Below are 111553 nucleotides of genomic sequence, written 5' to 3'. Positions count from 1 at the left end.
CACCGAAATAAAATCTTTGCGACAAGATTCGCGTGTGATGGCTTTCACATCACGCTATGCGATTTCAGGCATTTGGACGAGACCCGCATCGGGCGGGCCAAGGGGAAAAATCAATGGCGGATCCGGTTTGCGTTGTGCCTGCGGGCGATCGTTGCGGAGAAGGCGTCGTCTGGAACGCCGCCGAGCAGGCCGTGTACTGGACCGACATCAATCGTTTCCTCGTCCATCGTTACGATCCGGCGGCCCGGACCACGCAGAACTGGCTGTTCGATGAGCCCGTGACGACGATCGGCCTGACCGATCGGCCCGACACCCTGATTCTCGCCCTAGGGTCCAAGGTGATCCTCTGGCAGCCGGCCAAAGACGCCCGCGCCGATTTCGCCTACCCCGAGAAGAACACACCGAAGGCACGGCTGAATGATGGCCGGCCCGACCCGTTCGGCAATCTGGTCGTCGGCTCGATGTTCAACAATGTCGCCCCGGACGGCTCCGGCGTCGACATCACCGACGATGCGCTGGGCGGCCTCTACCGCGTGACCCAGGACGGCGCCAGCGAGACGATCCGGTCGGCGATCGGCATCTCCAACACCATGTGCTGGGATCTGTCGCGAAACCGCTTCTATACCGGCGACACGATGAAGAACGAGATCTGGGCGTATGACTACGACCCGGCGACGGGCACAGTCAGCGACCCGGCCGTCTGGTTCCAGGATTTCGACCGCGGCTCGCCCGACGGCTCGCAGATCGACAGCGAAGGCCATGTCTGGAATTGCCGCTATCATGGCGGCTGCATCGTCCGCATCACGCCGGACGGCAAGGTCGACCGGGTCCTGGACATGCCGGTCTCCAACATCACCAACTGCACCTTCGGCGGTGCCGAGCTGAAGACGCTCTACATCACCACAGCACAGGGCGGCGACGGCCCGCTGGAGCGCCTGGCCGGCGGCCTGTTCGCCGTGGAGCTCGATGTCGCGGGCGTGGCCGAAAACGTGTTCAAGATCGACGGCTGACATGCGCCTATCCGGGGCGCGCCGCGCGTCCCGGATTGTTCCGTCCTCGGAGGAGGTCGCATGCCGATCCTCGACATCGACCATATCCAGCTCGCCATGCCGGCAGGCGGCGAAAACGAAGCACGCGGCTTCTACAGCGATCTCCTCGGCCTGCCGGAGGTGGCCAAGCCGGCCAATCTGGCAAGCCGCGGCGGCGCCTGGTTCCAGGCCGGCAGCCGCCAGCTGCATCTCGGTGTCGAAAGCGACTTTCGTCCAGCCAAAAAGGCGCATCCAGCCTTTCTCGTTCGCGATCTCGACGGCCTCCGGCAACGCATCGTCGCCAACGGGCAGGCGCCACAGGACGACGAGCCCCTCGCCGGCTATCGACGCTTCTATCTGAGCGACCCATTCGGCAACCGCCTGGAGTTTCTCGAGCCCGAGAATGGCGCGGAACAGTAGAGAATCGCTTTCGCCAACAGGTCAGCCGAGCGTCGGAAGGTCTCGGCCTGCGCAAATTGCCGTAACGGAAGGTCCATGGTAAGAAATCCTCCTTTTCGGGAGGGACTTCATGAGCCGGCCTATTCTCCAAGCGCTGCCGATCGTTGCCGCCGCGATCTTCGCCCTCGCCTGCGGTAGCCAGCTCGCCGTGGCGCAGGCGCCGAGCAAGGCGCAGCAATCGGCGATCCGGTCCGCCTGCCCGAGCGATTACAAGACCTATTGCGCCAGCGTGCCGCCCGGCGGCAAGCCGGCGCTCGACTGCCTGCAGCAGAACGCTGCCAAGCTTTCGGACGCCTGCCGCACGGCCGTGCAAGCCGTCAGCGGCAGCGCGGCGACGACGCCCGCGGGTGCCGCTCCCGCCAGCGGCGAAGCCAAACCCGACACGACGACTTCGCCTCCCGCCACAACCACCGACGCCGCGCCAGCGGCCAAGACGCCCGTCGCCAAGACTCCGGCGACCAAGGCACCCGTCGCTGCGGCAGCGCCTCCTGCTGCCGATCTGGCGCCGCGCCAGGAAGCCGCCCTGATCCGGCAGTCGTGCCGGCGGGATTTCCGCACCTATTGCGGCGGTGTTCCGATCGGCGGCGGCAATGTGATCGCCTGCCTGAAGGCCAACGCCGCGTCGCTCTCACCCCGCTGCCAAAGCGCTCTCGCCCCCTTCGCGCAGTAACGCCGGTCCGTCGCCTGGCGATGCGCAGGACCGCTCGCTCGATCGGGTACTAGCCGGGGAACATGTCGAAATACGGCTTGGCCTCTTCGAGCACGCGGGCATAGGAGGGCCGGTCCAGCAGCCGGCCGAAATAGCCGGCCAGCGCCGGATGCGTCTCGCCAAAAGGCTGTACCTTGTCGGCGTAGAACAGCGCCGGCGCGGCGGCGCAATCGGCGAGCGAGAAGGTCTCTCCCATCGCCCAGAAGCGCTGTCCCATTTGCTTCTCGAGCATGTCGTAGGAGGTCCTGAGCGTCGCCCTCGCCGCCTCGACGCCGAAGGGATCCTTGCTCCCGTCCGGGCGCAGCCGGTCGGCGACGATCCGCTGCATCGGCTCATGCACGTAGAGATCATAGAAGCGGTCGGAGAGCCGGGTCTGCCAGGCGCGCTCGGGATCTTCGGGGACGAAGCGCGTCGGCCCCGGATAATAGATGCCGAGATATTCGATGATGACGGTCGCTTCGGGCACGGTCTGTTCGCGCCGATGATCCAGCAGGACCGGCATCTTGCCGACCGGCCAGAGCGCGTTGAATTCAGCCCGCACGGTCGGGTCGCCGAGATCGAGGAAATGCGGCTTGAACGGCGTATCGTTCTCGTAGAGCGCGATCAGCGCCTTATGGCAGTAGGACGCCAGCGGATGCATGTAGAGCGTGAGCGTCATGGCAGCCTCGCTTCTTTGTGACCCACATCGCCCGTCCCGTGGGGCGGCGACACCGATCCGACACCCGCACTCGCGCGGCGAGCCCTTTGCATGACAGTTAGCGCAAGCCCGTACCTGTCATGCAAGTCCCATGATCGGCCGGAAGTGTCGGCTCAGGTCCGGCGGTAGGCGTCGCCCTTTTCGTCAAAGACCTGCAGATGCCGGAGCGGCGAGGTCAGCGCGATCGTCTCGCCCTTGGTGAAGGGAATGTCGTTTTCGAGCTTGGCGACGATCGGCTCTTCGGTGCCGATATCGACATAGATCAGCGTCACCTCGCCGAGCTGCTCGACGATATCGATGGTGCCGCGGAAAATCGCGTCGTCGCCGGTGGTGACCTCGAGATCCTCGGGACGGACGCCGAACGTGCCCTTCGAACCAGCAGCGCTTTCCGGGATTGAAGCCTGCACGCGGATCGCGTCGCAGCCATTCGGGCGAACCACCGGATTGGCGCCGCCGGATTCGATCACGCAGGGAATGGTATTCATCGACGGCGAACCGAGGAACTTCGCGACGAACAGATTGTCGGGGTGGTGGTAGAGCTCCATCGGCGCGCCGACCTGCTCCACCCGCCCGGCGTTCAGCACGACGATGCGGTCGGCCAGCGTCATCGCCTCGACCTGGTCATGCGTGACGTAGATCATCGTCACGCCGGCCATGCGCTCATGCAGCTTGTTGATCTCGATGCGGGTCTGCACGCGCAGCGCCGCGTCGAGGTTGGAAAGCGGCTCGTCGAACAGGAACACCTTGGGGTCGCGCACAATGGCGCGGCCGATGGCGACGCGCTGGCGCTGGCCGCCGGAAAGCTGCTTCGGCAGGCGGTCGAGATAGGGCGTGATTTGCAGCACATTCGCCGCCTCGCGCACGCGGCGGTCGATCTCTTCCTTGCCACCACCGCCGAGCTTCATGCCGAAGGCCATGTTGTCGTAGACGGTCATGTGCGGATAGAGCGCGTAGCTCTGGAACACCATGGCGATGCCGCGCTTCGACGGCGCCAACTGGTTCACGACCTTGCCGTCGATCTGCAGCGTGCCGGAGGTGATATCCTCCAGTCCCGCGATCAGACGCAGAAGCGTGGACTTGCCGCAGCCGGACGGACCGACGAAGACGACGAACTCACCCGACTTGATGTCGAGATCGATGCCGTGCAGCACCTTGACGTTGCCATAGGCCTTCCGGATATCGCGTAGCAGCAAGCCGGCCATGTTGTTCTCTCCCGTGCCCGTTCTCTTGTTTCAGGCGATCTTGCCGAAGAATGCGTCGCGTCCGCCGAGTTCGACGGTGCGGCCCGAAGCGTCGAGCAATCCCGCGAAGCCGCTGTTCAGAAGCGCCGTGACATCGATCCCGGCCGGGACCGCGAAGCTGGCGCTGGCGCTGCCGAGGTTGAACACGCAGAGCACCTTCTCGCCCGCGCCCTCCCGAATGAAGGCCAGGACATTGTCGGGCGAATCGACGAAGGCGATCGAGCCGTCCCGCAGCGCCGGATGGGCGCGGCGGAAGGCGATCATCTTGCGGTAATGCGTCAGCACCGACGCCTGGTCGGCGGTCTCGCGGTTGACGGCGCGGGCGACATGTTCCTGGGATACCGGCAGCCAGGGCTTGGCGGAGGAGAAGCCGGCATAGGTACCGTTTGATTCCCACACCATCGGCGTACGGCAGCCATCGCGGCCCTTATATTCCGGCCAGAAGCGGATGCCGTAGGGATCCTGCAGATCCTCATAGGCAATATCGGCTTCGGTCAGGCCGAGTTCCTCGCCCTGGTAGAGGCAGACGGAGCCGCGCAGCGACAGCAGAATGCCGGCGGCGAGCTTCGCAACCGCATCGAACTCGCCATCGTGGGTCCAGCGCGAAACGTGGCGGACGATGTCGTGGTTCGAGAACGCCCAACAGGGCCAGCCATCGCCGACGATCGCTTCGAACGCCTGGATCCGGTTGACGAAGTGTTCCTTCGTGAAGATCGGGCTCAGGAAATCGAAGGTGTAGCACATGTGCAGCTTGTCGCCGCCGGCGGTATAGGCCGCCATCGTGCGGAGCGAGCGCGGGCCGTCGCCGATCTCGCCGACCGTCATCTGGCCGGGATAGCGGTTCAGGAGCGCGCGGAGACGCTTCAGGAATTCGAGATTTTCCGGCTGGCTCTTGTCGTGGATGTGATCCTGCCAGTTATACGGATTGACGGCGGGCGCCTCGGGCGAGTTGCGATCCTCGGGCTTCGAAGGCGGGTTGTCCTCCAGTCCCTGCGAATGGACGTAGAAGTTCACCGTATCGAGGCGGAAGCCGTCGACGCCGCGCTTCAGCCAGAACTCCACCGAGTCGAGCAGCGCGTCCTGAGCCGCCATGCAGTGGAAATTGATGTCCGGCTGCGAGGTCAGGAAGTTGTGCAGGTAATACTGGCAGCGCGTCGTGTCCCATTCCCAGGCTGAGCCGCCGAAGATCGACAGCCAGTTGTTGGGCGGCGTGCCGTCCGGCTTGGCGTCGGCCCAGACGAACCAGTCGGCCTTGGCATTGGTCTTGGACGAGCGGCTTTCCTTGAACCAGGCGTGCTGGTCCGAGGTGTGCGACAGCACCTGGTCGATCGTCACTTTGATGCCGCGCGCATGCGCCTCGGTGATCAGGTGGTCGAAATCCTCCAGCGTGCCGAACAGCGGATCGACGGCGCAATAATCGGAGACGTCGTAGCCAAAATCCTTCATCGGCGACTTGAAGAAGGGCGAGATCCAGATCGCATCGACGCCGAGCGAGGCGATGTGATCCAGCCGGGCAGCAATGCCCTTCAGGTCGCCGACGCCATCGCCGTCCGTATCCTGGAACGAGCGCGGGTAGATCTGGTAGATGACCGCGCCGCGCCACCAGTCCGCATCGGCGGCGTGCGAGGCGATCACGCCACCGGAAACGACTTCATTCATTCGATCAGCCCTTCACGCCGCCGGCGGTGAGGCCGGAAATGATCTTGCGTTGGAAAATGAGCACCAGGGCGATCAGCGGCACGGTGACGATGACCGACGCAGCCATGATGTTGCCCCATGGAATTTCGTACTGGCTGGCGCCGGACAGTAGCGCGATCGCGACCGGCACCGTGCGGGTGGCGTTGGACGAGGTGAAGGTCAGGGCGAACAGGAACTCGTTCCAAGCGGCGATGAAGGCGAGCAGACCCGTCGTCACCAGCGCCGGCCACATCAGCGGCATGAACACCTTGGTGATGATCACCCATGGCGACGCCCCGTCGACGATGGCCGCTTCCTCGATCTCGATCGGCAGGTCGCGCATGAAGGTGGTCAGCACCCAGACCGTGAACGGCAGGGTGAAGATCATGTAGGCGAAGATCAGCGCCAGCGGCGTGTTGAAGATGCCGAAGAAGCGGATGATCTCGAACAGGCCGGCCAGCACCGCGATCTGCGGGAACATCGACACCGACAGGATGGTGAAGAGCAGCAGCGAGCGGCCGCGGAAGCGGACGCGGGCGAGCGCAAAGGATGCGGTCACCGCGAGCAGCAGCGAGATCGCCACCACCACGGTCGAAACCAGCAGCGAATTGCCGAGATTGCGCAGGAAGCTGCCGGTGGTCAGCACCGAGACGTAATTGTCCAGCGCGAAGGAGGTCGGCCAGTAGTCGATCCGGAACAGGTCCGTGCCGGATTTGAACGAGGTCAGGATCGCGTAATAGAACGGGAACACCGAGATGAAGACGATGATCAGGACCAGCGCGTAGAAAGCCGTCCGCTTGGTAAGGGCCCAGAGCATTATCGGCCTCCATCGAAATTGACGCGTCCGACAACGATGTAGACCACCGTGATGACCGCCAGGATCAGGAACAGGAAGGTCGCGGCGGCCGAGCCATAGGCGAACTTGTCGAAATCGAACAGGTTCTCGCGGGCATAGACCGACATCGTCTTGGTCTGGGAGTTGTTCGGCGTCAGCACGTAGATCAGGTCGAAGATGCGCAGCGCATCGAGCATGCGGAAGATCACGGCGACCATCAGGGCGGGCCGGATCAACGGCAGCGTCACCCTGAAGAACACCTTGACCGGATGCACGCCGTCGATCCGAGCCGCCTCGTATATATCGCCGGGCACCATCTGCAGGCCGGCGAGGATCAGCAGCGCCATGAAGGGCGTGGTCTTCCAGATATCCACCAGCAGCACCGCGAACATCGCCGTGTCCGGATTGGCTGTCCAGGCGATCTTGCTCGAGATGATGCCGAGATTCATCAGCACGTCGTTGATGATGCCGAACTGGTCGTTGAGCATCCAGCTCCACATCTTGGCGGAGACGACGGTCGGGATCGCCCACGGCACGAGGATGGCAGCGCGGACGATGCCGCGGCCCTTGAACTCGGCGTTGAGCACGAGCGCCACGATGGTGCCGAAGATCGTCTCCAGCGTCACCGAGACGATGGTGAACTTGACGGTGTTCCAGACAGCGCGCCACCAGATCGGGTCGGCGAGCAGGCCGTCATAGAGAACCTTGCCGCTCTTCAGCCGGGTGATCGACAGGTAGTTCTCGAAGCCGATCCACTGCGCCGCGTCGATATTGGCGAGCGAGGCGTCGGTGAACGAAAAATAGATGCTTCGGACCAGGGGCCATCCGGCCACCATCGCCAGCACGATGAGCATCGGGGCGAGAAACACCCAGGCTGACCGCACCCTCTGGCGCATCAGGTCGGAGCGCATCCCTGCGACGGGCGCAGCAACTGTCTCGGCTACCGCCATGTTCTCGGCTCTCGCTGTTTGGACCGACGGCTCGGCATGAACGGGAAAGGCATGGCGGACCGCACGAATGTCCGCCACGCCGAAAGATCAGGCTGCGATGACGGCATTCGCTGGGAATGCCGTCATGCGGGCGTCTGGCCTACCAGCCGCCGCCCTTGAGCTTGGTCAGCTTGGCTTCGAGCATTTCGAGATTGTCGGCTGCCGAGCCATTGCCGCTGAGCGTGTCGTGGGTTGCGGTCCAGAAATTGGACGAGACTTCGTTGTACTTCACCTTGGCAGGGGCCGAGGGACGCGGCACGGCGTTCTGGAACACTTCCTTCCAGCGCGGGATGATCGGCTGGCCCTTGGCGATGTCGGCATCGTCATAGAGAGCCTGGATCGTCGGCAGGTTCGAGGCCTTCAGGGCCTTGAGCTTCTGCATCTCCGGCGAGGCGATGAACTTGACCAGCTCGATCGCCTCCTTCGGGCTCTTGCTGTACTTCGAGACGGCCAGGTTCCAGCCGCCCAGCGTGGCAGCGGACTTGGCGCCCTCGCCGGAGCCTGCCGGCAGCGGCACGACATCGAACTTGTCCTTCACCGCCGAGTCAGCGCCGTTGCCGAGGCCATAGGCATAGGGCCAGTTGCGCATGAACACGGCATTGCCGGTCTGCCAGACGCCGCGGGCTTCTTCTTCCTGATAGGCCAGGACGCCCGGGGGCGAGATCGTGTTGACCCAACCCTTGGCGCGATCGAGCGCCGCGACGGCCTGCGGATTGTTGATCGAGATCGAACCGTCGGCCTCGATGATCTGGCCGCCGCCGTTCGACTTCACCCATTCAAGGGCATTGCAGGTCAGGCCTTCATAGGAATTGCCCTGCCAGACGAAGCCCCAGATGTCCTTCGAACCGGCTTCGCGCTCCTTGTCCTGGACTTCCTTCGCGGTCGCCGCGAGTTCGTCCCAGGTCTTCGGCGGCTGCTTGCCGTACTTCTCGAGCAGGTCCTTGCGATAGTAGAGGGCCGGCGCATCGGTGAAGATCGGCAGGGCGACGAGCTTGCCGTTCACGGTCTGCGATTCGATGATCGACGGGAAATGCGCGCCGACGACATCCTTGGTGGCGTCCGTCAGGTCCAGGAGCTGGTCCGACAGCTGCGGCGCCCAGATCACGTCGGTCTGGTAGACGTCGATATCGGAGTTGCCGGCGGCAAGCCAAAGCTTGTACTGACCGAACTGATCGCTCGTCGAAGACGGCATCGGCACGATCGTGACCTTGTTGCCGGTGTTCTTCTCGAAGATGTCGAGCTGCTCGCGCAGCACGGCGAGACCGTTGCCCGTATCACCGGACACGATCGACAGATTGGCAGCATTGGCGGCGCTGCCCATCAGGACAATGCCGGCACCAAAGGCCATAAGCGCGGAGCGCAACTTCATTTGAAAGAACCTCCCTGAGAGACATTCCATGACAGGAGCCTCGAAGCCATCGCGCCCGCCGATGCCTCGCACCGCGAACACGCCGCTTCTCATCCCCCTAAGCACCTTCGGCGGAGACAGAATGCCGCCCGCCCTCCTCAAAGCGCTTTGAAGACATTCAAACCGTCAACCTGCTCCGCTGTCAACCCCGGCGGCGCGAGCGCGACAGTGCAATGCAGCATGCCAAAGCCGAAAATTCATATGATAAAACAGTATACTTATTTGATTCATCGCCCATTTTTGAAACGCCCTTCAATGACGCGCCGCAACATGGCGCAGAGAATTCCCGGGAGCGCCGCAAGTCCGCTTGCGCGGTGGATTGAAAGCGCTTTGAATGTTTTCCAGGGAGGACGGATTTTCTCATGAGGCTGAAGGAACTAGCGCTGCATCTCGGTCTCTCGCAGACGACCGTGAGCCGGGCGCTGAACGGCTACCCCGAGGTCAATGAGGAAACGCGGCAGCGCGTGCTGGATGCGGCGCGCCGCTACGACTATCGCCCCAATGCCAGCGCCCGCCGCCTCGCCACCGGCCGCAACAATGCGATCGGCATTGTTCTGCCGACGGACCGCAACCTGCTGCTGGACCCGAACTATATCGAGTTTCAGGCCGGCCTCGGCGAAAGGCTGATGAAGGACGAAATCGACATCGTGCTGTCGCCCTCGCGCGCCGGCGACGAAATGGCGACCTACCGGCGTATGGCGATCAGTTCGCGGGTCGACGCCGTCATCGTGTCGAGCCCGACCTTCAACGACCCGCGCATCGCGCTCCTGACCGAGCTCGGCCTGCCCTTCGTCGTGCATGGCCGCTCGGAAAGCCCGATTCCGCACGCCTGGCTCGATATCGACAATGAGGGCGCGTTTCGGCACGCGACGCAGCATCTGCTCGATCTCGGCCATCGCCGGATCGGCCTGATCAACGGCGAGACCCGCCATACCTTCGCCGCCCATCGCGAGCACGGCTTCCGCAAGGCGCTGGCCGAACATGGCGTTGCCGCCGAGGAAAGCCTGATCGCCGAAGGCGTCATGACGGACGAGACCGGCTACCGGATCACCGCCCGCTTCCTCGCCCAGACCCCTCGCCCCACCGCGCTGCTGGTGTCGTCGATGATGATGTCTCTCGGCACCCTGCGCGCGATCCGATCGGCCGGGCTGGAACTCGGCCGCGACATATCGCTGATCGCCCATGACGACGTCATCCCCTTCCTCAATCCTGACGCCATGGTGCCGACCATGTCGACGACGCGCTCGTCGATCCGGGCCGCCGGAACGCGGGTGGCCGAGCTGCTGATGGAGATCATCGCGGATGGCCGCGCCCCGGCCAGCATCCACGAACTCTGGCCCGTCGACCTCGTCATTCGCCGGTCGACCGGGCCCGCGCCGCGGGATTGACCGCGCCACCGGTTCGGGACGAAATCCCCCGTCAACTGATTTGCTTCACGGTGGAGTTGAACGCCATGCGCCCCATCCTGGCCGGCCTGCTGTTCCTCGCGGCAGGCATCCTGTCGTCGCCCGCCTCGGCGCAGAAGAGCAAGGCCGATCCGATCGATGCGAAACTCGCCGCCTGCCTGAAGGGGCCCGAAGCCAGCAGCACGGCCGGTGCGATCGCCTGCTTCCAGGCCGCGCGCGAAGGCTGGGAACAGGAAATGATCCGCGCCTATGCAGCCCTCTCCGCGACTTTGGATACCCGATCGCGCGGGATCCTGCGCGGCACCCAGAAGCAATGGGAAGCCTATGTGGCCGCCGAACGCCGCTTCCAGGCTGCGCCCTGGATCCGCGACCGCGGCACGGCGATGTCCCTCACCGCGGCGGCGCAGAACGTCGACCTCTTCAAGAACCGCGCGATCACGCTGCGCCGCTACCAGGCGGAGTGACAGCGGCCTGCTGTCGCCTTGACAGCGCCGGCCGATCATCGAACAACCATTCCAGATTCACATAATTTAGAACTTACGGACCAAACGATGCCCGTCGCCTTTGCCAATGCCGCCCTCATTGCCGTCGACTGGGGCACGACCCGCTGCCGCGCCATGTTGCTCGACCGGGACGGCGGCGTATTGGCCGAGGCGGACAGCGCCGATGGCATCGGCTCGCTCGGCGGCGCTGGCCACGAGGATGCGTTCCAGGCGCTCGTCGCCAAGTGGCCGAAGCTTCCGGCGATCATGGCCGGCATGGTCGGCAGCCGGCAGGGCTGGCACGAGGCGGCCTATGTCCCGGTGCCGACCTCGCCCGACGCGCTCGCCGGCGGGCTGCTGACCTTCCAAACCTCCGATCATCGCCCAATGGCGATCGTCCCCGGGCTCGTGCTGCGTTCGGAAGCGCGCGATGGCGACGTCATCCGCGGCGAGGAAACGCAGCTGGTGGGATTGATGGAGGAGGAGCCCGATTTCGAGGGCATCGCCATCCTGCCGGGCACCCACTCCAAATGGGCCGCCATCGCCAAGGGAGAGATCACCACCTTCCAGACCTTCCTGACAGGCGAGATGTTCGACCTGCTGGCGCGGAAGTCGTTCCTGCGCCATTCGGTGGCGGAAGATGCCGACGATATCGCCGGCTCCCCGCATTTCGCCCTCGCGGTGAAGCGCACCGTCGCCGAGGGCCTGCCCTTCCTCGGCGCCATCTTCTCCGTGCGCGTGCGCCAGCTGCTGGACGGCGTCTCGGGCGACGACAACCTCGCCTATCTCTCCGGCCTCGTCATCGGCGGCGAGATCGCCGCTGCCCGCCAGATCGGCCTGCTCGATGCGAACCGCCCGATCCGGATCATCGGCTCGCGCACGCTCGCCCGCTCCTATCATGCCGCCTTCCAGGTCGCCGGCCATCCGGCCGATACCCGGGACGGCTCCGCCCTCGTCCGCCGCGGCCTTGTCCGCCTCGCCCGCGCCAACGGCCTCCTTTGAGATTGAAAACGATGACCCATCCCCTGTTCGGCACCCATCTCCCCATCGTCGCGATCCTGCGCGGCATCACCCCGGCCGAGGCCGACGCGGCCTTCGACGCGCTGGTCGAGGCCGGCGTCACCCTGATCGAAGTACCGCTCAATTCGCCGGATCCGTTCGTCTCGATCGAGAAGATGGTGAAGCGCGCCGCCGGCCGCGCCAAGGTCGGCGCCGGCACGGTGCTGACCGAAGAGCATGTCGTGGCCGTGAAGGATGTCGGCGGCGAACTCATCGTTTCGCCCAATGCGGATACCGCCATTATCCGCAAGACCAAGGCGCTGCGGATGGATTCCTATCCCGGCGTCTTCACGCCGACCGAGGCTTTCGCGGCGCTCGCCGCCGGCGCCGATGCGCTGAAGTTCTTCCCGGCCGAGCTGATCGGCACGTCGGGCATCAAGGCGATGAAGGCCGTGCTGCCGAAACATGTCCCGGTGCTGGCCGTCGGCGGCGCCAACGAGACCAACTTCGCCGAGTACATCCAAGCCGGCTGTGCCGGTTTCGGCATCGGCTCGAACATCTACAAGCCGGGAATGACGGCGGCCGACATCGGCGAAAGAGCCCGCAAGCTGGTCGCAGCCTTCAAGGCAGCGGCTGGCGTCGCGTAAGCTCAGTCTTTCATTGGTCTAATTAGAAAACATATGTGTTTTCAATGACTTGATTCGATCCTATACCGCCCGGCAGTCATTGCCGGGCGATTGTTTCAAATCCCGGCCCATACTGGAACCGGGACCTGCACCATGCGATCCTCCGCAATCGCCGCGCTGCTCTGCGCAGCGTCTACGCTCGCCATCACGGCCTCCGCCAAGGCCGACGCCGTCGGCCCCACCGTCGAAATCACCCTGGGAGGCGGCCAGGAAAACGGCGCCATTGGCGGCTTCGACATCTTCCTGCCTTTCGGCTTCGGCGACCGTTCGATCGGCTTCGGTGATCTGCGCGGCCATATGAACAACGACCAGATGGACCAGCTTTCCGCCGGTCTCGGCTGGCGGATGCAGTTGGACGGCGTCTGGACGGTAGGCGCGTATGGCTATTACGACTATCTCCGGACCGAACGCGACAACGACTTCCACCAGATCTCCGCCGGCGCCGAGCTGCTCTCGCGCGACATGGTGTTTCGTCTCAACGGCTACCTGCCCTTCGGCGACAAATATGGCTCGGCCGCCGACGCCAACGCAGCGCTGATCGAGGCCGGACGGCTCGTGTTCCGCGCCGGCCAGGAGCAGGCCCTGCGCGGCATCGACGGCGAGGCCGGGTTCCGGCTGCCAATGTTCGACGCCAAGTCATCGGCCCAGATGATGCTCTATGGCGGCGGCTACTGGTATGACGGCGGCGACCGCCTCGACGACATCACCGGCGTCAGCGCCCGGGCGGAACTATCCTTCGCGGACCTGCCGGGCTTCACGCAGGGCTCGACCTTCAGCCTCTCGGCCGGCTTCACCTATGACAATGAGGACAAGGCCGAGGGCCAGTTCCTCGCGCGCCTCCGCATCCCACTCGGCAAGGCGGGCCCTGCGCTCGCCAATCGCGATCCGATGATGCAGCGCGTCGAACGCGCCGATTTCATCCGCACCGCCGTCGGCGCCACGGGCGACGCGGAAGCCGCGATCTATGCCGATACCGGCAATGTCGTCGGCAATGTCCGGACCGTCTCCTCGGCCACCGGCAACGCGACGGCGATCAACGAGGCCATCGCGGCGGCGGGCGACAATGCGCTTATCCTGGCCGATGGCGTGATCCAGCTCGACCAGACCCTGCTGCTCTCTTCCGGCCAATTCCTGGTCGGCGGCCAGGGCGGCCTCGAAATCATCGGCGCCCGCAGTGGCGGCACGGCAACCTTCACGCGCTCGGTCGCCGAGACCCGTCTGGTCGGCACCACCACGGCGGACGTACTGGCCATGGCCGATGACAGTGGCGCGGTTGGCCTCGCGATCCGCGGCGGCCGCGACGGCATCCTCGCGGACGGCGTCGGAAACGTCTTCCTGCGCGATCTGGACATCGCCCAGACCGCCGGCAACGGCATCCTCTTGAGCGAGGTCGACAGCGCGCTGATCGAACGCAGCCGGATCCACGACCTCACGATCTGCGCCAACAACACCGAATGCGAATTCTCGATCTACGACCCCGAGCGCAGCGTCCCCAACACCGCGATCTCGCTGTTCTCCGCCAAGGACGTCACGATCCGCGACGTCGAAATCCGGGACGTTACCTACGGCATCTTCGCCAACGCGGCTTTCGACGAAATCGAGGACTGGGAAAACGACATCTACGGCCTGCGCGCGCCGAACCCGACCACCCGCCTGACGATCGAGAACGTCTCGATCACCAACACCCGCCGCGAGGCGCTGCAGTTCGTCGGCGCCTCCGACATCTCGATCCGGAACCTGTCGATCGACAACACCGCGATGGACCGGACGATGGACCTGATCGTGATCATGGCGAGTTCCGGCATCAGCATGGACGGCCTGACGCTGGCGGGCGGCGTCAATGCGCTGCAGTTCATCGGACCCTCGTCCTTCGCCGACCCGGCCAGCGAGATCACCGTGTCGAACGCGACGATCCGCGACACCAGCCGCGCCGGCATCATGATGAACATGGGCTCGTCCGACGTCGCCTTCTCCAACATCGAGATCACCGATGCCGGAACGCATGGCATCTACCTCTACGGCCCGTCCTTCTTCGGCGGCGCGCTGGGCGATGTCAGCTTCGACAAGGTAAAGGTGGTCAGTTCCAGCGACGAGGCGGTTCATCTTGCCGGCGAATTGACCAACCTGTCGGGCAACATCGAGGTCGGCCAGGCTTCGGCGAACTGCGTCGCCGATACCGGCACATGGACGTCGACCACGCTGACGCAGAACCAGGGCGAGCGCTTCTCGGTCGGCGGAACCGTCATCCTGCCGGGCACCCTGCCGGCCGGCTGCCGCTAAGTTTCGACGGCAAAACAACAAGTCGGGTTCGCAGGCGCGGGGGACCGCCATGTCTCAAGCGATTGTGAACCCGACGTGTGAACTCCGTCATAAATTCCGCACATAGATCTGGTTAGTATCCCCTCATCGAAGCGAGATCAGGAGAACCGTCATGGACGTTTCCACCGCCTGCTTCCCACGGGAGGCTTCACTCAACGAATTGCTGCGTGACCCCATCATCGGGTTGATGATGGCCAGCGACGGCGTTCACTCCGACGACATCCGCAAGCTCTATCGCAAGATGGAGCGCAAGGTCGAGACCCGGCGCAGCCGCGACCTCGAGGCCATGGAGCGTTGCTTCATACGGTAAGATGGGCGCGGACAATCTCCGAGCCCATTTCGGATTGCGGTCCCGAGACAACGATCTCCCCGCGGTCCATCACGGCAAAATCATCGGCAAGCTCATGCGCGAAATCAAAATATTGTTCCACCAGCAGGATGGCCATCGTGCCTTGCTGGCGGAGCCATGTGATGGCGCGGCCGATATCCTTGATGATCGACGGCTGGATGCCTTCCGTCGGCTCATCGAGGACGAGCAGACGCGGTCGCATCACAAGCGCCCGGCCGATGGCCAATTGCTGCTGCTGACCGCCTGACAAATCGCCGCCACGACGGCGAAGCATGTCTTTCAGCACCGGAAACAGATCGAATACATAATCGGGAATGTTGCGATCGCGACGCGCGAGCGGTGCGTAGCCCGTTTCCAGATTTTCCTTCACCGACAGGAGCGGAAAGATTTCCCGCCCCTGCGGCACATAGGCGATGCCGGCCTTGGCCCGCTCATGCGGCGCCATGCGGCCGAGCGGCTTGCCCTCCCAGAGGATCTCGCCGCCGGCAATCGGCTTCTGCCCGACAATAGCGCGCAGCAGGCTGGTCTTGCCGACCCCGTTGCGGCCCATCAGGCACGTCACCTTGCCGGTTTCGGCAGAGAGCGAGACGTGGCGTAGCGCCTGAGCGGCGCCGTAAAACAGATCGACGTTCTTCGCTTCGAGCATGATCAGCTCTTCTCTTCCGGCAAGGTTGTCGGTTCTACACGTCCCGCGAGGGTCAGGCTCCAGGCAGCGGAGCGGCGCAGCCTCGGCTCACGCACCCGCTTTTTCGCCGGCTTCGCAGTTTCCGCGGTTTCGATATTGCTTAAGGGCTCGGCGACCATCTCTATCGTCCCAGATATACTTCGATGACCTTCGGATCGGCCGAGACGACGTCGAGCGAGCCTTCCGAGAGCACCGAGCCCTCGTGCAGCACCGTGACCTTGACGCCGAGGTCGCGGACGAAGGTCATGTCGTGCTCGACCACCACGACGGATTTCGTCTTGGCGATTTCCTTGAGCAGGATCGCGGTCTCCGCAGTTTCGGCGTCGGTCATGCCGGCGGCGGGTTCATCCACCAGCAGCAGCTTCGGCTCCTGCGCCAGCAGCATGCCGATCTCCAGCCACTGCTTCTGGCCATGCGAGAGATTGGCAGCGAGCCAGTCTCGCTTGTCGGTCAGGCGGATGGTCTCGAGGATTTCTTCCACTCGCGCGATCTCGGCCTTCGAGGTGCGATGGAAGAGGGTTGCGAACGGTTTGCGAACACCGGCCAGTGCCAGATCGATATTGTCCCAGACCGTGTGGCTCTCGAAGACGGTCGGCTTCTGGAACTTTCTTCCGATGCCGAGCGAGGCGATCGAGGCCTCGTCCATGCGGGTCAGGTCGGTATCTCCGGCGAAATAGACGTCGCCCGAGTCCGGCTTGGTCTTGCCGGTGATCACATCCATCATCGTGGTCTTGCCGGCGCCGTTCGGGCCGATGATCGCCCGCATCTCGCCCGGCTCGATCACCAGCGACAAGCCGCGCAGGGCCTTGAAGCCGTCGAAGGAAACGCTGACGCCATCGAGATAGAGCAGGGAATCCCTCGCTTTTGCATGGGCGACGCGGGTCGGTTCGTTGGTGACGGTCATGACGTTCACTCCGCTGCCTGGCCGGCAGGAACACCCGGCGCCACGACATCCTCGATCGGCTTTTCGACCGGCTTCCTCGTTCCCTTCGTCATCAGCGAACCGACGACGCCCTTGGGCAGGAACAGCGTCACCAGCACGAACAGGCCGCCGAGCACGAACAGCCAGTATTCGGCCAGCATGCCGCTGGTGAACCAGGTCTTGCCGAAATTGACTAGCAGCGCGCCGACGATCGGGCCGATCAGTGTGCCGCGGCCGCCGACCGCCACCCAGATCACCGCCTCGATCGAGTTGGCCGGGGCGAACTCGCCGGGATTGATGATGCCGATCTGCGGCACGTAGAGCGCGCCGGCGACGCCGGCCATCATGGCCGAGAGCGTCCAGACCACGAGCTTGTAGCCCTCGACCCGGTAGCCGATGAAGCGGGTGCGGCTCTCGGCGTCGCGGACGGCGACCAGAACCTTGCCGAACTTGGAGGCGATCACCGCGCGGCAGATCCAGAAGCCGAGCGCCAGGGCAGCCGCCGAGGCGAAGAACAGGGCGCCGCGCGTCGCATCCGCCTGGATGTCGAAGCCCAGAATGTCCTTGAAGTCTGTTAACCCGTTGTTACCCCCGAAGCCCATGTCGTTGCGGAAAAAGGCGAGCAGCAACGCATAGGTCATCGCCTGGGTGATGATCGACAGATAGACGCCGGTGACGCGACTCCGGAAGGCGAACCAGCCGAACACGAAGGCCAGCAGGCCGGGCGCCTGCAGGACGATGAGGGCGGCGAACCAGAAGTGGTCGAAGCCGTACCAGAACCAGGGCAGTTCCTTCCAGTTCAGGAACACCATGAAGTCCGGCAGGATCGGATTTCCATAGGTGCCGCGATCGCCGATCTGGCGCATCAGATACATGCCCATGCCATAGCCGCCGAGCGCGAAGAAGGCGCCGTGGCCGAGCGAGAGGATGCCGCAGAAGCCCCAGACCAGGTCGACCGACAGCGCCAGCAGCGCATAGGTCAGGTACTTGCCGAGCAAGGTCAGGACATAGGTCGGGACATGGAACGGGCTTGACGGGTCGGTGGCGAGGTTCAGCACCGGCAGCAGGATGCCGATGCCGAGGATGACCAGCAGGACGATCGAGGTGCGGCGGTCGAGGGCGCGCAGGATGAAGGCGGTGATCATGACTGGAGCCCTTTCTTCACCTCTCCCTGAGGGAGAGGTCGGCTCGCAGAGCCGGGTGAGGGTTTAGGGAAACAACCGGTGAGGCCGTAAACCCTCACCCGCCGGCCTTTGGCCGTCGACCTCTCCCTCAGGGAGAGGTGCAAACTATCTGCCGTTGCCACCATCCGGCCGATCATGCCTCCACCGCCCGGCCCTTGAGCGCGAACAGGCCGCGCGGGCGCTTCTGGATGAACAGGATGATGAAGACGAGCACCAGGATCTTGCCGAGCACGGCGCCGGCATAGGGCTCGAGGAACTTGTTGGCGATGCCGAGCGTGAAGGCGCCGACCAGCGTGCCCCAGAGATTGCCGACCCCGCCGAACACCACGACCATGAAGCTGTCGATGATGTAGCCCTGGCCGAGATTGGGGCTGACATTGTCGATCTGGCTCAGCGCCACGCCGGCAATGCCGGCAATGCCCGAGCCGAGGCCGAAGGTCAGCGCATCGACCCAGGGCGTACGGATGCCCATGGAAGAAGCCATCGGCCGGTTCTGCGTCACGGCGCGGGTCTGCAGGCCGAAGGCGGTGCGCTTCAGCACGAGCATCAGCGCGGCGAAGACGACCAGCGAGAAGACGACGATCCACATGCGATTGTAGGTGATGGTCAGATTGCCGAGCTCGAACGCGCCCGACATCCAGGACGGATTGCCGACCTCGCGGTTGTTGGGGCCGAACCAGGTGCGCACCGCCTGCTGCAGGATCAGCGATACGCCCCAGGTGGCGAGCAGGGTTTCCAGCGGCCGGCCGTAGAGATAGCGGATCACCATGCGCTCGATCAGCACGCCGACCAGGCCGGCGACTAGGAAGGCGAGCGGCAGCGCGATCGCCAGCGACCAATCGAACAGCCAGGGCACGTTGTTGCGGATCAACTCCTGCACGACGAAGGTGGTGTAGGCGCCGAGCATGACCATCTCACCATGCGCCATGTTGATGACGCCCATGACGCCGAAGGTGATGGCAAGCCCGATGGCGGCGAGCAACAGCACCGAGCCGAGCGAGACGCCGTAGAGGATGTTCTGCGCGCCGTCCCAGAGCTTCAGCGTGCCGCGGATCGAGGAAAGCGCATTGGCGGCGGCGGTCTTGACCGCGCCATCGGCCGAGGACGCCTCGATCGCCGTCAGCTGTCCCAGCACATCGCGGCCCCCCTTGGTCTGCAGCACGGTGATGGCGGCGATCTTGTCGGCGTCGGGCTGGTCGGATTTGAGGACGGCGGCGGCCCGGGCCAGCTGCAGCGTCGCGGCGATGCCGGGGTCGGTTTCCTTTGTGATCGCCTGGTCGAGCAGCGGGATCTGCGCCGGGTCGCCATTGCGGAACATGTCGGCGGCGGCGGAGCGGCGCTTGGCGATATCGGGGCTCATCAGCGTCAGCGAGCCGAGCGCCGTGGTCACCGTTTCGCGCACGGCATTGTTGACCTTGATCTTGTCGATTTCGCCGGAGGTGGCGGTGCCGGCATCGGCGCCGGTCGCTGGATCGGTCAGCTTGAAGCCGCCCTCGGCCTTGGTGGCGGCGAAGACGGCGCGATCGGACTTGCGCACATAGAGATCGCCGGCGGAGAGCGATTGCAGCACCGGCGCCACGGCCGGGTCACCGGTCGCGGCGAGCGCGCCCACGGCTTCCCGGATGGCGGCATAGCCGGACTTTCCGAGCCCATCCACCAGCGGCTTCAGATCGTCGGCATGGGCCCCGGGAATGGCGGCGAGCAAGACGAGAGCCAGGGTGGCGAGAAGGGTCTTGAAGCGGGAGATCATGTCGACCACGGGATTGTCCTCAGGCTAGAAGCCTCGGGGTGTCAGGATATGGTGCGTGGTTCGAGACGCCCGCCCGGCGGGCAACTCAGATCGTCGAGACCGGGCGACCATGGCCCGTGAACTCGGCAGTACGGGAGGCGGACATGCCGCCTCCCGTCTGGCTCAGGCGGATAGCAAGGTGTCAGGAACCCTTGCCGCCGCACTTGCCGGTGGCGACATTGAAGTTGCCGCAGGACATCGGCGCGCGCCAATCGGAGATCAGATCCTTGGAGTCCGGCAGGTAGTCGGACCATTCGTCACCGACGACCAGGCCCGGGGTCTGCCACACGACGTCCAGCTGGCCATCGTCCTGGATCTCGCCGATATAGACCGGCTTGGTGATGTGGTGGTTCGGCATGATGGTCGAGAAGCCACCGGTCAGGTTCGGCACCGAGACGCCGATCAGGGCGTCGATGACGCTGTCCGGAGACGTCGTGCCAGCCTTTTCGACGGCCTTCACCCAGGCGTTGAAGCCGATGACGGTCGCTTCCATCGGGTCATTGGTGGTGCGCTTGTCGTTGCCGATGAAGGCGCGCCACTTCTTGATGAACTCGGCGTTCTCCGGCGTGTCGATCGACTGGAAGTAGTTCCAGGCGGCGAGATGGCCGACCAGCGGCTTGGTGTCGATGCCGGCGAGTTCTTCTTCACCGACCGAGAAGGCCACGACCGGAATGTCGGTCGCCTTGACGCCCTGGTTGCCCAGTTCCTTGTAGAACGGCACGTTCGCATCGCCGTTGACGGTCGAGACGACGGCGGTCTTCTTGCCGGCCGAGCCGAACTTCTTGATGGCGGAGACTTCGGTCTGCCAGTCGGAGAAGCCGAACGGCGTGTAATTGACCATGATGTCTTCGGCGGCGACGCCCTTCGACAGCAGGTAGGCTTCGAGGATCTTGTTGGTGGTGCGCGGATAGACGTAGTCGGTGCCTTCGAGCACCCAGCGCTTCACCGAGCCGCCATCTTCGCTCATCAGGTAATCGACGGCGGGAATGGCCTGCTGGTTCGGAGCGGCGCCCGTGTAGAACACGTTGCGCTCGGATTCCTCGCCCTCGTACTGGACGGGGTAGAACAGGATCGAGTCGAGTTCCTTGAACACCGGCAGGACCGACTTGCGGGAAACCGAGGTCCAGCAGCCGAACACGACCGAGACGCCGTTCTGGCTGATCAGCTCGCGCGCCTTCTCGGCGAAGAGCGGCCAGTTCGAAGCCGGATCGACGACGACCGCCTCGAGCTTCTTGCCGAGGACGCCACCCTTCTTGTTCTGCTCGTCGATGAGGAACAGGACGGTGTCCTTCAGCGTGGTTTCGGAGATCGCCATCGTTCCCGACAGCGAATGGAGGACGCCGACCTTGATGGTCTCCTCCGCAGCGATGGCGCCCGTTGCACCGGCGCCAATCATGGCGGCCGTTGCGATCGCGCCGAATGTACGGCTCAGATAGCTCATCGGTCTCAATTCCCCCTGTTCGGCCCTTTTCCCGGCTTTTGCGGCCGGGCGGAGCGGTTGGCTTGCGACAATCGCGAGACGAGACCTGGCGTTCTGGAAGGCGATGCCGGCTCGTTCGTGAGGGGAACTGTCCGATAGTTTTCGCGGTGCAGCATATACGTCGATTGACGTATGTGGATCACGACTGCCGGAGCGGGACGCGAGATGGGATTGAAGCAAGCCCCTCACCCCAGCCCTCTCCCGCTCACGGGAGAGGGGGCCGGCCGCGTCGGTTGTTAGGACTGACCAGACTTGTGTAGACCAGCCGGGAAATCACTCCAGTGGGGACAAGCGCGGCAGAACTCCCTCGCCCGCTTGCGGGAGAGGGCTGGGGTGAGGGTCTTTCTTCCGCCGCCCCGCACCAATCCGTCGCGTCCAATGGCCGTCAAAAGCCCTTGCGCCACCGCCCCCGATCCCGCATCATCGCTCAAATCCTAGGCAGGCTCAGAAGATAAGCAGACGCGCGATGACGGGACGACAGCGGATCCTACCCGTCCGCCGGGACTATAATCGCTGGGTCGCCAATCAGACGCTGGAAGACTACGCGCTCCGCTTCACCGCCAAGAGCGCGCGACGCTGGACCACGCCGCGCGTCGCCCAGACCGCCATCGGCGCGATTTCCTTCCTCGCCCTGGAAGCGATCGGCGGCGCCATCACCCTGTCGCATGGCACGATCAACGCCATCGCCGCGACGCTGGTGGTCGGCGTCGTGCTGTTCCTGACCGGCCTGCCGATCGCCCGCTACGCCTCGCGCTACGGCGTCGACATCGACCTGCTGACCCGCGGCGCCGGCTTCGGCTATATCGGCTCGACCGTTACCTCGCTGATCTACGCCACCTTCACCTTCATCCTGTTCGCGATCGAAGCCTCGATCATGACGACGGCGCTGGAGATCGCCTTCGGCATCCCGACCTGGCTCGGCTACATATTGAGCGCCGCGGCCGTCATTCCTCTGGTGACGCATGGCATCACCTGGATCAGCCGCTTCCAGATCTTCACCCAGCCGCTCTGGATCTTCCTCAACCTCCTGCCGGTCGGCTTCATCCTCTGGCAGGATTCCGGCTCGGTCGCGAACTGGTTCGCCTTCGAGGGGCTGGCGCCTGCCAATGGCCATCACGGCCTCGATATCGTGGCGCTGGGGGCGGCCAGCTCCGTCATTCTCGGGCTGATGCCGCAGATCGGGGAGCAGGTCGACATCCTGCGCTTCCTGCCGGCCGCAGGCCTCGAAGGGCGGCGCGGCCGCATCGCGACGCTGCTGGCCGGTGCCGGCTGGATCATCGTCGGCGCGCCAAAGCTACTGTTCGGCTCGTTCCTGGCCGTGCTGGCGCTGCGCCATGGCGTGCCGGTCGAGCACGCGGCCGAACCGGCGCGGATGTATGTCGTCGCCTTCGGCTATGTGCTGCCCTGGACGGACGCGGCGCTGTTCCTGACCGCCGCCTTCGTCGTCGTGTCGCAGCTGAAGATCAATGTGATGAACGCCTATGCCGGCTCGCTGGCCTGGTCGAACTTCTTCTCGCGCCTGACGCACAGCCATCCCGGCCGCGTCGTCTGGCTCGTCTTCAACGTGGCGATTGCGCTGCTGCTGATGGAACTCGGCATTTATCGCGCGCTGGAGCAGACCTTGGGGCTGTTTTCGGTCGTCGCCGTCGCCTGGCTCGGCACCATCGTCGCCGACCTCGCCATCAACAAGCCGCTCGGCCTGTCGCCGCCCGGCATCGAGTTCAAGCGCGCGCATCTCTACGACATCAACCCGGTCGGCGTCGGCGCGATGGCGATCGCGACCCTGCTCGGGCTGATCTCGGCCGTCGGCCTGTTTGGCGAGGTCGCCAAGGCCTTTGCGCCCTTCATCGCGCTCGGCGTCGCCCTGGTCACGGCCCCCGCCATCGCCTGGGCAACGGGTGGGAAATACTACCTCGCCCGCAAGCCGCGCGCCCACTGGCATCTGCTGAAGGAGATCCAGTGCACCGTCTGCGAGCACCATTTCGAACCGGAGGACAGCGCCTATTGTCCGGCCTATTCCGGCCCGATCTGCTCGCTCTGCTGCTCGCTGGACGCACGCTGCCATGATCTGTGCAAGCCGCATGCGCGACTGCAAAGCCAGGTGAGCGAGGCGGTTTCAGCCGTCCTGCCGGCAGGCATCGCCGCGCGGGTCAGCCCGCGCATCGTGCAATATGCGGGGATCCTGACCCTGTTCATGGCGGTGATCAGCCTTGTTCTGCTGCTGATCCATGTCCAGGCGACCGCCTATGGCGGCCTGCATGGCGACATCATTGCCCAGACGCTCTGGGCCGCCTTCTTCATCCTGCTGATCGTCTCCGGCATCGCCGCCTGGTTCCTGGTGCTGGCGAATGAAAGCCGGCATGTGGCGCAGGAGGAATCGGCCCGCCAGACGACGCTGCTGCTGCGCGAGATCGAGGCGCACCGGAAGACCGACGCCGAATTGCAGCGCGCCAAGGAAGTGGCGGAATCGGCCAACCAGGCCAAGAGCCGCTATCTGGTCGGCCTCAGCCACGAATTGCGCACGCCGCTCAACGCCGTGTTCGGCTATGCGCAGATCCTCGAGCGCGACGAGACGATTCCCCCGGCGCGGCAGGGCAATATCAGCGTCATCCGCCGCAGCGCCGAGCATCTCTCGGGCCTGATCGACGGACTGCTGGAGATCTCGCGCATCGAGGCCGGCCGGCTGCGCCTGCAGCGCGACGAGATCCGATTGACCGACTTCCTCGACCAGGTCGTCGACATGTTCCGCTTCCAGGCCGAGGCCAAGGGTCTCGCCTTCCGCTTCGAGCGGCCGGACAATTTGCCGGAAGTGGTGGCGACCGACGAGAAGCGGCTGCGCCAGATCCTGGTCAACCTGCTCTCCAACGCGATCAAGTTCACCGAGACCGGCCATGTCGCGCTCAAGATCGGCTATCGCAGCCAGGTCGCGACGCTTCGGGTCGAGGATACCGGCCCCGGCATTCCCGCCGCCGATATCGAGCGCATCTTCGAACCATTCGAGCGCGGCGCCAGCTCGCAGTCGCTCGCCGTGCCCGGCACCGGGCTGGGGCTGACCATCACCAAGATGCTGGCACAGCTGATGGGCGGCGACATTGCGCTCCGGCAGACGGAGGGCGGCGGCAGCACCTTCGAGGTCCGGCTGATGCTGGCGGCGATCGACCGCCCGGCGCCGCCCGCCCCGCAGGCAAGCCGCGTCTTCGGCTATCAGGGCGCCCGGCGCACCATCCTGGTCGCCGATGACGACCCCGACCATCGCGAGCTGGTGCGCCAGATCCTGGAGCCGATCGGCTTCATCGTGCTGCCGGTGCCGGACGGCCCCGCCTGCCTGGCGCTGACGGCGGATATCCGGCCCGATTTGTTCCTGCTCGACATTTCCATGCCGGGCATGACCGGCTGGGAACTGGCGCGGCGGCTGCGCGAAAACGGCCATGTCGCGCCGATCGTCATGCTGTCGGCGAGCCTCGGCGAGATGCAGCCGGAGCCGGCCGAGGACGCGGCGCACGACGCGGCGCTGCCAAAACCGTTCGACATGCGGCAATTGCTCGATCGCATCCAGGCGTTGCTGTCGCTCGACTGGCTCGACGAGCCGCCCGCGCCACCGAAGATCGAGGCGCCGGCGCCGCTGGTCAGCCCCGGCGCCGACCATGTGCGGGAACTTCTCGATCTGGGCCAGATCGGCTATGTCCGGGGCATCGAGGCGAAGCTGGACGAGCTGGCGGCCGAGACCGACAACCAGCCGCTGGTCGCGGCGCTGCGTACGCATCTGCGCAATTTCGATTTCGACCTGTATCAGACGACGCTCGAGGGGGTGGGCGAGCATGAATGAGACGGCGCATGCCCGCGACATCGTCCTCGTCGTCGACGATTCACCCGAGACGCTGAGCTTCCTCACCGAGGCGCTGGAACGCTCGGGCGCCACCGTGCTGGTCGCCACATCGGGCATGCGCGCGCTGGCGCTGGTCGAGCGGATCACGCCCGACGTGGTGCTGATGGATGCCGTCATGCCGGGCATGGACGGTTTCGAGACCTGCCGCCGCCTCAAGGCCAATGCGGCGCTGGCGCATGTGCCGATCCTGTTCATGACCGGACTTTCAGAAACCGAGCACATCCTCGAAGGGCTGGAGGCTGGCGGCGTCGACTATGTAACCAAGCCGATCGTGCTCGACGTGCTGCTCGCGCGCATCCGTGTCCATCTCGCCAATGCCCGCACGGCGCAGAGTGCCCGCATGGCGCTCGATACCGCCGGGCGCTATTTGCTCGCCGCCAACCGCGAGGGCGAAATCCGCTGGTGCACGCCGCAGGCGGTGAAGCTGCTGGAAGCGACGCTGCCGAACCGCGACGGCACCATACACCTGCCCGAAAGCGTCAAGATCTGGCTGCGCATCTCGGCCGGCCAGCGCGGCGGCCTCGCACCACCCGGCCCGATCACCGTCGAAGGCGGCAGGCAGTTGCAGCTCGCCTTTGTCGGCAAGACCGGCGAGGACGAGTTCCTGTTCCGCCTGTCGAGCGATGACGACCAGGGCCAGGAAGCGCTGCTGCGCAAGCAGTTCACCGTCACCCAGCGCGAGGCGGAAGTACTGCTGTGGATCGCGCGCGGAAAATCCAACCGCGACATCGCCGAGATCCTCGGCTTGTCGCCGCGCACGGTGAACAAGCACCTGGAACAGGTCTACCAGAAGCTCGGAGTCGAAAACCGCGCCTCCGCCGCCATCACCGCGCTGACGGCGCTCGGCGAGGGATGAGCCGTGCTCGCAGCTCCTGTGACCAGCATCACAAACGCGCCAGACGAGAATTATTCCCATTCAATTCTATATACTTAGCTGCACAACCAACTTCATGCCGCAGCTTTACCTGAAGCCTTCCGACGCCTAGACTGCGCGCCTTGGTAAGGACGGCCTCCGGGAGAGAGACATGCGCGCTATGGGCGGAATTCGCGGTGCGAGCCGAATGCTGGGGCTCGCTTTCGGCCTGGCGCTTTCCCTGGGCGGGCTGGCCGCCCCGGCGCAGGCGCAGGATGGCGAGGCGCGCCGCGTCATCATCAGCCGCGACGCCGACTATCCCGGTTTCGACCTGCAGACGATCAAGGATATCGACCAGAAGGCCTGCGCCACGGCCTGCGTCGACGACCAGTCCTGCAAGGCCTTCACCTACAATACCAAGGCGAAGTGGTGCTTCCTGAAGAGCGATTTCGGCAGCCTCGCCGTCGCGCCGGGCGCCACGGCCGGCCGCATCGTCGTCGCCAAGGCGATCGACAAGACCACCCAGGAAAAGCGCATCGAGGAACTGACCTTCCTCGGCCCCTCCCCTTTCGAGGCGGCCAAGGCGCAGCTCAACACGCTGGCGCGCGACTACCCCTCGCATGGCGTTGGCTATGACACGATCCGCCAAGGCGCCGACCGGGCGCGGGCGAACGGCAACACGACGGAGCTGGAACGCGATCTCGGCGCGATGCTGGCGATCGCCCCCGACGACGCCGGCATCTGGCGCGAATTCGCGCTCGGCCTGCTGAAGCGCAATCCGGACGACTATTCGCAGCGCCAGGAAGTCCTGGCGGCCGCCACCTCCGCCGCCATCAACGCCTATCTGCGCGCCGACGGCGCCGGCGACCAGGCGCTGTCTCTCGCTTTGCTCGCCCATTCGCTCGAACGGCGCGAGATGTGGAAGCAGGCGATCAAGGCCTATCGCCTCAGCCTCGAATACAAGCAGGACCCGCAGTTCCGCGCCGCCTATGACAAGCTGATCGCCGAACGGGGCTTCCGCATCGTCTCCAACACGGTCGATGCCGACGCCGCCTCGCCGCGCATGTGCGTCGTCTTCTCCGATCCGCTGCCCGTCGCCGACACCACGCTGTCCGATTATGTGATCGTCGAGGGCGGCAAGGGCCTGGCGGTCGAACCGCAGGACAGCCAGATCTGCGTCGACGGGTTGAAGCACGGCCAGCGCTATACCCTGCGCTTCCGCGCCGGCCTGCCCTCCGCCGATGGCGAGAAGCTGGCGCAGACGGCTTCCGTCTCCAGCTATATCCGCGACCGTGCTCCCTGGGTCGGCTTCGCCGGCAACGCCTATGTGCTGCCCGCCGGCCAGGGTGCGTCTATCCCTATCGACAGCATCAACACCGACCTGATCGACGCCGAGGTCTACCGCATCGGCGATCGCTCGATCGCTATCGCCGTGCGCGACGGCAATTTCCTGCGCCAGCTCGACAGCTATTCGGCCAGCCAGATCGCCAACACGTCGGGCACCTCCGTCTGGAAGGGCCAGATCGAGGTCGGCGCCAAGAAGCTGAACGAGAACATCACCACGGCGATCCCGATCGGCGACGCGGTCAAGACCATCGAACCCGGCGTCTACGTCATCACCGCCAAGGCGGCGACCAAGGGCTCCAGCGACGGCGGCTATGATTCCTCGCTCGCCACGCAATGGTTCATCGTTTCCGATCTCGGCCTGTCGGCGCTTTCCGGCAATGACGGCGTCCATGCCGTGATCCGCTCGCTCAACACGGCGCAGGCGCTGGCCGGCGTGAAGGTCAAGCTCGTCGCCACCAATGACGAAGTACTGGGCGAAGCGACCACCAATGCCGACGGCTATGTGCATTTCGAGCCGGGTCTGGCGCGCGGCACGGGCGGCATGGCGCCGCAATTGCTCGTCGCCCAGACGGCGGCCGGCGACTACGCCTTCCTCGACATGAAGAAGACGGCCTTCGACCTGACCGATCGCGGAGTCGATGGACGCCCGGCGCCGGGCCCGCTCGACACGTTCTTCACCTCCGAACGCGGCATCTATCGCCCCGGCGAGACGGTGCATCTGACCGCGCTGCTGCGCGACGCGCAGGCCAAGGCCGTCAACGGCCTGCCGCTGACGCTGGTGGTCGATCGTCCCGATGGCGTCGAATTCCTGCGCACCAAGCTCACCGAAGAGGGCCAGGGCGGCTACAGCCATGACGTCGCCATTCCCGACGACGCCCAGCGCGGCGCCTGGCGCTTCCAGCTCTATGCCGATCCCGATGGAGCGGCGCTGACCGAAATCTCGGCCCTGGTCGACGATTTCGAGCCCGAGCGGATCGCCTTCGAACTGAAGACAACGGCCGAACGGCTCACCTCCGGCGGCACCTTCCCGATCCAGCTGACCGCCAAATATCTCTATGGCGCCAAGGCGATCGGCCTCGGTGTCGACGGCGACATCATCGCGACGCCGACCAGCACCAGCGCCGACTATCCGGGCTTCTCCTTCGGCCTCGCCGACGATCCCGTCGAAAGCGTCCGCGATTCGCTCGGCGCCAGCGCCGTCACGGACGATGCGGGCGAGGCCAGCTTCGACGCCACCGTGCCGACGCTGCCCGAGACGACCAAGCTGTTCAACGCCGAGATCGTCGTTCGCGTCACCGACACCAATGGCCGCGCCGTCGAGCGCCGGCTGTCGCTGCCGGCCGACGGCACCAAGCCGCATATCGGCATCAAGCCGAATTTCGACGGCAGCGTCTCGGAAGGGGCGGCGGCCGGCTTCGAGCTGATCGCGATCGGCCCGGACGGCAAGCGCATCGACGCCAAGGGCGCGACCTGGCAGATCGAGAAGCTCGACACGAACTACCAGTGGTATCGCCGCGACGGCGCTTGGAAGTATGAGGCGATCACCACGGCGACCCGCGTCGCCAATGGCACCGTCGACCTCGACGCTTCGAAGCCCGCCACCATCGAGGGCAAGGTCGACTGGGGCCGCTTCCGCCTGACGGTGGCGCTCGCCGGCGAGGCACCGACCTCCTCGAGCTATAATTTCGACGCCGGCTGGTATGTCGACGCCTCGGCCGCTTCCGAGACGCCGGACATGCTGACCGTCTCGCTCGACCAGAAGAACTACAAGCCCGGCGACACGGCCAAGCTGCGGCTTGATCCGCGCTTCCCCGGCATCGCCCAGATCATGGTGATCGACGACCGCGTCATCGACATGAAGACGGTGGAAGTGCCGGAAGGCGGCACCACGGTCGACCTGCCGGTTACCGCCAATTGGGGTCCGGGCGCCTATGTGACCGCCACCCTGTTCCGGCCGATGGACGTCCAGGCCAAGCGCATGCCGACACGTGCGCTCGGCCTCGCCTGGGTGCCGGTCGATCCGGCCGATCGCCGGATCGACGTCCAGCTCGACACCGAGGACCAGATCCGCCCGCGCGGTCCCCTCACCATCCCCGTCACGCTCGCCAATCTGAAGAAGGGCGAGGAGGCCTATGTCACGGTCGCGGCCGTCGATATCGGCATTCTCAACCTGACCCAGTTCAAGACGCCAGACCCGGATGGCTGGTATTTCAGCCAGCGCCGGCTCGGCATGGAGATCCGCGATCTCTACGGGCTGCTGATCGACCGCATGCAGGGTGTTCCCGGCCGTCTCCGCTCCGGCGGTGATGGCGGCGCGCCCGGCCTGAAGTCGGTGCCGCCGACCGAAAAGCTGATCGCCTATTATTCCGGCGTGGTGAAGGTCGACGAGAACGGCAAGGCGACGATCACCTTCGACGTGCCAGACTTCAACGGCTCGGTCCGCGTCATGGCGATGGCCTGGTCGAAGGAGGGCATCGGCCATGCCGAGAAGGAAGTCATCATCCGCGATCCGGTCGTGGTGATGGCCAGCCTGCCGCGCTTCATGACGCCGGACGACCAGAGCCGCATCCTGGTCGAGATCAACAATGTCGAAGGTCCGGCCGGTGATTACCAGCTCACCGTCGATGCCCCCGGCGTGGCGATCGATCCCGGCGATGCCGACAAGCAGGTCCGGCTGGAAAAGGCCGGCCGCATGACGGTCGCGCTGCCGATCAAGGCGGTCGACATCGGCGACCACCAGATCACCGTCAGCCTGGCGAGCCCCGAGAACGGCCAGACCTTCGACCGCAGCTACATGCTGGGCATCCGCCCGGCCGGCCAGCCGGTTTCGCGACGCTCGCTGATCTCGCTCGCGCCCGGCAACAAGCTGACCGTCGACGAATACGCCTTTGCGGAATTCGTCCCGGGAACGACCAGCGCGACGCTCGCCATCGGCGGCTCGGCCAAGCTCGACGTGGCGGCGATCCTCGCCTCGCTCGACCGCTACCCCTATGGCTGCACCGAGCAGATCACGTCCAAGGCGATGCCGCTGCTCTACCTCAACCAGGTGGCGGCGACGATCGGCATCGCGCAGGACAGCGAACTGCGCAAGCGCCTGCAGGATTCGATCGGCAAGGTGCTGGACAACCAGTCCTCGGCCGGCTCGTTCGGCCTCTGGGGACCGGGTTATGAGGATCTCTGGCTCGACGCCTATGTCACGGACTTCCTGACCCGCGCCAAGGCGGCCGGCTATCTCGTGCCCGAGGTCGCGTTCAACAACGCGCTCGACAACCTCTCCAACAAGGTCGGCTACGCCCAGGACTTCGACAAGGGCGGCGAGGCGATCGCCTATTCGCTCTATGTGCTGGCGCGCAACGGCAAGGCGGCGATTGGCGACCTGCGCTATTACGCCGAATCCAAGCTGAACAACTTCGCCACGCCGCTGGCGCAGGCGCAGATCGGCGCGGCCCTCGCCCTCTATGGCGACAAGGCCCGTTCGGGCTCGGTGCTCAAGGTGGCGATCGACAACCTGCAGCGCCATTACGGCCCGATGCTGGCCGGGCGCGAGGATTACGGCTCTACCCTGCGCGACCAGGCGGCGGTGCTGACGCTGGTCGCCGAGAGCGGCGACAAGCGCTTCGACGTCAAGACCCTGGTCGACGACGTCGCCACCACCCGCGACAACCGCCGCTACATCTCGACCCAGGAGCAGGGCTGGATGCTGATGGCGGCGGCCGCGATGATGTCGGACCTGAGCAAGGCCTCGATCGATGTTGACGGCAACACCGCCGACGTGCCGCTCTACCGCAAGCTGCTCGGCTCCGACGTGTCGCCGCGGCCGCTGGTCGTGGAGAACACCAGCGACGTGGCGCTCGACGCGGCGCTTACGCTGACCGGCATCCCGGCGACGCCGGAACCGGCCGGCGGCGAGGGCTTCACCATCACGCGCAGCTATTTCAACACCGACGGCAGCGAGGCCGACCCGACGACGGTCGGCCAGAACGACCGGCTGGTGGTGGTGCTGCGGGTGCTGGCCGACAAGCAGCGTTTCGGACGGCTGATGGTGGTCGATCCGCTGCCGGCCGGCTTCGAGATCGAGAACCCCAACATCTCGCGCTCGGGCGATACGTCGGCCTATGAATGGCTGAAGGTCGAGACCAATGTCGCCCATACCGAGGCCCGCACCGACCGCTTCGTCGCGGCGGTGACCCGCTCGGCGGGCGATCCGCTCGAATTCTCGGTCGCCTATGGCGTGCGCGCCGTGTCGCCGGGCCAGTTCGTGCATCCGGCAGCGACGGTGGAAGACATGTACGACCCCGACCGCCAGGCCCATACCGACACCGGCTCGGTCGAGATCGTCGGACCGACGACGACGAAGTGAGCGGGCGATGCGCATGACCAAGCTCGCCGTCATCCCGGGCGAAGACCCGGGATCCATGCAGCCGAAGCCTCCGGCTGAATGGGTCCCCGCCTTCGCGGGGCTGACGGAGAGCGTGGGATTTGCGCCGAGCCTCGACAGGCGGCAGCCATGAACGGCAAGCCGGATCCGGATGTGCCGGAAAGCCCTCGCTTGGCTGCGGGAGAGGGTTGGGTGACGGGCTTGCTTGCCTTCGCTCATCCGACGAAGAGAAATAGAAAGACCCTCACCCCTGCCCTCTCCCGCGCGGCGGGAGAGGGGGAAGAGCAGCCTCGGCCGTCCTCCAGATGGCGCCGCCGCTTGGCCATCGCCGGGCTGTCGCTCGGGCTGGTGGCGTTCTTCTCCTGTGCCTGGCTTGGCGGCGTGCTGGCGGAGATCGACAAAACCCTGCCGCCGGTGCCCGATTCGGCCAAGGTCCCGACCTCGCAGATCGTCGTCGACCGCAGCGATACGCTGCTTCGGCCCTACACCATCGCCGAGGGACGCTGGCGGTTGCCGGTGACGCTTGCCGAGGTCGATCCGATGTTCCTCACCATGCTGAAAGGCTATGAGGATCGCCGCTTCGACGAGCACCACGGCGTCGACTGGCGCGCCTTTGCCCGCGCCGCCGGCCAGATCCTGCGCAACGGCCATGTCGTTTCCGGCGGCTCGACGCTGACCATGCAGGTCGCGCGCCTCGTCCAGGGCGGCTCGACCCGCCAGGCCGAGAGCAAGCTCAAGCAGATCGTCCATGCGCGGGCGCTCGAACAGAAACTCGACAAGAGCCAGATCCTGTCGCTCTACCTGGCGCTGGCGCCCTATGGCGGCAATCTCGAAGGCATCCGCGCCGCGACGCTCGCCTATTTCGGCAAGGAGCCGCGCCGGCTGACGATCGCCGAGGCCGCTTTGCTCGTCGCCCTGCCGCAATCGCCCGAAGCGCGGCGGCCGGACCGGGATCCCAAGGCGGCGAAGGCGGCGCGCGACCGCGTGCTCGACCGGCTGGTGACCGCCGGCATCCTGGACGAAGAGACCGCCGCCTCGGCCAAGACCGAGCGCATTCCGGAGGCGCGAAAGCCGTTCCCGATGCTCGCCGCGCATCTGGGCGACCAGGCGCGCAAGCGCCATCCCGCCGATCCCGTGATCAAACTCACCCTCGATGGCCGCCTCCAAGCCAAGCTGGAAACCTTGGCCAGCACGCGGGCCGCCAAGGTGGGCGCCAAGGCCTCGGTCGCCATTCTGGTGGCCGACCAGGTCACCGGCGACATCCTCGCCTCGGTCGGCTCGGCCGGCTTCATGGATGACGGCCGCAACGGCTATGTCGACATGACGGAAGCGGTGCGTTCGCCCGGCTCGACTCTGAAGCCGCTGATCTACGGCCTCGCCTTCGAGCAGGGCCTTGCCCATCCGCAGAGCCTGATCGAGGACAAGCCCTCGGCTTTCGCCGGCTACGCCCCCGTCAATTTCGACGGATTCTATCGCGGCACGGTGACGATCCACGACGCGCTGACGCAATCGCTCAACGTCCCCGCCGTGCAGGTGCTCGACGCGGTGGGGCCGGCGCGGCTGATCGCCCGGCTGAAGCGTGCGGCGGCCAATCCGCGCCTGCCGGACATGTCGGCGGCGGGCCTCGCCGTCGGGCTCGGCGGCGTCGGCATCTCGCTGCGCGATCTCGTCTCGGTCTATGCGGCGATCGCGCGCGGCGGCCGGCCGGTGGCGTTGCATCCCGAGCCGGTACCGATCGTCGTCTCGGCCGATACCGCGCCGGTGCTCGATCCGCTCGCCGCCTGGTATGTCTCCGACATCCTGGCCGACGTGCCGCCGCCCACCATCGGCGCGCGCGGCCGCATCGCCTACAAGACCGGCACCTCCTATGGCTATCGCGACGCCTGGTCGATCGGCTTCGATGGGCGCACGGTGATCGGCGTCTGGGCCGGCCGGGCCGATGGCGCGCCCGTCTCCGGCCTCTCCGGAATCGGCACGGCGGCGCCGGTGCTCTTCGAGGCGTTCGACAAAATGGGCGGCGAGCGCGCGCCGCTGCCGCCCGCCCCGCGCGGCGCGCTGATCGCCTCCAATGGCGAGTTGCCGGCGCCGCTGAAGCGCTTCCGCGGCACGGATACGCTGGCCAACAAGGCGCCCGACACGCCACAGATCGCCTTCCCACCGGATGGCGTCCAGGTCGATCTAGGCATCCGCGCCGGCGATCCGATGCCGCTGATGATCAAGATCCGCAACGGCCAGCCGCCCTTCACCTGGTTCGCCAATGGCGTGCCGATCGCGCAGACGCCGTTTTCGCGGGCCGAAAGCTGGGAGCCGGACGGGCCGGGATTTGTTACCTTGTCGGTGGTCGATTCGGCCGGAAGGTCGGATCGCGTCACGGTATTCGTGGAATAGCCCGCAAGGCGGAGTACGGCGATTTCATACGTTCAGCACCACTGGAAGCAGCATCGGCACTTCTACGAGTCGGTCGTCGTCGCGATCCTGTCCTATTTCATCATCCGGCTGGTCTTTGACGAATTTGCGCTGATCGCCGCCGGCGACGTGTTCTTCATCGTCTACCTGTTCTTCCTGTTCCGGCTGGCCAGGAAGGCCAATCTCGACAAGTTGCGGATGCGGGCGCGAACCGAGGACGAGGGCATCGCCCTGATCATGTGCCTGACGGTCGGCGCCATCGCCTTCTCGTTCTATTCGATCTTCTCGATCCTGAACGGCCCCAACACGACGGCGGCGCATCTCGCCACCGCGATCATCAGCATCCCGCTCGGCTGGGTCGTGTTCAACACGCTGTTCGCGTTCCACTATGCCCGGCTCTATTACGCGCCGGCGGGAACCGACAATGATGCGGACGGCAAGGAAGACGATGCCGGCGGCCTGATCTTCCCGGATACGCCGGAGCCGGTGATCTGGGACTTCTTCTATTTCTCGTTCTGCCTCGGCGCGACGTTCCAGACTTCGGACGTCAATGTGCGGACGACCGGCTTCCGGATGGTGATGATGTTCCATTCGATCGCGTCGTTCGTGTTCAACACGACGCTGCTGGCGCTCGCCATCAATCTCGGCGCCAGCGTCCTGACCTAGGCGGGGCCATCGGGAGCCGGCGGCGGCGGCTCGGCGGCATGGCGCTTCGCCTCCAGGGCCTGCAGGTGATCGAGCCAGCGCCGCTCGATCGGCTTGGCGATGACCAGGATGACGAAGACCAGGACCAGCGCGAGGATCGCGACGGGCCAGTCGCCGAGGCCGCAGGCAACGCCCAGCGCTGCCGCCACCCAGACCGTCGCGGCCGTCGTCACGCCGTGCACGACCTCGTCGCGCTTGCCGCGCCGCAGGATCGCGCCGGCGCCGATGAAGCCGATGCCCGCCAGCACGCCCTGCACGACGCCTTGGAGCATCCGGCTCTGCGCATCGGGATGGCCGACAAACATCTCGATATGGCTGACGCTGACGGTCGCCAGCGCCGCGCCGAGCGACACCAGCGCCAGGGTGCGCATGCCGGCCGGCTTTTCCCGCGCGTCGCGGTCGATGCCGATCAGCAGGCCGCAGAACACCGCCATGCCGAGGCGAAGCGCCGTATCCAGATAGAGATCCATCGGCAGACGCGCCCTCTCCCATGCGAAACGATTGGATGCGCATAGTCGCATATCCGCGCCCTCCTGCCAGCCGCGCGCTGCCGCACCCGGGTGCCTAAATGCGGGAGGCTACCCCTCAATCGGGCGTCACGGCGATGCCCAGGCGGGAGAGAACCTCGATCATCGCGCGCATGCCATAGGGCTTGCCCAGGAAGCTGACGCGTGGGTCGCGGGCGAGCGTCGGGTCGAGGTCGGCGGGATCGCCGCCGCTGGCGATGACGACGGGAACGTCGGCCAACGCCGCGAGAATGTCCTTGGCGAGATCCTCGCCGGAACGATCCGGCAGGCCGACATCGATGATGATGACGCGATAGGGATGGTCGGCCCCGCCCAGGCGAGCCGACGCCTCCGCGGCCGAGCACGCGAGTTCGACGACAAAGCCCAGATCCTCGAGCATCTCCGCGACGGCGGAGCGTACCAGCGGCTCATCCTCGATCAGCAGGATCACCGGTCCGCCCTCAGCCATGGCGATCGCTCCAAAGGGCGGTCGACTCGGCAAGAGGCGCACGGAGCCCTGGGAACGGCGTTCCGACTTGGCTCGCGGCATGGGCAATGGCACTGCGCGACAGATCGATCACGACGCGGCCCTCGCCCCGGGCGGAAAACGATCCTTCGCTTCAAAGCTCCGGGAACGCCAACGTTACCGCGATCCCCCATTTGAGCCTAGCAACGGGGAAATTTAGCTCCGAAGATGGTTAAGGTCGGCGGCATGCGACAAACCCGCATGCATCGGCGGCGCGACGCTTTCGGCCACAAATTGGTCGAAGACAGCGCCTAGCTCCGCGGGGCCGACAATCGGCTGTTCCGGAGTTCCTGATGCCGACGCTCACCATCCGCACCGCCCTGACCGGGCTTGTCCTGTCGCTCCTGATGGGCACGGCGGCGTCCGCCAAGTCGCATGACATCGAGTTGAAGCTGCGCATCGCCGCGCCGCCGCCGGGCCCGCGCGTCGTGGCGCTGACCTTCGATGCCTGCTCCGGCGCGATCGACCAGCGCATCCTGAAGGAACTGGTGGACAACCACATCCCGGCGACGCTGTTCGTCACCCATCGCTGGCTGAAGCGCAACGCCACCGCCATGGCCGTCGTGATGGCGCACCCCGAGCTGTTCCAAGTCGAGAACCATGGCGACCAGCACGTGCCGGCCATCACCGACATTCCGAGCCTCTATGGCGTGAAGACCGCCGGCTCGCTGGAAGCGGTGCAGCGGGAGGTCGATGGCGGCGCCCTGGCCGTCCAGCAGGCAACCGGCAAGCCGCCGCGCTGGTTCCGCGGCGCCACCGCCGTCTACAGCCGCGACGCGCTCGATTCGATCCGCGCCGCCGGCTATTCGATCGCCGGCTTCTCGCTCAATGCCGACATGGGCGCCTCGCTGCCGGCCGCCACCGTCGCCAAGCGCATCGCCGCCGCGAAATCGGGCGACGTCATCATCGCCCACATCAACCAGCCGGGCCATCCGGCTGGCCTCGGCGTGGTCGAGGGCATCCAGCGCCTCGTGGCGGCCGGCACGGTGTTCGTCAAGCTCGACGACGTGCAGACCCAGGCGAGCAACTGAGGACAATACTGTCTCTTCGTGGGCGGAAGAGGCAATCCATCAGCGAGACCGGCCTCCAAGCATCTCCACCAAACTCGCCCATCATCCTGAGGTGCCCGGCAGAGCCGGGCCTCGAAGGAGGGTCCAGCATGCGGCTAAAGCGAAGAAAATGAGCGAGCCCGCTGGACCCTCCTTCGAGGCTTCGCTTACGCCAAGCACCTCAGGATGATGGCAGAGCCGATCAATCGAGAGGCGCAGAGCTAAAGCCACCGGGCACCAGAGGCTCACGCCATCCGATACCAACGCCGCGCGCTGCCTTCGAACAGCGCCGCCTGCTCCTCCGCCGAAAACCCCCGCGTTGCATCCTTGAACACGTCGACCCATTCGGCGAAGCCGATATGCAGGCCGGCGACCGGATGGTCGGTGGCGAACATCGACCTTTCCGGTCCGAAGGCCCCGATGCAGGCATCGATCACCTCGCCCAGGCTCTCGCGGGTCCATTGCGGGTCGTAGGCGACCGGATCGGAGATCTTGATCGCGACGTTCGGCGCCGCCGCCAGCAGACCGAGCCCGTCGCGCCATCGCTTCATGCCTTCCGCGTCGCGGTCGATCGGGCTGGCGCAATGGTTGAGGATGAAGGCGATGTCGGGAAAATCCGCGACGAGCCGGCGCGTGCTTTCGAACTGATGCGGCGTGATCAGCAGGTCGAAGCTGAACCCGTGCTCGCGGAAGCGGGCCAGGTTGGCGCGCCAGCGCGGATCGTCCATGCGGTCATTGTCGGGCATGCGGCGCTTGGCCGGGTCGGGATGCCAGCTCAGGATCTCGCGGATGCCGACGACGCGCCCGTTGGCGGCGTGCGCCTCCAGCAGCCTCTCGGCGCCGGGGTCGAGCAGCGCGGCATGGGCGACATAGCGCGCGGCGATGCCAGGCGAACGCTGCAGCGTATCGAGCCAGCGGCTTTCCCCGGCCGGGTCCGCCGGATCCCAGTTCGCCTCGACATGCACGCTGGCGACGATGTTTTGGGGCGCGGCCAGCGCCTCATAATCGGCGACGAGATGGTTTTGGCGCAGCGGCGCCAGTTCGTCGGCGGAATCGCCGCCCTTCAGCCAGCCATGCTTGCCGAGCCGCAGGTCCCAGAAGTGATGATGGGCGTCGATGATTGGCCCGTTATAGCGTTGCCCCGTCATGTCCCCGTCCCCAAAGGAAAAGGCAGCCCGTCGCGACGCCATTTTCCACATATGATACTTGCGTTTGAAATAGGGGACAGGCTGGCGCGCCCTGTCAAGGCCGGGCTACTGTAGCGCTGGGGAAACGCAATCAGAACGGGACCAGCGATGGCGAAAGAAGCCGTGAAGGCCAAGAAGGCCGAGCCTGCCAAGCAGGCGAGCGCCGCCCTCGCCTACAAGGCGCCGGCCCTGGAGAAGGGGCTCGATATCCTGGAACTGCTGGCTGCTCAGTCGGGCGGGCTGATCCTGTCGCAGATCGCCCATTCGCTGGGCCGCTCGGTGCAGGAAGTATATCGCGTGGTCGTCTCGCTGGAGCGGCGCGGCTATGTCGAGCGCAAGCCGCCGGGCGAGGCTTTCCAGATCTCGATGAAGCTGTTCGACCTCGCCTGCGGCCATCCGCCGATCCGGCGCCTGCGCGAAACGGCCCAGCCGATCCTGCAGAGCCTGGCCGCCGAGGTCGAGGAAGCGATCATCCTGTCGATCCTGGACGGGCTCTCGGTGCGCGTCATCGCGGTCGCCGACAATCCCGCCCCGGTCGGGTTTCGCGTGCGGCTCGGCACGCAGACGAAGATGCTCTCGACCGCTTCTGGGCGCACGCTGATCGCCTTCCAGAACGAGCCGACCCGCGCCATGCTGATCGAGCGCGCCTCGGAAGAACTGCGCGCCCGCGACAGGGACCCGGAACCGTTGATCCGCCGCGTCGAGCAGATCCAGAAGCGCGGCTATGAGGTGGTCGCGGACGAGACGCTGCGCGGCATCACCGACGTCTCCTTCCCGATCTTCGACGCCAGCGGCATCGCCCAGGCGGCGCTCACCATGCCGTTCCTGCTCTGGGTCACCAACCAGGTCCAGCTCGCCGACGCCTCGAAGCATCTCTACGAGGCGGCGGCCGAGCTCTGCCGGCAGATCGGCGGTTACCTGCCGGAGCCGAAATTCCCGATCCGGGGGATATAGCCAGGTGAGGTAGGGGAATCTCTCCAAACCTCACCCTCGCCGTCATCCCGGACTCAGCGCAGCGGAGATCCGGGATCCACGCATCCGGGTTTTCGGGAGGTTCGCACTTCCAAGGTCTCGGCCGCATGGATCCCTGCTTTCGCAGGGATGACGGCGAGGGTGGGTCCTTCCGTCTGCGTTATCCCCCCAACCGAAAGCCCCTTCAGATCGTGGTCCGGACATGGGCGTCGCGGCCGTAGAACGACACCAGCACGACGATGACGACGCCGAGCACGGCCTGCACCAGCGACGGCTGCAAGCCGATGCCGATCAGCAGGGTGTTGATCTCGGTCAGCACCAGCGCGCCGGCGACCGTGCCGAGATAGGAGCCACGCCCGCCTACCAGCGCCGTGCCGCCGATGACGACGGCGGCGATAGTCTGGAACAGATAGGGCTGGCCGACCTCGCCATAGGCGGAGCCCGTGAAGCCGAGCAGCAGAATGCCGGTCACGGCTGCGAAGGCGGCGGAGATCGCGAAGGTCACCGTCCACATCGCCACCGGGTTGATCAGCGCCAGCGGCGCGGCGCGCGGGTTGCTGCCGAGCGCGAACAGGCGGCGGCCATAGGCCGTGCGGGCGAGCGCCACGGTGACGATCGCCGCCAGCGCGATGAAGCATGGCACCAGCCACGGCACGGGCAGGAAGCCGACCGAGCCCCCGATCGAGACGAATTCGGTGATCGATTCCGGCGCCGAGCCGGAGGGGAAGCCGCCGGTCCACAGCAGCACCGAGCCCTGCACGATCGTGCCGATGCCAAGCGTGACGATCAGCGGATGCAGCTTCAGGCTCGAGGAGATAAGCCCGTTCAGCGCGCCGATCCCGCAGGCAAGGCCGATGACGATGGCGCAGACCAGGGCGAAGTTCATGCCTCCGCCATAGAGCTGCGCAGTGACGACATTGGCGAAGCCGATGATGAAGGGGATCGACAGGTCGATGCCGCCGATGATCACCACCAGCGTCTGGCCGATCGAGGCGATCGCCAGCAGCGAGCCGAGCACCAGCATGGCCCGCATCGAGAACTCGCTCGAATAGCCCTCGATCAGGGCGGTGCCGGTGAGGTGGAGCGCGACGGCGACGATCAGCGCGCCGAAGACCCGCGCCTGGTCACTGGTCAGGCGTGCCATCTAGGCTGCTCCCCGCATGCGTCCGAGCCAGCGATCCTGCAAGGCCGTCAGCACGATGGCGATGACGAGGATCGCGCCATAGGCGATCTGCAGGACGAAGGTGGAGAAGTTGAAGAAGGTCAGCGCGCTCTGCAGCAGGAAAATGTCGATCGCGCCGATAGCCGCCCCCAGCAAACCGCCGCGCCCGCCGGCCAGGCTGACGCCACCCAGTGCCACGGCTGAAATGGCGATCAGCGTGTAGGTGGGACCGATCGAAGGATCGGCCGAGCCGATCAGCGCCGTCATCATCAGCCCCGCGACGCCGGCGAACACGCCGGTGATGACATAGGAGAGGAAGCGGACCAGCGTGACCGGGATGCCGGCCGTGTAGGCAGCGCGGTCATCGCTGCCGACCGCCATCAGGTGGTCGTAGTATGGCAGGCGGCGGATACCGATCCAGATCAGGAACACGGCGCCGAGCGGCAGGATCGACAGCGGCCCGCCGAGCGACTTCAGCCAGACGGGCACCGTGCCGGTCGGCGCCGGCAGGATGGTCAGCGTCGTGCCGACGAGAAGCAGATAGGTGCCGAGCGTCGCGACGATCGGCTGGATGCGCAGGATGGTGGCCAGGAAGCCGTTCAGCGCGCCGATGGCAGCGCCGATCAGCACCGCCGCGCCGACGACGATGAAGGGCGAGCTGAGGCCGAGCTTCTGGATCAGCACCAGCACGACGATGGCGTTGACGAAGCCCATGATGGGCCCGACCGAGATGTCGATGCCGCCCCGTCCGCCCAGGATCGCCGGGGCCGAAGCGATGGCCGCGCCGACCAGCGGCGCGGCGAGGCCGATCAGCGTGCCCCAGGCGCCCGGCGCGAAGCGGGCCGGGTTGATGAAGATGTTGATCGCCAGCAGCACGACGAACAGGATCGGCGCGAAGCCGGTCTGGCGCCAGACGGCCTTCAGGGCCGAAGCCTTGCCAGCCGGCGGGGAGATTGCGGATGCCGTCATGCTGCGCGCCCGAACATGGTGGATATGATGCGCTCGGAGGAGCGCTCGGCCCCCGTCAGCGAGGCGGCGAGTTCCTGCTCGCGGAACACGAGGATGCGGTCGCACAGCACCAGCGCCTCCTCGATCTCGGTCGAGAGGATGACCAGCGCCATGCCTTCGGCCGCGAGTTCGCGGAACACGGAATAGAGGACGCGGCGGGTGGCGATGTCGACGCCGCGCGTCGGGTCGTTCAGGAGCAGCACGTCCGGCTTGTGCGCCAGCGCGCGGGCGAGCAGCACCTTCTGCTGGTTGCCGCCTGAAAGCGTGGTGATCATGCGGCCGGGGTCGGGCGCGACGATCGACAGGCGGTCGCGGTAATAGTCGTAGCGCTTGCTCCGCTCGGACAAGCTGATCAGCCCGAGCTTGCGGTCCCGGCCCACCGTCGCGATGGCGAAATTGTCGAGGATCGACATGGAGGGGAAGATGCCGGTGGCGCGGCGGTCGCGCGGCAGATAGGCGATGCCGCTCTGGATCGCCCGGCGGAAGCTGCGTATCACCCGCTCGCCGTCCCGCCCGGTGCCGACATGGCCGACGACCGGCGGGCGCAGCCCGGCCAGCGTCTCTATGAAGGCGTCCTGGCCGTGGCCGTCGAGGCCGGCCAGCCCAACGATCTCGCCGCGGCGGATATCCTGGTCGAACGGAATGCCGCCCGGCTTCAGCGACAGGCCGCGAATGGAGAGCGCGGACGGATCAGCCATGATGCAGCTCCCGCGCGGTGTCCGGCGCCATCAGCGCGAGCAGTTCGTCCGGCACCAGATTGCCTTTCTCCAGCGTCTTCACCACCTGCCCGCTGCGCAGCACGGTCACGCGGTCGGAGAGGCCGGTGACCTCGTCCATGCGGTGGGTGATGAACAGGATGAGACAGCCCTCGGCCGCCAGCCGCCGCATCAGCGCGAATACCGCCTCCCGATCGGCGAAATCGAGCGCGGCGGTGACCTCGTCGAGGATCAGCACGCGCGGCGACCGGGTCAGGGCGCGGGCGAGCACGATCAATTGCTGCGCCGCCAGCGGCACCTCCCCCGCCGGCTCGTCGAGCGGCACGGCGGTCGATGCGAATTCGGACAGGATGCGGCCGGCAAGCGCCCGGCGCTCCCCGCGCGGCACGCGGCGGCGGAACAGGCCGTCATAGCCGAGCAGGATGTTGTCGGCGACGCTGCGGTCCGGCGCGATCAGCACTTCCTGGAACACGGTGGCGAAGCCGGCGGCGCGGAATTCGGCCGGATCGCGGCCGGCGATGGCGCGGCCTGAAAAGGTGATGGTGCCGCGATCGGGCGTGACGATGCCGGAGAGCAGCTTGACCAGCGTGCTCTTGCCCGAACCGTTCTCGCCCAGGATCGTATGGATCGTGCCGGGCGTGAAATCGATGTTCGCGCCGTCCAGCGCGACCGTCTCGCCATAGCGCTTGGAGAGATCGCGGATCTCCAGCATGAAACGTCAGCCCCCGTGCAACGTCGCGGATGGAATCAAAAGACGGGCGACAGCGTGGCTGCCACCCGTCCTGCCTGCAAGCCCGCCCCTACTTGGCGCAGGGGTCCGGCGTCTGCGCGTAGTCGAACAGCTGCGTATGCGCCGGCTTGGCGAAATAGGCATCCATCAGCGCTTCCGGCATCGGATCCTCGGGCGCGACCGGGAAGATCGAGACGGCGTCCTTGGTCATGCAGTCGCGGTGCCACTTGCCGAGTTCGTCCGGCTTCACGGCCGGCACGGGGATCATCAGGATGTTGAGCTTCGGCTGCTGGCCCTCGAGCACGCGCACGCCGACGCGGAACAGGGTCTGCGCCGTCCAGGACGGCATCAGCGCGCCGCCGGTGAAGCGGAACGTATCCTGGTTGTCCTTCCAGAAGCCGAGCGCATCGCCCGAGATCGAGCCGGAGACGACGGGGATCGGCCGGCCGGCCTGCTTGAACGCCTCGGCGACGATGCGCGACTCCGAACCGGAGGTCCAGACGCCGGCGATCGGCTGCGGCGTGGTGGCCAGCACCTGCAGCGTCACGGTCTTGGTGACGTTGGGCGACCAGTTGCCATTGACGTCGCGGACGACTTTGACGTCGGGCGCCTCGGCGAAGGCCTTGTCGGCGCCGGCGCGCTGCTGGGCGACCAGCGGGCTGCCGGCGATGCCCTCGATGCGCAGCACATTGCCCTTGCCGCCGATGCCGTCGATGACGCCCTTGGCGACGTCATAGCCAAACTTCACGAAGTTCGAGTCGACGTTGATGGCATAGGGGCTGGTGACCGCGCCGGAGCCGGTGACAAAGGGAATGCCAGCCTTGAAGGCGGCCTCGATCACCTCATTCAGCGCAGTCGACGAACCGGCAAACGAGGTGATGATGCTGCACTTCTTGTCGATGAAGGCGCGGATCTGCGCGATCTGCTGGCCGGTGTCGCCATTGGAATCCGACATCTCGAAATCGGAAATCCAGCCCTTCTCCTTGTAGAGACCGACCAGACGCTCCAGTTCGTGCGTGACGGAAACACGCCAGGGATTACCCTGATAGGACTCCGAATGGCACCACTTCCAGGGCTGCTTCACGGGGCCGAAATTGTCATAGGCGGAGGGCTGGATCGTCTCCTCGACGCCGAGATAGAGCGCCTGCACTTCCGGCGGCAGCGTCGCGAAGGCCGGCGGCGTTTCCGCCCTGGCAAATCCGGCGACACTCATCATCGCTGCGGCGCAAACCGCCAAGCGCAATCTGGTCCTGCTGGCCCGTGTCATGATCCTGTCTCCCTCCCTCTCGGCCGGGGGCGGACATCCGCTCCCAACGCCCAATTTCAGCTCTTTTCGCAGGTGAGAGCTTTCGTTCATATCAGATAGCAGGCCGCCATCCTGTCAACTGGTATTTGGTGCTGGACAGCACCTGTTTACGCAGCGGGATCAAGCCTGGCGCGGGAGGCCGCCGGCCGCCCGAAGCAAGACGCCCGCCCCCGTGAAAATCACGCGAACGGGCGTCCTGTCGGATCGAGCTTGTCAGCCGCGCCGGAGCGCGGCTGGCTAGGATTTTTCTACCAGCGGACCTGGAAGCCGGCATTGCCGCCATAGGTCTGGACATTGTCAGCGAACTTGCCGTCGAAGGTGGCAAAGAACGAGGTGTCCGGGCCCCAGTTCATCTTGAAGCCGGCATTGACCGCCAGCGCATCCTCCGCCGCCGCGGCGCCCTGCACGACGAACGGATAACCCGGCGCCGAGAGGAAGCTCGGATTGACCGAGCGATCCGGATTGAACTCGTGCACCCATGCCGCACGCGCCCAGGGCTGGATCGTCGTATCGCCGCCAAGCCCGATCACCGTATCGAACTGCATACCGAGCGAGGACGGCAGCGACGTTATGGTGCGGCTGGCATAGTCGAGTCCCAGCACATCGCCATTATGCGAGGTTTCCGAGAAGCCCTGCATCGAAAGCGAGGCGAACTGCAGCCCGGCAAAGCCCGTGACCGCGCCGAGCCCGGCCACCGGCTGGCGCCAGCCGGTCTCGACCTTGGCGCCGAAGCCGCCGCTCAGGAAGTCGCCGTCCCAGCGCTCCGAGAAGCCCGGCACGGGATTGAGCGGCGCATCGGTGCCCGGCACGGTGGCCTGGCGGGTGGTGCTGTTGTCGTAGATGTCGAGCGAGACCGCGCCATTGGCGTAGAGCTGGCCCCACTTCTTCGACGCATAGGCACCGAGATGGCCGCCGACGATGTTGCCGCTCGTCTCGCGATCCGGCACCGAGAACGAACCCGCGCCGCCGCCGAGCGCAAAGCCCATCAGCGTGTCGGGATCGAGCTGGTAGTCGAGGCCGGCCGCCAGGCTGCCGCCCTTGTAGGTCAGGTCGGCGCTGCCGACGACCGTCGGATCGCCGGTGACGTTGCCGGAATTGCCGCCGACCGTCGCCCAGATCTTCCAGCGGCGTTCCTCGGCCTTCGCCAGGGCTTCGAAGGCCGGGTTCTTGTCCGGCTCGGCGGCATAGCCGAGCGGCTTCGGCGCGAAACTCTGGCTCGCCGGGTCGATCCCGATCCCGATGCGCCAGCTATCCGCCTGGCTGGTCATGGCCGCCAGGAAGGTATTGTTCATGTCGAATTCGGGCTGCTGGAAGCCGCTGACGCCCTCGCCCGAGATCGAGTCATAGATCGCGCCGAGCGCATCCAGCGTCGGCACATAGAACAGCGCCGCCGCGATCTGCGTGAATTTCGGCGACGTCAGATCCGTCTGGATCGCATTGATCGCCGAGCCGACCGCGGTCTGGTTTTCCGTCAGGCCGCCGCGGGCGTAGTTGATGTCGACATTAAGGACGACATCCTGCGGATCAAGCGGATAGAGCAGCTTGTACTGCGCCACCGCGCTCTGGATGGCGTCGATGGCGAGGCCCTCGTCCGTGACGCCTTCCTCGGTGTGAATGATGACGTAGTCGGTGCTGCCGGTGCGGGCCGCACCCGGGTTCATAACGTTGATGGCGACAAAACCGTCAACCTTGGCCGTGCCGCTGACATCGATCCGGTCCGTCGTATCGGCCAGGTCGAGGTCGAGCAGATAGGCGCCCTTATCGGCCTGTTCGAAATTGCCGGTCAGGGTCGTGGTCATCACCCGGTCCCAGTCGCCGGGATTGATGTAACCTTCGTTGAGGTACTTGCCGGTCGTGCCGAGATCGACGGTGTCACCCATGTAGTGGATGGCCTCGAAGCGGTTGTTGAAGGCGTTCTGGCCTTCGCCGAGCGCGACGGAGCCGATGGCGATGGACTGGTTTTCGAAGGTGTCGTCGCCGCCGGTGGCGCGCATGGCATAGCCGTCGATCCCGTCGATCGAGGCGACAACGCCCTTGTTCGTCAGCTTGTTGGTCTTGCCGTCCTTGAATCCGACGCCGGCGCCCATTTCGGAGCCTCCAACGACTTCGACCTTGTCGTCGATGGTGACGTCGATGTCGCCATTGCCGCTGCCGCCGACGCTCTGGGCCAGAATGCCAAAGGAATTCTTGCCCGTGACCGCGACATCGACCGTCTGGGTCAGCTTCACAGTCTCGCCATAGCCTGTCCCGCCGACCGAGCCCATGAAGCCCGCCGGCATCGCAAACAGGCCGAAGGTCTGGGCGCTGGCGCCGGAGAACCGGTCGAGCCCGAGATAATTGCCGTCGAAGCCGCCGACACCGCCGCCGCCGCCGACCGACTGGGCGAAGACGCCGACCGAGTTGTCGCCGGAGATCAGGATCTTGGCGTCGCCGGTGATCGTCACCTTGCCGCCATTGCCGGTGCCGCCATTCTGGGTGGCCTCGACAATGCCGTCCGTGCCCGCCGTGACAACGCCGCCACCACCGCCGACCGACTGCGCGAAGATGCCGACCGAGCCGTCGCCGGTGAGGCCGATGGTGCCGGTGCTGGTGACGGTCACGTCGCCGCCCTTGCCGGTCACGCCATCGCCGCCGATGACGGCCGCATCGCCAAGCGCGACCGCCGTGGCCGCGCCACCCCTGCCGCCGCCGCCACCGACCGACTGGGCGAAGATCGCGACGGAGTTGTCGCCCTCGATCAGCATGTTGCCGTCATTGATGACCTTGACGATGCCGCCATCGCCGCCGGCCCCGCCCGAACCGCCGATCGCCACGGCGATCGAAGGCGTCGCGCCGCGACTGGTCAGGTAGGTAATGCCGCCCGTACCGCCGCCGCCGCCGACCGATTGCGCCATGATGCCCGTCGAGCCGTAGCCCTTGGTGTGGATCAGGCCGGTCAGTTCGTTGGTAACGGTGACGTCGCCGCCCTTGCCGCTGGCGCCACCGGCGCCGCCGATGGTGAAGTCGAAGCCCGAACCGTCGGTCAGGGCCGTGCCGCCCGTCATCGCGCCATTACCGCCGCCGCCGCCGATCGACTGGGCGAAGATCGCCACCGCCGCGTCGCCTGTCGTGGTGATGCCGCCGGCATTGGTGACCTTGACGATGCCGCCATCGCCGCCGCCGGCGCCACCGACGCCGAGCGAGCCCGAGGTCAGGCTGGACGCGAAGCCGCCGCCGGCATTGCCGCCGCCGCCGCCGACCGACTGAGCGAAGATGCCATGCGAGCCATAGCCCTCGACCAGGATGTTGCCCTGGCGCAGCGTGGTCGTGCCACTCTGGACGATCTGGTTTTCGACCGTGACGTCGCCGCCGTTACCGGTCGACGCCGTATCGCCGCCGACCGTGATCAGGCCGTAGGTGCGGCCGCCGGAGCCGCCGCCGCCGCCGATCGACTGCGCATTGATGCCATCGGCGCCATCGCCGAGCGTGTGCAAGGTGTTGGAGTTGATGACCTTGACGACGCCGCCATTGCCGGACGAGCCGCCTGCGCCGCCCACCAGCACCAGCGCCGGAACGCTGTCGGTGAACTTGCCGGAATTCTTGCCGCCGCCGGAGCCGCCGCCACCGCCGACCGACTGGGCGAAGATGGCATGGGAGTCGAGGCCGGCCGTCTGGATCATCGCCGCGTTGGTCACGTCGACCTCGCCGCCGACGCCGCTGGAGCCGCCCGAGCCGCCGACACCGACGATGGTGAGGCCAACCGAGCCGCCCGCGCCGCCACCGCCGCCGACCGACTGGGCGAAGATGCCCGCGGAATCGTCGGCATGGGTGAGGATTCCGCCATAATTGTCGACCGTGACGGTGCCGCCGAAGCCGGCCGCCTCGCCGGTACCGCCAATGGCGAGCAGCGCGCCCGCGCCGCCGCCGGAACCGCCGCCGCCGCCGACCGACTGCGCGAAGATGCCGTTCGAACGACCGGTGTCCGCGTCGGGATTGGTGCGGATGCCCTGGTTATTGAGGACGACGCCGCCGAAGGTCTCGATCAGGGCGATATTGGCCTGCGACAGGTCCTCCTTGCCGTTGGTAACCGTGACCGCGCCGCCATTGCCGCTGGCGCCGCCGCTGCCGCCGAGCGCGATCGTGCCGAGCATGCCGGCATTGCCGTCGCCGCCATCGCCGCCGCCGCCGCCGATCGACTGCGCATGGATCGCGTTCGAGGTCTGGCCCTCGGTGGTGATGTGACCGGTATTGGTGACGATCACGACGCCGCCGTTTCCGCCCTCCCCACCCGTTCCGCCGATGCCAATGGCAGCGGAGCGCTTGAAGCTGCCCGTGCTGAGCGGCTTCAGGAAAGTGAGCGGGTCGATCGGCACGAACGGGATCGACACCAGGCCGCCAAGGCCGACATAGGCGTCGCCACCCGTACCACCGCCGCCGCCGACCGACTGGGCGAAGATGCCCATCGACTTGTCGCCATGGGTGGTGATGAAGTCGAGATTGGCGACGTCGACCATGCCGCCGAGATTGCCCTTGCCGCCCTCGCCGCCGACCGTCGCCTGAAGGTTCCAGTTCGGCGACTTCTTGACCTCGTCGCAATCCGCCGGGGGCTTGCAGGAAGGTCCAAGCTGCAGGGAGATCGAGTTGGAGCGGCCGCCAGTGCCGCCGCCGCCGCCGATCGACTGCGCGACAATGCCGGACGAGCCGACGCCCGAGGTCTGGATACCGCCATCCTGGGTGATCTTGACCTTGCCGCCGAGATTTCCGTCGCCGCCGAGGCCGCCGACCGCGACGCTGACATTGACCTGCGTGCCCTTGGTGTTGCCGCCAAGTCCGAGCACGCCGGTGACCGCGTTGCCGCCGGAACCGCCGCCGCCACCGATGGACTGCGCGAAGATGCCGAAGGCCCCGTCGCCCGTCGTCGTCAGCAGGCCGTCATTGTCGATCGTCACCGGACCGCCAATGCCGCTATCGCCGCCGAAGCCACCGACCGCGACGCCGGCATTGACGTTGCTGCCCTCCTGGCCGAGCACGCCGATCGTCGCCGCGACCGCCAGGCCGCCATTGCCGCCGCCGCCGCCGATCGACTGCGCCTGGATGGCGTGCGCCTCGACGCCGCTGGTGGTGATCGAACCGCTGCTGTCGACGATGACGATGCCGCCGCCGCTGCCTTCGCCACCGAAGCCGCCCAGCGAGGCGGACAGGCTCTTGGCATTCGGGCCGCCGATCGTACCGGCGATCGACATGCCGCCATTGCCGCCACCGCCGCCAACCGACTGCGCGAACAGGCCGACCGACTGGTCGCCTTCGGTGATGATGGCGCCGTCGCGGATCACCGTGACGTCCCCGCCCTTGCCGCCGCCGCCGCCGAAACCGCCGACGGAGACGCCGACCTGACGGCCTTCCTCGCCGCCCGAAATACTCGCCGAAACGCTGAGGCCGCCATTGCCGCCGCCGCCACCGACCGACTGGGCCAGCACGCCATAGGCCTTCTTGCCCTTGGTCTGGATGATGCCGGTCGAATCCACCGTCACCGCTTCGCCGTCGCCGGCCGCGCCGCCGAGGCCGCCGAGCGATGCGGAGATCGCCGTCTTGGCGCCGTCCTCGGCCTTGCCGAGCGTGCCCTGGATGGCCGCGACGAAGGAGAAGCCGCCATTGCCGCCGCCACCGCCGACCGATTGCGCCAGGATGCCGTTGGAGCCGTCGCCTTCGGTCAGGATGTTGTCGACCGAGGTCACATTGACGGTCGAGCCATTGCCGCCGCCGTCGCCGAAGCCGCCGATCGAGACGGCGACCGCCGTCTTGGCGTTCTGGCCGGTAACCGAGATCGCGCCGGAGAAGCCGCCATTGCCGCCGCCACCGCCGACCGACTGGGCGAAGATGCCGTTGGAATCGCCGCCTTCGGTGTGAATCGTCGCGGCATTGCCGTCGAGCGTGGCGCCGAGATTGCTGTTGACCACGACCGCACCGGCATTCTGCCCGGCGCCGCCGAAACCGCCGACGCTGACGCTGGCGCCGCCCGAACCGTCCACGGTCAGGTTACCGGCGACCGAGAAGCCGCCATTGCCGCCGCCGCCCGCGACCGACTGCGCCAGGATGCCGTTGGCGATCTCGCCCTTCGTCGAGATCGTGCCGGCATTGTTGACCGTGACGAGGCCCGACGTCCCGCCAGCGCCGCCACCGCCGCCGAGCGAGACGGAAACGCTGCCCTTCTTGCCAGAACCGCTGGCCGCGAGGCTGAAGCCGCCATTGCCGCCGCCGCCGCCGACCGACTGGGCGAGGATACCGTTCGAGCCGTTGCCGAGCGTAAGGATGTCGCCCGTGCTGCCGACGGTGACCGCCTCGCCCGCCCCGCCAAGACCGCCGGAGCCGCCGAGGCTCACGCCCGCGGCGCCGCCATCGGTCGAGATGGCGAGCACGCCGGCGAGACCGCCATTGCCGCCGCCGCCACCGACCGACTGGGCCAGGATGGCGGATGAATTGTCGAAGCCGGTGCGGATGTCGCCCGTGCTGGTGACGGTGACGACGTCGGCCTTGCCGCCGCCCTTGCCGCTGCCACCCAGCGCGACGCTGACGCCAAGCGATTTGCCGCCGCTGACGGCGGCCGAGAAGCCGCCATTGCCGCCGCCGCCGCCGACCGACTGCGCCACGATGCCGGACGCGCCGGTGCCGCCGCCGGCGATCAGGGTGCCGGTCTCAAAATCATAGCCGGTGGTGATGTTGCCGGTCGAGACGACCGTCACGACGCCGCCCGCGCCGCCCTTGTCGGCATTGCCGCCGAGGCCGACCGCGATGCCGGCGTCCTGGCCGAGCGCCAGCGTGACGTTGGAACCGCCATTGCCGCCGCCGCCGCCGACCGACTGCGCGAAGATGCCGATCGACTGGTCGCCGCCGGTGGTCACGTTGCCCGTAGAGGTAAGCTCGACCAGCTTGCCGGCGCCGCCGCCGCCGCCCGAACCGCCGAGACCGACACCGACGCTGCCGCCCTGGAGCGCGATCGAGCCGGCACCGGAGAAGCCGCCATTGCCGCCGCCGCCACCAATCGACTGGGCGAAGATGCCGATCGACTGGTCACCGCGGGTTTCAATGTCGCCGGTCGAGTGGAGCGTGACGATACCGCCATCCTGGCCCGCTCCGCCGCTGCCGCCAATGGCAACCGTGGCGGCGAGCGCGCCGGAGGTGAAGGCGCCCGAGACCGAGAAGCCGCCATTGCCGCCGCCGCCGCCGACCGACTGCGCGAAAATGCCGTTTGCCTGCTGGCCGTTGGTGGCGATGTTGCCGTAATTCGTGACGTCGACATCCTTGCCGATGCCGCCCGTGGCGCCGCTGCCGCCGAGTGAAACCGCGGCCGCACCGCCGGCGCCGCCATAGGAGCCGGAGGCGCTCAGCGCGACCGAGAAGCCGCCATTGCCGCCGCCGCCGCCGATCGACTGCGCCACGATGCCGGACGAGCCGTCGCCGAAGGTCAGGATGTTGTTCTGTGTGACGACCGAGTTGAGCTTCTTGCCATTGTTGACCGTGACCTTGCCGGCATCGCCGCCGCCGCCGCCCGTACCGCCCAGGCTGACGCCGACGCCAACTAGGCCGCCGGCCGCGAGCGTGCCGGAGAACCCGCCATTGCCACCGCCGCCGCCGATGCTTTCCGCCAGGATGCCGACGGCATTGTCGCCCTCGGTGACGAGGTTCCAGTTGCGCCCGTCCGTCGTATTGATGAAGTGACCGGCGCCATCGGCGTTCACGGTGACATCGCCGCCCGAACTGCCGGTTCCTCCCGAACCGCCAAGCGCGACGCTGACCGCGCCGGCGCCGAGCGCCGCGCTGATTGCGAATCCGCCATTGCCGCCACCGCCACCAATCGACTGCGCCAGAAGGCCAGTTGAATTGGCGCCCTTGGTCCAGATCGAGCCGGAACTGTCGACGGTGACGGTGCCGCCAAGGCCGCCGCTGGCGCCGCGGCCACCGATATTGACGGCAATGCCGATACCTCCGAGTGCGCCGCCGACCGAATAGCCGCCATTGCCGCCGCCGCCACCGATCGATTGCGCGAAAATGCCCTGGGCGTTGTTGCCCTTGGTCACGATGTCGCTGAGGCTGGAGACGTTGACGATGGTGGCATCGCCACCCGCGCCACCGGTGCCGCCGATGCCGATCGCCGCCGCGAAGCCGGCGCCCACGGCATCCACGGCGACCGCGATGGCTGCGCCGCCATTGCCGCCGCCGCCGCCGACCGATTGCGCAAAGATGCCCCGCGAGCCGTCACCATAGGTCGTCAGCGAGCCGGCCGTCTCGACCGTGACAGCGCCACCCTTGCCGCCCTTGGCGCCATCACCACCCATGGAAAGCGCCAGCGCGCCGACCGTGCCGGATACGGCGAAGCCGCCATTGCCGCCACCGCCACCGATCGACTGCGCGAACACGGCGTCGGATTGCGCGCCATGCGTGATGATCGAGTAGCGATTGTCCTGCGTGTCGCGCAGAACCTGCACGGCGCCGGCATCGCCGCCGCCCGCGCCCTTGCCGCCCAGTGCAACGCTGAAGCCCAGCCCGCCCGAATAGGCGCCGCCGCCATTGCCGCCGCCGCCACCAACCGACTGAGCGAAAATACCGGCCGAGTTGAGGGATTCGGAACCGTTGATTCCCGTCTCGATATTGCCGCCATTGATCACCGTGACCAGACCGCCCGCGCCGCCGGCACCGCCGGATCCGCCGGCCGAGAACAGGCCACCGGCCGTGCCGCCATTGCCGCCGCCACCGCCGACCGACTGGGCGAAAATGCCGGCCGAGGCCTTGCCGTTCGTCTTGATCGTGCCTGTCGCCGTGTTGGTGACCTGGACGATACCGCCATTGGTGGTGGAACTGCCGGAGCCGCCAAGCGACACGAGGCCGCCGCTGGAGCCGCCATTGCCGCCGCCGCCGCCGATCGACTGAGCCAGGATACCGTTCGAGGATTCGCCCTTCGTGACGATGGCGCCCGAATTGGTGACGCCGACCGCGATTTCGTCGGCAAGGCCCGTGGCATAGCCATAGCCACCGAGGCTGCCGCTGCCGCCGGACGCGAACAGGCCGAAATTGGAACCGCCATCGCCGCCGCCGCCGCCGATCGACTGAGCGAGGATGCCCTGGGAATTGTTGCTATTCGTCGTGATCGAGCCGCCATTCACGACAAACACGACACCGCCATTGCCGCCATTGCCGCCATCGCCACCCGACGACGCAAACAGGCCGAAGCCGCCGGCGCTGCCGCCGCCGCCGCCGCCGATCGACTGCGCCACGATGCCGTGGGAATAGATTCCGGACGTCGTGATCGAGGTGCCGGCGCTGGTCGTGACATTGGCGTTGCCGCCGCTGCCGGCCGCGCTGCCGCCACCGGGATTGAAGACCAGACCGCCGCCGCCGCCACCGTTGCCGCCGCCGCCGCCCTGGCTGACCGCCGCGATGCCGACCGAATAATCGCCGGTCGTGACGACGCTGCCGCCCGTGAAATTGACCGTCGCGACGCCGCCGCTGCCGCCGAGGCCGCCATCGCCGGCGTCACCGGAAATGCCATAGGCGCCGCCGCCATTGCCACCGCTGCCCGCCATGCTGGTCGCGACGATGCCGGCCGCGTGCTCCGCGCTGGTCGAGACTTTGCCGCTCGCATTGACCGTGGCGTTGCCGCCATCCGCGCCGTCGCCGCCATCGCCGCCGTCGGAGAAGACATAGCCATTGCTGCCATTGCCGCCGCGGCTGCCATTCGACTGGGCGACGACGCCCGGCTGGCCGCTCGTATTGCCGCCGACCACGCCGTTGGAAGCGTTCGCACCCGGCAGGTAGTTCACGACAAGGGTCGGGCCGGAGTTTCCGGTCGGGCCGCTCGCCGCCTTCACGGGCGGGGCGATGCAGTTCGCGCCGGCGCAGGTCTCGGCCTTGGCGGGATCTTCGCCGCTGGCGGGGACGGCCGGCGTGATCGTGCAATCGGCCTCCGCGCCCTCGGCCGGAGCGGCGCAGGTGTAGTGTTCGACGGCAGCCGGATCACTGGGGGTGGATCCGGTGCCGGTCAGCGAGACCTGCGAAAGGTTCGACGTCAGAGCGTTGACGTTCAGCGTCAGCACGCTCGGCGCCGTATAGACGGCCGAGCCACTATTGGCGTCGCCGGTGCAGTTCATCACATTGCCGGTCGCGCCGACACAGGCGGCCTCGGCCGGAGCGCTTCCCGCCGCGATCGACAACGCCGCCAGGAATCCTGAAACCAGCAGGGCGGCAAGCATCGGCTGAATGGGCCTGATCCGACGGCGGCCTCCGACAACACGTGCCTGCGCCGTTGCTACCCGCGAGCAAATTCCGAACATGTATCGGCTCCCCAGCCTTCGCACCGAAGAGCACGAATTGCTCCGCATACATCTATAGGGTTACCGAAACGTAATGTTCCTAAAGGTAAGCTCTGAAAGCGTTTTCGAAAGGGTGTTGCGAAAGCGCAGCATTTTGCGGCAAGAATTCTCACCCTGGGTTGCGCGCCTCATCACCCCACCCATTACGAGTGGTGCCGAATGCCATCTCGGACTAACAAGGAGCACTGCCCCCTGGGACACGAGGGGGCAAGCCGAGACAAAAGGAGAGCTGCTCGTGGAGATTTTCAGACTGGAGCCGGCGGCGCGCTGGTGCGAGGCGGCGACGCATGACGGCGTGGTGCATGTCGCCGGACAGGTCGGGCCGGCCGGCGCCGACATCGTCACCCAGACACGCGGCGCGCTGGCCGAGATGGACCGCGTGCTGGCGCTTTGCGGAACCGACAAGTCGCGCCTGCTTTCGGTCACAATCTGGCTTGCCGACATCGCCGACTTCGCCGCCATGAATTCCGTCTGGGATACCTGGGTCGACCCGGACAACACGCCGGCGCGCGCGACCGGCGGCATTCCGCTCGCCGATCCCGACTATCTCATCGAGATCACGGCGGTCGCCGCGCTGCCCTGAGGCAAGCGAAATCGGCTTCAGCCCCGGGTTGCGGCGATCACCATTACGTTACGGAACAAAGTATCGACTCTCGGCAAAAGCTGAGCGATGCTGCCGGAAACGGGAGGCTGATCATCATGCGCATTGCAATCCTGGCGCTGCTCGGGCTGCTCGCGGGCTGCACGAGCACGCCGACATCTACCGCGCCGTCCATGGCCACGGCGTCCGCCCCGGCGGGACCCAGCGCCAGGCTCAACCGGGCCTATGCCGCCTGTCAGGCGGCGTATGAGAGGAGCGCCACCCCGACGCGGACGAGCCGGGCCCAGTGCCTGAACGCGGCCGAGAGCCGCTACGCCGGGGAGTTCCCGGATAGCGAGGCTCTGAGCCAGCAGCAGGGCCTGCGCCTCGCCCTGGCCCAGCGGGTCGATAGCGGCCAGATGACCCAAGCCGCCGCCGACGCCGCCTATGCCCGGGAACTGAAGAAGATCCAGGCCTCCTCCCAAGCCCGCAACCCCGCGGGCTGAACTGGCTGACGTCAAGCGGCCCGAGCGGCGGACCCACAGCCCTTCACGCGCGCCCTCCCCGGCAAGCCGGAGAGGGTTTGGGCGGCACACTTCATGGATCTTGAACCGCGGCGGCGATAGGCACGCGCCCTTTCCCGTCGCGGGCTAGAGCCGTGTCAGGCCTGCTGCGAGGCAGCGGTGCCAGAGTTCTTCCGGAAGCGGTTTCAGTTCGCGGCCGTGGCCGGCTTCGGCTGCGCGCCGTCCAGGGCTGTCAGGCGCTGCATCACCCATTCCGGCGCGCCGGGATTGGCAACGGCCAGCTTGTAGTAGCGGACCGCCTCCTTCTTGTTCCAGCGCTTGAGGCCCTTGCCGGTCTCCAGCGCCAGGCCGTAGCTCGCCTGCGCGAGATGATTGCCCTGGTCTGCCGACGCCTTGTAATATTTGGCGGCGGTCGCGTCGTTTTGGATGACGCCGGTGCCCTTCTCATAGAGCTGACCGAGCTTGAACTGGCTCCAGGCATTGCCCTGATCGGCCGCCTTCTTGTACCAGGCGACCGCAGTCGGATAGCTCGGCGGCACGCCTGCGCCGGTCGCGTACTTGTCGCCCAGCGTGTATTGCGCCCATGAATTGCCGAGCTCGGCGGCCTTGCGGAAGTTCTTCAGCGCGTCTGCCGGGCGGGCGGCCATGCCGATGCCCTCCGCCTGGAAACGCGCCAGATTGTACAGGGCCCAGTTGTTGCCCTTGGCGGCCGATTTCTTGTAGAGCGCCAGCGCTTTCGCAACATCCTTCGGGACGCCGGTGCCGTTTTCGTAAAGGGAGCCCAGGCTGTTCTGCGCCCAGTCGTTGCCCTGGCCGGCGGCCTTGGCATACCAGATCGCGGCCTGTTTCGGGTTGGGGGCGACGCCCTGGCCGTTTTCGTACATCTTGCCGACATTGACCTGACCCCAGGGGTCATTGGCGTCCGCCGCCTTGCGATAGAGCGCCATGGCGCGCTCGTAATTATGCGCGGCGAGCGCCTTGTCGCCCTCGTCGTTCGGCCCGGCATGGGCGCAAGCGAAGGATCCGGCCAGCAAGAGACCGCCGACCAGAGCCCGAAGCGCCGATCGACCGCGCGATGAATGATAGCCCATGCTTTGAACCCAACCCCTTTGCGCAGATCGGGTCCTCGGCCATCGGGCCGAACCGCGATCTCGTCATGCCGCCCCGGTCCGAAGGCTGAAACAAACGGTCGAGCCCCCGGATCGCGACAGTGGTAGCCGCTGCATCGCCGGGCGACAAGATGGGCGCCATGCGGCAGCACTGCAGCAACCGTGACATTTCCACCACATATTCCCCTCACGTAAACCGCAGCCGTTGCGCCGCCGCGTCGTCCCGTGTAACGGAGGGAAAGGGTCTGGCAGATCCAGTTATGTCATTGATTTTTTGTTCTTTAATACGAAACTTACTTCGGCTGACGTAACGACAATGCCTTGAGCAAGCCGGGGGGCTGCCAAAAATGCAGGTTGGATCAGGTGGGCAGCCCGCATCAGGGGCTGAGGGATTTGTGCGTGGCTCGGAACCTCGGCAGAGCAGCGAAGCAAAACCCTCCTCTTCGCCCCTTTCCTCCTGTATTGTATTACAGAATAACTTTTCGACCCATTCTTCTAATCTTAAAGTTGCGCGCGTCGGTTGCCGCAACCTGCCGATGGGCATGATCGGGCATCCGCCTCCACTCGAATCCGGCAACACCGCCTCTCGCTAACTTCGCGAGAAGCCACGCGGCGCCTCCAGGGCCCATGGACGAGCCCCCGGCTCATCCCTCGTGCAAATCCGGATCGAACCAAGCCTGCATGCCTGTTCTGCGCCTCCCCTTCTCGAGATCTTCGACCCGCGTGGCCTCGCGCGAACCCTTTCTCGTGCTGTTCTTCCTGTTCTGCTCGCTTGCCTCTGTCGGCGCGCTGGCCGTGTTCCTCTATGTCCTGGACGACATGCATCTCGGCGACCGGCTGCTCTATAGCGGACTGCTGCTCGGCCTCATCTATTGCTGCCTTTCCTACCAGCTGAGCCGCTATGGCGCGGCCCGGCGCGCGCAGCAGCACCGCGCCTTCGCCGAGGCCGATGTTGCCTATCTGCTGGAGGATCGCGCGCCCCGTGTCGCCGTGCTGATCCCGACCTATCGCGAAGAGCGGCGCGTCATCATCATGACGATGCTTTCGGCAGCGCTCGCCCGCTATTCCAATCGGCGCATCGTCCTGCTCGTCGACGATCCGCCGAGCGATCCCGACTCGGTGGAGCTGACCCTTTCGGCGGTCGACGAAGTCTGGGAGATGCTGGACAAGCCGATGCAGGCGCTTCGGATGGAAGCCGCCGCGTGGGAGCGTCGCGCCAAGGCCGGGCCGACCGACTTTGCCGCCGAGGCTGGCCGGCTGAAGCGATGCTACGACCACGCCGCCTACTGGCTGGAAAATCTGGCGCGCACGCTGCAGGCCGGGATCTCGCCGGCCTTCGGCCATGTCGACCGCTTCTTCATCGACCGGATCGTGCTTGATCTCGCCCGGCATTATCGCGCGGAGGCCGGCCGCGTGGCGGAAGGCGGCCTGAGCAAGGCCGGGATCGCGCGCGAATACCGCGTCCTCGCCGATCTGTTCTGCACCGAGATCAGCAGCTTCCAGCGCAAGACCTTCGAGAACCTGTCGCACGCGCCGAACAAGGCGATGAACCTCAACGCCTATATCGGGCTGATCGGCGGCAGCTACGTCGCCCGGCCGACGCCGCGCGGCGCCGTGATCGAGGCGATCGATGCGAGCGCCGCGGATGCGATCGCCATTCCCGGCGCCGACTATGTGCTGACGCTCGACGCCGACAGCGTCATCCTCAACGACTACATGCTGCAGCTCGTCCATCTGCTGAACGGCAATCCGACGCTCGGCGTCGCCCAGACCCCGTACCTCACCTTTCCCAAGGGCACCTCGCCGGTCGAGCGGATCGCGGGCGCCACGACGGACATCCAGTACCTGATCCACCAGGGCGCGACCTTCTTCAACGCCTCCTACTGGGTCGGCGCCAACGCCCTCATCCGCTTCACGGCGCTGGAGCAGATTGTCCGCGAGCAGGTCGAGGGCGGCAAGCGCTGCAAGGTCTTCATCCAGGACGAGACCGTCATCGAGGATACCGGCTCGACCATCGACCTGCTGCATGCCGGCTGGTCGGTGCACAATCACTTCTCGCCCATGGCCTACAGCGCCACGCCGGCCGATTTTGGCGCGCTGGCGATCCAGCGCAAGCGCTGGAGCAATGGCGGGCTGATCATCTTCCCGATGCTGCTCCGCCAATATCTCGGCAATCCCGGACGGATTCGGCGCCTGCCGGAGCTGATGCTACGGACCAATTATCTGCTGTCGCCGCTGATCGGCAATGTCGCGGTCTTCATCCTGATGATCTGGGCGGGATCGGACGGCCGCGCGCTGGTCTGGACGCCGCTGGTGATGATCCCCTATTTCCTGCTCTATGGCAGCGACCTGAGGCGGCTCGGCTATCGCTTCCGCGACCTGTTCCCTGTCTGCGCGCTCAACCTGATGCTGCTGCCGGTGAGTTTTGCCGGCATCGCCGCCTCCATCCGCCAGATCATCACGGGCAGGAAGGGCAGCTTCTCGCGCACCCCGAAGGTCGCCGACCGCACCTTCATTCCCCCCTACTGCTTCCTGTTCAACGGCTTCATGCTGCTGCTGATGCTGCGCTACGTCGTCGATGGCCTGCTGGCCGGCCAGTATCTCGGCGCCATCGTCCCGGCGATGAACGTCTCGCTCTATGGCTACGGCCTGCACCGCTTCATCGGCTTCCGCAATGGCTTCGCGGATCTGGGCCTCGCTGCGCGGTCCTGGGTCGCGGCGGCGCTCAGGCCGGTCTTTGCCACCCTCGACATGGCCGGCAGCGGACTTCGCCTGCTGAACCACCGGCCGGCGCGCGCCATGGGAGCCGCCGGGCTGTTCGCGCTCATCCTGCTCGCACCGATGAACCTGACGCCGACGCTTTCGCCGGAAGACTTCATCGGCGGCGCCATCGCCAGCCAGCCGAGCAGCGCCGCCACCACCGCCGCGCCGATGCAGGCTTCGCCTTATCCGGTTGCCCGCGCGTCCGTCGCCGAACGGGATGCCGCGCGCGCCGCACTTTCGAGCCTGTTGCGAGGGACTGCCAATGGCCCTTGAGCAGTTCAACGCTTTCACGCTGCGGCGTCCGCCTTGCCGGACCGCGACCCAAGCTTCCAGCCGGGCGCCACGCGCTTCCGGCCCAGACAGAAGAATTCATCCGGACTGGAGCACCGCGAAGTCGCGGAGCGAGTTCGGAAGCAGCCGATCAAACAAAGCATTCAGAGCCGGGGGACAACGTGTCTAAATCAGAAAGCGTAGGGGGCTACGGCCACCGTCAGCAGAACCGCAATTCCGTTTCGCCGAGCGAGACGGGCGATGCGCGGCCTTCGGCCTGGCGCAGCGCTCTGTTCGGCAGTGCCGCCACCGGCGCGATGATCCTGGCGATGGGCGCTCCGGCCTGGGGTGCCTGCGTCACAAACGGCACCACGCTCGATTGCAGCGGCAACCTTTCCAGTGGAATCGACATCGCCGAGACTGACAGCATCGACACGCTCAACGTCTCGGGCGTCACCGGCGATATCGCGCCGACCGAAGGCACGTCCGGCATCCGCTTTCTTTCGAACGGTGCGGTCACCATCGAAAGCAACACCGGCGCACACGCCATTCATGCAACGGGCGACGGTGCCGACGGCATCAAGGCGCAGAGCTATGAGGATGGCGACGAGAATATCGGCGACATCTCGATCAACCATACCGGCGCTGTGAAGTCTGACGAGGGCTTTGGCGTCTGGGCGGAGACCGATGGCGCCATTACGCTGACCACCAACGGCGCGATCGAGGCCGGCAAGGATGCCATCAACCTGCATGGCACCATGGGCGGCGCGATTACCATCGACGTCACCAGCGACCTGACTTCGACCGGCGGCGCCGGCATCGCGGCTTCGACCAATGGCGGCATCAGCGAAGTCAGCGTCGGCGATATCAACGCCGCGACGGACGGCATCGCGCTGCAGAGCTTCGAGACCGGCACCGTCTCGGTCGACCACACCGGCGACATCGATGCGCTGGGCGGCCATGGCATCTACGCCTCTGGCAACAATACCGTCACGTCGACGAGCGAAGGTGAGATCCACGCTTTTTCGGACGGCATCCATCTGGAAGGCCATGGTTATGGCGACCCGATGATCCTGACGCATACGGGTTCGATAACCACCGACGAAGGCTATGGCGTCTATGCGGATGCCATCGTGCACGTCAATGTCGACGTCAACGGCGCGATCGATGCCGGCGGCACCGGCATCGACGCGCGGTCGAGCGAGGGTTCGACTACCGTCAACCATCAAGGCGGCTCGCTGATCTCCCGCGAGGGTGACGGTATCGTCGCCAAGTCGCCGAACAGCACGGTTTTGGTAACAAACGATGGAACGCTTCAGGCAAAGGGCTTCGGCATCTATGCCGAAAGCGGCTCCGGCCAGGTTACCGTCAGCCAGACCGGCTCGCTGGAGTCCTTCGAAGGCAAGGGCATCTATGCGACCTCGGGCAATGGCAATGTCGAGGTTAGCAAGACCGGCACCGTGACGGCCAAGCTGGATGCCGTGACCGCCACGTCGGGCGGCGGCTCGGCCAAGGTCACACAGACCGGCGCCATCACCTCCTATACCGGCAGGGGCGTTGTCGTGACGTCGGGTTCCAGCACGGCAACGCTGGAAGGATCCGGCGCCATCACCGCCAAGGGTGACGCGATCACGGTCTCCAGCAGCGTGAGCGCAACGGTAAATCATACGTCCGGCGCGATCGAATCCACCAATGGTTCCGGCATCAAGGTCAGCGCGAGCGGCGGCACGGCCTCAGTCACCAATAGCGGCAAGATCACGGCTTTCCAGGACGGTATCCGCTCGGAAGCGACCTACAGCAACACGATCAGCCAGACCGGCGCCATCACGGCTTCGAACGGCGCCGGCATCTGGGCAACCTCCAGCGGCGGCAGCGTTTCCGTTACCTCGTCGGGCGATATCGAGAGCAAGACCACCGGCATCCACGCCAAGAGCGAAAGTGGCAATGTCATCGTCGCGCAGACCGGCACAGTGACCTCGAATGCCGGCAAGGGCATCGATACCTACACGCCGAGCGGCTCGATCACCATCGGCACCGGCGCCGTTGTCTCCAAGCTTGATGGCATCACGGCGACCAATCTGAGCGGCCAGGCGATCGGCATCACCAGCGCGGGCGTCACGTCCTATGATGGTGCAGGCATCCTGGCTTCGTCGGCGACGGGTTCGATTACCATCACCAATAACGACGCCGTGACGGCGCAGCTGGAAGGCATCAAGGCCACCAACCTCGGCGACGGCACCGTCTCGATCACCCAGAACGGCGGCCTGACCTCCTATTCGAAGACCGGCATCACCGCCTGGTCATCGACGGGCGCGATCAACGTCACCGGCGAAGGCGCCATCACCGCGGAACTCGACGGCATCAAGGTCGGCAACGAGGGCTACGGCAAGATCACGATCGACCGGTCCGGCGTCATCACCGCCTACAAGGGCAGCGCGATCATCGCCTCGTCGACCGATGGCGAAATCTCGGTCAAGAACACCGGCGTGATCACGGCCGAACTCGACGGTATCGTCGCGACCAATATCGGCGCCGCCAAGGTCAGCGTCACCCAGAACGGCAACCTGACGGCCTACAAGGGCACCGGCATCGTCGCCGCCTCGGCATCGGGCGAAGTCGCGGTTTCCAACACCGGCACGCTGGTCGCGGATCTCGACGGCATCGTCGCCACCAACAAGGGCGACACCACCGTCAGCGTTTATCAGGACGGCAATCTGACGGCCAACAAGGGAACGGGCATCGTCGCCACCTCGACCACAGGCGAAGTCTCGGTCACCAGCATCGGCCAGTTGATCGCCGATCTCGATGGCATCGTCGCCACCAATGTCGGCATGCAGGGCGTCACGGTCGATGCCGGCGGCGTTACGGCCAACAAGGGAACGGGCATCATCGCCGAATCCTCGCTGGGTTCCGTGACCGTGCTCGGCACCGGCAATATCCTGGCCGATCTCGATGGCATCATCGCCAAAAACGAGGGCGCAGCCGCCATCAGCGTTACGCGGAGCGGCGACATCACCGCCAGCAATGGCACCGGCATTGTCGCCGTGTCGGCGCTGGGCGCCATCACCATCATCAGCGATGGCACCATCCTGGCCAAGACGGACGGCATCTATGCTAGCAATCTCAGCGACCAGGGCACCATCTCGGTCGACCACACCGGCGACATCACCACCACGAACGGCAGCGGCATTCGCGTCGAGACCGCCAACGCCGACATCGATGTCACCACCAACGGCGATATCGATGCGGCCCAGGACGGCATTCACCTGACCAGCTATGGCGACCAGGACGTCACGATCAATGGCGGCTCGGTGAAGGGCGGCGAAGGCTTCGCCGGCGTCAACTTCGACGGCGGACATCTGAACTCGCTCACCAACAACCTGGGCGGCGAGATCCTCAGCGCCGACGGCATCAACGGCCTCGCCATCTCGGCGCGGGACAGCAACACGACGATCGTCAACGACGGCACGATCACCGGCAATGTCGTCCTCAGCGACTGGGCGAACGGCTTCCTCAATGGCGAGGACGGCACGTTCAACATGGGCAACACCATCCATCTCGGCGCCGGCAACACGCTGACCAACAACGGCATCGCCACGATCGGCGGCGACGCCATCGCAACGACCGCGCTCACCGGCTCGTTCGTCAACGGCTCGACCGGCACACTTCGGATCGACATCGATCTGGAGAACTCGACGGCCGACCAGCTTCAGGTCAGCGAGAACGCCCAGATGGCCGGTTCGCTCGGCCTGCATCTGACTTCGATGGGAGAATTCGGCCAGACCTTCACGGTCGTCACGGCGGAAAACATCACCACCAATGGCCTGTCAGTGTCCAATCCGCTGGTCAACTACACGATCCAGTCTTCGGGCAGCGACCATCTCGACCTGACCGTCGCCGGTTACGATTACCTGACCCAGGGCCTGAGCCCGAACGGCACGGCGATCGGCGGCTATCTCAACAGCGCGATCGGCAACTCGCCATCGCTCGATCCGATCGGCCTGGCGCTGCTGAACCTCGCCTCGCTGGACGAAGTCAACGATGCCTACAACCAGCTCTCGCCGGATACCTATCTGAACGAGCAGATGACGGCGATCTATGACTCGCTCGGCTTCGCCACCAGCATGCTGAGCTGCAAGGTCCGCGACGGCGCCTATGCCTTCAACGCCGAGGGCGAATGCGCCTGGGGCCGGATCGGCTACAGCACGTTCGACCGCGAGACGACGGCGGACAGCGCCGGCTTCGACCGCAATACCTGGGAACTGGCCGGCGGCGCGCAATATGCGCTCAAGGATGACTACCGCATCGGCTTCGCCGTCGCGGCAGGCACCTCGAAGGCGACCGGCGTCGATGGCGCGATCAGCGACGGCAAGCGGATCGAGGGCGGTCTCGTCGTGAAGTATGTCCCCGGCCCGCTCACGCTGGCAGCCGGCGTTTCGGGCAGCTATGGCTGGTACGATACCGAGCGTTCGGTCAATTTCGGCGACTTCAGCAACGACCTGACCGGCAAGCCGGAGGCCGGCTCGCTCAATGCCCGCCTGCGCGCCTCCTATGACTTCGGCAACGAGTCGATCTACATCCGTCCGCAGATCGAAGGCAACGCGACCTATCTCTACCAGGCGGCGTTCACCGAAGAAGGCGGCATCGCCGCCGTCTCCGTCGACAGCGGCTCGCGCACCGTGTTCAGCGTCGCGCCGGAAGTGGAAGTGGGCGGCCAGGTCATCACGGCTGGCGGCACGATGATCCGGCCCTACGTCAAGGGCGGCGTCACCGTCTTCTCAAACGACAGCTTCGACCTCAACGCCCGCTTCGCCGCGGACACGTCGGGGACGAACGACTTCACCGTCACCAGCAGCACCGACCGGCTGCTGTGGAACACCTCGGTGGGCGTCGATATGCTGTTCGAGAACGGCAACACCGTGCGCGCCTTCTACGACGGCAATTTCGGCCAGACCTCGACCGAGAACGCCTTCGGCCTGAAGGCCAGCCACAACTTCTGATCCCGACCCGGCCAAGGCCGGATCCGCGAAACGAAAAGGTCCCGCAGCAGACGCTGCGGGGCCTTTTTTTATCCAAGACACTACTGCCGGCTCGGCAGCGCTGCCGACGTCCGTGCGCGTTACTTCATGAGGCCGGCGGATCTCAGCGCGGCTTCGATGATCTCGCCGACCTTTCCCGGGGCCGCGTCCACGCCCGCCGAAGCCCGCTCGCCGACGTGGGCGGGCTCCGGCATGGCGTCGCTGCGGACATATTCGTCGCCCGACACGGTGCCGGTCGGCTGTTCCGCCGGCCGTGCCCGGACGACATTGCCAGTCAGGCCCCAGTCTTCCGCGATCTCATGCGTCGAGCCGATGCCGACATCCAGCATATAGGGACCGGGATTGCCGTAGGCGGCCGGTCCGGTCGAGGCGAGCGGCGCACCGTGGCCCATCCCGTCGATCCGGTGCTGCGTGATCTTCACTTCCCCGTCGCGGCCCGACCATTCGCTCGTTGTGCGACTGCCGAGCGTCCGCCTGGCCGAGAGGCTGCGCTCGAGCGCATGCACCTCGAGCCATTGATCGACGATGGCGTCCGCATTGGAGGCATGAACCGTATTGTCGGCCGTGCCCTGCCAGATCGAAATCGTCGGCCACGGACCGCCATGCGAGGAGGCGCTTCGAAGGCCGCCCTGCAGCAGGCTCTGCGACGGCAGGGCATGGCCCCGCATCCTGTCAAAGGCTTCGGGAACGCTTTGGGCAACGCCGTGCGCGAGCCCCGCGATGATGGCGCCGCCGGCAAAGACTTCGGGATAGGTGGCGAGCATCGTCGCGGCCATGGCGCCGCCCGCCGACAGCCCAGTGATGAAGACGCTGCGCGGGTCGATCGCATGCGCGCGACTCATCGCCTCGATCATCCCGCGAATGGAGGCAGCTTCGCCCCTCCCCCGCTGCGTGTGTTCCGGCAGAAACCAGTTGAAGCAGAGATTGGGATTGTTGGCGCGCTGCTGCTCCGGGAAGAGCAGAAAGAACCCCTGTTCCTCGGCGAGTGTGGACCAGCCGGATCCGTGGTCATAGCCATCGGCCGTCTGCGTGCAGCCATGCAGTACGACGACGAGCGCCGCGTCGCGAGCCGGCCGCGACGGGATGAAGACCTTGGCGTCGAGATGGCCGGGATCGGAACCGCTGAGGCGGAACGGCACGAGACGCGACGGGCCGCTGCGGGACGGCGGGGCCGCGGCGCGGGCTTTCATCGCGGCGAGCCGCGCGAGGGTATCGGAGAGGGGCCGCATCAGGTTTCCATCCGCGCTTGAACATTGGGACCAGATAATGGGAACTCATGTTGCGCTGCACAACGGCCGAAATCGAGGCGAACGGAACGTATTCGCGCCTGAGCGGGTTGTAAGGGCAAGTCACCGCACAATGCCGGCAATTGCGACCAAGGACCGTCCCACACGGTTCTGATGGGTCGCAGAGCCATGGGTGACGATCCAATCATCCCCTTCCCAGGAGGCCATCATGGGCATTTTTTCCAAAGACATCGAAACGCTTGACGACCTGTTCGTTCACCAGCTCCAGGACATCTATTACGCCGAAAAGCAGATCCTGAAGGCGCTGCCGAAGATGATCGAAAAGGCGACGGCGCCCGAGCTGAAGAGCGGCCTGACCGCCCACCTTGCCGAGACGCAGGGCCATATCGAGCGCGTCGAGCAGGTCTTCGAAATGCACGGCGCCACCGCCAAGGCGGTCGATTGCCCGGCGATCGACGGCATCCTCAAAGAGGCCGACGAGGTTGTCGGCGACGTCGCCGACAAGCAGGTGCTCGACGCTGCCATCATCGCCTCCGGCCAGGCGGTCGAGCATTACGAGATGACCCGCTACGGCACGCTGATCGCCTGGGCTCGCCAGCTCGGTCGCGATGATTGCGCGGCCGTGCTGCAGGAAAATCTTGACGAGGAGAAGGCTGCCGACAAGAAGCTTACCAAGCTCGCCGAGGGCGCGATCAACGCCCACGCCGCCGCTGCCGAGTAATCCTCCGCGAAGGCCGATGGCGATGCCATCGGCCTTCCAGCCCCTGGAGTCCAAGACATGACAGACCTGCGCCGCCTGGGTGAATTCTCAGGCATGAATACAGCCCCCGGGGATGGCCAGCTGGTGATCGGACGAAGCGAAAATGGCGAGGAATATCTGATGCGCTGGCGAAGCCCGACGCGCATCCTGAAAGAGGACGGGCCGGACGATCAGAAGCCGGCCTACTGGGCGCGCTGGCATGGTGATGACAAGGCCGAGCCCAAGGAGTGGGCGCTGACCGAGCTCACCATGGAGGACGTGCTGGACTGGGCCTAGCGCTGGCGGCGCCATCTGCGGCGAGATGCTTGGCAGGCCCGGCCCGACCCGCGACACGCTGCGGCGCCGGCAGCCTTGCGCATTTCAAGAGATGGGCGCTTCATCCCGACCATGAAATCCTTCCGGAATACCGCAGACGCACAATTGCTGGCCCAGGCGATCGTCAACACGATTCCTGAGCCGTTTCTCGTGCTCGACGCGGATTTTTCCGTGCTCGCCGCCAGTCGATCTTTCTACCAGACCTTCGGGGTGAGCCCCGACAGCACGCTGGGTTCGATCCTTTTCGATCTCGGCAGCGGCCAGTGGGATATTCCCGCGCTTCGTGAACTCCTGGGTACCCTTGTCCCTTCCAAGACGACCCTGGACGGATTCGAGGTCCGGCATGATTTCCCGGGCCTTGGCGAACGGGTCATGGTCCTGAATGCGCGGACGATCGTCTATGATGACGGGGCGACCTCGACGATCCTGCTGACCTTCCGCGACGTAACGCACAGCCGGCTTATCGAGGCGCAGAGGGCGGAGCTGCTGGCCAAGGCAGAGGACCTGCTCCGCCAGAAGGACATCCTGCTGCACGAGATGGAGCATCGGGTCGCCAACAGCCTGCAGATCATCGCCAGCATCCTGATGTTGAAGGCCCGAGCCGTCACTTCGGAGGAAACCCGGCATCACTTGCAGGATGCGCGGCAGCGGGTCCTATCCGTGGCCGCGGTGCAATCGCATCTGCATGCCTCGGAGGGCATCGACCGCATCGAGTTCAGTACCTATCTGGAGAAGCTCTGCTCCAGCCTGGGCGCCTCGATGATCGGCGAAGGCCAGTCGATCGAGATCCGGGTGATCGCCCAGCCGGGCTCGGTGGAGTCGGCCCGCGCCGTCAGCCTGGGCCTGATCGTGACCGAACTGGTGATCAACGCCATCAAATACGCCTTCCCAGCCGATAGCGAAGGCTCCGTCGTCCTGGTCACCTATGAAATCAATGGGCCGGACTGGAAACTGGTCGTTTCCGACAATGGCGTCGGCAAGCCGTCGGGCGGCCCGCCGGAAGAAGGTGGACTCGGAACGATCATCGTCAAGGCTCTGGTGGACCAGCTCGGCGCGCAGATGGAGCTGACCAGCAGCCATTCCGGCGTGACCGTCTCGATCACGCGCGCCACCTTCGCATCCCACATGCCGATCGCCGTTTAGCGCGGGGAGGTCGCGCGAGCCGCATGGGATCGCCGCGTAAAAGCCTTGCCCGGAATCCTGGCAAAGAGGAGCGACGCGCCCGCATCGACGCTGGAACCAAAATTCGGAGCGCAGCAACGAGGGCTAAAAAGCCAACATGTTCAATAACTTAGGGAAAGTAATGGTGCCCGGAGGCGGATTCGAACCACCGACACGCGGATTTTCAATCCGCCTCGTCCCTTTGATTTTGCTATGTAAAACCGGCTCGTGTCACAGCCATGTCGCACTAAGCCAAAAGTGACTTCTCCGCCGCGGCCATTTCGTCGGCGTCGTCGCCCCTTGGGAAGATGTGGCCATAGACGTCCATGGTCATCACGATCGACGCATGCCCTAGGCGTTCCTGCACGACCTTGGGCGGCAGGCCGAGCCCGCCATCTGTCGGCCGATTGATGCACCACGACGCGTAGAAGTGGCGCAGCGAGTGCATACCGGTGTACCGGGCAGCCATCACTGGATTGCCCTCGGCGTCGATCTCTCCGGTGGCTGTCGCGACCCCTGCTCGTATTTGAGCAGGGACCAAGCCCCGGTTGATGATGTTGCCAAGGGATTCGACATTGCCGACGCCATTCGGGAACACCAAACCGAGATCCCCTTTCGGACAGACCAGCTTCCATTCCCGCAGCGTGTTCACCACCATCGGAGGGAGAGGCACGGTTCTTTCCCCGGCCTCAGACTTCGGCCGGCCAACGGCGTTGTATCTGTCGGCGCGCTGGTGAACACGAAGCTCTCGCCCGTCTAGATCCACGTCGGTCCATCGGAGGCCCCGCAACTCGGAAGCCCGGAGACCAGCAAATATCGCGGTCAGCAGCAGCGGGCGCCAGCGGCCTTCCAGCGCGCCAACGATAGCCTTGATCTCGTCGCGCGTGGGGATATCGACGCCAACCTTCAGCCTGCCCGTCTGGCGTCGCTCCTGGCGCCTGTCCTTGCCCTTCTGACGAGCCCGGCTCTTCTCGCGCACCGCATTCCTGGCGACCAGGCCCCGCTCCTGCGCATCGGCCAACAGTGAGCCCAGGCTGACCAGCACCTTTCTGACCATCGCCGGCGAACGGCCTTCGTCACGCAGCCGGTCTTCGAAAGAGCGAACAACGGGGACGGTCACCTTCGATAGCAATGTGTCCCCCATCAGGGGCGCGATGTGCAGCTCCAGATGCTGGGTGTATTGATCGACGGTTGATCTCTCCAGCCCTGCCGCCTCGGCGCTGGCGATCCAGAAGCCACCCGCGGCCCGTACGGTGGCGCTGGCGCTCTCGGCGACGTGGACGCCTTCCCTTACTTCGACCTTGGCCGTGGCAGAGAACGCGTCTGCTTCCTTTTTCTTGGTGAACGTCTTCAGCCGGCGCACGCCAGCGCTGTCGACGTAGTCGACGACCCAGGCGGTTTTCTCTTCGCCCTTCGCGGTGGTCCAGGAGCGCTTGCGGATCGACATCATCAGATCTCAAAAAGGGACAATCTCTTGTGGACCGTCGCCAACAGTCGGCGGCCAAACTGGTGGTTCGATGTTGGCTGCCTCAAGGGCCTTCTTCATTTGCCGGCCTGCCTCGAAATAATTGGTGGCACGGCTTTCCTCGTGAATTTGAATGAACTCGTCGATCCTCGGCCAAAGTACTTCGATATATGGACGGTCGAATTTGTTAAACATATAGTCCAAATAAAAGAACGGCCAGTGCTTTTTCGTGAACTCCAACCGCTTTTCTTCGTCGTAAGTCGGAAAGAACTGATGATGACCAGCAATATTAAGTGATCTAACGCCCTCACTGACGTCCCACAAATCTTGCCACGTCAAATCTTTACCGTTCGATCGGAATAGTGTCTCCGTCGCCATCTCAATTATAGCCCGCTCTACAACGGTCGTGATGGTCTGCCCTTTGAGACGCGACAGATATTCGAGAATGAATCTGGTCTTAGGGTCTAACCTGATGGTGAGTGTTTCGGACTTCCCGACCTTCACGGTGTTACGTGCCATTTCTTTTTTCTCCCGGTAATTCCCATCCATTACACGCACTAGAAAAAAAGTGCAAATAAGGATCCGCGAGCGCTTGACCGACGTGGTTAACGCCGTCATCCTCTGTAATGCCAAATCAGTACAGAGGAGAGCAACCGAATGACGGGTACTGACACTTCGACCCCAGCGATTACCCTGATCTGGGGCGCCGATTCCATTTCAAAGGTGATCGGACGGTCCCCGCGATCGACCTTTAACATGCTGGAGCGGGGAGAACTGCCCGCAAAGAAAGTGGGCAGGCGTTGGGTCGCCGAACATGGCGCGCTGGTGCGTTTCTTCATGGAGACCGCAGCATGAGCGTCACAGCGCCCTGCTTCAGACAAAAGAAAGGCCCGGTCGAGGTTGCACCCTCGCCGAGCCGCGTTCCCGCCACTTCCTCCCAGGAAATCGCAATGAACATGGACACCGATAGCACCACCGCGGCCAAGGGGGCAAGTGCCCCAAGCCTCGTCTACGTCTCGGACCACCTGTCCGAAGCTGCTCATCTGATGGAAGCCATCTGGATGGCTGCCGAAGCGATGATGCAGTCCGAAGAGCGCGAGGCCATCAGGGCAGTCCTGCACTACGCCTCCAAGCTTGTGAAGGGCGCGCGGGATGACGTTGACGCGGTATTGGGCGCGCAGAAGGCGGTGGCAGCATGAGCGCCATCGCCGAAACGCCCATCGCGCATCCCGCCCTGTTCAATCTCGTCGCGGATTACGAGACGGACATGCGCAACCTACGTGGCTTCGCGGCCATCCTCTATGACGCCCTGACGGAAGCAGGGCCGCTTGACCAAGAACGGGCCGAGGGGCTGGCATTCATCTCCTGCGAGTTGTTTGAAGCCGCGCGAAAGATGAGCACGCTCTGCGATGCCCTCTACGAGCTTTCGGGGGCATCAGCAGGATGAGAAACCTCGCGCTCCACAAACTGTGGTCATCGGAACAACTCGATCTATTGGCGGCGCTGAAGCCCCGCGCGAGGAAGCACGGTCTGACAATAGACGTGCGCGATCTCGGCACCAATTCATGCCGGCTGCTCGTCATCTGCTTCTACCGGGCCGACGCCCCGGTGCTGTCCTTTACCGACTTGGCGGGAGCCGCCCTCTGGGTGGACCAGGGAGCTGCCGCATGAACGCCTCACAGCAACCGCCGCAAGAAACCCCCTCGCCCTTGGCTAGCATCGACGTCCAGCAGTTGCTCGATTTCGTGGAGCACATGCCGGAGCGGTTCACGCCGGTAGTACAAACGGACCCCGACGGCCCGTTCGCCTACTATATCGTCAACTACCTCGTGAACGATGATCTGCGGTCCCAGGTCCTGGTCATAGACCCCGATTTCGCGGTGACGCTGCGCAAACTTGCGACCGCATTCATCCCCCTCCCTGAAACGGGAGAGCGGGCATGAGCACCGCACAGCAACGCGCTGCGGCGCATATCGACGAAGTCTTCGCCGAGGGCCACGCAATCGTCCTGATGGTGGGCGGCTGGAAAGACGGCAGGGACGCGACCGTCACCAGCCTCGACGTGTCCGAGCCCTACCCCCTCAACCCCGACAAGCTGAAGCTGGCGCGAGCGTGGCGCCATGACCGCAAAGCGGACGCGCGCGCCCTCAAGGCCGAACTGATCCGCAGGGGGTTGGTGCAATGAGCCTAATCCGCCTGCTCCTCCTACGCATCCTGTTCCGGCTCGCTTTCAAGCTGCTCGACGCAGAGGAACGCGCGCTCGGGATCGCCCCCCACCAAGCCCAGGCGAGGCGCCGCACGACCGCCCCCACCCGCCAGGAAATGTTCCCGAACCTGCCAGAAGCCATCGCCAACAAGTCGCATTTCGTGATCGCGAAGCGGGGCGCCGGCTGGGCCGTAACTGTTCGTCGCCGGGGCCAGCCCCCGGTGACTTCCACCTGCCTGACCCAAGGCGAGGTCAACCGCATGCGGCTTGATCTCTCTAGCCAGGGCCTCGTCGGCTTCATCGGAGATACAGCATGAGCAGGTATCGCAAGATCGATACCCGGATATGGAACGACGAGAAGTTCTGCGGCCTCTCGGACGCGGGCCAACTCGCGTTCATCTTCGTGCTTACGCACCCAAGCATGACGGCCCTCGGTGCGATGCGGGCGACTATTCCCGGTCTGGCTGCAGAGAAGGGCTGGACCACCGAAGCCTTTGCGGAAGCCTTCGGGGAAGCCTTGGAGAAGGGTATGATTGAGCACGAGGAAAAGGCCCGATGCGTCGCCCTTCCCAACTTCCTGAAATACAACCCGCCAGAGAGCCCCAACGTGGTCAAGGCGTGGGCTGCGTCGCTGGATCTGATACCGGAAGGACGCCTGAAAACCCTGACGATTCAAAGGGCTAAAGGCTTTCTGCAAGGCAAGACGAAAGCCTTTGCCGAAGCCTTGCCAGTATCCTTCACCGAAGCCTCCCCGAAGCCTATGCCTAATCAGGAGCAGGAACCGGAACAGGAGCCGAAGCCGCAGCCTTCAGTAAGTGGCTCTGGACAGGAAAGTATAGCTCTTACGCATGCACACGCGCGCGAGGAGCTGCACCCCGACTGGTCTGAAACCGACTGGGCGCTCTTCCGCTCAACCCACGCTTATCAGATCAATGCAGGCGACAGCGAACTGCAAGCCATGACGTTCGCCACCGACAAGGTCGAGCGCGCTCGGAAATTCCGGATGGAGCGCGCTGCATGAGCTTTCTCCCCCATCCTAAGCCCCCTTTCTTTTTTTTGGCCGTTTCTCCGAAAAGGGGAAATCGGCCGCTCTTAACTCGCCCCCTTTCCCCATTTGGCGGAAATGGTTCGGAACCGGTTCGGAACTGCCGAGGTCATACGCATGACAGATGAGACCAAGAAGCGCCTGTCTTCACAGGCCCGCTGGAACAACAGCAACCCGAAAGCCATGTGGGCGCACTCGGCCTTGCGGTCGGCCATCCGCAAGGGACTGATCCAGCGGTGCGCCTGCGAGGTCTGCGGCGCCGAGCCTGCTGACGGCCACCACGACGACTACGATCGGCCCATGCAGGTTCGCTGGCTCTGCCGGCTACACCATCGCGAGGCACACAAGAAAGGGCGCGCTGCATGACCTGGTTTCACAACGCTCTTGCAGGCGGCATCCTGACCTGCGCGGCGCTCGCCGTCTTCGCAAACGGCATGGCTCGGTCGACCACCGTCGACACGGCCATGACTGCCCTTTCCATTCTGGCGGTGGTGCTGTCGATCGCCACATTCGCGAGGTCGGCATGACGATAGCAGAGCGCCGCGCGCGCGAAGAATACGACCGACAGAACCCATGGCGGCCGATGTGCGAGGCGAGACCCGACGGCACTGTATCCGAGTTGCTGTTCAACGATATCGCCGGGCACTTCCCTCGCGATCCGGCGCGATACTTCATGGCGGCTGACAAGGTCTGGTACCGCGTGGATCCGCCTGAACGCGTCTATGCCACGCCTATGAATTGGCGACCGGCGCGCTGGTGTCTGTCGGAATCTCGGCGTCGTTACCTCCGGCAGGCAAGCGACAGGCATCATTGCGGGTGAACATGGCGACGCAGGAAAAGACCAAGCCCTACGGCTATCTGCTCGTCTTGCGCGGGCTAGCGAAGGCGGCGATCGAGCTGCCTGACCACCCGGCCGCGCTGCGCGTGCTTTGCGTCCTGGCCGACTATATGGGGCCTGATGGGATGTGCCGTTTCGGACAAGGGACCGTGGCCGCTCGCCTAGGCATGTCGCGGCCGGCAGTGAACAAGCACCTGCGCCTTCTTCACGAGGCCGGAATTCTGACCAAGTCGATCGTCGGCGACCCGCTGACCACCGACACGACGAAGGCCGGCCGGACCCTGCTCTATATGCTGGACCTAACCGGTCTTGCGGAGGCGCGAGCCGGTCAGGAAGAGATCGACGACAGGCGCCTTCAGAAGCGTGTTGAGCGTGAAGGATTGGTCACCTTGCAGCAACGCGAGGGCTTTCAAGCCTTCCTTGCGGCGACGTCTTACGACCAGCGAATGTCAGGCGACACGGCCAAGGGGAAAGCGGCAATGGTCGCTGCCGAGCGCGCCTTGGGCTTCCGCTACGAAGTAGAGATCCCTGCGTCTGCCGATACTGGCTATGTCGCCTATTACCGTCGATCCCAGATAGAAGCCGAGGGCCAGCCGTCACTCGCCGCGATCGAGGCAGCCGCCAACCAAGCGCAGGGGCCAGAGCCATGCGACTTCGGCTAGGTGTAACTTCTGAGGTTTCACCCCCTGTAACCCTAGAAGTTACACCCCCTGTAACCTCTAGGGTTTCACCCCCTGTAACCTCTGAGGTTTCACGAAGAAACCTTCTGAAGAAATCTCCTAAGAGATTTTGGAAGAAAGGGGCATCGCGGTGCGGCTGTCGCCGCCCGCTCGCGCTGAAGGCGTCTGAAAGCGTCTTAATTCAGAGGGGTAAGACGCGGCGTGCGCCCGTCACTGGTGACGTCACGGTGACGTCACCAAGCGTCACGCGTGACGTCACGCCCGTTGCTGTAACGCTCGGTAACGCAACAGCCTGCAACGGCGATGCAACGTTTCACTGCCGTTTCGTGTCCGCGATGTCACGCGGACAGACCGTGACATCGCGGACGACGACGAGGGAGGCCTCTCGATCATCAGGAGCTTGGAACACCATGACGACCTCGAACTGGTATGTCGGCTATCTCCGTGCTGGCGCCACCCGCCCCTCTCGCCACCGCGGCCCCGTCCCGGCCGAAGGCCAGGATGAAACCGTTGTCGAGCGCGCGCTAGCCGACGAAGGCTTCGGTGCCTATCTGCCACGCGTTCGGAAAGAGCTTCGCCACCACCGCACGAAGAAGATCATCACCAGACGCTTCCCGCTCCTGCCGGGCTACATCTTCGTCACCGGTGGCGACCGTGAACCGAACTGGATGCGCCTCAAGGCCTGCGAAGGCATTTCCGGCGTCCTGTCGCTCGACGGCCGGCCTTGGCCTATCGCTGATGCCCAGGTCGACACGCTGAAGCAGGCCGAAGCCGACCTGTTGTTCGACGACACGCACGCCGCGCGCGTGAAGCGTGGGCAGGAAGGCCGGACCCGGCGCGAGACGACGGCCATCCGCTTCCACGAGGGGTGTGCGATCACCCTGACCGAAGGCCCATTCTCCGGCTTGCCTGGCGTCGTGGTTGGCGTCACCACAGGCGGACTCATCCGTGCCATCGTCGAGGTCTTCCGGCAGAAGACGCCAATGGAGATCCCGCCGGAGTGGGTCGAGATCAAGGAGGCGGCTTGACACGATAGGAATAATCGCCTAGGTCTATTGTCCTAGACGGAGACTTGGGCGACAGCGCGGATCACCGCCGGCCCCCTAGGGAAGAAGCTCGTCGCTTCCCGCCATCGTAACCATGCCTGAAATTCTGAGACGCGGTTCGAGTGCACCCCTGTCCTCGACCCGCTTCAGCAGCGGCTGCGGAAGGTGGCCGAGTCAGAAGAGAATGGCCGAGCCCAGACTGCGGCATAGGGGCCTGGGACAGGACCTTAACGCCATCGCTAAAATCGTACTCTGTGACCCTTCGGTCTTCGGAGCGATCCCTGATGTTCCAGTCTTTCCTTCAAGCCGGGTTCGAATGCGCATCAATCGTCTGGCCCAGGGGTCCGTTGAAGGGCCGCCGGCAAGACATGCACGAAGGTACTGGGCACGTCGGGGCGGCTGTCCGGGGCCACTATGAAATGCTTAAATCCCTCGGCATTTATACAATTCGGTCCGGACTGCCCTGGCATAAAATTCTGTTGCCTGGTCGCTGGGAAGAGGAACCAATTCATCGCGCCTTTCGCGTCGCAGCTGAGGCGGAAGTGGAAGTGATCTGGGATCTCGTCCATTTCGGATTTCCGATCGGCGTAAGTCCCTTCGACCCGTTCTTCCCCGAACTTTTGGCGGAGTTCGGTCGCCGTATCGCAACCATCTCGAAAGAGTACGGGCAGCGACTCTGGGTCTGTCCCGTCAACGAGCCAAGTATCACGGCGCATTTTTGCGGCCAGGTGGGTCAATGGTCACCGGGCGTCAGGCGGCGCGGATATGAATTGAAGCGCAAACTGGCGCGTGCCCAGATCGCGACAATTACCTCGATACGAAAAGCTCGGCCCGATGCCCGATTCCTATACTGCGATCCATTTGAAGGCGGGCGATGGCAGTTTGAGGCGGTCGATCTGCTGACTGGCAGAGCCTCAGCGGGATCAATCGGGGGCAGCCGGGAGTTCATAGACGTGGTTGGGATTAACCACTATCCGCACTTTAAGGGCCCGCAGATTGCTCGCTGCATAGCTAATGTTGCCCAGCACCTCTCTTGCCCCATAGTCCTGAGTGAGACGAGCCATCATGATGGCCATCCAGCGCATCACCACGAAAGTAAGGGAGCATGGTTGCGATACGTCCTGGACCAGTGCGAACAGGCAGCTCGAGGTGGGCACGGCGTCAATGGCGTGTGCTGGTACCCGGTGATCGACAGTCCCGCCTGGAATGGTCGCAAGGGAGATTTCTGGTCCCATGGCCTGTTCAGGATTGACGGGACCATGGACTCCTCGTTGAGCGACGCCATTGTCCAGAACAACCGCAATCTCGCGACGGCTGCTTAGCCGACCTCTATATCGTCTCGGACCGCTCGTAGAGCGCCAGAAACCTGGACAACCGTCCCAAGCGAACCTCAATTTCTGCCAAATGCTGCTCCGTGATGTCGATCCACTGACCATCCCTTAGTTCCCAGCGCTGGGTGGCCCTGATGCGCATAAGTTGTTGGCTTTGGCGGAGTGAGAAAATTGCTTGTCGATATTGGTCGATGCTCGACCGGATATAGTCAGTCACCGTCAGATTTTGCCCTCTGTTAAGTTTCATACCAATCGCTAACAACGCGCGAGGGCCGAAGTTGGCTGCGGCAGTAGCCCAACTGAGATTCATGCTGCGAGCGCAACTCGGAGCGAGCAGCGCGCTGCCAGACCTGAACTGAAGTCAGTTCTGTTGTCTGCCCAGCTCGTCATCAGAGCGACGAGGGCGCCATCTCTTTCGCTCTCGATCCCACACGATCGAGGCCTCCGAAACCTTTCTGAACTCTTTGAGGATCATGGGTGCCAAAGCGTAGTTGCCACGCTCATTGATTTTAATAAACCGGTTACCGAACCTCTTCGCTACGGCGGCGATAGCATCGACTTGTGCGAGTTCCCCGAGCCTGTGGATCTCCTCGGCCATCCATTGAGCGATTTCCGTAGGAGTATGAACCATTCAAATCCTCGTCTCAGGTCGGGTCTCGGCAGGCCGACGAGATCGACAGGTCAGGATCACCGAGGATCGCCAACGTCTCGCCGCCGGCTTGGTTTGTATGGCTTGCGGCAGGCCCCCGCGTGATCCGCTCCAGTGGCTGTATTTGATCATCGCGGGGCGCTTGGCCCGCGCGATGATCCATGAGGTCGTTGCCGCGGTGGATCTCGCCACTACCACCCCTTTTGGGCTCCCGCTATTGACTGGCCATCCGCTCCGCGCTCGCCCGCAGCGCCTGTTCGATCTCTTCGAGGCCGCTGCCGCCCGCGCTACGCAAAAAGTCTGCGAGATGACGAAGGATGGCCTTGTTGACCTCGGGGAGCGTTTCATCACTCGGCACCCAGGTGTGAGAGGACACGATCAAAACAGTATCTGCCAGTTCCCCGTCCATTGGAAAGGAGAGCGAGGCGCGAAAGTTCACGCGCGTCGAGCCATCAATGCTCTCTCCGAACTGGATCTTATCGATAAACCCGCCCTTCGGCAGCCTAGCGTCGTGGGTCATTGAGGCCTCCATTGTTCGAATCAGCATCGCGATGGTGGACCGGCACCTGACACGCCTGCAACACGGGGGCGCCCCGGTACGACAAACCTACCCGCGTGATCCTAACCACCCTCGGAATAGCGGCTCTGCGGTACGGGCGCTATCTGTCGTGCCGTCCCACACCGTCGTCACTCGGCCTCCTCGGACGCCAAGTCCTGGCTGCATTATCCCCGAAGGAATGCTGATGCTGAAGTCCGTCATTCTGGCGATGATTGCTGCCGCCGCTCTGGCTGGCTGCACCACGGATGCCGACGTTGCATCACGCAACCTGTCGCGCGCGGCGGACATGTTCGAGGTCAATCGCCGGGTCGTCTTCTACAACGGCATAACTGGCGACTATATGCTGAGCATCGAAGGCCTGTGCTCGCTGGGCAACAATGACAAGGCCCGCGAGGTGTCGATCACCTGCAAGACCGGGCCGGGCGAATTCAAGAAGCACTTCCTCGGGCTGTCGGACAACGTGACCTATTTCGTCGAGCAGTTGGAGCCGCAGCCGGTCAGCACCTACCGGTATCGCGTGGTCTTCAAGCCGGCGGCGATCCTGCCAGACATCGACGTCCGGCCGTGACCATGGACAGCCACCGTGACGAGCCTTGGCGCGCTTGGTACGGGCTGGCCCGATGGAAGAAGGCGAGAGCCGCACACTTGAAGGCGCACCCGCTCTGTGTGAAGTGCGACGAACAAGGGCTCACCGAGATAGCCACCGTTTGCGACCACGTGACCCCACATCGTGGCGACCCCACGTTCTTCTGGGACCCGGCGAACTACCAGGGCCTCTGCACTACGCACCACAGCGCGACGAAGCAAAGAGAAGAGGAGCGCGGGCAGGTCATCGGCAACGATGTAGCCGGCCGACCGCGTGACCCGAACCATCCTTGGAACGCGATTAGATGAGTATCAGGGAGCCGTCATTGACGTTGGCGGTCACGACTAGTTCCCGGTCCGGCAGTAGCAGCGTGAACTCCTCTCTATTGATGGCCGTCCCGCCTTCTCCTGGAGTAAACACCAAGGCTCCACGACCGTCGTAGGTGCCCGCTGGAACCGCGACTGCGTCAACGATCAACGGGTGTTTCGCGAGGAATTTCAGTCGCATCGAATCTGGTCCCTAAGCCCCCCGCTATCAATGCCGGGGGGCAGGGTCGAAGTCCAGCAACCCTGGGGCCTCCGGGAAGTGAGCTGCGGTTGTCCACCTCAGCACAGGTAGGGTCAGTATCTAATGCCCAGACCATCGGCCCGCGAGCGCGGCTATACCCACCGCTGGGACAAGGCCCGCGCCACCTATCTGATGCACCACCCGCTCTGCGTCATGTGCATCAAGCAGGGCCTCGTCACAGCGGCCAAGGTGGTCGACCACATCATTCCGCATAAGGGAAACCAGACCCTGTTCTGGGACACGACCAACTGGCAGTCCCTGTGCCAGCCGCACCACGACCGGGACAAGCAGGCAATCGAACAGGGCGGTAGCCCGCGCCAAGCCTGTGGCGACGACGGCTGGCCGGTCTAGCCTTCCCCCATAGGACAGGAGAACGCGATGGCCATAGTTGCCACGCTGCTGCGCTTTACGGCTCTCACATCTCTCAGCCTCGCCATATGGGCAAGCCTCGACGTCATCAAGCACTATGCAGGGCAGCCTGCCTCTTGGTCGGTGGCGCTGGTGCTATTGATCATCGCGTTGGCCAGCCTATGCCGTGATCTGCGCCAGTATCGTTCCACTCGTCTCAGCCAGCGCGGCTGAAGCAGATGAACTACCGTCCGTTTGTCTCTCTCGCTGGCTGCCCGAACTGCGGTAGGCAGCCTGAGTTCAAGATCAACTTCTTTCGTGGCGCACAGATGCGCTGCCGCTGCGGTGTAGCAGGCCCGCTCGTCCGTGACCCAGACTGGCCAGAGCATGAGGCCCGCAATGCATGGGCCAAGGTAGCAGGGCCATGGATACCCGCCACCCCTCCACCCGCCCCGAAGAAGTGATGACACCCGGGGGGCGGGTCAAAAGTCAAAAACCTCTTGGTTCCGGACCGGTGGGGCCAGGAACTCTCCGCAAAGCCAAATTAACTGCCTGGAGCGAGCAATATGGCCACCCGAGGCGCGAAGCCGAAGGGCGCTCATCTTCGGATCGTCGACGGCACGCATCGAACTACCCGACACGGCAAGGCCGAGGACGCTCGCGACACGATCGATGCCGCGGCGGCGAGCTTCGGGAAGCCTCAGCGCCCCAGCTATCTGAAGGGGCAAGCGGCGTGGGCGTGGAAGCGGTTCATCGAACCTGCAGGCTGGCTGGATGGATCCCGAGAAGCCTTGGCGATCGCCTTCTGTGAGCTCTGGCAGGAGTTCCGGGACATTCCCAAAGCCTTCCCAGCATCCAAGCACGGCCAGCTGCGCGCCTATATGAGCGAGCTCGGGCTGACAGACGAGCGGAACCGATCCGACGATGGCAGCAAAGACGAGCCGGACGAGTTCTTCGGCGACTCCTGACCGCGCGACACAGTATGCGAAGGACGTCGTCGAAGGCCGAACGATCGCCGGACCGCACGTTCGCAATGCCTGCCGGCGACATCTCAAGGATCTGCAGGACGGTCACCAGCGCGGCCTGCGCTATGACGAAGCGGATGCGGCCAAGGTCATCCGGTTCTTCGAGACCAAGCTGCAACTGAACGGCGGCCAGTTCGAAGGGCGCCCCTTCCTGCTGCACCCGTCGCAGGCCTTCAAGATCGGCAGCATCTTCGGCTGGAAGCGTGCCGACGGAACACGTCGATTCAGGCGCGCCTATATCGAGGAAGCCAAGGGCAACGGCAAGTCTCCGACGGCGGCCGGCATCGGGCTCTACGGCATGACGGCCGACGGCGAGGCCGGCGCGGAGATCTATCCTGTTGCCTCGCACCGCGACCAGGCCATGGTCCTGTTTCGCGACGCCGTGAAGATGGTCAAGCAATCACCTGACCTTGCGAAGCGGCTGACGTTCAGCGGTGGCGAGGGCAGGGAATACAACATTGCGTGGCTCAAGACCGGCAGCTTCATGCGCCCCTTGAGCCGGGATGCCGGCCGGACGGGTTCGGGGCCGCGCCCTCACTTCGGCCTGGCTGACGAAGTGCACGAACTGGCCGATCGCGCCGCCATGGAGATGGTCGAGCGCGGCTTTAAATTTCGTCGCCAGCCGCTGCTGCTGATGATCACGAACAGCGGCTCTGATCGAAACTCTGTCGCCTGGGAAGAGCACGAGCACGCGATCAAGGTTGCCGCCGGCCACGTCGATGCGGTCACCGATCCGACCTTCATCGGCGAGCCTATCGACGACACGACATTTTCCTTCGTCTGTTCCGTCGACGAGGGCGACGATCCACTTAATGATCCGAGCTGCTGGGTGAAAGCGAACCCGCTGCTCGGCGTGACGATCACCGAGGAATACCTTGCCGGCGTAGTCGCGCAGGCCAAGGCCATGCCGGGAAAGCTGAACGGCATCCTCCGGCTTCATTTCTGCGTGTGGACCGACGCCGAAACAGCATGGATGACGCGGGCAACTCTCGAGCCTGCGATCTGTCAGTTCGATCCGGCCGAACACCACGGCAAGCCGATCTGGCTGGGGCTGGATCTATCGCAAAACCGCGACATCACAGCGCTCGGCGCGGTCGTGAAAACTGGCGAGACGGGCGACGGCAAGCCGCTGTTCGACGGCTGGATTGAGGCATGGACGCCCGGCGACACGCTGGCGGCTCGCAGTCTTCGGGACAAACTGCCTTACGCCGTATGGCAGCGCGAAGGGCATATCCATGCGCCGAAGGGCGAGAACATCAGCTTCCGACACGTTGCCCAGACGCTCGCGGAATACGACCGAGACTTTGACATCCAGCTGGTCGCTTACGACCGCTACGCCTTCCGCCGGTTCGAGGAAGACGTGGACGAGCTTGGCCTGACGGTCACGTTTGTTGAGCATCCCCAGGGCGGCACGAAGAAGGGCAAGCCCCTTGTCGCCGGGGGCGAAGGCCTTTGGATGCCGGGCTCTCTTCGGCTCCTCGAGGATGCGCTTCTGGAGCGACGGCTGCGTCTCAAGGGCAACCCCGTCTTGATCTCAGCCATGATGTCGGCGGTCACCGACAGCGACAAGTGGGACAATCACTGGCTCGCAAAGACCCGGTCCCTCAACAAAATCGATGCCGCTGTTGCTCTCTGCATGGCGGTCGGTGCGGCCGCTGGGGCCGAGGAGGAAGGCGTGGATTTGACTGACTTCCTCTCGCAGGCGGCGATGTACACATGAGCATTCTTGGTGGCATTTTCGGCCGGCGCTCCGTGAAGCTCACGGATACCAAAAGCTGGTTCATCGGAGGCGGCAGCCATGCCGGCAAGGACGTCACGGCTGAAACGACGCTGCAGCTTTCGACCGCATGGAAGTGCGTGCGACTGAGGTCGCGCGTTCTTGGCTCGCTGCCGCTCGTGGTTCATGAGCGCCTGGCTGATGGCGGTATTCGGACCGCCAAGGATCACTGGCTCTACGAGCTCGTTCACGACAGCCCGAATGCAGAGCAGTCGGCGGCCGAGTTCTGGGGCGGCCAGGTTGCCTGCATGGATCTCTGGGGCAACGCCTACGCCCGCATCGACCGGATCGGTCAAAGGATCACAGCGCTAGTTCCCCTTCGGCCAGAGCTGGTCACTGTTTATCGGGACAGCAACGGGGCCCGGGCCTATCGCTACAGCGGCAGGAGCGGCGAAGAGCGCTTCACCGAAGACCAGATCCTGCACCTACGGGGGTTCACCCTCGGCGGTGATCTAGGATTGTCGGCCGTCGCTTACGGATGCCATTCGCTCGGCCTTTCGATCGCGGCGGATGAGACGGCTTCAAAGACCTTCGCGAACGGGCTGCAGGTCTCCGGTTTCGTGAAAATGGCGACCGGCACGAAGGTCACTGCGACCCAGCGGAACGAAATCGTCGACCTGTTCGCCAAGTTCGCCGGCTCGTCCAGTGCCGGCAAGGTCATGCCGCTCGATCCTGGCATGGATTTCTCACCGTTCAACATGCGTCCCGCAGATGCGCAGTTGCTGGAATCGCGGGGCTTCAATGTCGAAGAGATCTGCCGCTGGTTCGATGTGCCGCCCATCCTGGTCGGCCATGCCGGCAACGGTCAAACGATGTGGGGCTCCGGTGTCGAGCAGATCATGCTGGGCTGGCTCACTCTCGACCTTAACCCATTCCTGAAGGGCATCGAACAGGCCGTTGCCAAGCAGCTTCTCAGCCCGGCCGAACGCAAGAAGTTCTACGCCGAGTACAACCGCGAAGCCCTCATGGAGGCCGATAGTGCCGCCAAGGCCTCGTTCCTTTCGCAGATGGTCCAGAACGGATTGATGGATCGTGACGAGGGCCGCGCGAAGCTCAACCTGTCGAGGCGCGGCGCCACGGAACTCACCGTGCAGTCCAACCTGACAACGCTCGACAAGCTGGGCCAGGTGCCGCCGCGAGCCGTTCAGCCCGCCCCCGGCGAGCCGATCTAGGAGCCACCATGAAGACAAAAGACTTTGCCCTCCACGTCAAGGACGTGGCGGAAGACGGCCTGTTTGAAGGATACGCCAGCGTCTTCGGCGGTGAGCCCGACAGCTACGGCGACATCGTCATGCCTGGCGCGTTCGCCTTGTCGCTGGCGAAGCACAAGTCAGAGGGCACGATGCCCTTAATGCTGTGGAACCATAAGTCGACCGAACTGCCGATTGGCGTCTGGATCGACATGGTCGAAGACGGTCACGGCCTTCTTGCGAAGGGCCAGGTGGATCTCGATGACCCGATCGGGTCGCGCGTGCACCGCGCCATGAAGCGCAACGGATTGCGCGGCCTGTCGATCGGATACGAGACCATCGCAGTCAAGACCGACCCGAAGATGCCTGGCGTGGAGTTCCTGGAGACGGTCGATCTCTGGGAGGTCTCGCCAGTCAATTTCCCCGCCAAGCGCGACGCCCTGATCACGGACGTGAAGAGCGTGCGCGCTGAAGATTTCGCGCGCCGGCTGCGCAGCGGCGAGCCACCGACCATCAAAGAATTCGAGGACGTCCTGGGTGATCTAGGCGTGCCGAAGGCCCTGCGAACGGCAATTGCCTCGCACGGCTATGCAAAGGCCATTCGGAGTGAGTCCGAGGGCGCCCCGCCTGCCGACGTGCTGCTCGCGCTCCGCGCTGCCGCCGCCAGCTTCCGATAGCCCGACAAAACAAGGACACATTCCATGTCGGACACGAAAGAACTCGAGACCCTTGCCCGCGAACTGAAGAGCGCGGCCGAGGGCGTCAAGACCATCGCCGAAAAGCACGACACCGAGATCAAGAACCTCGGCGACGCGACGGCGGAAACCAAGCAGAAGGCCGACGAGGCGCTGCTGAAGCACAACGAAATCTCGGCGCGGATGACCGAGATCGAGCAGAAGATGTCTCGCCGCGGCGACCAGCCCCAGCGTACCAAGTCTGCCGGCTACCAGGTCATCGAGAACGAAGCCGTGAAGGCGTTCATGGCCAACCCTCAGGCCGGGCGCCGTGTCGGCGTCGAGGTGAAGGCTATCATCTCGTCGCTGATCACGGACGCAAACGGCTCGGCCGGTGATCTGCTGGTGCCGATGCGGGCGGATCTCGTCGCTCCGGTTGTTCGTCGCATGACGGTGCGCGATCTTCTGACGCCCGGGCGCACCAGCCAGTCGTCGATCCAGTACCCGAAGGAGACCGGATTCACCAACTCGGCCGCGACCGTGTCGGAAACGACCGGCCCGACCAAGCCCCAGTCCGAGATCAAGTTCGATATCGTGACGACCTCGGTCACCACGATCGCGCACTGGGTGCTGGCAACCCGCCAGATCCTCGACGACGCCCCGATGCTGCAGTCCTACATCGACGGCCGCCTGCGCTATGGCCTGGCCTTCGTCGAAGAGAACCAGCTGCTGAATGGCGGTGGCACCGGCACGGACCTGAACGGCATCTATACCCAGGCGACGGCCTTCGCGGCCGGCACCTCGGTGGTCGCCAGCCCGCAGAAGCTGGACGTCATCCGCTATGCCATGCTGCAAGGCGCGCTGGCTGAACTTCCTTCCACCGGCATCGTGTTGAACCCGATCGACTGGGCCAACATCGAGACCACGAAGGATAGCCAGGGTCGCTACATCATCGGCAACCCGCAGCAGACGGCCCAGCCGCAGCTCTGGGGCCTGCCGGTGGTGGCAACCCAGGCGATGACCTCCGGTGCCTTCCTGACTGGCGCGTTCCAGCTGGGAGCCCAGATCTTCGATCGCGAGGACGCACGGGTCGAAGTGTCGACGGAAGACAGCGACAACTTCCGGAAGAACCTCGTGACCATCCTCGCCGAGGAGCGTCTGGCGCTCGCCGTTTATCGTCCGGAAGCCTTCATCAAGGGCACGTTCTCGACGGCCATCACCGACCTCACCAGCTAGTCGCTGGCACCATGATCAGGCCCCCGGCTTCGGCTGGGGGCTCTTTTCCAGGCGGCCCTACCTGAAGGACCGCGCGGCAAGGAGATGGCCATGAAACTGATTGCGATTGACACCATCCACATCAGCTCGGTCAAGGCCGAGAACCTGTTGCCTGGCGAGGAATTCGAGACCGACGAGGGCACGGCCGCGCTGCTGCTGCAGCGCGGGCTCGTGCATGAGGTCAAGGTTAAAGCTGCGCCGAAGAACAAGGCTGAGGCACCGCCCGCTGACAAGACGGATGGCACGGACGACGCGCCGCAAGCCGCCCCGGCAATCATCTCGGCACCCCGCGCTCGCGGGACGAAGGCCAGCTAAATGCACGTCACCGTCGTCACGCCACCGGGTGCGGAGGCAATCGTTACGCTGGCCGACGCCAAGCAGCATCTGCGCGTCGATTCATCGGACGAGGATATCCTTATCCAGGGCCTGATCTCGGCGGCGTGCGAGTGGATCGACGGCCCGAACGGATGGGTCGGCCGCTCGTTCGGCAAACAGACGCTCGAGGCGAGGTTCAGCCGCTTCGACTGCGACTTCATCGCGTTGCCGTATGGACCGGTGATCGAAGTTGGATCGATCAAGTATCTCGACACGTCCGGCACCGAGCAGACTATGCCCGGCACGGGATGGGGAAAGCTCTCCGACGGGCGTGTCGCGCTGACAGCCAGCGGATCCTGGCCGGCGCTCTATTCCAACGCTGAGGCCGTGCGGGTGACCTATGACGCCGGCTATGCCGAGGGCAAAGTGCCGGCCGCAGTGCGAGCCGCCGTGCTGCTGACCGTAGACTACCTGTTCCAGAATCGCGGCGCGTCCGTGGATGAAGCGCTGACGGCCGGCGCCGTTCTCGCGTTGCTCTCGCCGTATCGAGCGTGGTCGGCATGAGCATGGCGACAGGCCCCCTCGACCGCCGCATCACCATAGAGCGGTATGTGTCGGCGCGCGACGCTCTCAACAATCCGGTTGAAGCCTGGTCACCGCTTGCGACGGTCTGGGCGTCAAAGACCGACGTCCGCGACAGCGAAAAATTCGCCGCGAAAGAGAACGGTGCATCGATCGAGACGAGGTTCCAGATCCGCTGGTCTACCGATGTTGCCGACGTCAACCCGAAGGACCGCATCAACTACGGCGGCAGGGTCTTCGACATCGTCGGCGTCAAGGAAATCGGACGCCGCGAAGGCCTTGAGATTTCCGCAACAGCGCGGGCGGACTGATGGCGAAGACCACCGTCAAGGTCGAGGGCTTACGCGAGTTGGAAGCAGCGCTCAGTGATCTGCCGAAGGCGGTGGCGCGCAACACCCTCCGCCGCGTGCTGAAGAAAGCTGGCGAGCCGATCGCCGACAAGGCTCGACAGCTGGCGCCGGTCAAATCCGGCAAGCTCCGGGACAGCATCGTCGTGTCGCCGAAGCTCGGGACCAAGGCGGGTCAAAAAGAATTCGCTGCGGCCATGGAGGCCGGGCTGGGCAAGGAAGCCGCCGTCGGCGCTATGCGCGACGCGCGCCGCGCTGCGAAAGGCGAAGGGTCCTTTGCCGAGATGTATGTCGGTCCCGGCCGGCAACCGCACGCGCATCTGCAGGAATTCGGCTCGGTCAATAATCGCCCTCATCCCTATATGCGCCCCGCCTGGGACGCGCACAAAGACGAAGCGCTCGACATCATCAAGGGCGATCTCGGCGGCGAAATCATGAAGGCCGCGAAACGCGTTGCCAAGCGCAAGGCCAAGCTCGCGGCGAAGGGGGGCTGATCATGGAAGAGGCGCTGACCGCCCACCTCCTGGCCTCCACGCCGCTGACGGATCTCGTCGCTCTTCGCATCACCTGGGACGAACGCCCGCAAGGCGACGCGCTTCCCGCCGTAGTGCTGAACCTGATCGACAGCGCCCCGGAATATTCCGATGAGGGGCTGGCCGGACTCAGTACGGCGCGCGTGCAAATCGATTGCTGGGCCGCGCACGCCCCGGGCTCGAACGGCAGCACTTTGGCAAAAGCCGTCGCCAAGGCGGTGACTGACGCCTTGCCCGTCGCGATGACCTTCAATGGCGTCGAGTTTCAGGGCGTCTTCCTCGACGCCGTCCGCGACTTCCCGCCGGAGACCGGACCAGGCGGCGTGCAGTTCTTCCGCCGTTCCCTCGATTATCTGCTCTCGTTCACAAGCAAGGAGCCGTAACCATGGCTGCAAACATCGGCCGCAAGGTCGTCTTAACCTGGGGCGGCATGGCCGTCCCGGGTGTTCGCGAGAAAGGCATCTCCGTCAACGGCGAGCCGATCGACATCACCAGCGACGACGATAATGGCTGGCGCACCCTGCTCGACGAAGCGGGTGAGCGATCGGTCGATATCTCGGTCTCTGGCGTCACGAAGAGCCAGACGTTCCTGGCCGACATGTTCGCTGGCACGGTGCAGAAGCCGGTGACGCTCACCTATCCGAACGGCGCGATCCTGGCGGGGACGTTCCATCTCGCCAGCACGAGCGACACCGCGCCTTACAAAGACGCCCAGACGTTCGAGGGCACGCTGCAGTCCACCGGCGTCGTCACCTTCACGCCCGCGCCGTAGGAGCAACGAACATGGCTGCACTCACCATCACCGCCGCGAATGTCGTGGCCGGATCCAACGCCGTAAAGGAAACCGGAGTGGCCGGCGTAGCTGTCACCGCGGGCCAAGCCGTCTATCGCGATCCTGCCACCCGCAAGTTCCTTCTGGCCGATGCCGATTCCGCGCCCGCCGCGGCGAACAGCGCCGACGGCATTGCTCTGCATGCGGCCGCGCCGAACCAGCCGCTGACGATCCAGAAGAGCGGCGACATCAACCTCGGCGCCACCCTGGCCATCGGCACGATCTATGTCCTCGACAGCGCCGCGGGCGGCATCGCGCCAGCTGCGGATCTCGGTGTCGGCGAAGTTGCCGTCGTGCTCGGTGTGGCGTCGACGGCCTCGAACCTGCGGCTGGCGATCCAGAACTCGGGCGCGAAGGTGCCGGCATAATGGGCGTCTTCGACGACATCCAGCTGAACTGGCAGGGCACGGACTACGTGATCCCGGCCAACAAGGTGATGGGCGCCATTGCCCGCATCGAAGACGTGATTACGCTGACCGAGATCATTCAGATGAGCCGGCAGGGGAGGGTGAAGTTCGCCGCCATTGCCTCTGCATATGCCGCGGTGCTCCGGTACGCCGGCGTCCAGATTACGGACGAACAGGTCTACCAGGGCCTGTTCAAGGATAACACCGCCGCGATCGTCAACGCGGCTCTCGCGGGCCTGCTTCAGATGATGCTCCCGCCCGATTCTGCGGAAAAGAAGGACGCCCCCCAGGGAAACGCCGTAGCGCCGACCGCGGCGGCTTCCTGAAGCCAGCCTATGCCATCGCAGTCGGCGGATGGGGAATGGCCCCAAGCGAATTCTGGGGCCTAACGCCAGCCGAGTTCTACTGGATCTTGGACGCTAAGAAGCCAGTCCAGATGTATGGTCGGATGTCCGAGTATGAAGTCGACGAGATCTACCAGGACGCCTACGGCGAAGAGGCTCAGTCTTGAGCATAGGGGTTACGGCGCGGGCGCTCCGGCAGCGGGTAGCGTTGCTCGATCGCTCTGTGGATCGCGATCAGGCCTCCGAGTAAAAATGCCCCCACCGCTAGCACTGCGGCGATAAGGATGAACGAGGCCGTCTGGCCGACGAACAAGGTCCCTATGCTCAAGAGGGACAACAGCCCGACCGCCCCAATGCCGAGAAACTGCGGCGAATAGATCAACGCCCAAGGCAGGCTCAGCACACCTAGGCCGGCGATCAGCGCCAATATTTCGCCCTTCTGCAATCCATCCCCCATCACGCTCGGCGTGTCGGTTAGTCTCGCGGGAAACCCTATCACATGGCAAGTGCAGAGATTGGCGCACTCCGCGTCTCGCTGAGTGCGGATACCGCCGCGTTCGAGCAGGGCCTGGGCCGGGCGGCCGGCGCCACGAACCGAGCTGCGGGTCAGATCGAGAGCCGGTTTTCGGCCATGAACTCCAAGCTTTCGGGTCTGACTTCGGGGCTCGCGAAGGGAATCGCGGCCGGCTTCCTTGGCGGCTTGGCCGGCGGTGCCGTCATGCAAATGCTGGAGCAGATCCCGACGGCCGTTCGTTCGATCGTCGCATCCGGGGCCGGATTGGTTGACACCGCCAACAAGGTCGGGCTCACGACGACCGCGCTGCAGGAGCTGCACTTCGCTGCCAACCAAGGCGGCGCTTCGCTCGAAGATATGGACAAGGCGCTCGGCGTCTTCGCCAAGAACCTCGGGCAAGCATCGCAGGGCCAAGGCGAACTGCTGAAGGTCCTCCAGGCTAACAACGTCGCTCTTCGGGATCAGGGTGGCCAGATACGGCCGGCATCAGACCTTATCCGAGACTATGCAGAACTGATCCGGCGAGCGGGCTCTGAACAGGAACGCGCTAGGATCACCACTGTGGCCTTCGGACGCTCGGGTGCTGATCTTGCCAACGTGTTCCGCGATGGGGCGTCGGGGATCGAACAGGCCGCCAGTGCCGCCCGCCGTCTTGGTACGGTGATCGATGATGACACGCTGCAGCGGGTCGCCGAGCTCGACGACAAGTGGGAAGCCTTCGCGACAACGATGGAGACCACCGTCAAATCAGCGGTGCTGAAATCGGTGACGTGGCTGGATGACCTTGTCGATCGGATCCAGCAGGTCGGCGGGGCTATGGACCAGTTTCGAAAGGAACAGGCCGGCGAGGCGATGTCTCCCGGTGCGATGATCGGCGCTGCGGCAGGCGACCCGAAGGCCGGCGCTAAGGCAGCGATCCTATCCGGCATGAACAATCGCGACAGTTTCCGCTGGAATGGCGCGGAGGACTGGCTTGGGGCTGAGAAGCCCACCACCCTTCCTCCGGGCGGCGACAAGGGCGGCAAGAGCGATGCGGAGAGAGAGCAGGAACGAATGCAGCAGCGTCTTGAGCAGCTGCAGGCATCTCTACTGACCGAGCGCGAAGCCGAACAGAACAGTTACGCCGAGCGCATGACTGACCTGAACGACTTCCTCGATCAAGGTCTCATCTCGAAGCAGGCCTATGCCGAGATGGCGTTAGCGGTCGAGTCGGACCACGCCGCTCAGATGCGGGCCATCGACAAACAGACCGCCGAGGAAGCTGCAAGGAACGCTCAGGCCAGAATGGACGCGATCGGCGTGATGGCAGACAGCGTGAGTTCCATTTTGGGGTCCCTGTTCGGGGAATCGAAAGCCGCAGCCTACGCGCAGACCATCATATCGACCGCTCAAGCGGTCATGACTACCTTTGCTCACTTCGGCGCTACCCCATGGGGTTTCGCGGCGGCCGCATCTGTTGCCGCGGCGGGCGCTGCCCAGCTCGCGGCGATTGCTCGCACCAATAAGGACGGCGGCGGGTCTAAAGCGACTGTCAGCAGTACCGGCGCATCAGCGCCGGCAACACCCGCCGGCGGCGACACGCAGGGGGGCTCGACCTCGACGCTGTACGTGCAGGGCATCAGCAGTAGCCAGCTCTTCAGCGGTGACGCGGTCCGCGACCTGGCGCAGAAGCTGATCGACTATCAGTCCGATGGTGGCAAGGTCGTGCTCGCATGATCGTCATTTCCCCGAGCGTCGTCCTTTCGTCGGGCGGTGGCGTCAATGCGAACAATCCCGTCGTCGGCTGGCACAATCTGGTGACGATCGGCAATCTTGCCGCGAGCGGGTCGGCTGCCGCCTATCCTGTCCTGAACCTCGCCAACCCTTCGACCGCCCAGGCGCAGTCCTGGCGCGGTTCCAATACGGCCGAGCAATACCTGACCGTCACTGTTGGAACCGACGAGTTCATCGATTACCTCGCCGTCGCGCGTCACAACTTCGGCAGCGGCGCGGTCGTCGTCTCGGTCGAGGGGATGGCCGTCGAGGGTGGCTCATGGGCTGAACTGGCCAGCGAGATACTGCCGGCCGACGACAGCCCGTTACTGTTCCGCTTTGTGCCGCAGGCCCTGTTCCAGATCCGCCTGCGCATGCAGCCCGGCGCCGTCATCCCGCGGGCCGCGGTGCTGTATGTCGGCAAGCTACTGGTGCTGCAGCGCCGGATCTATGTCGGCCACACGCCTATCCCATTCGGCCGCGAAAGCCGGATCACAACCGGCATCAGCGAGAGCGGCGATTTTCTCGGCCGGATCGTTCTCGGGGAATCGCTCGAGACCTCGGTCGACCTGCAGAACATGACGCCCAGCTGGTACCGGGCCCAGATGGATCCGTTCATCGTCGCCAGCAAGGAAGTGCCCTTCTTCTTCGCCTGGCGGCCGGCGTCCTACCCGCGCGAGACCGGCTTCGCGTGGATGACGAACAACCCCAAGCCCAGCAATCAGCGCTCCAACGGCATGATGCAGATCAGCCTTTCCATGGGAGGTGTTTCGCTATGACGACCACTCACGAGATCCCCTTCAAGCCGCTCTGCGATGTGAAGCTGCGGGTGGTCTTTCCCCGGGGGTGGTCCTTTCGGTTGCGTCTCAGTGCCCAGATCATCCGGCTCGCGGCGTTCGTCGCGGGCGTTGAGGCAAAGGTCGAGATCTCCGGCTCGGAGCTGCGCGCTTGAAAGCGCTGACCTATGTCGAGATCGATCTCGACTACTGCAGCTTGAACTATGGCGTCGGCGCCTGCACCGCCTCGATCCCGGCGACGGGACCGCGCAAGTGCATGAACACGCTGAAGACGTGCCAGGTGCGCACCAAGTTCGTCAACGCACCGATCACGCTGCGCTTCGCCCAGCCGGCTGACTACCTGCCGCGCGACATCGAGGCGATCCCGTCGATCAATGGCGTTTCCTTCACGCCCGGCACGGTTTCGCTTGGCGAGGATCTGGGCCAGCGTGCGACGCTGACAGTGTCTTTCGGCGATCACCGTTGGTCCGATGCCGCGCCAGGCTTCGACAAGTATCTGGCCGAGCGCGGCTATGACGCCTTCGCGCGCGGCACCTTCTGGGGCAAGTTCCGCGCGCGCCATCCCTATCTGCGCGGTCGCGCCATCCGGCTGATCCGCGGCGTCGTCGGCCAAGCGCTCGCCGACATGGAGACGCGCCACTACATCCTCGAAAGCTTCACCGGCCCGACTCCGGACGGCATCTATACCCTGACGGCAAAAGACGTCCTGAAGCTCGCCGACGGCGACCGAGCCCAGGCTCCGAAGCTTTCGAACGGCTTTCTCGTCTCCGGCATCACAGCCGTAGCGACCACGGCGACGCTTTCGCCTTCCGGGGTTGGCAACGCTGAATATCCGGCGTCTGGCTATGTGGCGATAGGCGGCAAGGAGATCTGTGGTTTCACGCGCTCGGCCGACACGCTGACGCTGACGCGGGCTCAATACGGCACGACGGCAGCAGCGCACGACGCACAGGACCGCGCCCAGCTTGTCTTGCGCTATGTGGCGCAAGACCCGGCCAATATCATCGCCAACCTTCTGCAAAACTACGCCGAGGTTCCTTCCGAGTTCATCCCGATCACTGCATGGCTGACAGAGACACAGGCCTTTAATAGGCGGCTGTACACCGGCGTCATCGCCGAACCCACCTCGGTCGGTGACCTCTGTTCGGAGCTGATCGAACAGGCGGGTCTGGCCATCTGGTGGTCGGATATTCAGCAGCAAATTCGCCTGCAGGTGCTGCGCCAGATTTCCACTGACGCACAGGTGTTCGATGCCGGGACGATCCTGCAGGGCACGTTGTCGGTGCAGGAGCAGCCCAGTAAACGGATCTCGCAGGTGTGGACCTACTTCGGCCAGCGCAATCCTCTGCAGGGCGTGGAAGAGCCGGACAATTATCGCTCCACCGCGTTGACCGTCGATCTTCAGGCCCAGACGGACTATGGCGCTCCGGCGATCAAGAAGATCTTCTCGCGCTGGATTCCTGCCTTCGGACGGACCGTGGCGCTACGCCTGAACAACATCCAGCTTGGCCGCTTCCGCGACCCACCGCGCAAGCTCGGCTTTTCCCTGTTCCGGGTGCCTGGTGATCAGACCGTGCGTCAGGGTGGCGGCTATCGAATTGGCTCCCAGGCCTTCCAGGATGAGACCGGCGCCATGGTTACCGTGCCGATTCAGGTGACGCGCCTCAATCCCGACGTCGACAAGTTCAGTATCGAGGCGGAAGAGATGCTGTTCGTGAACTTCGACGATGACGACCTGAGCGACCGGCGCATCATCATCGACGGCGATGCCACAAACCTGAATTTCCGGACCATCCACGACACGCTCTATCCGGCGCCCGTCTCCGGAGACGTCGTCACCTTCGTGATCGAGGCGGGCGTGAAGGTCGGCTCCACCAACGTCGCCTTCCCGGCGATCGAGGTGGGCAATTGGCCACCGGGCGTGGATCTGAAGCTGATCATCCATGGCCGGATCCAAGGCAAGGGTGGCAACGGCGGCAGGTGGGGCTTGGGCAGCTCCAATATCCCCGCCGAGCCGGGTGGCACGGCGCTGCGCACCCGAGCACCCATCAAGGTCGAGTTTGCTGGAGGCGAGATCTTCGGAGGCGGCGGGGGCGGCTACAGTACGGGCAGCCTCTTCGCTGGCACCCGGGCGACTGGCGGTGGCGGCAGGGGCTATGTCGGCGGCGCCATCTACGAAATGTCCACCATCGGCGGCGAGACGACTTTCTCCCAACCCGTAGCAGGTACACCCGAAGCGGCCGGCGCGGGTGGCGTGACCATCAAGGCGTCCGGCAATCCTACTTGGAACATCCAGGGCGGCGCCGGCGGCGATGCCGGCCAGCCCGGCGCGCCATCCGGCAATTCAGACGCCATCCCTGGCGCAGCCGGCAACGCCGTCGACGGCATCAGCTACGTGACATTCACGGCAGGCGCGGGCGACCGACGCGGCCCGGAGATCAACTGACATGGCGCTTGCTCGACACCAGTTCACTGTCACCGATGCGGCCGGCAATGTCCTACCCGGCGCCTCGATCGAGGTGCGCCGCGAGCAGGCCGGTGCACCGCTCGCATCGCTCTATTCAGACCGAGCCGGCACCGTGGCCCTGGGCAATCCGTTTCTCGCCGACAGCGAGGGCTTTGCTGCCCTGCATGTGATCGGCGGGGCGTATCGCATCACCGTGACGAAGGGCAGCTATTCGCGAACCCTGCGCTATGTCGCGATCGGCCGCGCTTCCGAGACCGACATCCAGTTCGTCAATCCGGCAGGCGCCTGGTCATCGGTCGGCAACTACTCGATCGGCGACTACATCACCTATTCGGGCCGAGCCTTTGTCAGCCGGGTCAATGGCAACCTCAACCACACGCCGCCGGCCTCGGCCACCGACAACACCTATTGGATGTTCGCCCCTTCCGGCCCCGCCGGCGCCGACGGCGCCACGGTCGCGCAAGTCCTGGCGGCGCTCGGCGTGCCGTCGATCACGGTCAGCACTTCAGATCCATCCGGCCCAGCGTCCGAGAATGCGATCTGGCTGAAAGTCCCTGCCTAACCCTCAAGGAACGACCATGAATATCGTCAAGCTGAATGACGATCTCTCCGAGATCGATGGAAAAGTGCGCGTTGAGCGCGGCCCGGCCCGCAAGACGGGCAAGGCCACCGAGGCGCTGCTGTCGAATGACCGCACCCTGCCGCACTACCAGGTCGGCGCTCTCGACGCGGCCGGGCAACCGATCGTGCTGGGCAAGACCATGGCCTATCTCGACTGGCTCGCCGTCAAGGGCTTCTACGTCTTCGGCCTTGCCGTGCCGACCGAGGAATTCCCGAACGGCCAGTGGATCGAAGACAGCTTCCACGAAGAAGAAACCGCCGCCTTCGCACGTGCGGCCGAACTCGCCACCCTCTGAAAGGAACGGCTATGTCCTATCTCAACGACCGGGTGCTCGACCTCGGCTTGAACGTGATCGACACAGAGGCCGATAAGATCTTCATCTGTTCGGCAGAGCCAGCAACCTACACCGCCGCGACCTCGACGAACGCGCTTGGCAACAAGACGTTCTCGGCCGGTGCTGCCTTCGGCTCGCCGGCCGCGCGCTCGCCCAGCGGTCGCAAGGTGACGTCGGCCGCCATCACGGACGGCAGCGTCACGGGCTCCGGCACCGCGACCCATTGGGCTGTCGTCGACAGCGCGAACAGCCGCCTGCTGGCCGCCTATTCGCTTTCCGCCTCGCAGCCCGTGACCAGCGGGAACCCCTTCACGCTGCCGGCCTACGACATCGGCATCCCGGCGCCGGCCTAATCGAACAGGGAGCATAGCGCATGCTCGGTTCCGCACCTCTCGGGCGGGTTCCCCTCGGCCGGCAGCGGGCGGGCGGCGCCTTTGCTCTCATTGCCAACTCCCTTTCCGCCGGCGCGCCGACCCTCGGCCAACCGGCGGTGGGGCAAACGCACAAGCTCACCGCCAACGGTTTGTCGGCTGGTGCTCCGACGCTTGCCACGCCGGCTGTAGGTCAGAAGCACGCCCTGGTCGCCAACGGCCTCTCGGCGGGTGCGCCGACGCTGGGTCAGCCGACGCTCAAGGAAGTCCATGCCCTGGTGGCGAACGGGCTCTCTGCCGGCTCGCCTTCTCTGGATCAGCCCAGCCTCGGCCAGACCCACGCCCTGACCGCGAGCCAGCTCGCAACCGGTGCTCCGACGCTCGGAACGCCGCCTCTGGGTCAGACGCACATCCTGCTGGCGCTGGGCCTGTCGGCCGGCGTGCCCAGCCTCGCCCAGCCCGTCCTCGGCCAGACCTACCACCTGGTCGCGAACGATCTGGCGGCTGGTGTTCCGACACTTGGACAGCCGACGGCGGGGGTCGGCGCCCATTCGCTGTTCGCCAACAGTCTCGCCGCCGGTGCGCCGACCCTCGGCCAACCGGCAATCGGGCAGACGCACGCGCTGATCGCCTCGTCTCTGTCAGCCGGGGCGGCTGTTCTCGGCCAACCTGCTCTTGGTCAGACCCACGCTCTGGTCGCGAACAGCCTGACGATCGGCGTGCCGACTCTCGGCCAGCCGCTGCTGCGCATCAACTATCAGCTGACCGCCAACAGCCTGGCGGCAGGCGCACCAGTTCTCGGTCAACCGCTGCTGGGCCAGATCCACGCCCTTATCGCGAACTCGCTGGTCACAGCGGCGCCGACCCTTGCCCAGCCCGCCCTCGGTCAGCGGCACGAACTCGTCGCCAACAACCTGGCGGCGGGAACCCCCACGCTCGGCCAACCCAGCCTCGGCGGTGGCGGCGCCGACTGGCTGGTCTATCGCGGCTCGAATTGGCTACCGGCCGATGTCTTCGCCCGCCATGCCGGAACGTGGAAGCCGGTCACAGTGGGCTGGATCCATCGCGACGGCACCTGGAAGCAATTTTACAACTGAGGATGGGCCATGGCCTTCAAGCTGTTCGACCGGGTGCGGATGACCATCACGACCGGCGGCACCGGGAACCTCGTACTCGGTGCCGCCGTCGCGGATGCCGCCCTCGGCTACCATCAGACGCTCGCAGCCGCCGGCGCCGTCGACGGCGATACGTTCCCCTATGTGATCGAGGATGGCTCGGCGTTTGAATGGGGCATCGGCACCTATATCGCCAGCGGCACCAGCTTTTCGCGCTCGCTGATCAAGTCGTCGACGGGCTCGCTGCTCAACGTCACCACCGCGGCACAGATGTTCCCTTCTCCCGCCGCCCAGCATCTGCCGATCGGACTTCAGACCATCTGGATTCCGGCCGGCGCCATGACGCCGCGCGCCACCAGTGGCGCCGCCAAGGGTGCTTACGATTCCGGCTCGAATGACATCACGCTGTCGACGATGGATTTCGACACCACGACGCAGGAATACGCGCACTTCTCCGTCGCCATGCCAAAGGGCTGGGATGAGGGCACGGTGACGTTCATTCCCTACTGGACCAACACGGGCGGCGCCGCGACGCAGAACGTCGTGTGGTCACTTGCGGGCCGAGCGCTGGGCGACAATGACGGCATCAACGGGGCGTTCGGCACCGTGCAGACATCGAACGATACCTGGCAGGCGCAGAACAGCCTGCATATCGGCCCGGCCAGCGCTGCCATCACCATCGGGAATATGCCGGCCGAGAATGACCTGGTCGTATTCGAGGTGTCGCGCGTTGTCGCCTCCGACAACATGGCCGGCGACGCCAGCCTCATCGGCATCAAGCTCATGATCTCCTACAATGCGGGGAACGACGCATGACCGGCTTCACGCATGTTGCGCTCGTCTCGCCGCAGGATGCGATCGAGCGGATTTCGCTGGCGCGCCTCATCGATTTGGACGCTGGCACCAAGCCCGGCTGGCGCTGGCTTCCGATCATCGAAGAATATGGCGAGCCCTTCGGCGACACGGTCGAGGCGGATCGGGTGCTGCGCCTGATCCAGGATCCGACATTGTTGCCGCAGCCGAAGCGGCAGGTTTCGAAAGCTCTGATCGAACGGCGCGTGGATCGCCATCCCGGCAAGCTGACCCAGATCATGGCGTTTCTGCTGCAGGATGGCTCGAAATTCGCCCGTTGGTATTCGCGGGACTACCCGACCGTGAACTACGATGATCCAGACACCATCGCTGTACTTCTCCTGGCTGATCTCGTCCCTGATGAGATCCTTGCCGAAGGCGATGTCTGATGCTGGCGATCAATCAACTGTACGGGTTTGGCGTCGGCGGCGACGACCCATTCTCGCTGACCTACATCAACGAGAGCCAGTCCACTACGGCCACTATCTCGATACCTGCCGGGGCTGTCCCCGGTGATCTCGCGATCCTATTCCAAATGGGGACGACCGCGACTGCCGCGACACCATTGGTCACGCCATCTGGTTGGACTCGCGCCTACGGCGTCAATGGCCTGCTCTCGTTCATCGGTCGTGGCGGCTCGTTTGAGTATAAGGTTTTGACGTCTGGTGACATTTCCGCTGGCACAGTCACAGGCATAAACGGCAACTCAAACAACCAAAAGGCCATCCTCTTGCTGCGCCCCAGCAAGCCTATTGCCACGATCTCGATTGTCTCCACGGCCGGAGTCTTTACCAGCTCCGACCCGCCCTCACAGACGATCACACCAACCGCCCTGGTCGCAGTTCTGTGCGGCATCGCAGCGGGCGCTACTGCGGGAACCGCCGTCGTGATTGGCTCTATGGCGGCTAACCTGCCCATGGGCGCGGTTAGAGCCACTGGTGGCTTTATCATCGAGAACGACGCCCTCGCGTCCGAAACGTGGGATATGGCCGATCTGGGTGATGTCAATTTACTGCTCAGCTGCAGTATCCAGGTCGCAGCCTGAAGCTTGCCGACGACGCCATCGACGCGCTGTTCGCTGCGGCCAGAAGGTTCTAGGCGGAGGGAGGCCGAGCCCGCCAGCGGTATTGGGGGGGGGTATGGGGTGCTGGCGGGCTCTGGAGCACACGCCGCGCAAGGCGTGCTCGCTCGTCGGTATCAGTGCGGGCGGCTCGCTGAGCAAGGCTGCCCTGTTGAGAGGTTCCGACCTATGGCTCGATGATGATCTCACCGCTGATGGTGACAGCCGCCGCGATCTTCTGAAGCAGCGCCGATTTGTCGAGGGTCGGCTTCTGGTACGTCTTCTTCATGATGATGTCCCCGTGGTGTTGCAGACCTTGCCAGTGTGCAGAGTCGAAACAGTCTTGTCTAGAATTCAGTGCGGGCGGTTCGCTGGAGCTGAAGATGTGAACTACCGGCTTGAGAGCCAATCCAACCGGTATGCCATAGGCACGCCCGCACCAACCAACCCGCTGGCGATCGGCCGGTTCCACTCTCGCTTCAGTCGAACCGGCCGCTCCCACCGGGGATGTTCAAGTGGATCTCCAAGCCCTCGGCCATCGCGGTTTCGATCACGGCAATAGCGCCTTGAAGCGCTGCCTCTTTAGTCAGGTAAATGACATCGTTGGCGTCGCGGTGTTCGACGATCCATCCCTCGCCCTTCGGGGCAAGGGCAATAGTCAGCTTTTCCATTTGGAATACCTCAACCTGGCCTCAAAGGCGCGGGCGGTCCGCCTAAACCCTTCGAACGGCCGATCTGAGGTCGAGCCAGACCGGTCTGCTGACTAGCACGCCCGCCTCACAATAATTCTCTGGAATAGCGACCGTTCCAAAAGAAAGCCCGCGGCGGGGGTCGCGGGCGAAGTTGAGCACAAGTCAGGCTTTTTGACTTGGCGCTCGCCCCGAATAAGTCAACCACCTCCCCACATCACCGGAGACAACACATGAACCGCATCACGGCGGACGACCTGCGTCGTCTGACGCCCTATGCCGATTCCTCGCTGCTGGCCGGCCTGGCGCCGCTGTTGGTCGAAATCCTGCCGGACTATGGCATCACGACACCGCTGCGTCTGGCGCACTTTCTCGCTCAGGCGGCTCATGAAACGGCGGGCTTCAAGACGCTGGTCGAATATGGCTCGACCGCCTATTTCGACAAGCGCTATGGCCCGCAGACCGATGTGGGGAAGACGCTCGGCAACACGCAGCCCGGCGACGGCGCGCGTTTCCGCGGGCGCGGCATCTTCCAGTGCACCGGCCGCTTCAACTACGCCAAGTATGGCAAGCTGATCGGCGTCGACCTGATCGCCAATCCGGGGCAGGCGGCGAACGTCGCGAACTCGGTTCGCATCGCCTGCGAGTACTGGAAGGCGAAGGGCCTGAACGCCCTGGCGGACGCCAACAACATCGAAGCCATTACCCGGAAGATCAACGGCGGCACCAATGGGCTGAAGGACCGGAAGGCCTATCTCGAAAAGGCTCGGGCGATCATGGGCGGCAGCACGGCGCCGCTGCCTGTCCCACCTCCGACGCCCACGGCTGATCTCCCGGACGCTCCGATCGCCACGGATGCCCCGGGCTCTCTGCTGAAGTCTGAGACTGTGCTGGGCGCGGGGACCACGGTCATCGGCTCGGCTGGCGTCGGCCTGCTCTCGGCGGTCGAGAATCCGTATGCGCTCGTGGCCTTCCTCGTCGTGCTCGGCGCGGCTGGCTTCCTGATCTGGCGCGCGATGAAGCGGCGAGGGCTGGTCTGATGAGCAAGCCCCAGCCGTTCGAGCCAGACCATTTGCCGTCCCCGTATCCGCCGGGGACAGGGGAGGTCGCGTGATCCCGTCCGTCTTCGGCCTGAAGGGGATGGCGGTGGCAGCCGCGATCGGCCTCTGCCTCGGCGCCTATGCCAGTTACCGCGTCACGGACGCCTTCGGATCCGCGCGAGCGCTGCGCCTTGAGCGGGACGGCCTAAAGGCGACGATCGCGGATCAGAAGCAGACCATCGAACGCAACGCCAGGCTCTCAGCCGGCGTCAATGACATCGCGATCGGCGTGAACCGCGCGATTGCCTATCTGAGAGAGGCATCCAGTGATGAGACCCTCACGCGCGACGATCCTGTGTGTCGCTATAGCGACGATGAGTTTGGCCGCGTGCAGTCACGTATCGACCGCGCCGCCCGCGCCGGCGCCGATATTCGTCCCGCCGCTAAGCCCTGAGCTTCACATTGCAGCAGCGCCGCCCGTGCCTAGCCGCAATCCGCAGATCATGGCCGATCGAGCGATCGACGCTTATGGCGTCTGCAATGCCAAGCACCGCGGCACCGTCAAGGCTTACGACGATGTTGCGGTCGAGCTAGGGAATGCGCGCCGGTGACCGATGCATTCAATCCCAATGACCACTTCCAGCAGCTGCCATCCGAGAAATACGCAGATCTCCCGAAGGAGACCCGGGATCTCCTGGACGAGCTCCGGCCCGAGGAAGTGGACGTCATTCGCCAGATCGCCCGCCTCGGGCCTGAAGGCAGCCAGCAGCTGATCCAGGCGATCAAGCTCTCTCAATCCGTGATGACCGTCGGCAAGTTCGTCCGCTGGGTGATCATCACCATGCTCGGCGTGTTTTTCGGAACGCTGCTGTTTGCGGAGAAGATCATGCAGGTGATCGCCTGGTTCGGCCATAGTGGGAGCCCGCCGCGATGATGACGACGTTGCGCATGTCGGTGCTGGTGCTCGTAGGCGTAGCGTCGGCGCTGCTGGCTCTATGGGTTGGCGACCGGAACCCGGCCACGGATAGCCTGCTCGCCGAGGCTCGGCCGCCCGATGTACAGCCTGGCGGCCTTCTGCATGTCGCCTACGAATTCCGGCGATACCGCCTATGCCCGCGCGACACGCAGCGCATCATTTTCGACGGCAAGACGGTTCGCTTTGACCTTGGTACGCAGTCCCGGCCGCTCTCCGGCCCGGTCGGCAAGGATGCCTATGTCCAGCCCATCCAAGTGCCAGAGACGGCCTCACCGGGGCCGGCGCGCTATCGGGTGATCATCCTCGACTACTGCAATCCGCTGCACCGTATCTGGCCGCTCAGGAAGGTTATCGACGTGCCTTTCAGGATCGTGTCACCAGCTCAACCTTAGCCCCTACTAGGGTCTTGCTGCCGAATCCCGGATCGATCGCCGTCCGCAGTAGCGTACATTGACCGCCACAACCGCTACGGTATCTTGTGCCGAGTTGAGGGGCTCGACCATTTTTCGCGCAATCATCGACTGGCGTAAAATGAGTGGCGGGGAAATCCGTCAGCAGCTTTGTGATATCGCAACAGGTCGATCAAGATCGTCGGGCTCGGCCACCCGCTGCAAAAGAGGGATGTTGTTCTGATGCTTACGAAACGCGAGCTGATGCGCAATGCTGCGGTCGTCGCACTCGGGGTCACAGTTGCCAAATTGCCCCCCGCCTATGCGGCGAACAATGCCGAATGGCCCACGCTGGTGGAGGCCAAAGACCTCGCGGAGGCCGGCTTTGTCTATGGGCTGCCTATCGTGATGAACTACGCCGTCATGTACGAATACGCGGTAGATCGCAACTCGGGCCAGTTTAAGGCGCCCTTCAATCAGTTAAAGAACGAACCCAACGTCTTCACCTACAAAGACACCGCAATTGTCACGCCAAACAGCGACACGCCCTATTCTTTCGCCTGGTTGGATTTGCGAGCGGAGCCGGTGGTGCTCTCGGTGCCGGCAATCGATCCCAAGCGCTACTACTCGGTCATGCTCTGCGACGGTAATACCTACAATTTCGGCTATATCGGCACTCGTGCCACGGGGAGCGAGGCCGGCGACTACATGGTGGTCGGACCGGATTGGCAAGGCGACACCCCGGCCGGCATCAAGCAGGTTTTTCGTTCGAGCACACAGTTTGCTCTCGCTGGATATCGAACCCAGCTTTTCGGTCCGGATGACTTGGCCAACGTAAAGAGCGTGCAGGACGGCTACAAGGTTCAGATGCTCTCGGCCTATTTGAAACAGCCCGCTCCGCCGGCCGCGCCAACCGTTGTTTTCCCAAAGATCGACAAGGAACTCGTGAAGACGAATTTCTTCGACTATCTCGACTTTGCACTGCAGTTCGCGCCGGCGCAGGACAACGAGAAGGAGATGCGTGCCAAGCTGGCTCGCATCGGCGTGGGGCCTGGCAAGAGTTTCAATTTCAAAGACCTCCCTCTGGAGCAGAAGCTGGAGTTCGGCCTTGGCATGAAGGAAGGCCAGCGGAAGGTCGACGAGGCCGTCGCCAAAGTTGGCAAGACGATCAATGGCTGGCGGGTTAGCGGTCTTCCGGGCGATAGCGCGCATTACAATGGCGACTGGATGAAACGTGCTGTCGCCGCTCAGGCGGGCATCTACGGCAACGATCCGGAAGAGGCGACCTATCCGTTCACGCGCGTCGACAGCGATGGGCAGACGCTCGACGGTAGCAAGCACAACTATACGCTGACGTTCCCGCCTGGTCAGCAGCCGCCCGTGAATGCTTTCTGGTCGCTGACCATGTACGACGGCAAAACCCAGCTCCTGATCGAAAATCCAATCAACCGCTACCTGATCAATTCTCCCATGCTGCCCGGCATGAAGACCAACGCGGACGGCTCGCTCACCCTGTATATCCAGAAAGACAGTCCCGGGCCGGACAAGGAAGCCAATTGGCTTCCGGCTCCAGACGACAAGATCTATCTCGTGATGCGCCTGTATTGGCCGAAGATCGAAGCGCCTTCGATCCTGCCGGCGGGCGCAGGGACATGGCAGCCTCCGGGGGTGCAACGCACTTCTTAATCACAAAAGGGCGAGGACGAAGCGGTTGGCCAGCCCACCGTCCCCAATGCGAGCAGGGAGACCTTCACTCCGCATCATCCTTGCGGAGATTTTAGGGACTCGCTTTCGCCGGGACGGAGGGAGGGCTTTGCGAAAGGCTACGGGCTCACCACCGGCCAAACGGATTGTGATGTCGTCCCGGTGGGTCTGCCGGCGCAATCCGCTCGCTCAGGGGGCGCCCGTTTCAGGTAGAGACGCCGCAATGCCGCGCGCCCGGCGCTCGGCTTCCGCCATGGCTTCTATCAGCAGACTGGCCAACTGGTGCTCGTTCATCGCCGTGGCTTCCTCCGCAAAGCCTGCCAGGGCCTTCGCCATCGTCTCCAATTTCACAATCCTGTGTGTCATGTCGCCCCCCAAAAAAATCGCAGGCGTTGGAGCGTCCCTAAGCTACCGAGTCATCGCCTTCACTCTATGTTGGACAACATGGGCGACGAATTCAAACCGGTTCACGTTTGGATAACCGCAGGCACAACACAAGTTGTGGGGGATGTCGTGCGCGCGGCGGAAATTCTGCTGAAGCATTGGCCGGCGGAATTCGCCAATACCGACCTGCACAACGCGGCAAGGTTGGCTTGCCTCGAGGCTTGGCAGGATGATGGCGAGATCTCCGCGGCGCGCGACTCATTTCATGCGGCAGCTCAAGAGGCCGGCATCCTCGCCCCGGATGAGGTCCGCCCTACTCGTGGAACAGATCCGCGCCGACGCCGAGCACCCAGGCGAGGTTGACCTGGGCTTCGGGTGAGAGTTCGCGGCCGGCCTCAGCGCCCTCTATCGTGGCCACGCTGACGCCTGATCTGCCCGCCAGTTGCTCCACGCTTAACTGCTTCCATCGCCGCACAGCGGCTAGAGGCGGAGTGCCGCTCTCAATCGCGGCCAGCACTTCCTCAGGCAGATGCTCATCGGCATCTGGGCCATATTCTTTGTTCATGACGTATCCTCGGCCGGCTCGTCACGGGACTGCGATGGGCCGTTGTGTATTCCCAACCATTCCCGCCCATCGTTCGTTCCGACCACGTCTGGTCTCGTTGACTCACTCACCTTCTCACGATTACGTTACGTCATCTGACGGGGGATTGAGCCATGCGTGCAATCGGGTGGATGGGAATCCTAGCGGTGTCATGCGTCATGTGGTGGGCGATGATCCAGCTTGCCGCCGAGGTCAGCGTCGGGCTCTGATCAACCCGGCAACGAGCCGGCTGTTGCTACCCCGGGTGCCACAATAGTCATTTGGATCTTGCGCGCTCCGCAGGCCGAACATCTCAGCGAGCGGCGGAAGCGCGTGTCGGGGCCGACAATTAAATAGCCGCGCCCATGCTTCTCAGCGACCGGCCTCAGGTCCACCTTGACGTGCCGGCGGCAGCCCAGGCAATGGACGCTCAGCCCAGTGCCGCTCTCGAGAAATTCTCCAACTGTCGCGATTTTGCTCACAGGCAGCTTTCCGCCTAGCTGACCATCGCGCGGGATCCATTCCCCGGAATGTCGAAGATGAGGAACACGTGGCGGGAGCGGCAGGAAGGGCACATGAGGCGATCCGAGAGCATCGCGACCGGGAAGTCGGCGCCGCGCGTCCAGAGCAAGCTGCTCATATCAAGATCCACCTTCTGACTGCACGGCTTCGTGCCGTTCTTCGTCTTGGCGTTCCGTCCCTTGCAATGGGCGGAGACGGTCCAGCCCGCCCGCCAGGCATCTCCAAGCGTCTCGACTGCCATCACTCGCCCTGCTTGGTCAGCGCCGGCAGCCGCCCCCGCACGAAGCCGAATGATACCCGTTCCTCTCTCGAATCGACGGCCAGCAACAGCGTCTCGATCACGGCGAGCGCGTCGCCGTTATGCGCGTCGAGCAGGCTCTGCACCCGGTGATCTAGTGCGCTTTGCACCACGTCGACACTTTCGACGGGTTCGCCCATGGCGCTTCTCCCTGTTGCGTGTTCTTATTTTGTTCTCATCCGAAAATGAGTCAAGGAGGTCGCATGTCTCTGTCCAATGCGAAGTCGAAGGCCGGCTGGATGCTGGCCGCCATGATGGGCGCGCCGCTGATCGTTCTGGTCGCTCTGGCGCTGATGCTGATCCTAGGGAAGCTCACCGCAGCGCACGCAGGCCCGCGCTGCGCCAATGCGTCTTGGTACGCCTACACCGGCGCCCGGACCGCCAGCGGGGAGCGTTACGACGGAACGGGCATGACGGCCGCGCACCGGAGCCTGCCGTTCGGGTCGCGGGTGAGGGTGACGAACCTCGGCAACGGCAAGGCCGTGGTGGTTCGAATCAATGACCGCGGTCCGTTCGTTCGGGGCAGAATGATTGACGTGTCGGCCGCTGCGGCGCACCAGCTTGGTATGCGCCAGGCGGGCACGGCCTGTGTGCGAATTACGGTCGACCGTCACTCTCGGTCGCCGCCGTGAGCGCGTGGCTCAGGAATAAGCGATATCACCTATTCGGCCCGCGTTCTTTTCAGGATGGCGGGCCTTTCTGTTTCTGGCTTGGAAACTATTCACCCTGCAGGATCCAGCGCGTGATGGCGTCTCGGCCACGTTCCGGGTCCGCCTGCCCCTTTCCGATCGCGACAGACCATCGGCTCAGCGGCAACAACAGACACTCCGCCAGTTCCATCGAAACGCCCTCGACCGTAGCCAGTATGTCCGCCTCGACTACCTCATCGAGGATCGGCTGCTTTTCGCGAAGGCGCAAAATCGCGTCAGCACCCGCCTGCGTTAGCCGATCATAGAGATCAGCGGCGACGAGGTACCAAGGCGGCGAGATACTGAGACAAGCAGACAAGTAGCCATCTGGGTAGGTATCATGGGTGTAGCTGAAATAAACTGCAGCGCCTTCCTCGATCAGCGGCGCTTCAAGCTTCTGCCCTCTGCAGATGGTATGTACGACCTCATGAGAAAGCTGGAACTGCCTCTGACGGCGGTCGGACTTGGTAGAGGGCGTCAAGTGAATACTGAGGTTTTCCGGCCCGTCATGCGCACATTTTGGCACGTCGTGAGCCTGATCATAGAAGAAGCCAGTAACCGGTCTGTTCTCGACTGGCGGGCCGAATAACGCAATGGCACTTTTCCTGAGGCGCGTAAAAGCTTTCTGGATGCCATATCCCTCAATTTCTTCCATGTGCGCCCTCATGGGTAGCAAGGAGCGTGTTTCCAGCCCGCCCGAATCTGGGGGCGTCGCCGGTCATTCTCATCTTACACATGATCAGCGAATGTGCAGGACGGCCCCAAATTAGGTTGCGTCGTGCAGCTGCTCGTCTCGAGCATAGCGCAATGTGGACTGTCGTTCGCCGTATCTTGGATGGGCCCCTGCTTCGCCGATGTGTTCGAGGCGAATTTTACTCGGTCGTGTCAGGCGGCTGCTGATGTTGAAACGCGGATACCTGCCTGTGATGTCCGGGTGCATGTGGGCTGCCACCTCGACGTCGGAGCTGGATACGTATCGCTGCCCCCACTTCTCCACGATGTGCTTGATGGCCAAGCTCCGCTTCAGCTGACCCTTGGTCTTCTCCTGCGCATCCAACCACTGATAGGCGATACGGATACAGTCGTCGTGCTCGTGCAAATTGTCGCGACCTAGATAGGGCGTCGACTTCTTTGCTTCAGCGATTTCTTCAGAAGTGAGAATTCTGACCATTCGATCTCCTATGTCTTGAGTTGCGAAATTTCATGCGACACGCTGATGTTGATGCCCCGTCCTCGCATTCGTCAACACGAGAAAACGCTACTCGCGTCCGCAGATCTGCCGTCGCATGCCGACTAGATCAGCGGCAGGCACCTGGCCCTCCATGATCAGGTCAGCCCAGAGTTGCGCGAGCTCGGCCCGGCGCTCGAGGTGCGCAGCGCGGTTGTGGCGACCTCGACCTTGTCCTTGGGCATGTGAGCAAGCGTCAGGTCAATGATCTGACGGTCCAAGTTGAATCGCTCGTTGGCGGCCTTTATGTTTTTGACGGCAAACGCTGCCTCGTCAGCTGGCGCCTGATTCAGGTAGAGACGCGGCAATGCCGCGGGCGCGGCGCTCTGCTTCCGCCATTGCCTCAATGAGCAAACTGGCTAGTTGGTGCTCATTCATTTCAGTGGCATCCGCCGCGAACCCCGCCAGGGCCCTCGCCATCGTATCCAATTTCGCAATCCTATGTGCCATACTGTCCCCTGTAACCAGGCGCCGTGGCTTTCGACCATCCGGGAACCACCTGCGCCCCAAGGTGCAATAGCATGGCCCACGATTTTAAACCGGTCTTCGTGTGGATAACTGCCGGCACGACACAGGCCGTGGACGACGTCGTTCGCGCAGCCGAGATCCTGCTGAAGCATTGGCCTGAAGAGTTCGCCGCGTCCGACTTGCACAACGCCGCACGCCTCGCCTGCCTCGAAGCTTGGCAGGATGATGGCGACCCGTCGGAAGTACGCGAGGCGTTCATAGCGGCGGCACAGGAAGCGGGCATCCTGGCGCCCGATGAAGTGCGGCCTACTCGTAGAACAGATCAGCCCCGACGCCCAGGACGAAGGCGAGCTTAACTTGATCCTCTGGCGACAGATGGCGGGCCCCTTCTGCCCCGGTGATGATGGCGGCGCTTAAGCTGGAGAGACGCGCCAACTGGTCGACGCTCATCCCCTTCCAGATGCGGACAGCGGCCAGGGGCGTCGCCCCATTTTCGATCGGAGCAAGCACTTCCTCTGGAAGATCCTCGTCAGCATCTGCCCCGTATTCGGTGATCTTTTTGGTCATCGTCTCACCTCCGGTCCGGCTAACGCCGCATCAGGCAATTTGCTTCAGGAATGTGACCTCGATTCGGGGCTCCTCTACGAACTCCAATGACTGGCAGGAAGGAAACCAATGATTAATTATAGCGATGGCGGGAGCGGCAGGAGTTGGACCTACCGTCGCCCTAAGGGTTGCTACGCCGCTTGGGTGTTAGCGTTGCGCTCGCCTAGTTCGGTTAAAATCCTATCGGTATTGATCTCTTCCTGCAGCGTTTGGTCGAGAAGCGCAGCAACTTCCTCCATGCCCAACGTCATGGCCCAACTCTTTAACGTCCCGTAACGGGCAATCTCATAGTGCTCTACAGCTTGGGCTGCTGCTGTTAGGCCGGCGTCCAACGCCATTGACCCGTTGTACTCTTCCAGCACCTCCTTCCCCTCTTCGATAATGCCCAGAATGGCGTCACACGTCTTGCCACGTGCTGGTTTGTCCAATATCTCGAAAATCTGCTGTAGACGATCAACCTGTCCTTCAGTCTCATCGCGATGCTTTTTAAAGGCAGCCGCGAGTTCGGGAGAGCTGGCTCCGCGAGCCATTTTGGGCAACGCCTTCAGGATCTGCTTCTCGGCGTAGTAGATGTCCTTCAGGGTATCGAGGAACAGATCGTTCAACGTCTTTTCCGTCGCCATGGTGTCCTCCTGGTTGAATTGGCGCTGGCTCAACGGCACCTCTTCCCCATCGTTCCGCATGATTAATAGAAAGCCGAATGTGTTGGCCTTGCCAGTGCTGGAACAGAAAATCCGGAATGGTAACAAGTCAGAGGACGAGCCGAATTGTCGCAGGCGCATGGAACGCCCTTGAGGTGAGTCGAGTTGGGGGAGTCCAGGAGGATCTCATGAACAGCCTCATCTACCTCATCGGATTGGTCGTGGTCATACTCGCGGTCCTATCCTTCCTCGGCTTGGCATAGGAGAGTCACATGGAAGACCCCATCGATAGAACACGTCCACCTGCAGACGCCGACGGGTCCAATACGTCGGTGAAGGAAACTCTAGAAGGTGAACTACTTGGAGCCAAGCGTGGCTTTGTTGAAGCACGCAGCGATATCAAGGACAAGGCCAGCGAACTCGCTGTAGATGCGAAGGATGCCCTGGTAGAGACGGCGACGGACGCCAAGCACGGTCTTAGCGGCGGCCTACAGACGCTCGGCGGCGCGTTACGCGCTGCCGGTGTTCATCTCGGTGAGAACGGGCAGCCGGGTCCATCGAAGCTGATTGGCGACGCGGCGTCAGGCCTCGATCAGTTCGCCCAGTCTCTCGACAGCAAGCCTCTCGGCGAAGTTATTGATGAACTCCGAACCTTCGGCCGTAACAACGCTGGCGGATTATTTGCGGGCTCCGTTTTGGCGGGATTGGCTTTCGGTCGCCTTATTAAGACGGCTGAACCCGCTCCAACAACATCACCCCCCCCTGCGGCTAACCGGTCCCCTTCGCTGGCGTCAGGACAGGACAGGTTTAACGCTTCGGGTGAGAATGCGTCGCAGGACTCGGCTACCGACCGAGGCACTTTTCCGGGTGAGCAGTCATGAATGACGACAGCCGCAGCTTGGCCAGTCTTATCGGCGATTTGACCGAACAAGGCAGCACACTCGTCCGAACGGAAGCGAAGCTTCTCCGCGCAGAGCTATCTGAAAAACTGACGCAACTCGGCACCTCCGCTATCGAGATTATCGCTGGCGCTATCTGCATGATGGCAGCGCTGTTGATCCTTCTTCAGGCGTTTGTCGTGGCCTTGGCCAAAGCTGGGCTTGGAGCGGGTTGGGCCTCGCTTCTGGTGGGCGTGGTGGTGGCCATTCTCGGGGCCATCCTTCTCAAAACAGGCAGCTCTGGCTTGAGTGCGAAGGAGATGAAGCCCGAGAAGACGCTTAACCAACTTGAAAACGATGCCCGCACTGTCAAGGAGCAAGTGAGATGAGCGACCAGTCCTCTGCTGAATTGGAACGGGAAGCGGAAGCAGCTCGAGCGAAGGTTGCGGGGACCGCCCAATCTATTCGCAACAAGCTAACAGCTGGCCAAATGATCGACGAATTCTCGGAAATGCTCACGGGAGGGGATCTCTCAGGCATGGCGCACAACCTCAAAGCGCAAGTCAGAGATAATCCGCTGCCTATCGCTTTGGTTGGCGCCGGCATTGCTTGGCTGGCCTTTGGCCGGGGCGTCACAGGACAACCATCGAACGGCGCGCCAGGCCATCACGTGTCCGTGGCCCAATGGCCAAAGGCCGGCCCTTCGTCCGACCAGCACGGGTCTCTGGTTTCCACGGTCACTGAGGGTGCCAAATCTATTGCGGAGGGGGCTAAGTCCGCAATTGGCGCGGTCGGAGAGACCGTTGGCGAGATGGCCAGTGGCGCTGCGTCAAAGGCCGATAATCTTCGTCATGGAGTCGCCTCCGGCGGTGGGCAGTTGCCACGTGCCGCCTCTAACCTAGCGGATCAGGAGCCACTGCTCATCGCTGCCCTCGGCCTCACCTTCGGCGCCGTCATCGGCGCCCTGCTGCCGGCTACCGAGTTCGAGAAAGAACAGATCGGCCCGCAGGCGGATCGGCTTCGCGAGACAGCCAAGGAATTGCTCGAAAAAGGTCGCGACAGTGCCGAACGGGTGGCGTCGACTGCCTTTGACGCGCTGAAGCACGAAGCGGACCGACAAGGATTGTCTAGTGAGGGTCCCTCTGTAGGAGAGCGTCTCGGCAAGGTGGTAACATCCGCGGCCGATGCCGCCGGCGATGCAGTTCGTGATGAGCTAGGTGCCAGCGGGGATGACACCCCTAAGGATGCCCCAACGATCTGAGAATACGAGCCACCCTTTAAGACCTTCTTTAGGGGGTGGCTCGACACACGGCTCTCCGGCCCTGATCACGAACACGCGCAGAAAAAGCGCGTCGCATCGCAGTGGGCCCGTCACTGCCAGATATTTCGGCCACCAGCGTGTCGCATCCATGTCGCATGGATTTGCGGACACCCTGCGGTAATCGTTGGAAATGCTTGGGAATACCTTGCAACACGACTGCGACATGATCAGCCCAATCGATCGACCGCTCCGGCGCTAAGAGGCTGATTTTACTGAGGAAATATTGGTGCCCGGAGGCGGATTCGAACCACCGACACGCGGATTTTCAATCCGCTGCTCTACCAACTGAGCTATCCGGGCGCCGGCGACTGGCGCCGCAAGGGCGTCTCAATCGCGAAGACAGGTGCCTTATAGGCGACGGTCCCAGGCGTGTCCAGAGGCCGGAGAACGAAGAATGCAGCCTGTGAACAACTCGAATTGCGGATCCGAAAGCGGCCTGG

At 64.5% G+C, this 111553-nt stretch carries 113 protein-coding genes and 1 tRNA gene; 75 read left to right on the top strand and 39 right to left on the bottom strand.

Annotation, left to right across the window (positions count from 1 at the left end):
• The first annotated feature begins 113 nt into the window (after positions 1 to 113).
• From ABIE08_RS14895 to ABIE08_RS14885, 3 genes are all read left to right on the top strand, one after another.
• Positions 114 to 1010 carry an SMP-30/gluconolactonase/LRE family protein gene (locus tag ABIE08_RS14895; protein WP_354552225.1) on the top strand — a complete coding sequence of 299 codons (897 nt, stop codon included), beginning with the start codon at positions 114 to 116 and terminating at the stop codon, positions 1008 to 1010.
• A 60-nt stretch (positions 1011 to 1070) separates the two neighbouring features.
• Entirely contained in the window at positions 1071 to 1448 is a 378-nt protein-coding gene (locus ABIE08_RS14890; protein ID WP_354552224.1) for a VOC family protein, read from the top strand.
• A 109-nt stretch (positions 1449 to 1557) separates the two neighbouring features.
• Entirely contained in the window at positions 1558 to 2157 is a 600-nt protein-coding gene (locus ABIE08_RS14885) for a cysteine rich repeat-containing protein (RefSeq protein ID WP_354552223.1), read from the top strand.
• Positions 2158 to 2206: 49 nt separating this feature from the next.
• Here ABIE08_RS14885 and ABIE08_RS14880 read toward each other — a convergent pair whose 3' ends face one another.
• From ABIE08_RS14880 to ABIE08_RS14855, 6 genes are all read right to left on the bottom strand, one after another.
• Positions 2207 to 2854 (bottom strand): glutathione S-transferase family protein, encoded by a 648-nt coding sequence (locus tag ABIE08_RS14880; RefSeq protein ID WP_354552221.1) that lies wholly within the window; start codon positions 2852 to 2854, stop codon positions 2207 to 2209.
• Between the two features lie 152 nt (positions 2855 to 3006).
• Positions 3007 to 4095 (bottom strand): ABC transporter ATP-binding protein, encoded by a 1089-nt coding sequence (locus ABIE08_RS14875; RefSeq protein WP_354552220.1) that lies wholly within the window; start codon positions 4093 to 4095, stop codon positions 3007 to 3009.
• Positions 4096 to 4125: 30 nt separating this feature from the next.
• Entirely contained in the window at positions 4126 to 5793 is a 1668-nt protein-coding gene (locus tag ABIE08_RS14870) for an alpha-glucosidase family protein (protein WP_354552219.1), read from the bottom strand.
• 4 nt (positions 5794 to 5797) lie between these two features.
• Positions 5798 to 6628 (bottom strand): carbohydrate ABC transporter permease, encoded by an 831-nt coding sequence (locus ABIE08_RS14865; RefSeq protein WP_354552217.1) that lies wholly within the window; start codon positions 6626 to 6628, stop codon positions 5798 to 5800.
• Entirely contained in the window at positions 6628 to 7557 is a 930-nt protein-coding gene (locus ABIE08_RS14860; RefSeq protein WP_354552800.1) for a carbohydrate ABC transporter permease, read from the bottom strand. The genes ABIE08_RS14865 and ABIE08_RS14860 overlap by 1 nt, the downstream gene beginning before the upstream one ends.
• Positions 7558 to 7735: 178 nt before the next feature.
• Positions 7736 to 8983, bottom strand: coding sequence for an ABC transporter substrate-binding protein (locus ABIE08_RS14855; protein WP_396309414.1), 1248 nt, complete (start codon positions 8981 to 8983; stop codon positions 7736 to 7738).
• Positions 8984 to 9405: 422 nt separating this feature from the next.
• On the opposite strand from ABIE08_RS14855, the gene ABIE08_RS14850 reads away from it, so the two are divergent.
• From ABIE08_RS14850 to ABIE08_RS14825, 6 genes are all read left to right on the top strand, one after another.
• Positions 9406 to 10431, top strand: a complete 1026-nt coding sequence (locus tag ABIE08_RS14850; protein ID WP_354552215.1) for a substrate-binding domain-containing protein — start codon at positions 9406 to 9408, stop codon at positions 10429 to 10431.
• 65 nt (positions 10432 to 10496) lie between these two features.
• A complete protein-coding gene (locus ABIE08_RS14845; protein ID WP_354552213.1) occupies positions 10497 to 10913 on the top strand; it encodes a lysozyme inhibitor LprI family protein in 417 nt (138 codons plus the stop codon).
• Positions 10914 to 11000: 87 nt separating this feature from the next.
• The gene (locus ABIE08_RS14840) at positions 11001 to 11933 is read left to right on the top strand and encodes a 2-dehydro-3-deoxygalactonokinase (RefSeq protein ID WP_354552212.1); all 933 of its coding nucleotides are present in this window, start codon (positions 11001 to 11003) and stop codon (positions 11931 to 11933) included.
• 11 nt (positions 11934 to 11944) lie between these two features.
• The gene (locus tag ABIE08_RS14835) at positions 11945 to 12577 is read left to right on the top strand and encodes a 2-dehydro-3-deoxy-6-phosphogalactonate aldolase (RefSeq protein WP_354552211.1); all 633 of its coding nucleotides are present in this window, start codon (positions 11945 to 11947) and stop codon (positions 12575 to 12577) included.
• Between the two features lie 132 nt (positions 12578 to 12709).
• On the top strand, positions 12710 to 14896 hold the full coding sequence (locus ABIE08_RS14830) for a right-handed parallel beta-helix repeat-containing protein (protein ID WP_354552209.1): 2187 nt from the start codon (positions 12710 to 12712) through the stop codon (positions 14894 to 14896).
• A 151-nt stretch (positions 14897 to 15047) separates the two neighbouring features.
• Positions 15048 to 15245, top strand: coding sequence for a hypothetical protein (locus ABIE08_RS14825; RefSeq protein WP_354552208.1), 198 nt, complete (start codon positions 15048 to 15050; stop codon positions 15243 to 15245).
• Here ABIE08_RS14825 and urtE read toward each other — a convergent pair.
• From urtE to urtA, 5 genes are all read right to left on the bottom strand, one after another.
• Positions 15235 to 15930, bottom strand: coding sequence for an urea ABC transporter ATP-binding subunit UrtE (urtE, locus tag ABIE08_RS14820; protein WP_266330876.1), 696 nt, complete (start codon positions 15928 to 15930; stop codon positions 15235 to 15237). The two genes, ABIE08_RS14825 and urtE, sit on opposite strands and share 11 nt — an antisense overlap.
• A 160-nt stretch (positions 15931 to 16090) precedes the next feature.
• The gene (gene urtD, locus ABIE08_RS14815) at positions 16091 to 16873 is read right to left on the bottom strand and encodes an urea ABC transporter ATP-binding protein UrtD (RefSeq protein WP_354552207.1); all 783 of its coding nucleotides are present in this window, start codon (positions 16871 to 16873) and stop codon (positions 16091 to 16093) included.
• Positions 16874 to 16878: 5 nt separating this feature from the next.
• Positions 16879 to 18036, bottom strand: coding sequence for an urea ABC transporter permease subunit UrtC (gene urtC / locus ABIE08_RS14810; protein ID WP_436409556.1), 1158 nt, complete (start codon positions 18034 to 18036; stop codon positions 16879 to 16881).
• A gap of 172 nt (positions 18037 to 18208) precedes the next feature.
• Positions 18209 to 19825: an urea ABC transporter permease subunit UrtB gene (urtB, locus tag ABIE08_RS14805; RefSeq protein ID WP_354552799.1), complete on the bottom strand. Its 1617-nt coding sequence runs from the start codon at positions 19823 to 19825 to the stop codon at positions 18209 to 18211.
• 181 nt (positions 19826 to 20006) lie between these two features.
• Positions 20007 to 21260, bottom strand: coding sequence for an urea ABC transporter substrate-binding protein (gene urtA / locus ABIE08_RS14800; RefSeq protein ID WP_354552798.1), 1254 nt, complete (start codon positions 21258 to 21260; stop codon positions 20007 to 20009).
• Between the two features lie 550 nt (positions 21261 to 21810).
• On the opposite strand from urtA, the gene ABIE08_RS14795 reads away from it, so the two are divergent.
• From ABIE08_RS14795 to ABIE08_RS14770, 6 genes are all read left to right on the top strand, one after another.
• On the top strand, positions 21811 to 25170 hold the full coding sequence (locus ABIE08_RS14795) for a hybrid sensor histidine kinase/response regulator (RefSeq protein ID WP_354552205.1): 3360 nt from the start codon (positions 21811 to 21813) through the stop codon (positions 25168 to 25170).
• The gene (locus ABIE08_RS14790) at positions 25163 to 26086 is read left to right on the top strand and encodes a response regulator transcription factor (protein WP_354552203.1); all 924 of its coding nucleotides are present in this window, start codon (positions 25163 to 25165) and stop codon (positions 26084 to 26086) included. The genes ABIE08_RS14795 and ABIE08_RS14790 overlap by 8 nt, the downstream gene beginning before the upstream one ends.
• A gap of 169 nt (positions 26087 to 26255) precedes the next feature.
• Positions 26256 to 31790: an alpha-2-macroglobulin family protein gene (locus ABIE08_RS14785; protein WP_354552202.1), complete on the top strand. Its 5535-nt coding sequence runs from the start codon at positions 26256 to 26258 to the stop codon at positions 31788 to 31790.
• A 13-nt stretch (positions 31791 to 31803) separates the two neighbouring features.
• Complete coding sequence (locus ABIE08_RS14780; RefSeq protein ID WP_354552200.1) at positions 31804 to 31941, top strand: hypothetical protein; 138 nt, start codon at positions 31804 to 31806, stop codon at positions 31939 to 31941.
• Between the two features lie 185 nt (positions 31942 to 32126).
• Positions 32127 to 34196 carry a penicillin-binding protein 1C gene (gene pbpC / locus ABIE08_RS14775; RefSeq protein WP_354552198.1) on the top strand — a complete coding sequence of 690 codons (2070 nt, stop codon included), beginning with the start codon at positions 32127 to 32129 and terminating at the stop codon, positions 34194 to 34196.
• A 21-nt stretch (positions 34197 to 34217) separates the two neighbouring features.
• A complete protein-coding gene (locus ABIE08_RS14770) occupies positions 34218 to 34880 on the top strand; it encodes a DUF1345 domain-containing protein (protein WP_354552797.1) in 663 nt (220 codons plus the stop codon).
• Here the strand turns inward: ABIE08_RS14770 and ABIE08_RS14765 are convergent.
• On the bottom strand, positions 34877 to 35389 hold the full coding sequence (locus ABIE08_RS14765; RefSeq protein ID WP_354552197.1) for an MgtC/SapB family protein: 513 nt from the start codon (positions 35387 to 35389) through the stop codon (positions 34877 to 34879). The genes ABIE08_RS14770 and ABIE08_RS14765 overlap by 4 nt on opposite strands.
• Before the next feature lie 115 nt (positions 35390 to 35504).
• Positions 35505 to 35894, bottom strand: a complete 390-nt coding sequence (locus ABIE08_RS14760; RefSeq protein WP_354552195.1) for a response regulator — start codon at positions 35892 to 35894, stop codon at positions 35505 to 35507.
• A gap of 350 nt (positions 35895 to 36244) precedes the next feature.
• Here ABIE08_RS14760 and ABIE08_RS14755 point away from each other — a divergent pair, with 350 nt between their 5' ends.
• Complete coding sequence (locus tag ABIE08_RS14755) at positions 36245 to 36982, top strand: polysaccharide deacetylase family protein (RefSeq protein WP_354552193.1); 738 nt, start codon at positions 36245 to 36247, stop codon at positions 36980 to 36982.
• A 263-nt stretch (positions 36983 to 37245) separates the two neighbouring features.
• On the opposite strand, the gene ABIE08_RS14750 is transcribed toward ABIE08_RS14755, so the two are convergent.
• Positions 37246 to 38148, bottom strand: a complete 903-nt coding sequence (locus ABIE08_RS14750) for an amidohydrolase family protein (RefSeq protein ID WP_354552192.1) — start codon at positions 38146 to 38148, stop codon at positions 37246 to 37248.
• Between the two features lie 147 nt (positions 38149 to 38295).
• Here ABIE08_RS14750 and ABIE08_RS14745 point away from each other — a divergent pair, with 147 nt between their 5' ends.
• Positions 38296 to 39141: an IclR family transcriptional regulator gene (locus ABIE08_RS14745; protein WP_354552190.1), complete on the top strand. Its 846-nt coding sequence runs from the start codon at positions 38296 to 38298 to the stop codon at positions 39139 to 39141.
• A 202-nt stretch (positions 39142 to 39343) separates the two neighbouring features.
• Here ABIE08_RS14745 and ABIE08_RS14740 read toward each other — a convergent pair whose 3' ends face one another.
• From ABIE08_RS14740 to ABIE08_RS14715, 6 genes are all read right to left on the bottom strand, one after another.
• Positions 39344 to 40303: an ABC transporter permease gene (locus ABIE08_RS14740; RefSeq protein WP_354552188.1), complete on the bottom strand. Its 960-nt coding sequence runs from the start codon at positions 40301 to 40303 to the stop codon at positions 39344 to 39346.
• On the bottom strand, positions 40304 to 41290 hold the full coding sequence (locus ABIE08_RS14735) for an ABC transporter permease (RefSeq protein WP_354552186.1): 987 nt from the start codon (positions 41288 to 41290) through the stop codon (positions 40304 to 40306). It abuts the gene before it with no gap.
• The gene (locus ABIE08_RS14730; RefSeq protein ID WP_354552184.1) at positions 41287 to 42027 is read right to left on the bottom strand and encodes an ATP-binding cassette domain-containing protein; all 741 of its coding nucleotides are present in this window, start codon (positions 42025 to 42027) and stop codon (positions 41287 to 41289) included. Before ABIE08_RS14730 ends, ABIE08_RS14735 begins: the two co-directional genes overlap by 4 nt.
• Entirely contained in the window at positions 42020 to 42757 is a 738-nt protein-coding gene (locus tag ABIE08_RS14725) for an ATP-binding cassette domain-containing protein (protein ID WP_354552182.1), read from the bottom strand. The genes ABIE08_RS14730 and ABIE08_RS14725 overlap by 8 nt, the downstream gene beginning before the upstream one ends.
• 88 nt (positions 42758 to 42845) lie before the next feature.
• Entirely contained in the window at positions 42846 to 43988 is a 1143-nt protein-coding gene (locus ABIE08_RS14720) for a substrate-binding domain-containing protein (protein ID WP_354552181.1), read from the bottom strand.
• Positions 43989 to 44329: 341 nt separating this feature from the next.
• Complete coding sequence (locus ABIE08_RS14715) at positions 44330 to 54304, bottom strand: hypothetical protein (RefSeq protein ID WP_354552179.1); 9975 nt, start codon at positions 54302 to 54304, stop codon at positions 44330 to 44332.
• 355 nt (positions 54305 to 54659) lie between these two features.
• On the opposite strand from ABIE08_RS14715, the gene ABIE08_RS14710 reads away from it, so the two are divergent.
• Positions 54660 to 55007 (top strand): RidA family protein, encoded by a 348-nt coding sequence (locus ABIE08_RS14710; RefSeq protein ID WP_354552177.1) that lies wholly within the window; start codon positions 54660 to 54662, stop codon positions 55005 to 55007.
• A 116-nt stretch (positions 55008 to 55123) separates the two neighbouring features.
• The gene (locus tag ABIE08_RS14705; protein ID WP_354552175.1) at positions 55124 to 55510 is read left to right on the top strand and encodes a hypothetical protein; all 387 of its coding nucleotides are present in this window, start codon (positions 55124 to 55126) and stop codon (positions 55508 to 55510) included.
• 203 nt (positions 55511 to 55713) lie between these two features.
• Here the strand turns inward: ABIE08_RS14705 and ABIE08_RS14700 are convergent, their stop codons facing one another.
• Entirely contained in the window at positions 55714 to 56619 is a 906-nt protein-coding gene (locus tag ABIE08_RS14700) for a tetratricopeptide repeat protein (protein ID WP_354552174.1), read from the bottom strand.
• Between the two features lie 741 nt (positions 56620 to 57360).
• Here ABIE08_RS14700 and ABIE08_RS14695 point away from each other — a divergent pair.
• Together ABIE08_RS14695 and ABIE08_RS14690 are read left to right on the top strand one after the other, a co-directional pair.
• Complete coding sequence (locus tag ABIE08_RS14695; protein ID WP_354552172.1) at positions 57361 to 59673, top strand: glycosyltransferase family 2 protein; 2313 nt, start codon at positions 57361 to 57363, stop codon at positions 59671 to 59673.
• A gap of 179 nt (positions 59674 to 59852) precedes the next feature.
• Positions 59853 to 64670: an autotransporter domain-containing protein gene (locus tag ABIE08_RS14690; RefSeq protein ID WP_354552170.1), complete on the top strand. Its 4818-nt coding sequence runs from the start codon at positions 59853 to 59855 to the stop codon at positions 64668 to 64670.
• A 119-nt stretch (positions 64671 to 64789) separates the two neighbouring features.
• On the opposite strand, the gene ABIE08_RS14685 is transcribed toward ABIE08_RS14690, so the two are convergent.
• Positions 64790 to 65938 (bottom strand): extracellular catalytic domain type 1 short-chain-length polyhydroxyalkanoate depolymerase, encoded by a 1149-nt coding sequence (locus ABIE08_RS14685; RefSeq protein WP_354552168.1) that lies wholly within the window; start codon positions 65936 to 65938, stop codon positions 64790 to 64792.
• Between the two features lie 226 nt (positions 65939 to 66164).
• On the opposite strand from ABIE08_RS14685, the gene ABIE08_RS14680 reads away from it, so the two are divergent.
• From ABIE08_RS14680 to ABIE08_RS14670, 3 genes are all read left to right on the top strand, one after another.
• Entirely contained in the window at positions 66165 to 66677 is a 513-nt protein-coding gene (locus ABIE08_RS14680; protein ID WP_354552166.1) for a ferritin-like domain-containing protein, read from the top strand.
• A 57-nt stretch (positions 66678 to 66734) separates the two neighbouring features.
• The gene (locus ABIE08_RS14675) at positions 66735 to 66992 is read left to right on the top strand and encodes a hypothetical protein (protein ID WP_354552165.1); all 258 of its coding nucleotides are present in this window, start codon (positions 66735 to 66737) and stop codon (positions 66990 to 66992) included.
• A gap of 111 nt (positions 66993 to 67103) precedes the next feature.
• Positions 67104 to 68174: a sensor histidine kinase gene (locus tag ABIE08_RS14670; RefSeq protein ID WP_354552163.1), complete on the top strand. Its 1071-nt coding sequence runs from the start codon at positions 67104 to 67106 to the stop codon at positions 68172 to 68174.
• Positions 68175 to 68439: 265 nt separating this feature from the next.
• Here ABIE08_RS14670 and ABIE08_RS14665 read toward each other — a convergent pair whose 3' ends face one another.
• Positions 68440 to 69639 (bottom strand): tyrosine-type recombinase/integrase, encoded by a 1200-nt coding sequence (locus tag ABIE08_RS14665; protein ID WP_354552162.1) that lies wholly within the window; start codon positions 69637 to 69639, stop codon positions 68440 to 68442.
• A 9-nt stretch (positions 69640 to 69648) separates the two neighbouring features.
• The gene (locus ABIE08_RS14660) at positions 69649 to 70176 is read right to left on the bottom strand and encodes a hypothetical protein (RefSeq protein ID WP_354552160.1); all 528 of its coding nucleotides are present in this window, start codon (positions 70174 to 70176) and stop codon (positions 69649 to 69651) included.
• Between the two features lie 138 nt (positions 70177 to 70314).
• Here ABIE08_RS14660 and ABIE08_RS14655 point away from each other — a divergent pair, with 138 nt between their 5' ends.
• The 12 genes from ABIE08_RS14655 (at position 70315) to ABIE08_RS14600 (ending at position 76794) form a co-directional block, all read left to right on the top strand.
• The gene (locus ABIE08_RS14655; RefSeq protein WP_354552158.1) at positions 70315 to 70512 is read left to right on the top strand and encodes a DNA-binding protein; all 198 of its coding nucleotides are present in this window, start codon (positions 70315 to 70317) and stop codon (positions 70510 to 70512) included.
• A gap of 95 nt (positions 70513 to 70607) precedes the next feature.
• Entirely contained in the window at positions 70608 to 70856 is a 249-nt protein-coding gene (locus tag ABIE08_RS14650; RefSeq protein ID WP_354552157.1) for a hypothetical protein, read from the top strand.
• Complete coding sequence (locus tag ABIE08_RS14645; protein WP_354552155.1) at positions 70853 to 71104, top strand: hypothetical protein; 252 nt, start codon at positions 70853 to 70855, stop codon at positions 71102 to 71104. The genes ABIE08_RS14650 and ABIE08_RS14645 overlap by 4 nt, the downstream gene beginning before the upstream one ends.
• Before the next feature lie 220 nt (positions 71105 to 71324).
• Positions 71325 to 71600 carry a hypothetical protein gene (locus ABIE08_RS14640; protein WP_354552153.1) on the top strand — a complete coding sequence of 92 codons (276 nt, stop codon included), beginning with the start codon at positions 71325 to 71327 and terminating at the stop codon, positions 71598 to 71600.
• Positions 71597 to 71842, top strand: a complete 246-nt coding sequence (locus tag ABIE08_RS14635; RefSeq protein WP_354552151.1) for a hypothetical protein — start codon at positions 71597 to 71599, stop codon at positions 71840 to 71842. Before ABIE08_RS14640 ends, ABIE08_RS14635 begins: the two co-directional genes overlap by 4 nt.
• Complete coding sequence (locus tag ABIE08_RS14630; protein ID WP_354552150.1) at positions 71839 to 72180, top strand: hypothetical protein; 342 nt, start codon at positions 71839 to 71841, stop codon at positions 72178 to 72180. Before ABIE08_RS14635 ends, ABIE08_RS14630 begins: the two co-directional genes overlap by 4 nt.
• Positions 72177 to 72884: a hypothetical protein gene (locus tag ABIE08_RS14625; RefSeq protein WP_354552148.1), complete on the top strand. Its 708-nt coding sequence runs from the start codon at positions 72177 to 72179 to the stop codon at positions 72882 to 72884. Before ABIE08_RS14630 ends, ABIE08_RS14625 begins: the two co-directional genes overlap by 4 nt.
• A gap of 141 nt (positions 72885 to 73025) precedes the next feature.
• Positions 73026 to 73274 carry a hypothetical protein gene (locus tag ABIE08_RS14620; protein ID WP_354552146.1) on the top strand — a complete coding sequence of 83 codons (249 nt, stop codon included), beginning with the start codon at positions 73026 to 73028 and terminating at the stop codon, positions 73272 to 73274.
• Complete coding sequence (locus ABIE08_RS14615) at positions 73271 to 73435, top strand: hypothetical protein (protein WP_354552145.1); 165 nt, start codon at positions 73271 to 73273, stop codon at positions 73433 to 73435. Before ABIE08_RS14620 ends, ABIE08_RS14615 begins: the two co-directional genes overlap by 4 nt.
• Positions 73436 to 73730: 295 nt before the next feature.
• Positions 73731 to 74408 (top strand): helix-turn-helix domain-containing protein, encoded by a 678-nt coding sequence (locus ABIE08_RS14610; protein WP_354552143.1) that lies wholly within the window; start codon positions 73731 to 73733, stop codon positions 74406 to 74408.
• A gap of 428 nt (positions 74409 to 74836) precedes the next feature.
• Positions 74837 to 75454, top strand: coding sequence for a transcription termination/antitermination protein NusG (gene nusG / locus ABIE08_RS14605; RefSeq protein ID WP_354552141.1), 618 nt, complete (start codon positions 74837 to 74839; stop codon positions 75452 to 75454).
• A 437-nt stretch (positions 75455 to 75891) separates the two neighbouring features.
• Positions 75892 to 76794, top strand: a complete 903-nt coding sequence (locus ABIE08_RS14600) for a hypothetical protein (RefSeq protein ID WP_354552139.1) — start codon at positions 75892 to 75894, stop codon at positions 76792 to 76794.
• Between the two features lie 370 nt (positions 76795 to 77164).
• Here the strand turns inward: ABIE08_RS14600 and ABIE08_RS14595 are convergent, their stop codons facing one another.
• Both ABIE08_RS14595 and ABIE08_RS14590 read right to left on the bottom strand, forming a co-directional pair.
• The gene (locus ABIE08_RS14595; RefSeq protein WP_354552138.1) at positions 77165 to 77434 is read right to left on the bottom strand and encodes a DUF6953 family protein; all 270 of its coding nucleotides are present in this window, start codon (positions 77432 to 77434) and stop codon (positions 77165 to 77167) included.
• Between the two features lie 232 nt (positions 77435 to 77666).
• Positions 77667 to 77972: a hypothetical protein gene (locus ABIE08_RS14590; protein WP_354552136.1), complete on the bottom strand. Its 306-nt coding sequence runs from the start codon at positions 77970 to 77972 to the stop codon at positions 77667 to 77669.
• Between the two features lie 223 nt (positions 77973 to 78195).
• Between ABIE08_RS14590 and ABIE08_RS14585 the strand changes: the two genes are divergently transcribed.
• Entirely contained in the window at positions 78196 to 78579 is a 384-nt protein-coding gene (locus ABIE08_RS14585) for a hypothetical protein (protein WP_354552134.1), read from the top strand.
• 318 nt (positions 78580 to 78897) lie between these two features.
• Here ABIE08_RS14585 and ABIE08_RS14580 read toward each other — a convergent pair whose 3' ends face one another.
• Positions 78898 to 79104 (bottom strand): hypothetical protein, encoded by a 207-nt coding sequence (locus ABIE08_RS14580; RefSeq protein ID WP_354552133.1) that lies wholly within the window; start codon positions 79102 to 79104, stop codon positions 78898 to 78900.
• Between the two features lie 123 nt (positions 79105 to 79227).
• Between ABIE08_RS14580 and ABIE08_RS14575 the strand changes: the two genes are divergently transcribed.
• The 16 genes from ABIE08_RS14575 to ABIE08_RS14500 all read left to right on the top strand — a co-directional run bounded on the left by ABIE08_RS14575 (position 79228) and on the right by ABIE08_RS14500 (position 88980).
• Complete coding sequence (locus ABIE08_RS14575; RefSeq protein ID WP_354552131.1) at positions 79228 to 79515, top strand: HNH endonuclease; 288 nt, start codon at positions 79228 to 79230, stop codon at positions 79513 to 79515.
• Positions 79516 to 79542: 27 nt separating this feature from the next.
• Positions 79543 to 79746 (top strand): hypothetical protein, encoded by a 204-nt coding sequence (locus ABIE08_RS14570; protein ID WP_354552129.1) that lies wholly within the window; start codon positions 79543 to 79545, stop codon positions 79744 to 79746.
• 332 nt (positions 79747 to 80078) lie between these two features.
• Entirely contained in the window at positions 80079 to 80480 is a 402-nt protein-coding gene (locus ABIE08_RS14565; RefSeq protein WP_354552128.1) for a hypothetical protein, read from the top strand.
• Positions 80437 to 82257 carry a terminase large subunit gene (locus tag ABIE08_RS14560; protein ID WP_354552126.1) on the top strand — a complete coding sequence of 607 codons (1821 nt, stop codon included), beginning with the start codon at positions 80437 to 80439 and terminating at the stop codon, positions 82255 to 82257. Before ABIE08_RS14565 ends, ABIE08_RS14560 begins: the two co-directional genes overlap by 44 nt.
• Complete coding sequence (locus tag ABIE08_RS14555) at positions 82254 to 83486, top strand: phage portal protein (protein WP_354552124.1); 1233 nt, start codon at positions 82254 to 82256, stop codon at positions 83484 to 83486. The genes ABIE08_RS14560 and ABIE08_RS14555 overlap by 4 nt, the downstream gene beginning before the upstream one ends.
• A gap of 8 nt (positions 83487 to 83494) precedes the next feature.
• The gene (locus ABIE08_RS14550) at positions 83495 to 84181 is read left to right on the top strand and encodes an HK97 family phage prohead protease (RefSeq protein ID WP_354552122.1); all 687 of its coding nucleotides are present in this window, start codon (positions 83495 to 83497) and stop codon (positions 84179 to 84181) included.
• A gap of 24 nt (positions 84182 to 84205) precedes the next feature.
• Positions 84206 to 85414, top strand: a complete 1209-nt coding sequence (locus ABIE08_RS14545) for a phage major capsid protein (protein WP_354552120.1) — start codon at positions 84206 to 84208, stop codon at positions 85412 to 85414.
• A gap of 90 nt (positions 85415 to 85504) precedes the next feature.
• The gene (locus tag ABIE08_RS14540; protein ID WP_354552118.1) at positions 85505 to 85768 is read left to right on the top strand and encodes a hypothetical protein; all 264 of its coding nucleotides are present in this window, start codon (positions 85505 to 85507) and stop codon (positions 85766 to 85768) included.
• Positions 85769 to 86332, top strand: a complete 564-nt coding sequence (locus tag ABIE08_RS14535) for a head-tail connector protein (RefSeq protein ID WP_354552116.1) — start codon at positions 85769 to 85771, stop codon at positions 86330 to 86332.
• Positions 86329 to 86661, top strand: coding sequence for a phage head closure protein (locus ABIE08_RS14530; RefSeq protein ID WP_354552115.1), 333 nt, complete (start codon positions 86329 to 86331; stop codon positions 86659 to 86661). The genes ABIE08_RS14535 and ABIE08_RS14530 overlap by 4 nt, the downstream gene beginning before the upstream one ends.
• Entirely contained in the window at positions 86661 to 87191 is a 531-nt protein-coding gene (locus ABIE08_RS14525) for an HK97-gp10 family putative phage morphogenesis protein (protein WP_354552113.1), read from the top strand. Before ABIE08_RS14530 ends, ABIE08_RS14525 begins: the two co-directional genes overlap by 1 nt.
• A gap of 2 nt (positions 87192 to 87193) precedes the next feature.
• Complete coding sequence (locus ABIE08_RS14520; protein ID WP_354552111.1) at positions 87194 to 87613, top strand: DUF3168 domain-containing protein; 420 nt, start codon at positions 87194 to 87196, stop codon at positions 87611 to 87613.
• Positions 87614 to 87615: 2 nt separating this feature from the next.
• Positions 87616 to 88002, top strand: a complete 387-nt coding sequence (locus tag ABIE08_RS14515) for a phage tail tube protein (protein WP_354552109.1) — start codon at positions 87616 to 87618, stop codon at positions 88000 to 88002.
• Positions 88003 to 88013: 11 nt separating this feature from the next.
• On the top strand, positions 88014 to 88430 hold the full coding sequence (locus ABIE08_RS14510) for a hypothetical protein (protein WP_354552107.1): 417 nt from the start codon (positions 88014 to 88016) through the stop codon (positions 88428 to 88430).
• A complete protein-coding gene (locus ABIE08_RS14505; protein ID WP_354552105.1) occupies positions 88430 to 88795 on the top strand; it encodes a hypothetical protein in 366 nt (121 codons plus the stop codon). Before ABIE08_RS14510 ends, ABIE08_RS14505 begins: the two co-directional genes overlap by 1 nt.
• Positions 88792 to 88980, top strand: coding sequence for a phage tail assembly chaperone (locus ABIE08_RS14500; RefSeq protein WP_354552796.1), 189 nt, complete (start codon positions 88792 to 88794; stop codon positions 88978 to 88980). The genes ABIE08_RS14505 and ABIE08_RS14500 overlap by 4 nt, the downstream gene beginning before the upstream one ends.
• On the opposite strand, the gene ABIE08_RS14495 is transcribed toward ABIE08_RS14500, so the two are convergent.
• A complete protein-coding gene (locus ABIE08_RS14495; RefSeq protein ID WP_354552103.1) occupies positions 88971 to 89258 on the bottom strand; it encodes a hypothetical protein in 288 nt (95 codons plus the stop codon). The two genes, ABIE08_RS14500 and ABIE08_RS14495, sit on opposite strands and share 10 nt — an antisense overlap.
• 54 nt (positions 89259 to 89312) lie before the next feature.
• Between ABIE08_RS14495 and ABIE08_RS14490 the strand changes: the two genes are divergently transcribed.
• Genes ABIE08_RS14490 through ABIE08_RS14440 form a run of 11 tightly spaced genes read left to right on the top strand, consistent with a single transcriptional unit; the run spans position 89313 to position 98682 of the window.
• A complete protein-coding gene (locus tag ABIE08_RS14490; protein ID WP_354552101.1) occupies positions 89313 to 91043 on the top strand; it encodes a hypothetical protein in 1731 nt (576 codons plus the stop codon).
• Positions 91040 to 91858, top strand: a complete 819-nt coding sequence (locus ABIE08_RS14485; protein WP_354552099.1) for a hypothetical protein — start codon at positions 91040 to 91042, stop codon at positions 91856 to 91858. The genes ABIE08_RS14490 and ABIE08_RS14485 overlap by 4 nt, the downstream gene beginning before the upstream one ends.
• Positions 91855 to 92031, top strand: coding sequence for a hypothetical protein (locus tag ABIE08_RS14480; protein WP_354552097.1), 177 nt, complete (start codon positions 91855 to 91857; stop codon positions 92029 to 92031). The genes ABIE08_RS14485 and ABIE08_RS14480 overlap by 4 nt, the downstream gene beginning before the upstream one ends.
• Positions 92028 to 94322, top strand: a complete 2295-nt coding sequence (locus ABIE08_RS14475; RefSeq protein ID WP_354552095.1) for a hypothetical protein — start codon at positions 92028 to 92030, stop codon at positions 94320 to 94322. The genes ABIE08_RS14480 and ABIE08_RS14475 overlap by 4 nt, the downstream gene beginning before the upstream one ends.
• 1 nt (position 94323) lies before the next feature.
• The gene (locus ABIE08_RS14470; RefSeq protein ID WP_354552093.1) at positions 94324 to 94905 is read left to right on the top strand and encodes a carboxypeptidase-like regulatory domain-containing protein; all 582 of its coding nucleotides are present in this window, start codon (positions 94324 to 94326) and stop codon (positions 94903 to 94905) included.
• A 16-nt stretch (positions 94906 to 94921) separates the two neighbouring features.
• Positions 94922 to 95260 (top strand): hypothetical protein, encoded by a 339-nt coding sequence (locus ABIE08_RS14465; RefSeq protein ID WP_354552091.1) that lies wholly within the window; start codon positions 94922 to 94924, stop codon positions 95258 to 95260.
• Between the two features lie 11 nt (positions 95261 to 95271).
• Entirely contained in the window at positions 95272 to 95652 is a 381-nt protein-coding gene (locus ABIE08_RS14460; RefSeq protein ID WP_354552089.1) for a hypothetical protein, read from the top strand.
• A 20-nt stretch (positions 95653 to 95672) separates the two neighbouring features.
• On the top strand, positions 95673 to 96767 hold the full coding sequence (locus ABIE08_RS14455; protein WP_354552088.1) for a hypothetical protein: 1095 nt from the start codon (positions 95673 to 95675) through the stop codon (positions 96765 to 96767).
• Between the two features lie 9 nt (positions 96768 to 96776).
• The gene (locus ABIE08_RS14450) at positions 96777 to 97601 is read left to right on the top strand and encodes a hypothetical protein (RefSeq protein ID WP_354552086.1); all 825 of its coding nucleotides are present in this window, start codon (positions 96777 to 96779) and stop codon (positions 97599 to 97601) included.
• Complete coding sequence (locus ABIE08_RS14445) at positions 97598 to 98026, top strand: hypothetical protein (RefSeq protein WP_354552084.1); 429 nt, start codon at positions 97598 to 97600, stop codon at positions 98024 to 98026. The genes ABIE08_RS14450 and ABIE08_RS14445 overlap by 4 nt, the downstream gene beginning before the upstream one ends.
• Entirely contained in the window at positions 98026 to 98682 is a 657-nt protein-coding gene (locus ABIE08_RS14440; RefSeq protein ID WP_354552082.1) for a hypothetical protein, read from the top strand. Before ABIE08_RS14445 ends, ABIE08_RS14440 begins: the two co-directional genes overlap by 1 nt.
• A gap of 494 nt (positions 98683 to 99176) precedes the next feature.
• On the opposite strand, the gene ABIE08_RS14435 is transcribed toward ABIE08_RS14440, so the two are convergent.
• Positions 99177 to 99368: a hypothetical protein gene (locus tag ABIE08_RS14435; RefSeq protein ID WP_354552080.1), complete on the bottom strand. Its 192-nt coding sequence runs from the start codon at positions 99366 to 99368 to the stop codon at positions 99177 to 99179.
• A 251-nt stretch (positions 99369 to 99619) separates the two neighbouring features.
• Here ABIE08_RS14435 and ABIE08_RS14430 point away from each other — a divergent pair, with 251 nt between their 5' ends.
• The 5 genes from ABIE08_RS14430 to ABIE08_RS14410 all read left to right on the top strand — a co-directional run bounded on the left by ABIE08_RS14430 (position 99620) and on the right by ABIE08_RS14410 (position 103477).
• Complete coding sequence (locus tag ABIE08_RS14430; RefSeq protein WP_354552078.1) at positions 99620 to 100426, top strand: glycoside hydrolase family 19 protein; 807 nt, start codon at positions 99620 to 99622, stop codon at positions 100424 to 100426.
• 70 nt (positions 100427 to 100496) lie between these two features.
• Entirely contained in the window at positions 100497 to 100880 is a 384-nt protein-coding gene (locus ABIE08_RS14425) for a hypothetical protein (RefSeq protein WP_354552076.1), read from the top strand.
• A gap of 153 nt (positions 100881 to 101033) precedes the next feature.
• A complete protein-coding gene (locus tag ABIE08_RS14420; RefSeq protein ID WP_354552075.1) occupies positions 101034 to 101360 on the top strand; it encodes a hypothetical protein in 327 nt (108 codons plus the stop codon).
• Complete coding sequence (locus ABIE08_RS14415; RefSeq protein WP_354552073.1) at positions 101357 to 101794, top strand: hypothetical protein; 438 nt, start codon at positions 101357 to 101359, stop codon at positions 101792 to 101794. Before ABIE08_RS14420 ends, ABIE08_RS14415 begins: the two co-directional genes overlap by 4 nt.
• A 240-nt stretch (positions 101795 to 102034) precedes the next feature.
• Entirely contained in the window at positions 102035 to 103477 is a 1443-nt protein-coding gene (locus ABIE08_RS14410; protein ID WP_354552071.1) for a DUF1254 domain-containing protein, read from the top strand.
• Positions 103478 to 103684: 207 nt separating this feature from the next.
• Here the strand turns inward: ABIE08_RS14410 and ABIE08_RS14405 are convergent, their stop codons facing one another.
• Positions 103685 to 103831, bottom strand: a complete 147-nt coding sequence (locus ABIE08_RS14405; protein WP_354552069.1) for a hypothetical protein — start codon at positions 103829 to 103831, stop codon at positions 103685 to 103687.
• A 96-nt stretch (positions 103832 to 103927) separates the two neighbouring features.
• On the opposite strand from ABIE08_RS14405, the gene ABIE08_RS14400 reads away from it, so the two are divergent.
• A complete protein-coding gene (locus ABIE08_RS14400) occupies positions 103928 to 104242 on the top strand; it encodes a DUF982 domain-containing protein (RefSeq protein ID WP_354552067.1) in 315 nt (104 codons plus the stop codon).
• Here ABIE08_RS14400 and ABIE08_RS14395 read toward each other — a convergent pair.
• The 3 genes from ABIE08_RS14395 to ABIE08_RS14385 all read right to left on the bottom strand — a co-directional run bounded on the left by ABIE08_RS14395 (position 104193) and on the right by ABIE08_RS14385 (position 105422).
• Positions 104193 to 104444, bottom strand: coding sequence for a helix-turn-helix domain-containing protein (locus ABIE08_RS14395; RefSeq protein ID WP_354552066.1), 252 nt, complete (start codon positions 104442 to 104444; stop codon positions 104193 to 104195). The two genes, ABIE08_RS14400 and ABIE08_RS14395, sit on opposite strands and share 50 nt — an antisense overlap.
• Positions 104445 to 104958: 514 nt before the next feature.
• A complete protein-coding gene (locus ABIE08_RS14390) occupies positions 104959 to 105225 on the bottom strand; it encodes a hypothetical protein (RefSeq protein WP_354552064.1) in 267 nt (88 codons plus the stop codon).
• Positions 105225 to 105422 carry a hypothetical protein gene (locus tag ABIE08_RS14385; protein ID WP_354552062.1) on the bottom strand — a complete coding sequence of 66 codons (198 nt, stop codon included), beginning with the start codon at positions 105420 to 105422 and terminating at the stop codon, positions 105225 to 105227. Before ABIE08_RS14385 ends, ABIE08_RS14390 begins: the two co-directional genes overlap by 1 nt.
• A 111-nt stretch (positions 105423 to 105533) precedes the next feature.
• Between ABIE08_RS14385 and ABIE08_RS14380 the strand changes: the two genes are divergently transcribed.
• Complete coding sequence (locus ABIE08_RS14380; RefSeq protein WP_436409569.1) at positions 105534 to 105914, top strand: septal ring lytic transglycosylase RlpA family protein; 381 nt, start codon at positions 105534 to 105536, stop codon at positions 105912 to 105914.
• Positions 105915 to 105999: 85 nt separating this feature from the next.
• On the opposite strand, the gene ABIE08_RS14375 is transcribed toward ABIE08_RS14380, so the two are convergent.
• From ABIE08_RS14375 to ABIE08_RS14365, 3 genes are all read right to left on the bottom strand, one after another.
• Positions 106000 to 106626 carry a hypothetical protein gene (locus tag ABIE08_RS14375; protein WP_354552060.1) on the bottom strand — a complete coding sequence of 209 codons (627 nt, stop codon included), beginning with the start codon at positions 106624 to 106626 and terminating at the stop codon, positions 106000 to 106002.
• Positions 106627 to 106737: 111 nt separating this feature from the next.
• On the bottom strand, positions 106738 to 107142 hold the full coding sequence (locus ABIE08_RS14370; protein WP_354552058.1) for a hypothetical protein: 405 nt from the start codon (positions 107140 to 107142) through the stop codon (positions 106738 to 106740).
• A gap of 155 nt (positions 107143 to 107297) precedes the next feature.
• Positions 107298 to 107507, bottom strand: coding sequence for a hypothetical protein (locus ABIE08_RS14365; RefSeq protein ID WP_354552056.1), 210 nt, complete (start codon positions 107505 to 107507; stop codon positions 107298 to 107300).
• 213 nt (positions 107508 to 107720) lie between these two features.
• On the opposite strand from ABIE08_RS14365, the gene ABIE08_RS14360 reads away from it, so the two are divergent.
• On the top strand, positions 107721 to 108023 hold the full coding sequence (locus tag ABIE08_RS14360) for a DUF982 domain-containing protein (RefSeq protein WP_354552054.1): 303 nt from the start codon (positions 107721 to 107723) through the stop codon (positions 108021 to 108023).
• On the opposite strand, the gene ABIE08_RS14355 is transcribed toward ABIE08_RS14360, so the two are convergent.
• Positions 107974 to 108234, bottom strand: a complete 261-nt coding sequence (locus ABIE08_RS14355) for a helix-turn-helix domain-containing protein (protein ID WP_354552052.1) — start codon at positions 108232 to 108234, stop codon at positions 107974 to 107976. The two genes, ABIE08_RS14360 and ABIE08_RS14355, sit on opposite strands and share 50 nt — an antisense overlap.
• 170 nt (positions 108235 to 108404) lie before the next feature.
• Positions 108405 to 108896 (bottom strand): ferritin-like domain-containing protein, encoded by a 492-nt coding sequence (locus ABIE08_RS14350; RefSeq protein ID WP_354552794.1) that lies wholly within the window; start codon positions 108894 to 108896, stop codon positions 108405 to 108407.
• Between the two features lie 290 nt (positions 108897 to 109186).
• Here ABIE08_RS14350 and ABIE08_RS14345 point away from each other — a divergent pair, with 290 nt between their 5' ends.
• Genes ABIE08_RS14345 through ABIE08_RS14335 form a run of 3 tightly spaced genes read left to right on the top strand, consistent with a single transcriptional unit; the run spans position 109187 to position 111053 of the window.
• Positions 109187 to 109795: a hypothetical protein gene (locus ABIE08_RS14345; RefSeq protein ID WP_354552050.1), complete on the top strand. Its 609-nt coding sequence runs from the start codon at positions 109187 to 109189 to the stop codon at positions 109793 to 109795.
• On the top strand, positions 109792 to 110181 hold the full coding sequence (locus ABIE08_RS14340; RefSeq protein WP_354552048.1) for a phage holin family protein: 390 nt from the start codon (positions 109792 to 109794) through the stop codon (positions 110179 to 110181). Before ABIE08_RS14345 ends, ABIE08_RS14340 begins: the two co-directional genes overlap by 4 nt.
• Positions 110178 to 111053 carry a hypothetical protein gene (locus tag ABIE08_RS14335; protein WP_354552047.1) on the top strand — a complete coding sequence of 292 codons (876 nt, stop codon included), beginning with the start codon at positions 110178 to 110180 and terminating at the stop codon, positions 111051 to 111053. The genes ABIE08_RS14340 and ABIE08_RS14335 overlap by 4 nt, the downstream gene beginning before the upstream one ends.
• 284 nt (positions 111054 to 111337) lie before the next feature.
• Here ABIE08_RS14335 and ABIE08_RS14330 read toward each other — a convergent pair.
• Positions 111338 to 111413: transfer RNA gene (locus tag ABIE08_RS14330), tRNA-Phe, on the bottom strand.
• Positions 111414 to 111553 lie beyond the last annotated feature (140 nt).

The sequence above is a fragment of the Kaistia defluvii genome (assembly GCF_040548815.1).
GTDB classification, from domain to species: Bacteria; Pseudomonadota; Alphaproteobacteria; order Rhizobiales; family Kaistiaceae; genus Kaistia; species Kaistia defluvii_A.
This window is presented reverse-complemented; position numbering and strand designations above follow the sequence as displayed.

What these genes read in the sequence shown, in the direction of transcription:
- ABIE08_RS14895 (WP_354552225.1), top strand. Translation starts at nt 114, where the DNA reads ATGGCGGATCCGGTTTGCGTTGTGCCTGCGGGCGATCGTTGCGGAGAA.
- ABIE08_RS14890 (WP_354552224.1), top strand. Translation starts at nt 1,071, where the DNA reads ATGCCGATCCTCGACATCGACCATATCCAGCTCGCCATGCCGGCAGGC.
- ABIE08_RS14885 (WP_354552223.1), top strand. Translation starts at nt 1,558, where the DNA reads ATGAGCCGGCCTATTCTCCAAGCGCTGCCGATCGTTGCCGCCGCGATC.
- ABIE08_RS14880 (WP_354552221.1), bottom strand. Translation starts at nt 2,854, where the DNA reads ATGACGCTCACGCTCTACATGCATCCGCTGGCGTCCTACTGCCATAAG.
- ABIE08_RS14875 (WP_354552220.1), bottom strand. Translation starts at nt 4,095, where the DNA reads ATGGCCGGCTTGCTGCTACGCGATATCCGGAAGGCCTATGGCAACGTC.
- ABIE08_RS14870 (WP_354552219.1), bottom strand. Translation starts at nt 5,793, where the DNA reads ATGAATGAAGTCGTTTCCGGTGGCGTGATCGCCTCGCACGCCGCCGAT.
- ABIE08_RS14865 (WP_354552217.1), bottom strand. Translation starts at nt 6,628, where the DNA reads ATGCTCTGGGCCCTTACCAAGCGGACGGCTTTCTACGCGCTGGTCCTG.
- ABIE08_RS14860 (WP_354552800.1), bottom strand. Translation starts at nt 7,557, where the DNA reads ATGCGCTCCGACCTGATGCGCCAGAGGGTGCGGTCAGCCTGGGTGTTT.
- ABIE08_RS14855 (WP_396309414.1), bottom strand. Translation starts at nt 8,983, where the DNA reads ATGGCCTTTGGTGCCGGCATTGTCCTGATGGGCAGCGCCGCCAATGCT.
- ABIE08_RS14850 (WP_354552215.1), top strand. Translation starts at nt 9,406, where the DNA reads ATGAGGCTGAAGGAACTAGCGCTGCATCTCGGTCTCTCGCAGACGACC.
- ABIE08_RS14845 (WP_354552213.1), top strand. Translation starts at nt 10,497, where the DNA reads ATGCGCCCCATCCTGGCCGGCCTGCTGTTCCTCGCGGCAGGCATCCTG.
- ABIE08_RS14840 (WP_354552212.1), top strand. Translation starts at nt 11,001, where the DNA reads ATGCCCGTCGCCTTTGCCAATGCCGCCCTCATTGCCGTCGACTGGGGC.
- ABIE08_RS14835 (WP_354552211.1), top strand. Translation starts at nt 11,945, where the DNA reads ATGACCCATCCCCTGTTCGGCACCCATCTCCCCATCGTCGCGATCCTG.
- ABIE08_RS14830 (WP_354552209.1), top strand. Translation starts at nt 12,710, where the DNA reads ATGCGATCCTCCGCAATCGCCGCGCTGCTCTGCGCAGCGTCTACGCTC.
- ABIE08_RS14825 (WP_354552208.1), top strand. Translation starts at nt 15,048, where the DNA reads ATGGACGTTTCCACCGCCTGCTTCCCACGGGAGGCTTCACTCAACGAA.
- urtE (WP_266330876.1), bottom strand. Translation starts at nt 15,930, where the DNA reads ATGCTCGAAGCGAAGAACGTCGATCTGTTTTACGGCGCCGCTCAGGCG.
- urtD (WP_354552207.1), bottom strand. Translation starts at nt 16,873, where the DNA reads ATGACCGTCACCAACGAACCGACCCGCGTCGCCCATGCAAAAGCGAGG.
- urtC (WP_436409556.1), bottom strand. Translation starts at nt 18,036, where the DNA reads ATGATCACCGCCTTCATCCTGCGCGCCCTCGACCGCCGCACCTCGATC.
- urtB (WP_354552799.1), bottom strand. Translation starts at nt 19,825, where the DNA reads ATGATCTCCCGCTTCAAGACCCTTCTCGCCACCCTGGCTCTCGTCTTG.
- urtA (WP_354552798.1), bottom strand. Translation starts at nt 21,260, where the DNA reads ATGATTGGCGCCGGTGCAACGGGCGCCATCGCTGCGGAGGAGACCATC.
- ABIE08_RS14795 (WP_354552205.1), top strand. Translation starts at nt 21,811, where the DNA reads ATGACGGGACGACAGCGGATCCTACCCGTCCGCCGGGACTATAATCGC.
- ABIE08_RS14790 (WP_354552203.1), top strand. Translation starts at nt 25,163, where the DNA reads ATGAATGAGACGGCGCATGCCCGCGACATCGTCCTCGTCGTCGACGAT.
- ABIE08_RS14785 (WP_354552202.1), top strand. Translation starts at nt 26,256, where the DNA reads ATGCGCGCTATGGGCGGAATTCGCGGTGCGAGCCGAATGCTGGGGCTC.
- ABIE08_RS14780 (WP_354552200.1), top strand. Translation starts at nt 31,804, where the DNA reads ATGACCAAGCTCGCCGTCATCCCGGGCGAAGACCCGGGATCCATGCAG.
- ABIE08_RS14765 (WP_354552197.1), bottom strand. Translation starts at nt 35,389, where the DNA reads ATGGATCTCTATCTGGATACGGCGCTTCGCCTCGGCATGGCGGTGTTC.
- ABIE08_RS14760 (WP_354552195.1), bottom strand. Translation starts at nt 35,894, where the DNA reads ATGGCTGAGGGCGGACCGGTGATCCTGCTGATCGAGGATGAGCCGCTG.
- ABIE08_RS14755 (WP_354552193.1), top strand. Translation starts at nt 36,245, where the DNA reads ATGCCGACGCTCACCATCCGCACCGCCCTGACCGGGCTTGTCCTGTCG.
- ABIE08_RS14750 (WP_354552192.1), bottom strand. Translation starts at nt 38,148, where the DNA reads ATGACGGGGCAACGCTATAACGGGCCAATCATCGACGCCCATCATCAC.
- ABIE08_RS14745 (WP_354552190.1), top strand. Translation starts at nt 38,296, where the DNA reads ATGGCGAAAGAAGCCGTGAAGGCCAAGAAGGCCGAGCCTGCCAAGCAG.
- ABIE08_RS14740 (WP_354552188.1), bottom strand. Translation starts at nt 40,303, where the DNA reads ATGGCACGCCTGACCAGTGACCAGGCGCGGGTCTTCGGCGCGCTGATC.
- ABIE08_RS14735 (WP_354552186.1), bottom strand. Translation starts at nt 41,290, where the DNA reads ATGACGGCATCCGCAATCTCCCCGCCGGCTGGCAAGGCTTCGGCCCTG.
- ABIE08_RS14730 (WP_354552184.1), bottom strand. Translation starts at nt 42,027, where the DNA reads ATGGCTGATCCGTCCGCGCTCTCCATTCGCGGCCTGTCGCTGAAGCCG.
- ABIE08_RS14725 (WP_354552182.1), bottom strand. Translation starts at nt 42,757, where the DNA reads ATGCTGGAGATCCGCGATCTCTCCAAGCGCTATGGCGAGACGGTCGCG.
- ABIE08_RS14720 (WP_354552181.1), bottom strand. Translation starts at nt 43,988, where the DNA reads ATGAGTGTCGCCGGATTTGCCAGGGCGGAAACGCCGCCGGCCTTCGCG.
- ABIE08_RS14715 (WP_354552179.1), bottom strand. Translation starts at nt 54,304, where the DNA reads ATGCTTGCCGCCCTGCTGGTTTCAGGATTCCTGGCGGCGTTGTCGATC.
- ABIE08_RS14705 (WP_354552175.1), top strand. Translation starts at nt 55,124, where the DNA reads ATGCGCATTGCAATCCTGGCGCTGCTCGGGCTGCTCGCGGGCTGCACG.
- ABIE08_RS14700 (WP_354552174.1), bottom strand. Translation starts at nt 56,619, where the DNA reads ATGGGCTATCATTCATCGCGCGGTCGATCGGCGCTTCGGGCTCTGGTC.
- ABIE08_RS14685 (WP_354552168.1), bottom strand. Translation starts at nt 65,938, where the DNA reads ATGCGGCCCCTCTCCGATACCCTCGCGCGGCTCGCCGCGATGAAAGCC.
- ABIE08_RS14680 (WP_354552166.1), top strand. Translation starts at nt 66,165, where the DNA reads ATGGGCATTTTTTCCAAAGACATCGAAACGCTTGACGACCTGTTCGTT.
- ABIE08_RS14675 (WP_354552165.1), top strand. Translation starts at nt 66,735, where the DNA reads ATGACAGACCTGCGCCGCCTGGGTGAATTCTCAGGCATGAATACAGCC.
- ABIE08_RS14670 (WP_354552163.1), top strand. Translation starts at nt 67,104, where the DNA reads ATGAAATCCTTCCGGAATACCGCAGACGCACAATTGCTGGCCCAGGCG.
- ABIE08_RS14665 (WP_354552162.1), bottom strand. Translation starts at nt 69,639, where the DNA reads ATGTCGATCCGCAAGCGCTCCTGGACCACCGCGAAGGGCGAAGAGAAA.
- ABIE08_RS14660 (WP_354552160.1), bottom strand. Translation starts at nt 70,176, where the DNA reads ATGGCACGTAACACCGTGAAGGTCGGGAAGTCCGAAACACTCACCATC.
- ABIE08_RS14655 (WP_354552158.1), top strand. Translation starts at nt 70,315, where the DNA reads ATGACGGGTACTGACACTTCGACCCCAGCGATTACCCTGATCTGGGGC.
- ABIE08_RS14650 (WP_354552157.1), top strand. Translation starts at nt 70,608, where the DNA reads ATGAACATGGACACCGATAGCACCACCGCGGCCAAGGGGGCAAGTGCC.
- ABIE08_RS14645 (WP_354552155.1), top strand. Translation starts at nt 70,853, where the DNA reads ATGAGCGCCATCGCCGAAACGCCCATCGCGCATCCCGCCCTGTTCAAT.
- ABIE08_RS14640 (WP_354552153.1), top strand. Translation starts at nt 71,325, where the DNA reads ATGAACGCCTCACAGCAACCGCCGCAAGAAACCCCCTCGCCCTTGGCT.
- ABIE08_RS14635 (WP_354552151.1), top strand. Translation starts at nt 71,597, where the DNA reads ATGAGCACCGCACAGCAACGCGCTGCGGCGCATATCGACGAAGTCTTC.
- ABIE08_RS14630 (WP_354552150.1), top strand. Translation starts at nt 71,839, where the DNA reads ATGAGCCTAATCCGCCTGCTCCTCCTACGCATCCTGTTCCGGCTCGCT.
- ABIE08_RS14625 (WP_354552148.1), top strand. Translation starts at nt 72,177, where the DNA reads ATGAGCAGGTATCGCAAGATCGATACCCGGATATGGAACGACGAGAAG.
- ABIE08_RS14620 (WP_354552146.1), top strand. Translation starts at nt 73,026, where the DNA reads ATGACAGATGAGACCAAGAAGCGCCTGTCTTCACAGGCCCGCTGGAAC.
- ABIE08_RS14615 (WP_354552145.1), top strand. Translation starts at nt 73,271, where the DNA reads ATGACCTGGTTTCACAACGCTCTTGCAGGCGGCATCCTGACCTGCGCG.
- ABIE08_RS14610 (WP_354552143.1), top strand. Translation starts at nt 73,731, where the DNA reads ATGGCGACGCAGGAAAAGACCAAGCCCTACGGCTATCTGCTCGTCTTG.
- nusG (WP_354552141.1), top strand. Translation starts at nt 74,837, where the DNA reads ATGACGACCTCGAACTGGTATGTCGGCTATCTCCGTGCTGGCGCCACC.
- ABIE08_RS14600 (WP_354552139.1), top strand. Translation starts at nt 75,892, where the DNA reads ATGCTTAAATCCCTCGGCATTTATACAATTCGGTCCGGACTGCCCTGG.
- ABIE08_RS14595 (WP_354552138.1), bottom strand. Translation starts at nt 77,434, where the DNA reads ATGGTTCATACTCCTACGGAAATCGCTCAATGGATGGCCGAGGAGATC.
- ABIE08_RS14590 (WP_354552136.1), bottom strand. Translation starts at nt 77,972, where the DNA reads ATGACCCACGACGCTAGGCTGCCGAAGGGCGGGTTTATCGATAAGATC.
- ABIE08_RS14585 (WP_354552134.1), top strand. Translation starts at nt 78,196, where the DNA reads ATGCTGAAGTCCGTCATTCTGGCGATGATTGCTGCCGCCGCTCTGGCT.
- ABIE08_RS14580 (WP_354552133.1), bottom strand. Translation starts at nt 79,104, where the DNA reads ATGCGACTGAAATTCCTCGCGAAACACCCGTTGATCGTTGACGCAGTC.
- ABIE08_RS14575 (WP_354552131.1), top strand. Translation starts at nt 79,228, where the DNA reads ATGCCCAGACCATCGGCCCGCGAGCGCGGCTATACCCACCGCTGGGAC.
- ABIE08_RS14570 (WP_354552129.1), top strand. Translation starts at nt 79,543, where the DNA reads ATGGCCATAGTTGCCACGCTGCTGCGCTTTACGGCTCTCACATCTCTC.
- ABIE08_RS14565 (WP_354552128.1), top strand. Translation starts at nt 80,079, where the DNA reads ATGGCCACCCGAGGCGCGAAGCCGAAGGGCGCTCATCTTCGGATCGTC.
- ABIE08_RS14560 (WP_354552126.1), top strand. Translation starts at nt 80,437, where the DNA reads ATGGCAGCAAAGACGAGCCGGACGAGTTCTTCGGCGACTCCTGACCGC.
- ABIE08_RS14555 (WP_354552124.1), top strand. Translation starts at nt 82,254, where the DNA reads ATGAGCATTCTTGGTGGCATTTTCGGCCGGCGCTCCGTGAAGCTCACG.
- ABIE08_RS14550 (WP_354552122.1), top strand. Translation starts at nt 83,495, where the DNA reads ATGAAGACAAAAGACTTTGCCCTCCACGTCAAGGACGTGGCGGAAGAC.
- ABIE08_RS14545 (WP_354552120.1), top strand. Translation starts at nt 84,206, where the DNA reads ATGTCGGACACGAAAGAACTCGAGACCCTTGCCCGCGAACTGAAGAGC.
- ABIE08_RS14540 (WP_354552118.1), top strand. Translation starts at nt 85,505, where the DNA reads ATGAAACTGATTGCGATTGACACCATCCACATCAGCTCGGTCAAGGCC.
- ABIE08_RS14535 (WP_354552116.1), top strand. Translation starts at nt 85,769, where the DNA reads ATGCACGTCACCGTCGTCACGCCACCGGGTGCGGAGGCAATCGTTACG.
- ABIE08_RS14530 (WP_354552115.1), top strand. Translation starts at nt 86,329, where the DNA reads ATGAGCATGGCGACAGGCCCCCTCGACCGCCGCATCACCATAGAGCGG.
- ABIE08_RS14525 (WP_354552113.1), top strand. Translation starts at nt 86,661, where the DNA reads ATGGCGAAGACCACCGTCAAGGTCGAGGGCTTACGCGAGTTGGAAGCA.
- ABIE08_RS14520 (WP_354552111.1), top strand. Translation starts at nt 87,194, where the DNA reads ATGGAAGAGGCGCTGACCGCCCACCTCCTGGCCTCCACGCCGCTGACG.
- ABIE08_RS14515 (WP_354552109.1), top strand. Translation starts at nt 87,616, where the DNA reads ATGGCTGCAAACATCGGCCGCAAGGTCGTCTTAACCTGGGGCGGCATG.
- ABIE08_RS14510 (WP_354552107.1), top strand. Translation starts at nt 88,014, where the DNA reads ATGGCTGCACTCACCATCACCGCCGCGAATGTCGTGGCCGGATCCAAC.
- ABIE08_RS14505 (WP_354552105.1), top strand. Translation starts at nt 88,430, where the DNA reads ATGGGCGTCTTCGACGACATCCAGCTGAACTGGCAGGGCACGGACTAC.
- ABIE08_RS14490 (WP_354552101.1), top strand. Translation starts at nt 89,313, where the DNA reads ATGGCAAGTGCAGAGATTGGCGCACTCCGCGTCTCGCTGAGTGCGGAT.
- ABIE08_RS14485 (WP_354552099.1), top strand. Translation starts at nt 91,040, where the DNA reads ATGATCGTCATTTCCCCGAGCGTCGTCCTTTCGTCGGGCGGTGGCGTC.
- ABIE08_RS14480 (WP_354552097.1), top strand. Translation starts at nt 91,855, where the DNA reads ATGACGACCACTCACGAGATCCCCTTCAAGCCGCTCTGCGATGTGAAG.
- ABIE08_RS14470 (WP_354552093.1), top strand. Translation starts at nt 94,324, where the DNA reads ATGGCGCTTGCTCGACACCAGTTCACTGTCACCGATGCGGCCGGCAAT.
- ABIE08_RS14465 (WP_354552091.1), top strand. Translation starts at nt 94,922, where the DNA reads ATGAATATCGTCAAGCTGAATGACGATCTCTCCGAGATCGATGGAAAA.
- ABIE08_RS14460 (WP_354552089.1), top strand. Translation starts at nt 95,272, where the DNA reads ATGTCCTATCTCAACGACCGGGTGCTCGACCTCGGCTTGAACGTGATC.
- ABIE08_RS14455 (WP_354552088.1), top strand. Translation starts at nt 95,673, where the DNA reads ATGCTCGGTTCCGCACCTCTCGGGCGGGTTCCCCTCGGCCGGCAGCGG.
- ABIE08_RS14450 (WP_354552086.1), top strand. Translation starts at nt 96,777, where the DNA reads ATGGCCTTCAAGCTGTTCGACCGGGTGCGGATGACCATCACGACCGGC.
- ABIE08_RS14445 (WP_354552084.1), top strand. Translation starts at nt 97,598, where the DNA reads ATGACCGGCTTCACGCATGTTGCGCTCGTCTCGCCGCAGGATGCGATC.
- ABIE08_RS14440 (WP_354552082.1), top strand. Translation starts at nt 98,026, where the DNA reads ATGCTGGCGATCAATCAACTGTACGGGTTTGGCGTCGGCGGCGACGAC.
- ABIE08_RS14435 (WP_354552080.1), bottom strand. Translation starts at nt 99,368, where the DNA reads ATGGAAAAGCTGACTATTGCCCTTGCCCCGAAGGGCGAGGGATGGATC.
- ABIE08_RS14430 (WP_354552078.1), top strand. Translation starts at nt 99,620, where the DNA reads ATGAACCGCATCACGGCGGACGACCTGCGTCGTCTGACGCCCTATGCC.
- ABIE08_RS14415 (WP_354552073.1), top strand. Translation starts at nt 101,357, where the DNA reads ATGATGACGACGTTGCGCATGTCGGTGCTGGTGCTCGTAGGCGTAGCG.
- ABIE08_RS14410 (WP_354552071.1), top strand. Translation starts at nt 102,035, where the DNA reads ATGCTTACGAAACGCGAGCTGATGCGCAATGCTGCGGTCGTCGCACTC.
- ABIE08_RS14405 (WP_354552069.1), bottom strand. Translation starts at nt 103,831, where the DNA reads ATGGCGAAGGCCCTGGCAGGCTTTGCGGAGGAAGCCACGGCGATGAAC.
- ABIE08_RS14400 (WP_354552067.1), top strand. Translation starts at nt 103,928, where the DNA reads ATGTTGGACAACATGGGCGACGAATTCAAACCGGTTCACGTTTGGATA.
- ABIE08_RS14395 (WP_354552066.1), bottom strand. Translation starts at nt 104,444, where the DNA reads ATGAACAAAGAATATGGCCCAGATGCCGATGAGCATCTGCCTGAGGAA.
- ABIE08_RS14390 (WP_354552064.1), bottom strand. Translation starts at nt 105,225, where the DNA reads ATGGCAGTCGAGACGCTTGGAGATGCCTGGCGGGCGGGCTGGACCGTC.
- ABIE08_RS14385 (WP_354552062.1), bottom strand. Translation starts at nt 105,422, where the DNA reads ATGGGCGAACCCGTCGAAAGTGTCGACGTGGTGCAAAGCGCACTAGAT.
- ABIE08_RS14380 (WP_436409569.1), top strand. Translation starts at nt 105,534, where the DNA reads ATGATGGGCGCGCCGCTGATCGTTCTGGTCGCTCTGGCGCTGATGCTG.
- ABIE08_RS14375 (WP_354552060.1), bottom strand. Translation starts at nt 106,626, where the DNA reads ATGGAAGAAATTGAGGGATATGGCATCCAGAAAGCTTTTACGCGCCTC.
- ABIE08_RS14370 (WP_354552058.1), bottom strand. Translation starts at nt 107,142, where the DNA reads ATGGTCAGAATTCTCACTTCTGAAGAAATCGCTGAAGCAAAGAAGTCG.
- ABIE08_RS14360 (WP_354552054.1), top strand. Translation starts at nt 107,721, where the DNA reads ATGGCCCACGATTTTAAACCGGTCTTCGTGTGGATAACTGCCGGCACG.
- ABIE08_RS14355 (WP_354552052.1), bottom strand. Translation starts at nt 108,234, where the DNA reads ATGACCAAAAAGATCACCGAATACGGGGCAGATGCTGACGAGGATCTT.
- ABIE08_RS14350 (WP_354552794.1), bottom strand. Translation starts at nt 108,896, where the DNA reads ATGGCGACGGAAAAGACGTTGAACGATCTGTTCCTCGATACCCTGAAG.
- ABIE08_RS14345 (WP_354552050.1), top strand. Translation starts at nt 109,187, where the DNA reads ATGGAAGACCCCATCGATAGAACACGTCCACCTGCAGACGCCGACGGG.
- ABIE08_RS14340 (WP_354552048.1), top strand. Translation starts at nt 109,792, where the DNA reads ATGAATGACGACAGCCGCAGCTTGGCCAGTCTTATCGGCGATTTGACC.
- ABIE08_RS14335 (WP_354552047.1), top strand. Translation starts at nt 110,178, where the DNA reads ATGAGCGACCAGTCCTCTGCTGAATTGGAACGGGAAGCGGAAGCAGCT.